Origin of the sequence: Richelia sinica FACHB-800 (genome assembly GCF_014698825.1) — a bacterium.
Taxonomy (GTDB): domain Bacteria; phylum Cyanobacteriota; class Cyanobacteriia; order Cyanobacteriales; family Nostocaceae; genus FACHB-800.
Genome location: NZ_JACJTT010000007.1, coordinates 1 through 115,343 on the forward strand (window position 1 = coordinate 1; position 115,343 = coordinate 115,343).

General features: G+C 40.3%; 93 protein-coding genes and 1 tRNA gene (1 of these 94 running past the window's edge). 44 read left to right on the top strand and 50 right to left on the bottom strand.

The features are described 5' to 3' along the window. Nucleotides 1-88 precede the first annotated feature (88 nt). On the bottom strand, nucleotides 89-1,693 hold the full coding sequence (locus H6G73_RS07730) for an NB-ARC domain-containing protein (protein WP_190602941.1): 1,605 nt from the start codon (nucleotides 1,691-1,693) through the stop codon (nucleotides 89-91). A 366-nt stretch (nucleotides 1,694-2,059) separates the two neighbouring features. Here H6G73_RS07730 and H6G73_RS07735 point away from each other — a divergent pair, with 366 nt between their 5' ends. From H6G73_RS07735 to H6G73_RS07750, 4 genes are all read left to right on the top strand, one after another. Continuing rightward, nucleotides 2,060-3,940 (top strand): ABC transporter ATP-binding protein, encoded by a 1,881-nt coding sequence (locus tag H6G73_RS07735; protein WP_190602943.1) that lies wholly within the window; start codon nucleotides 2,060-2,062, stop codon nucleotides 3,938-3,940. Between the two features lie 118 nt (nucleotides 3,941-4,058). Next, a complete protein-coding gene (locus tag H6G73_RS07740; protein WP_190602953.1) occupies nucleotides 4,059-4,847 on the top strand; it encodes a Nif3-like dinuclear metal center hexameric protein in 789 nt (262 codons plus the stop codon). Nucleotides 4,848-5,160: 313 nt separating this feature from the next. Then, the gene (locus H6G73_RS07745) at nucleotides 5,161-5,376 is read left to right on the top strand and encodes a hypothetical protein (protein WP_190602955.1); all 216 of its coding nucleotides are present in this window, start codon (nucleotides 5,161-5,163) and stop codon (nucleotides 5,374-5,376) included. 664 nt (nucleotides 5,377-6,040) lie between these two features. Beyond that, on the top strand, nucleotides 6,041-6,352 hold the full coding sequence (locus H6G73_RS07750) for a DUF6679 family protein (RefSeq protein ID WP_190602956.1): 312 nt from the start codon (nucleotides 6,041-6,043) through the stop codon (nucleotides 6,350-6,352). 65 nt (nucleotides 6,353-6,417) lie between these two features. Here H6G73_RS07750 and H6G73_RS07755 read toward each other — a convergent pair whose 3' ends face one another. The 3 genes from H6G73_RS07755 to H6G73_RS07765 form a co-directional block, all read right to left on the bottom strand. Then, nucleotides 6,418-8,085 carry an MBL fold metallo-hydrolase gene (locus tag H6G73_RS07755; RefSeq protein ID WP_190602958.1) on the bottom strand — a complete coding sequence of 556 codons (1,668 nt, stop codon included), beginning with the start codon at nucleotides 8,083-8,085 and terminating at the stop codon, nucleotides 6,418-6,420. Nucleotides 8,086-8,621: 536 nt separating this feature from the next. Continuing rightward, complete coding sequence (locus H6G73_RS07760; protein ID WP_190602961.1) at nucleotides 8,622-9,239, bottom strand: GerMN domain-containing protein; 618 nt, start codon at nucleotides 9,237-9,239, stop codon at nucleotides 8,622-8,624. A gap of 307 nt (nucleotides 9,240-9,546) precedes the next feature. After that, nucleotides 9,547-10,248 (bottom strand): rhomboid family intramembrane serine protease, encoded by a 702-nt coding sequence (locus tag H6G73_RS07765; protein WP_190602962.1) that lies wholly within the window; start codon nucleotides 10,246-10,248, stop codon nucleotides 9,547-9,549. A gap of 258 nt (nucleotides 10,249-10,506) precedes the next feature. On the opposite strand from H6G73_RS07765, the gene H6G73_RS07770 reads away from it, so the two are divergent. Further along, nucleotides 10,507-12,615 (top strand): serine/threonine-protein kinase, encoded by a 2,109-nt coding sequence (locus H6G73_RS07770; RefSeq protein ID WP_190602964.1) that lies wholly within the window; start codon nucleotides 10,507-10,509, stop codon nucleotides 12,613-12,615. Between the two features lie 9 nt (nucleotides 12,616-12,624). On the opposite strand, the gene H6G73_RS07775 is transcribed toward H6G73_RS07770, so the two are convergent. Together H6G73_RS07775 and H6G73_RS07780 are read right to left on the bottom strand one after the other, a co-directional pair. Next, a complete protein-coding gene (locus tag H6G73_RS07775; RefSeq protein WP_190602966.1) occupies nucleotides 12,625-14,301 on the bottom strand; it encodes a serine/threonine protein kinase in 1,677 nt (558 codons plus the stop codon). A gap of 233 nt (nucleotides 14,302-14,534) precedes the next feature. Continuing rightward, nucleotides 14,535-16,061 carry a YcjF family protein gene (locus tag H6G73_RS07780; protein ID WP_190602968.1) on the bottom strand — a complete coding sequence of 509 codons (1,527 nt, stop codon included), beginning with the start codon at nucleotides 16,059-16,061 and terminating at the stop codon, nucleotides 14,535-14,537. 401 nt (nucleotides 16,062-16,462) lie between these two features. On the opposite strand from H6G73_RS07780, the gene H6G73_RS07785 reads away from it, so the two are divergent. The 4 genes from H6G73_RS07785 to H6G73_RS07800 all read left to right on the top strand — a co-directional run bounded on the left by H6G73_RS07785 (nucleotide 16,463) and on the right by H6G73_RS07800 (nucleotide 22,324). Next, on the top strand, nucleotides 16,463-18,769 hold the full coding sequence (locus H6G73_RS07785) for a HAMP domain-containing sensor histidine kinase (protein WP_242034142.1): 2,307 nt from the start codon (nucleotides 16,463-16,465) through the stop codon (nucleotides 18,767-18,769). A 61-nt stretch (nucleotides 18,770-18,830) separates the two neighbouring features. After that, nucleotides 18,831-19,880, top strand: coding sequence for a type 2 isopentenyl-diphosphate Delta-isomerase (gene fni, locus H6G73_RS07790; RefSeq protein ID WP_190602970.1), 1,050 nt, complete (start codon nucleotides 18,831-18,833; stop codon nucleotides 19,878-19,880). A gap of 153 nt (nucleotides 19,881-20,033) precedes the next feature. Further along, a complete protein-coding gene (gene sppA, locus H6G73_RS07795) occupies nucleotides 20,034-21,872 on the top strand; it encodes a signal peptide peptidase SppA (protein ID WP_190602972.1) in 1,839 nt (612 codons plus the stop codon). A gap of 212 nt (nucleotides 21,873-22,084) precedes the next feature. Next, complete coding sequence (locus tag H6G73_RS07800) at nucleotides 22,085-22,324, top strand: hypothetical protein (RefSeq protein ID WP_190602973.1); 240 nt, start codon at nucleotides 22,085-22,087, stop codon at nucleotides 22,322-22,324. Here H6G73_RS07800 and H6G73_RS07805 read toward each other — a convergent pair. Continuing rightward, nucleotides 22,321-23,037: a GDYXXLXY domain-containing protein gene (locus H6G73_RS07805; RefSeq protein WP_190602975.1), complete on the bottom strand. Its 717-nt coding sequence runs from the start codon at nucleotides 23,035-23,037 to the stop codon at nucleotides 22,321-22,323. The genes H6G73_RS07800 and H6G73_RS07805 overlap by 4 nt on opposite strands. Nucleotides 23,038-23,174: 137 nt before the next feature. Beyond that, nucleotides 23,175-24,614, bottom strand: coding sequence for a DUF2157 domain-containing protein (locus H6G73_RS07810; RefSeq protein WP_190602977.1), 1,440 nt, complete (start codon nucleotides 24,612-24,614; stop codon nucleotides 23,175-23,177). Nucleotides 24,615-24,826: 212 nt separating this feature from the next. Between H6G73_RS07810 and H6G73_RS07815 the strand changes: the two genes are divergently transcribed. Then, on the top strand, nucleotides 24,827-25,819 hold the full coding sequence (locus H6G73_RS07815; RefSeq protein WP_190602979.1) for an RsmB/NOP family class I SAM-dependent RNA methyltransferase: 993 nt from the start codon (nucleotides 24,827-24,829) through the stop codon (nucleotides 25,817-25,819). Between the two features lie 107 nt (nucleotides 25,820-25,926). On the opposite strand, the gene H6G73_RS07820 is transcribed toward H6G73_RS07815, so the two are convergent. Together H6G73_RS07820 and H6G73_RS07825 are read right to left on the bottom strand one after the other, a co-directional pair. Next, entirely contained in the window at nucleotides 25,927-26,085 is a 159-nt protein-coding gene (locus H6G73_RS07820; RefSeq protein WP_190602981.1) for a hypothetical protein, read from the bottom strand. Between the two features lie 126 nt (nucleotides 26,086-26,211). Then, on the bottom strand, nucleotides 26,212-26,856 hold the full coding sequence (locus H6G73_RS07825) for a DUF3318 domain-containing protein (protein WP_190602983.1): 645 nt from the start codon (nucleotides 26,854-26,856) through the stop codon (nucleotides 26,212-26,214). 309 nt (nucleotides 26,857-27,165) lie between these two features. Between H6G73_RS07825 and H6G73_RS07830 the strand changes: the two genes are divergently transcribed. Both H6G73_RS07830 and H6G73_RS07835 read left to right on the top strand, forming a co-directional pair. Further along, on the top strand, nucleotides 27,166-27,774 hold the full coding sequence (locus H6G73_RS07830) for a DNA-3-methyladenine glycosylase family protein (RefSeq protein WP_190602985.1): 609 nt from the start codon (nucleotides 27,166-27,168) through the stop codon (nucleotides 27,772-27,774). A 78-nt stretch (nucleotides 27,775-27,852) separates the two neighbouring features. Continuing rightward, complete coding sequence (locus H6G73_RS07835) at nucleotides 27,853-28,704, top strand: hypothetical protein (RefSeq protein ID WP_190602987.1); 852 nt, start codon at nucleotides 27,853-27,855, stop codon at nucleotides 28,702-28,704. Between the two features lie 19 nt (nucleotides 28,705-28,723). Here the strand turns inward: H6G73_RS07835 and H6G73_RS07840 are convergent, their stop codons facing one another. Next, nucleotides 28,724-28,867 carry a hypothetical protein gene (locus H6G73_RS07840; protein ID WP_190602989.1) on the bottom strand — a complete coding sequence of 48 codons (144 nt, stop codon included), beginning with the start codon at nucleotides 28,865-28,867 and terminating at the stop codon, nucleotides 28,724-28,726. A 249-nt stretch (nucleotides 28,868-29,116) separates the two neighbouring features. On the opposite strand from H6G73_RS07840, the gene argZ reads away from it, so the two are divergent. The 3 genes from argZ (at nucleotide 29,117) to H6G73_RS07855 (ending at nucleotide 32,133) form a co-directional block, all read left to right on the top strand. After that, on the top strand, nucleotides 29,117-31,228 hold the full coding sequence (gene argZ / locus H6G73_RS07845; RefSeq protein WP_190602992.1) for a bifunctional arginine dihydrolase/ornithine cyclodeaminase: 2,112 nt from the start codon (nucleotides 29,117-29,119) through the stop codon (nucleotides 31,226-31,228). Nucleotides 31,229-31,348: 120 nt separating this feature from the next. Next, nucleotides 31,349-31,600, top strand: a complete 252-nt coding sequence (locus tag H6G73_RS07850) for a hypothetical protein (protein WP_190602993.1) — start codon at nucleotides 31,349-31,351, stop codon at nucleotides 31,598-31,600. Nucleotides 31,601-31,626: 26 nt separating this feature from the next. Then, nucleotides 31,627-32,133 carry a DUF2085 domain-containing protein gene (locus H6G73_RS07855; RefSeq protein WP_190602995.1) on the top strand — a complete coding sequence of 169 codons (507 nt, stop codon included), beginning with the start codon at nucleotides 31,627-31,629 and terminating at the stop codon, nucleotides 32,131-32,133. A 268-nt stretch (nucleotides 32,134-32,401) separates the two neighbouring features. Here the strand turns inward: H6G73_RS07855 and H6G73_RS07860 are convergent, their stop codons facing one another. Together H6G73_RS07860 and H6G73_RS07865 are read right to left on the bottom strand one after the other, a co-directional pair. After that, entirely contained in the window at nucleotides 32,402-38,404 is a 6,003-nt protein-coding gene (locus H6G73_RS07860) for a calcium-binding protein (RefSeq protein ID WP_190602997.1), read from the bottom strand. 729 nt (nucleotides 38,405-39,133) lie between these two features. After that, complete coding sequence (locus H6G73_RS07865; RefSeq protein WP_190603184.1) at nucleotides 39,134-40,906, bottom strand: N-acetylmuramoyl-L-alanine amidase; 1,773 nt, start codon at nucleotides 40,904-40,906, stop codon at nucleotides 39,134-39,136. 89 nt (nucleotides 40,907-40,995) lie between these two features. On the opposite strand from H6G73_RS07865, the gene H6G73_RS07870 reads away from it, so the two are divergent. Both H6G73_RS07870 and H6G73_RS07875 read left to right on the top strand, forming a co-directional pair. Beyond that, nucleotides 40,996-42,633 (top strand): CTP synthase, encoded by a 1,638-nt coding sequence (locus H6G73_RS07870; protein WP_190602999.1) that lies wholly within the window; start codon nucleotides 40,996-40,998, stop codon nucleotides 42,631-42,633. A gap of 231 nt (nucleotides 42,634-42,864) precedes the next feature. After that, nucleotides 42,865-43,287, top strand: a complete 423-nt coding sequence (locus H6G73_RS07875) for a hypothetical protein (RefSeq protein WP_190603001.1) — start codon at nucleotides 42,865-42,867, stop codon at nucleotides 43,285-43,287. Between the two features lie 36 nt (nucleotides 43,288-43,323). Here H6G73_RS07875 and H6G73_RS07880 read toward each other — a convergent pair whose 3' ends face one another. Beyond that, nucleotides 43,324-44,211, bottom strand: a complete 888-nt coding sequence (locus H6G73_RS07880; RefSeq protein WP_190603003.1) for an ROK family protein — start codon at nucleotides 44,209-44,211, stop codon at nucleotides 43,324-43,326. Nucleotides 44,212-44,265: 54 nt separating this feature from the next. On the opposite strand from H6G73_RS07880, the gene H6G73_RS07885 reads away from it, so the two are divergent. After that, nucleotides 44,266-46,815 (top strand): glycosyltransferase 61 family protein, encoded by a 2,550-nt coding sequence (locus H6G73_RS07885; RefSeq protein WP_190603005.1) that lies wholly within the window; start codon nucleotides 44,266-44,268, stop codon nucleotides 46,813-46,815. Between the two features lie 134 nt (nucleotides 46,816-46,949). On the opposite strand, the gene H6G73_RS07890 is transcribed toward H6G73_RS07885, so the two are convergent. From H6G73_RS07890 to trxB, 4 genes are all read right to left on the bottom strand, one after another. After that, nucleotides 46,950-47,153: a hypothetical protein gene (locus H6G73_RS07890; RefSeq protein ID WP_190603007.1), complete on the bottom strand. Its 204-nt coding sequence runs from the start codon at nucleotides 47,151-47,153 to the stop codon at nucleotides 46,950-46,952. Between the two features lie 67 nt (nucleotides 47,154-47,220). After that, nucleotides 47,221-48,117, bottom strand: coding sequence for an ABC transporter permease (locus tag H6G73_RS07895; RefSeq protein WP_190603009.1), 897 nt, complete (start codon nucleotides 48,115-48,117; stop codon nucleotides 47,221-47,223). 171 nt (nucleotides 48,118-48,288) lie between these two features. Then, nucleotides 48,289-48,909 carry a Uma2 family endonuclease gene (locus H6G73_RS07900; RefSeq protein WP_190603011.1) on the bottom strand — a complete coding sequence of 207 codons (621 nt, stop codon included), beginning with the start codon at nucleotides 48,907-48,909 and terminating at the stop codon, nucleotides 48,289-48,291. A gap of 48 nt (nucleotides 48,910-48,957) precedes the next feature. Further along, a complete protein-coding gene (gene trxB, locus H6G73_RS07905; RefSeq protein ID WP_190603013.1) occupies nucleotides 48,958-50,328 on the bottom strand; it encodes a thioredoxin-disulfide reductase in 1,371 nt (456 codons plus the stop codon). A gap of 269 nt (nucleotides 50,329-50,597) precedes the next feature. On the opposite strand from trxB, the gene H6G73_RS07910 reads away from it, so the two are divergent. The 3 genes from H6G73_RS07910 (at nucleotide 50,598) to H6G73_RS07920 (ending at nucleotide 55,153) form a co-directional block, all read left to right on the top strand. Continuing rightward, nucleotides 50,598-51,929 (top strand): class I SAM-dependent methyltransferase, encoded by a 1,332-nt coding sequence (locus H6G73_RS07910; RefSeq protein WP_190603015.1) that lies wholly within the window; start codon nucleotides 50,598-50,600, stop codon nucleotides 51,927-51,929. 266 nt (nucleotides 51,930-52,195) lie between these two features. Next, nucleotides 52,196-52,762 (top strand): type IV pilin-like G/H family protein, encoded by a 567-nt coding sequence (locus H6G73_RS07915; protein ID WP_190603017.1) that lies wholly within the window; start codon nucleotides 52,196-52,198, stop codon nucleotides 52,760-52,762. Between the two features lie 177 nt (nucleotides 52,763-52,939). Then, complete coding sequence (locus H6G73_RS07920; protein WP_190603019.1) at nucleotides 52,940-55,153, top strand: O-linked N-acetylglucosamine transferase, SPINDLY family protein; 2,214 nt, start codon at nucleotides 52,940-52,942, stop codon at nucleotides 55,151-55,153. 57 nt (nucleotides 55,154-55,210) lie between these two features. Here the strand turns inward: H6G73_RS07920 and H6G73_RS07925 are convergent, their stop codons facing one another. The 3 genes from H6G73_RS07925 to H6G73_RS07935 all read right to left on the bottom strand — a co-directional run bounded on the left by H6G73_RS07925 (nucleotide 55,211) and on the right by H6G73_RS07935 (nucleotide 60,433). Then, entirely contained in the window at nucleotides 55,211-56,776 is a 1,566-nt protein-coding gene (locus H6G73_RS07925) for a DUF4335 domain-containing protein (RefSeq protein ID WP_190603022.1), read from the bottom strand. Between the two features lie 88 nt (nucleotides 56,777-56,864). Continuing rightward, nucleotides 56,865-57,473 (bottom strand): DUF3038 domain-containing protein, encoded by a 609-nt coding sequence (locus H6G73_RS07930; RefSeq protein WP_190603024.1) that lies wholly within the window; start codon nucleotides 57,471-57,473, stop codon nucleotides 56,865-56,867. Between the two features lie 566 nt (nucleotides 57,474-58,039). After that, the gene (locus tag H6G73_RS07935) at nucleotides 58,040-60,433 is read right to left on the bottom strand and encodes an endonuclease MutS2 (RefSeq protein WP_190603026.1); all 2,394 of its coding nucleotides are present in this window, start codon (nucleotides 60,431-60,433) and stop codon (nucleotides 58,040-58,042) included. A gap of 462 nt (nucleotides 60,434-60,895) precedes the next feature. On the opposite strand from H6G73_RS07935, the gene H6G73_RS07940 reads away from it, so the two are divergent. The 6 genes from H6G73_RS07940 (at nucleotide 60,896) to H6G73_RS07965 (ending at nucleotide 69,479) form a co-directional block, all read left to right on the top strand. Next, nucleotides 60,896-63,895 carry a PAS domain S-box protein gene (locus tag H6G73_RS07940; RefSeq protein ID WP_190603028.1) on the top strand — a complete coding sequence of 1,000 codons (3,000 nt, stop codon included), beginning with the start codon at nucleotides 60,896-60,898 and terminating at the stop codon, nucleotides 63,893-63,895. 83 nt (nucleotides 63,896-63,978) lie between these two features. Continuing rightward, a complete protein-coding gene (locus H6G73_RS07945) occupies nucleotides 63,979-64,362 on the top strand; it encodes a hypothetical protein (RefSeq protein WP_190603030.1) in 384 nt (127 codons plus the stop codon). Nucleotides 64,363-64,563: 201 nt separating this feature from the next. After that, complete coding sequence (locus tag H6G73_RS07950) at nucleotides 64,564-64,890, top strand: hypothetical protein (protein WP_190603032.1); 327 nt, start codon at nucleotides 64,564-64,566, stop codon at nucleotides 64,888-64,890. Between the two features lie 16 nt (nucleotides 64,891-64,906). Then, nucleotides 64,907-66,292, top strand: coding sequence for a CHAT domain-containing protein (locus H6G73_RS07955; protein WP_313947379.1), 1,386 nt, complete (start codon nucleotides 64,907-64,909; stop codon nucleotides 66,290-66,292). 25 nt (nucleotides 66,293-66,317) lie between these two features. Further along, a complete protein-coding gene (locus H6G73_RS07960; RefSeq protein ID WP_256443822.1) occupies nucleotides 66,318-68,537 on the top strand; it encodes a tetratricopeptide repeat protein in 2,220 nt (739 codons plus the stop codon). Between the two features lie 72 nt (nucleotides 68,538-68,609). Beyond that, nucleotides 68,610-69,479, top strand: a complete 870-nt coding sequence (locus H6G73_RS07965) for a DUF4351 domain-containing protein (protein WP_190603034.1) — start codon at nucleotides 68,610-68,612, stop codon at nucleotides 69,477-69,479. 91 nt (nucleotides 69,480-69,570) lie between these two features. Here the strand turns inward: H6G73_RS07965 and H6G73_RS07970 are convergent, their stop codons facing one another. From H6G73_RS07970 to hisF, 4 genes are all read right to left on the bottom strand, one after another. Beyond that, nucleotides 69,571-69,867 (bottom strand): DUF2288 domain-containing protein, encoded by a 297-nt coding sequence (locus H6G73_RS07970; protein ID WP_190603039.1) that lies wholly within the window; start codon nucleotides 69,865-69,867, stop codon nucleotides 69,571-69,573. Between the two features lie 150 nt (nucleotides 69,868-70,017). Further along, nucleotides 70,018-70,090 (bottom strand) — tRNA-Ala (locus H6G73_RS07975). Between the two features lie 116 nt (nucleotides 70,091-70,206). Continuing rightward, complete coding sequence (locus H6G73_RS07980) at nucleotides 70,207-70,398, bottom strand: hypothetical protein (protein WP_190603042.1); 192 nt, start codon at nucleotides 70,396-70,398, stop codon at nucleotides 70,207-70,209. 99 nt (nucleotides 70,399-70,497) lie between these two features. Further along, nucleotides 70,498-71,271 (bottom strand): imidazole glycerol phosphate synthase subunit HisF, encoded by a 774-nt coding sequence (gene hisF / locus H6G73_RS07985; RefSeq protein WP_190603052.1) that lies wholly within the window; start codon nucleotides 71,269-71,271, stop codon nucleotides 70,498-70,500. Nucleotides 71,272-71,432: 161 nt separating this feature from the next. On the opposite strand from hisF, the gene ruvB reads away from it, so the two are divergent. Further along, nucleotides 71,433-72,551, top strand: coding sequence for a Holliday junction branch migration DNA helicase RuvB (ruvB, locus tag H6G73_RS07990; RefSeq protein WP_190603060.1), 1,119 nt, complete (start codon nucleotides 71,433-71,435; stop codon nucleotides 72,549-72,551). Nucleotides 72,552-72,854: 303 nt separating this feature from the next. Here the strand turns inward: ruvB and H6G73_RS07995 are convergent, their stop codons facing one another. Continuing rightward, complete coding sequence (locus H6G73_RS07995) at nucleotides 72,855-73,139, bottom strand: peptidase (RefSeq protein WP_190603063.1); 285 nt, start codon at nucleotides 73,137-73,139, stop codon at nucleotides 72,855-72,857. 287 nt (nucleotides 73,140-73,426) lie between these two features. Here H6G73_RS07995 and H6G73_RS08000 point away from each other — a divergent pair, with 287 nt between their 5' ends. Continuing rightward, nucleotides 73,427-73,876 carry a DUF4363 domain-containing protein gene (locus H6G73_RS08000; RefSeq protein WP_242034144.1) on the top strand — a complete coding sequence of 150 codons (450 nt, stop codon included), beginning with the start codon at nucleotides 73,427-73,429 and terminating at the stop codon, nucleotides 73,874-73,876. A 528-nt stretch (nucleotides 73,877-74,404) separates the two neighbouring features. On the opposite strand, the gene H6G73_RS08005 is transcribed toward H6G73_RS08000, so the two are convergent. From H6G73_RS08005 to H6G73_RS08015, 3 genes are all read right to left on the bottom strand, one after another. Then, nucleotides 74,405-76,522 carry a serine/threonine-protein kinase gene (locus tag H6G73_RS08005; RefSeq protein WP_190603065.1) on the bottom strand — a complete coding sequence of 706 codons (2,118 nt, stop codon included), beginning with the start codon at nucleotides 76,520-76,522 and terminating at the stop codon, nucleotides 74,405-74,407. Between the two features lie 74 nt (nucleotides 76,523-76,596). Continuing rightward, nucleotides 76,597-76,944, bottom strand: coding sequence for a hypothetical protein (locus tag H6G73_RS08010; protein ID WP_206756231.1), 348 nt, complete (start codon nucleotides 76,942-76,944; stop codon nucleotides 76,597-76,599). A 66-nt stretch (nucleotides 76,945-77,010) separates the two neighbouring features. Further along, on the bottom strand, nucleotides 77,011-78,756 hold the full coding sequence (locus H6G73_RS08015) for a serine/threonine-protein kinase (protein WP_190603070.1): 1,746 nt from the start codon (nucleotides 78,754-78,756) through the stop codon (nucleotides 77,011-77,013). A 156-nt stretch (nucleotides 78,757-78,912) separates the two neighbouring features. Between H6G73_RS08015 and H6G73_RS08020 the strand changes: the two genes are divergently transcribed. Next, nucleotides 78,913-79,932 carry a S66 peptidase family protein gene (locus tag H6G73_RS08020; protein ID WP_190603071.1) on the top strand — a complete coding sequence of 340 codons (1,020 nt, stop codon included), beginning with the start codon at nucleotides 78,913-78,915 and terminating at the stop codon, nucleotides 79,930-79,932. Between the two features lie 30 nt (nucleotides 79,933-79,962). Here H6G73_RS08020 and H6G73_RS08025 read toward each other — a convergent pair whose 3' ends face one another. From H6G73_RS08025 to H6G73_RS08035, 3 genes are all read right to left on the bottom strand, one after another. Continuing rightward, nucleotides 79,963-80,280: a DMT family transporter gene (locus H6G73_RS08025; protein WP_190603075.1), complete on the bottom strand. Its 318-nt coding sequence runs from the start codon at nucleotides 80,278-80,280 to the stop codon at nucleotides 79,963-79,965. Between the two features lie 288 nt (nucleotides 80,281-80,568). Continuing rightward, the gene (locus tag H6G73_RS08030; RefSeq protein ID WP_190603077.1) at nucleotides 80,569-81,453 is read right to left on the bottom strand and encodes a UTP--glucose-1-phosphate uridylyltransferase; all 885 of its coding nucleotides are present in this window, start codon (nucleotides 81,451-81,453) and stop codon (nucleotides 80,569-80,571) included. After that, nucleotides 81,434-82,489 carry a mevalonate kinase family protein gene (locus H6G73_RS08035; protein ID WP_190603078.1) on the bottom strand — a complete coding sequence of 352 codons (1,056 nt, stop codon included), beginning with the start codon at nucleotides 82,487-82,489 and terminating at the stop codon, nucleotides 81,434-81,436. Before H6G73_RS08035 ends, H6G73_RS08030 begins: the two co-directional genes overlap by 20 nt. A gap of 714 nt (nucleotides 82,490-83,203) precedes the next feature. On the opposite strand from H6G73_RS08035, the gene H6G73_RS08040 reads away from it, so the two are divergent. After that, a complete protein-coding gene (locus H6G73_RS08040) occupies nucleotides 83,204-83,572 on the top strand; it encodes a pentapeptide repeat-containing protein (protein WP_190603189.1) in 369 nt (122 codons plus the stop codon). Nucleotides 83,573-83,599: 27 nt separating this feature from the next. On the opposite strand, the gene H6G73_RS08045 is transcribed toward H6G73_RS08040, so the two are convergent. Together H6G73_RS08045 and H6G73_RS08050 are read right to left on the bottom strand one after the other, a co-directional pair. Further along, nucleotides 83,600-84,451, bottom strand: a complete 852-nt coding sequence (locus H6G73_RS08045; RefSeq protein ID WP_190603079.1) for a metal ABC transporter permease — start codon at nucleotides 84,449-84,451, stop codon at nucleotides 83,600-83,602. Nucleotides 84,452-84,512: 61 nt separating this feature from the next. Further along, entirely contained in the window at nucleotides 84,513-85,334 is an 822-nt protein-coding gene (locus H6G73_RS08050) for a metal ABC transporter ATP-binding protein (RefSeq protein WP_190603080.1), read from the bottom strand. A gap of 479 nt (nucleotides 85,335-85,813) precedes the next feature. On the opposite strand from H6G73_RS08050, the gene rpsU reads away from it, so the two are divergent. Continuing rightward, nucleotides 85,814-85,993 carry a 30S ribosomal protein S21 gene (rpsU, locus tag H6G73_RS08055; protein WP_008226419.1) on the top strand — a complete coding sequence of 60 codons (180 nt, stop codon included), beginning with the start codon at nucleotides 85,814-85,816 and terminating at the stop codon, nucleotides 85,991-85,993. A 120-nt stretch (nucleotides 85,994-86,113) separates the two neighbouring features. On the opposite strand, the gene pth is transcribed toward rpsU, so the two are convergent. The 3 genes from pth to psbH form a co-directional block, all read right to left on the bottom strand. Beyond that, nucleotides 86,114-86,767: an aminoacyl-tRNA hydrolase gene (pth, locus tag H6G73_RS08060; protein WP_190603081.1), complete on the bottom strand. Its 654-nt coding sequence runs from the start codon at nucleotides 86,765-86,767 to the stop codon at nucleotides 86,114-86,116. Between the two features lie 17 nt (nucleotides 86,768-86,784). Then, the gene (locus tag H6G73_RS08065) at nucleotides 86,785-87,057 is read right to left on the bottom strand and encodes a TatA/E family twin arginine-targeting protein translocase (protein WP_190603082.1); all 273 of its coding nucleotides are present in this window, start codon (nucleotides 87,055-87,057) and stop codon (nucleotides 86,785-86,787) included. 326 nt (nucleotides 87,058-87,383) lie between these two features. After that, complete coding sequence (gene psbH, locus H6G73_RS08070; protein ID WP_190603083.1) at nucleotides 87,384-87,587, bottom strand: photosystem II reaction center phosphoprotein PsbH; 204 nt, start codon at nucleotides 87,585-87,587, stop codon at nucleotides 87,384-87,386. A gap of 435 nt (nucleotides 87,588-88,022) precedes the next feature. On the opposite strand from psbH, the gene psbN reads away from it, so the two are divergent. Continuing rightward, a complete protein-coding gene (gene psbN, locus H6G73_RS08075) occupies nucleotides 88,023-88,160 on the top strand; it encodes a photosystem II reaction center protein PsbN (protein ID WP_190603085.1) in 138 nt (45 codons plus the stop codon). Nucleotides 88,161-88,222: 62 nt separating this feature from the next. Here the strand turns inward: psbN and H6G73_RS08080 are convergent, their stop codons facing one another. Continuing rightward, complete coding sequence (locus H6G73_RS08080; protein ID WP_190603086.1) at nucleotides 88,223-89,701, bottom strand: site-2 protease family protein; 1,479 nt, start codon at nucleotides 89,699-89,701, stop codon at nucleotides 88,223-88,225. A 156-nt stretch (nucleotides 89,702-89,857) separates the two neighbouring features. Here H6G73_RS08080 and H6G73_RS08085 point away from each other — a divergent pair, with 156 nt between their 5' ends. Further along, nucleotides 89,858-90,592 carry an MBL fold metallo-hydrolase gene (locus H6G73_RS08085; RefSeq protein ID WP_190603087.1) on the top strand — a complete coding sequence of 245 codons (735 nt, stop codon included), beginning with the start codon at nucleotides 89,858-89,860 and terminating at the stop codon, nucleotides 90,590-90,592. A 57-nt stretch (nucleotides 90,593-90,649) separates the two neighbouring features. On the opposite strand, the gene ctpA is transcribed toward H6G73_RS08085, so the two are convergent. Beyond that, complete coding sequence (gene ctpA / locus H6G73_RS08090) at nucleotides 90,650-91,894, bottom strand: carboxyl-terminal processing protease CtpA (RefSeq protein ID WP_190603091.1); 1,245 nt, start codon at nucleotides 91,892-91,894, stop codon at nucleotides 90,650-90,652. Between the two features lie 350 nt (nucleotides 91,895-92,244). Here ctpA and petB point away from each other — a divergent pair, with 350 nt between their 5' ends. The 3 genes from petB to H6G73_RS08105 all read left to right on the top strand — a co-directional run bounded on the left by petB (nucleotide 92,245) and on the right by H6G73_RS08105 (nucleotide 94,305). Beyond that, nucleotides 92,245-92,892, top strand: a complete 648-nt coding sequence (petB, locus tag H6G73_RS08095; RefSeq protein WP_010997571.1) for a cytochrome b6 — start codon at nucleotides 92,245-92,247, stop codon at nucleotides 92,890-92,892. Between the two features lie 190 nt (nucleotides 92,893-93,082). Further along, nucleotides 93,083-93,565, top strand: a complete 483-nt coding sequence (petD, locus tag H6G73_RS08100) for a cytochrome b6-f complex subunit IV (protein ID WP_190603092.1) — start codon at nucleotides 93,083-93,085, stop codon at nucleotides 93,563-93,565. Between the two features lie 296 nt (nucleotides 93,566-93,861). Then, the gene (locus H6G73_RS08105; RefSeq protein ID WP_190603094.1) at nucleotides 93,862-94,305 is read left to right on the top strand and encodes an ATP-binding protein; all 444 of its coding nucleotides are present in this window, start codon (nucleotides 93,862-93,864) and stop codon (nucleotides 94,303-94,305) included. A 300-nt stretch (nucleotides 94,306-94,605) separates the two neighbouring features. Here the strand turns inward: H6G73_RS08105 and H6G73_RS08110 are convergent, their stop codons facing one another. Further along, nucleotides 94,606-97,056: an ATP-dependent Clp protease ATP-binding subunit gene (locus H6G73_RS08110; protein WP_190603096.1), complete on the bottom strand. Its 2,451-nt coding sequence runs from the start codon at nucleotides 97,054-97,056 to the stop codon at nucleotides 94,606-94,608. 318 nt (nucleotides 97,057-97,374) lie between these two features. Here H6G73_RS08110 and H6G73_RS08115 point away from each other — a divergent pair, with 318 nt between their 5' ends. Beyond that, nucleotides 97,375-97,671: a DUF3288 family protein gene (locus H6G73_RS08115; RefSeq protein WP_190603098.1), complete on the top strand. Its 297-nt coding sequence runs from the start codon at nucleotides 97,375-97,377 to the stop codon at nucleotides 97,669-97,671. 71 nt (nucleotides 97,672-97,742) lie between these two features. On the opposite strand, the gene H6G73_RS08120 is transcribed toward H6G73_RS08115, so the two are convergent. After that, the gene (locus H6G73_RS08120) at nucleotides 97,743-99,182 is read right to left on the bottom strand and encodes an MlaD family protein (protein WP_190603101.1); all 1,440 of its coding nucleotides are present in this window, start codon (nucleotides 99,180-99,182) and stop codon (nucleotides 97,743-97,745) included. 50 nt (nucleotides 99,183-99,232) lie between these two features. Beyond that, the gene (locus H6G73_RS08125) at nucleotides 99,233-100,015 is read right to left on the bottom strand and encodes an ABC transporter ATP-binding protein (protein ID WP_190603102.1); all 783 of its coding nucleotides are present in this window, start codon (nucleotides 100,013-100,015) and stop codon (nucleotides 99,233-99,235) included. A 107-nt stretch (nucleotides 100,016-100,122) separates the two neighbouring features. Between H6G73_RS08125 and H6G73_RS08130 the strand changes: the two genes are divergently transcribed. Continuing rightward, entirely contained in the window at nucleotides 100,123-101,622 is a 1,500-nt protein-coding gene (locus H6G73_RS08130; protein ID WP_190603103.1) for a phytoene desaturase family protein, read from the top strand. A gap of 70 nt (nucleotides 101,623-101,692) precedes the next feature. Here the strand turns inward: H6G73_RS08130 and H6G73_RS08135 are convergent, their stop codons facing one another. Together H6G73_RS08135 and H6G73_RS08140 are read right to left on the bottom strand one after the other, a co-directional pair. After that, nucleotides 101,693-103,066, bottom strand: coding sequence for a DUF3370 domain-containing protein (locus H6G73_RS08135; protein ID WP_190603104.1), 1,374 nt, complete (start codon nucleotides 103,064-103,066; stop codon nucleotides 101,693-101,695). A gap of 37 nt (nucleotides 103,067-103,103) precedes the next feature. Next, nucleotides 103,104-103,640, bottom strand: a complete 537-nt coding sequence (locus H6G73_RS08140; RefSeq protein ID WP_190603106.1) for a pyroglutamyl-peptidase I family protein — start codon at nucleotides 103,638-103,640, stop codon at nucleotides 103,104-103,106. Nucleotides 103,641-103,704: 64 nt separating this feature from the next. Here H6G73_RS08140 and hisH point away from each other — a divergent pair, with 64 nt between their 5' ends. Continuing rightward, complete coding sequence (gene hisH / locus H6G73_RS08145; protein WP_190603107.1) at nucleotides 103,705-104,340, top strand: imidazole glycerol phosphate synthase subunit HisH; 636 nt, start codon at nucleotides 103,705-103,707, stop codon at nucleotides 104,338-104,340. Between the two features lie 115 nt (nucleotides 104,341-104,455). Next, entirely contained in the window at nucleotides 104,456-105,016 is a 561-nt protein-coding gene (gene rsmD, locus H6G73_RS08150; protein ID WP_190603109.1) for a 16S rRNA (guanine(966)-N(2))-methyltransferase RsmD, read from the top strand. Nucleotides 105,017-105,217: 201 nt separating this feature from the next. Here rsmD and petG read toward each other — a convergent pair whose 3' ends face one another. Then, nucleotides 105,218-105,331, bottom strand: coding sequence for a cytochrome b6-f complex subunit V (petG, locus tag H6G73_RS24375; RefSeq protein ID WP_013191177.1), 114 nt, complete (start codon nucleotides 105,329-105,331; stop codon nucleotides 105,218-105,220). 209 nt (nucleotides 105,332-105,540) lie between these two features. Here petG and H6G73_RS08160 point away from each other — a divergent pair, with 209 nt between their 5' ends. Then, nucleotides 105,541-105,915 (top strand): c-type cytochrome, encoded by a 375-nt coding sequence (locus H6G73_RS08160; protein WP_190603110.1) that lies wholly within the window; start codon nucleotides 105,541-105,543, stop codon nucleotides 105,913-105,915. A gap of 47 nt (nucleotides 105,916-105,962) precedes the next feature. Here H6G73_RS08160 and H6G73_RS08165 read toward each other — a convergent pair whose 3' ends face one another. From H6G73_RS08165 to metG, 4 genes are all read right to left on the bottom strand, one after another. After that, nucleotides 105,963-106,433, bottom strand: coding sequence for a tetratricopeptide repeat protein (locus H6G73_RS08165; RefSeq protein WP_190603111.1), 471 nt, complete (start codon nucleotides 106,431-106,433; stop codon nucleotides 105,963-105,965). A gap of 340 nt (nucleotides 106,434-106,773) precedes the next feature. Continuing rightward, nucleotides 106,774-108,027, bottom strand: a complete 1,254-nt coding sequence (gene lptC / locus H6G73_RS08170; RefSeq protein ID WP_190603112.1) for an LPS export ABC transporter periplasmic protein LptC — start codon at nucleotides 108,025-108,027, stop codon at nucleotides 106,774-106,776. Then, nucleotides 108,027-108,656, bottom strand: a complete 630-nt coding sequence (locus H6G73_RS08175) for a LabA-like NYN domain-containing protein (RefSeq protein ID WP_190603113.1) — start codon at nucleotides 108,654-108,656, stop codon at nucleotides 108,027-108,029. Before H6G73_RS08175 ends, lptC begins: the two co-directional genes overlap by 1 nt. Before the next feature lie 147 nt (nucleotides 108,657-108,803). Beyond that, entirely contained in the window at nucleotides 108,804-110,405 is a 1,602-nt protein-coding gene (gene metG / locus H6G73_RS08180; RefSeq protein ID WP_190603114.1) for a methionine--tRNA ligase, read from the bottom strand. A gap of 908 nt (nucleotides 110,406-111,313) precedes the next feature. Between metG and H6G73_RS08185 the strand changes: the two genes are divergently transcribed. Both H6G73_RS08185 and H6G73_RS08190 read left to right on the top strand, forming a co-directional pair. Next, entirely contained in the window at nucleotides 111,314-112,120 is an 807-nt protein-coding gene (locus tag H6G73_RS08185; protein ID WP_190603115.1) for an alpha/beta fold hydrolase, read from the top strand. 244 nt (nucleotides 112,121-112,364) lie between these two features. Further along, on the top strand, nucleotides 112,365-114,083 hold the full coding sequence (locus H6G73_RS08190) for a protein kinase domain-containing protein (protein ID WP_190603191.1): 1,719 nt from the start codon (nucleotides 112,365-112,367) through the stop codon (nucleotides 114,081-114,083). A 549-nt stretch (nucleotides 114,084-114,632) separates the two neighbouring features. Here H6G73_RS08190 and lepA read toward each other — a convergent pair. After that, a protein-coding gene (lepA, locus tag H6G73_RS08195) for a translation elongation factor 4 (protein WP_190603117.1) crosses the window boundary here: on the bottom strand, nucleotides 114,633-115,343 show its 3' portion. It continues 1,101 nt past the right edge of the window; the window shows 711 of its 1,812 coding nt (coding positions 1,102-1,812); its start codon lies beyond the right edge, outside the window; its stop codon occupies nucleotides 114,633-114,635.

The following is a 115,343-nucleotide window of genomic DNA, read 5'->3' on the forward strand; positions in this document are numbered from 1 at the left end:
ACTGTTATTCAAATGTCTTTTTACACTCAATATGTCTGTTTTTATTCTCAATTAGATGTTTTCTCTCCGTAATTTCCCTCTGTGACAGTTAGGGGGCGGAAGGTGGGATATAACCTAAGGTATCTACTTCGCTAGGGCGATCGCTATTTTCTTGGGCTATCTGCAACGACTGTTGATAACAATTTAGTGCCTGTTGATACCGTTCCAAATATTGATAAGCAAAACCTAGCCTGGTAATAGTAGCGTGATAATTCCAGTTGTTTCTCTCTCCTGTGACCTCCCATACTCCTATTAATTGTCTACACAATTCAACTTGGAGCATGTAGTAACCATTTAATGTTAAAAAATCATTGACTGTTTTGAATACATCGAATGCAGCGTCATATTGTTGGAGTTGATATTGATGGTAGAAAATTTCTAGATATTCGTGGATATCTACCACACTATGCCAAGGTTTTTGTTTAACATGCAAAAGATAAAAAGAAATCGCTTGCTGATGCAGTTCAGTTTTGTCACCAGCTTTGCAGCGCAAATACTCCAACACTACTGAATGGAAAATAAACCATTTTTGGCTGTTGGATTTTTCTAGTAAAAATGAGCGATTAACCAGGGTTTTCAATTCCTGCTCAATATCATTTTCTGAAATTTCCAATAACAAATTTGCTGCTGTTCCTTGATGAAAACCCCCACGGTAAACGCTGACATTTAATAATAGTTGCTTTTGTAGATCATGCAATCGTGCAAAACTGGCATCTAGTACCAACATCATCGCCACATTACCCCGATGATGCTGATTCACTAAATTAGTATCAGTTAATATCTGCTGTAGATTCCCTAAGCCTAGTTCTCCTAGCCTTTCTAAGCTAGGATCTTCGGGGAATTCTGCTGTGAGTAAATCGGCCACTAATCTCAATAACAGCGGATGCCCTTCTACTAATTTAGTAAATGCTTCTAAATTTCCCCTAATGCCCAACGCGGTTAGCAGTTGTACCCCAGCCTCAATTTTCAGACCTGTGAGAGATAGCCATTGAATTTTTGATGCTATTGGCTGTTGGGGTCGTTCTCTAGTAATGATTAAGACTTTACTCTTGTCACCATACTCTGCCCAAACTGTGAAAAATTCACTATAAAACTGGCTGTCCCATTGCTGATCTTGCTGTAATAAACTTTCTAAATTGTCAATGATGAGTAAGTATGACTCGGATCTTAGGCAGTTAATTAATGCTTCTACTAATTGTGATTCTTTTTTTTGTGATTGATCACCAAATTCTCCTAGCACTTGGCAGGCTAAATCGCTGAATACTAGACCACAACTGACATCTACCCAGTATCGCTTCGAGAAATGCCCAATTTCTTTGTATATTTTGGCAGCTAGCATTGATTTTCCTACACCGCCAATACCTTCAATCCCAATCAGAGTAATATTTTTATCTTCTAACCATTGAGTAAGTTGGGTAATTTCCTCACTGCGTCCCTGCCAGTAGGTTAAGGTGGTGTCTAGATTACCTGCTTGCATAACACCAGGTAATTCTGCTGGACTACTACCTTCTAAACGTTTGACTATTTCTTCCTGTTGCACCCCAAAAATTACCCTATGAAGTTCTCCCCCTGAGTCAGGAGACTGACTCTGGTCTTGGGTAGTTTCTTCCTTATTCAAGTCATCTTGACTACCAGAGTTGTTTTCTTCTGTCATACTTAAACCCTAGTGAAAAATATAGCCGTTGACACTCACCTGGGTAAAATTATCTCTCACTTAAATTCATAACCACAACCTAAGTAAGTCCATGCTAAAAAAATCTCTCATTCATGTTGAGTAATGCTTAAGTAGGCTGTGTTGTCTTGTAGTACAACGCACCATCAATGATTGCGTGTGCTTTAGCCTTTGGTACTGACTCTTACTTGTGGCCGAGCAAATCTATTTCTAGTTGGATGGTAGTTGTATAAAAAAGCGGAATCTTTTTTCACATGGTTTTGACAGAGATTTTAAGGTTAAATTAAAACTAATTCGTCAAACTAGATACTCTCCTAGACTAGTTTTGCTCATTGTGAATTGCTAAACATGGTCATCTACCCATTCCAGAAAAAATCTCAAAAAGAACACAGTCAGCAAGAAAACGACTGGCGATTATTTTTGCGTTTAGTTCCTTATGCACGCCGTCATCAAGGACTACTAACACTTTCAATGTCTCTACTGATTCCTATTGCTATAGCTAATGCTATTCAACCCACTTTAGTTGGTCAGGCTATTTCCTTAATTCGTCAAGAACCAAGTGTGTATGGTTTTTTGCAAAATCGTTCCCTTTGGGAAGGCTTAGGTATTCTCCAGGGAATGTTATTAGCAGCAATTATTATTCGTTTATCTTTAACAGGTATACAAGGTTATTTAGTTCAGAAACTAGGGCAAAAAATTACAGCATCAATTAGAGAAGATTTATTTAAGCATGTCACATCTTTAGCAGTACGTTTTTTTGACACTACACCTGTTGGGAAGTTAATTACTCGATTGACTAGTGATGTGGAAAGTTTAGGGGATGTTTTCTCCACTGGGGCAATTGGCATTATCTCCGATTTATTTTCCATGCTGGTGATTATTGGCTTGATGTTTTCCATTCAGTGGCAACTTGCTTGTTTATTGTTATTGATGTTGTTTCCCATTACATGGTTAATTATTTACTTTCAGCAACAGTATCGTCAAGCAAATTACAAGGCCAGGGAAGAATTATCAAGACTAAATTCTCAACTGCAAGAAAATATTATTGGCATTAATGTTGTGCAGCTATTTCGGCGGGAAAAATTTAATGGCGAATTATTCCGGGCTACTAACCACCGCTACATAAAGGAGTTAGATACAAGTATTTGGTATGACTCTGCTGTTTCTGCAACTTTGGAATGGGTAGGATTGGTGGCAGTGGCTGGGGTTTTGTGGATTGGAGGTTGGTTACTGTCGGGGAAGTTTATTACTTTTGGGATTTTATCGGCTTTTGTTTTATATGCCCAACAATTATTTGAACCACTCAGGAACTTTGCAGAAAAGTTTACGGTAATTCAATCTGGTTTTACGGCAATTGAAAGAGTGACGGATATTTTAGATGAACCGATAGAAATTCGTGATTCTCTCCAGTCTGCTGAATCTTTTTTAGAGTTTAAATCGGGTTATATTCAAGAAATTGTCCCTCAGCTAGAATCCCAAGATTTTACACCTACTCCACCACGGGGAGAAATTCGATTTGAAAATGTATGGTTTGCCTATAAAGATGACGATTATGTAATTAAAAATTTGGATTTTACAATTAATCCAGGGGAAAAGGTGGCTTTGGTGGGGCCGACTGGTGCGGGTAAAAGTTCGATTATTCGTCTGTTATGTCGTCTCTATGAACCAACCCAAGGACGCATTCTCATTGATGGTGTGGATAATCGGGATATCCCCCAAAAAGAACTGCGACGCTATATGACGGTGATTTTACAAGAAGCCTTTTTATTCGCTGGGGATGTTAAAAGTAATATTACCTTGGGCGATCGCTATAATTTTGAGGAAATTCAACAAGCAGCCATGAAAACCAATGTGGCTGAGTTTATTGACCAGCTACCTCAGGGCTATGATACCCAACTCCGCCAACGGGGGACAAATATTTCTAGTGGTCAAAAACAATTATTAGCTTTTGCCCGTGCAGCTATTCGCAACCCACAAATTTTGATTCTGGATGAAGCTACAGCTAGTTTGGATGTAGGTACAGAAGCTATAGTCCAAGAAGCCCTCAATCAACTCCTCATTAAACGCACAGCAATTATTATTGCTCACCGTCTCTCTACTATCCGCAATGTAGACCGGATTTTAGTATTGAAACGTGGTGAATTAATTGAACAAGGTAATCATGAGCAATTACTTTCCCAAGGAGGACTTTACGCAACTTTACATAACCTTCAAATGCTGGGTACTTAATCTTAAAATTTCATGAGTATGGGGCAGGTTTACTAAGCATTTATGCTAGCTTTATACTAGCTATAATATGCCTTCATAACTTTGTTGAAAAATTCCGTAAAAATACGCCTATCAATTAATGAAAATAGCAGAGCTAATTAGTTGGTTTGAAGCATGGGCAAATCCCGCTTGGTGTGAAAGTTGGGATAATTGTGGTTGGCAAATAGAACCTGGGGTATTAGAGGCACAGGCGCGGGTGTTGGTGTGCTTAACTCCTACTTTGGCAGTGATGGAAGAAGCGATCGCTAAATCTGCTAATTTGATTTTTGCCCATCATCCTCTCATATTCAACCCGCCTAAATCTCTGTGTAGTGGTGATCCGTTGGCAGAAATGGCGCGATTAGCCTTTAGGCACAACATCGGTATTTATAGCGCCCATACCAACTTTGATCAAGTAGCTGATGGTACTGCTGATGTTTTAGCGCAAATTCTTAACTTACAAGAGGTATCACCCCTAATCCCTACCCAAGGAAATCTCGGTTATGGTCGTGTTGGCACATTAGCACCCAGTGTAACTTTAAAGGAATTATTGACAAAAATTCACACTCGACTCAATCCCCCCAAGTTACTTTTTTCTCCCACTGCCGATTTACAACAAATCATTAGCAAAGTTGCTGTATTAGGTGGTTCGGGAGCTAGTTTTATTTCCGCCGTTGCCAAAACAGGTGCTCAAGCCTATTTAACTTCCGACTGTAAATTTCATCAATTTCAGGAGAGTCGTGACAAAGGGGTAATTTTAATCGATGCTGGACATTATGGAACTGAACGCCCCGCCTGCGATCGCTTAGTCGAAAAATTTCAGTCTCTCCACCTCGATTGGGTGGAATTAAGTCAAAAAGATGAGGATTTTCGCCAATTTTGCCCTTAAATAGTATATTTTCATTTCTTATGTATTTTTAAATACAATTTAATAAAGTAATAAGACGGCTATTAAAGTATCTTTTTATATTGCCTTCTCATTAGGCGTTATCAAATGTGATAGCGTCTTTATTGTATATTTTGCTATTCTAAATGTACTGAATTTACGGTATTATTTAGCTTATTTTTAGATTTTTGTTGTGACGGGGATCACAAATCAGGTGTAACTACAATCACAAATATTACCCGCTTTGCATCAATGTAATTAACGAGAAAATGCTTCACACTAAAAATGATAAATTGTTTACTAAGCCCTAACTATCATGATTCGCGCCCTAGTAGAATCTGCCTTTGAAACGGGATGTCTTAGTGTTGAATCTGAGGGTCTCATCCACCAAGTCCTAGCAACCAGATGCTATCAATCAGAAGATTTGGCTGCTTTATCTGCTTTGTATGATGCGGTTCGTAATGGTGACATTAAAAGAGAAGCCTCTCCCAATCGCCCCATGGAATTTCCAGCTTTGAATAAAATTCATTAAAATTTAGTTATAAATCTCATAAAAACTCAAAAAATGCTAATTGGGGCTAATTTGTTGTGTTTTTTGCAAGAAGATAGCAATTATCTCCATCCAGGTAACTAGGGCTACGCTAACTGCGTTATATTCTCCATTAATATAAGGATTTATTACATCAAGCTATAGGTTTTAACTCAAAACTCTTCAGGGATTGTTGTTTAAAACCATGAAGGTCACCAGAGAATGAGTTAAGATCAAATACATTAGGGGTTAAAGTAAAGCCAAGTCCCCAGACTTCTCAGCAATGCCAATGAATACAAGTAGGCAACTCAAACAACTTCAATCAACGCTTGTTTTGCAGTACTTTTTATTACATAATGGTAGGAAACAATCACCAGTACATATTTACCCGGTTAGGGCAACTCCAGAGTTGTTTGACTTCTATGAATGAAGTAAACAATCTCTAATCACTTCCCTGAGAGATCGAGTTCAACTGATGCAGAAACTTTTAGTTTATGACCCTAGTTTTTCCGAAATCTGACAACTATAACCAAGCTGTGAGATTGGGTCACTAAACACTCTCGTTCTGAACTGTAGAATTAAACTCTTCAGGGTGTATCTTTAACTGGGATAAAACCCAAAATTTCGACAGGTTTAACTACGTTGTTTAAAAAGGCAGAAGCAGTACATGCTACACCGCAAGATTTATCAACTGTGTTGCGACGGGCGGGAGGTATGTGTATTCTTGCGGGACCAGCAACGCTGGATCGAGCGGGCCCGCATCATCGATATCGAGGGTGATTTAGTGACTCTACGCTATGAAACAGACGAAGAGGACGAAGTTTGTTCTTGGGAAGAGATGGTTCGCCTAGAAAGCATTGGGTCTGTAACGCAAAAACTCGCGTCAGTACCACGTGGCAATGTGGAACCCCTCATGACGGAAGATTGTCCAGAAGCCGAACGAATTCGTAACCGTTTTACTGACTCAAATCCAGATTAATGAGTGCTGTAAGGGTTATGTGATTGGCTTGCCACAGGGAGTGCCGAGTTTTTTATCCTAACTTGTTACTCAGCATTAGATAATCGTTCAAAGGCAGGGCAATAACCTTCAAGAGTAACTTTGAAGTTATACAATGGGGCGGCGGGATTCCAACACCGTTGCCCTCTTTGATATCGGCAAGTTCCACAGCACTCTATATCTGTCCACGTAAAGCGATCGCTATTTTGATTGAGCAATTCCCTCTGAGTCAACCCCCGCAACACTAATTCTTCCCCCTGCCAACGGGCTTCAATCAGTCCTGTATCGGCAAACTGTCGCCATCGCGGGTCTTCTGTAATGGCTTCTGGCAGGGTGACTGTAACTACAGTATCTAATTCCGAAAGTTCCCCTTCGTAGTTAGTTTCCGGGGCAGCTGGTTGCAAAAAGGTCTCGCCAATGGGCAGTTCTACCAATGTGCCACAGGCCGGGGAATGGAGATGATAACGGTTTTGTAATTCTTCTAAACTGGTCAGGTCTGCTAAATAGGCAGGTGAACCGTGAACAAACACCACATGCTGGGGTCTTAAATTATGAATTAATTGGGTTGTGCCGGGGCCATCACTGTGTTGAGCCAGCAAATAACTTTCTATAGTGATGTCATCTATTGCCTGTTGATGAATAGGAATATCTATTTTTTCTGGTAATAAAATCAGCCAACTGCCAGTATTGGGTTGACAATATTTCGATACGTCAATGGTCGGGTCGGTCAGCACAATACAAGGAGACTTACCTAATAAGGAGAGATTTTCCGGTTGCAACCTACGCACACGGGGACGCACCCGTTCATCCCAAAATAAAGGCTGATGGCGAGCAAAGTTTTGCACTGAGGCGGGTAAATGGGGCAAAAGTTCTAAATAAGCGTCACAACCAGCCGCTACTGCACCATCTACCCAAATATCCAAATCTCTTCCCGTAAAATGGTGATGGGAACGTAACAGCATCAGCAATTCTTGACCTAATCCTAATGCTGGTGTGGGTAAAATGACAGAACAGTGTTCTGCGATCGCTCGATGAATTCTTTCTGCTAATTGATTCTCTTGATTGCGACGGTGAGGATAACGGGAAGTGCCATAGCTACCTTCAATTAACAGCACATCTAAATCTAAACCCCGTAATTCTTCTAGACGCAAACCTTCCACTAACCGGGAATTAGACAAGAAGAAATCTCCTGTATAGAGAATTTTGTAATCACGCTGGGGACTGCGGTAGGTGATGAGAATGGCCACAGCCCCTGGTAAATGGCCAGCCGGGAACAATTCTACAATTAGACCATCAAGAACTTCTACAGGCGATCGCAACGGTAATGCCTGACAAAAAGCGGAAATTTCTTCTGGATTCTCATCTAACCAATTCAGTGGTAATAACTTGCTAGTTACCTCACTGCCATAAATAGGTAAAGTGGGAAAGCTTTGGTGCAGTGCCAGAAGCCCTCTGGCATGATCGGAATGAGCATGACTAATCAATACTAAATCCGCCGGTAACGGCACAATACCTCGTGGTGCTGATTGATTTACTTCTTTAGCTAAAGAAGAAATATCCGCCAAGCCACAATCTAGAATAATCCGGTACGGGCCAATCCGTACTAGTAGACAAACACCCTCATCCTCATGTTGCACTCCATAGGGTAAACATGCTAATTCATTCGCCGACTCACCAGCATCAGGGCGAGAAGGGATTGATAAATCATCCCTCATACACTTCTCCCCATTAAACCTGCTCCAAAATTATCCCTTAATTTAGATGTCAGGGAAACTTGAAAGAAGATGACTGGTGTACCAAGTGAATGATTACGGCAATGATAAATACACTTATTTCATTTTGTTAACATTTGTAAACGTCCCGCAAACCCACATCAGTGTGCAGAACCGTTACCATGATAGTTGTCGGAATCATAGAATCCGTTTTGAGTTCCGAAAAATAAACAAGCAAAAGTAAATATAACTGTTAGTCCAACCAAAATTAGCTTGACATCCATTAGTTTGCCGCCCTTGACTCAAGACTTTTTTATCTTAATAGAGTGTTTCTGTGTCTGGGAAGAATCGCTAGAAAATCTTTACTATGGTTGACTGGTTGGGAAATTATAGCAAGTGACAGGTGACGACAGTGCTAAAAACCTTTCAATATCTCAGATTTAGTTTGAGCTAATTTCCTAACTGCCTTGTCCATGGCTATAAGTAAAAACACTACATTAGCTTCAAAGGCAACGTCTCCATTCATCTATATACATACATCACAAAGCTAAGTCTTGTCCCCGTTCTGTAAAGCGGACATCTTTAATATTCCATTGGGCATTACTGGTTAAAGTTTTACGCAAGCTGCTAAATATGGCAAACTGCTCACAACTAGAGAGGGAAGCTAATTGACGTTTAGAATCAGCAGCTAGACGCAAATCAACTGTTGCCACTCCATCTTTAATATTGACACGATAGCCAGATAAGCTAAAATCAGCACCATCTCTATCTTTGAGAATTTGTCCGATTGCTTCTGTCACAGGTTCTTGGGCAGAGACTTCAGTTTTTTTCGGGATCAATTCTTGACATTGGTCGTCACTTGTGTATAAGGTGACGTTGATTGTTTTCGGTTGATTGGATTTTGTCTCAGCCTCAGTTTTTGTCTCATTTTCAGAATCTGGCTGTTCTTGAGTTGTATTAGGTTTTGCTTCCACAGATTTAGACCGTAGTTGTGCAGTGGAAGGACTCAGTTGAGGACGGGGGGTAGTAGTGGTTGTGGGGCTTTCCAAGGAGGGGTTATTGGCATTTTCTCCTGTATTGGTGCCTGTACAGCTGCTAAGAATAGTGCAAATAACAACAAGTGCTAAGGGGAAAAGATATTTTTTGTGGGTGTACATAAAATTGCCTCATAACTATAGTTTTGAATATGTTTTTATATCTCTTTTCTCGATTACTGGCAACTATTCCGTATAAATTTACAAATATTGCCTAATTTTGATAGAAAAGTTTTTAGGATAAAATCTCCAAATTATGAGAATTTCATCTCTATCATTTCAGAGTAAATAGAGGTGTTTTCACGGAAGATATTTAACTTTTATGACACATAAATAATTCATTTTGTTTCTGTCCATGAATATTTAACCTCAATTAAAACTTATTTTTATCCAGCACCAATGCATTTAATAGTTTTACTGGCATTTAGCTTTAACGTCTAGTCACCATCCTCATAAAAGCTGCACCAGTGACTAAAGCTGCAAATTGTCCCCACAAAGCAAAATGTGATTGATTAACACCACCAGGAATATTTAAACTACCAATGCCATAAAAAGCTTGTTGGACAAACCACCAACATACATATAAAAAAGCTGGTAATTCAACTGGTATATAGACAAATATTAATGGTAAAACCGAATATATACGGGCTTGGGGATATTTCATGATATACGCACCAAGAATAGATGCGATCGCTCCATTCGCTCCCACTATAGGAATAGTTAAATTTGGGTCGAAAAAACTTTGTACCATACCACAGAATATCCCAGATGCTAGATAAAGCACTATATAGCGTCGCTGACCGATAGCCGCTTCTACAGACTGACCAAACACCCACAAAAATAGCATATTGCCTAATATTTGGCTAAAGCTACTGTGAATGAATAGGGCAATTGGGAGGGAAAGTAAGCGCCAAAATACAACTATCCAAGCAGCAGAATTATAGAAAACTGCATTAGTAATGGCTCCATTGGTTTGAGCAGGAATAATTCCCCAATTATTAATAAAATTGCCTAAATTATCGTTGATTGCTAAGTAAATTTCCCATAAAAAAATACTAATATTAATGCCAATTAACCAATAATTAATAATCGGTTTATTCCATTTGATTACATTGTCACTGACAGGAATCATGTTAATTGATCAGAGGTTTTGAATTGATGAGCAAGTTGAAAATGCCTAAACTGGAAAATAAAGCTATTCGTTAGCAGATGTCATTACATGAAAAAGCCAAATAATACAAATTATCCGCAATTGAGTAGCATATCCCAGCCGGAAAACTCCAGTCAAACCTAAAGATATGAATTTTTAATTGGTATAATTTACCCAGTATCCCATAACCCTGTGGCAAGATTGAAATGATGTCATCTTACACTCAGTTAGGCAAAAGGGATGCTAGGGAACACTCTGACAGGAAGATACCAAATTATCAGCCACCTGGGAGGAGGTGGATTTGGAGAAACTTACGTTGCTCATGATACTCAGCTACCTGGTGCACCTCCTTGTGTTGTGAAAAGATTAAAGCCACAAGCAAATGATCCTACAACCTTAGAGACTGCTAGACGATTATTTGATACAGAAGCACAAGTTTTATATAAATTGGGAAATCACGATCGCATTCCCCAACTTTTGGCATACTTTGAAGAAAATGCAGAATTTTATCTGGTTCAGGAATTTATTGTTGGTCACGATTTGAGTCAAGAGTTAATACCAGGAAAATTGTTGAATGAAGGAGAGGTAATTTCCTGGTTAAAAGAAATTTTAGAAATCTTGGATTTTGTACACCAACAACAAGTAATTCATCGTGATGTTAACCCGCGTAATATTCTCAGAAGGAAAACAGATGGTCGGTTAATTTTAATTGATTTTGGAGCAGTCAAACAAATTGCAACCCAAGCCATTGCATCTGTTGGGGAAACTAAATTTACGGTGGCTATTGGTACACCTGGTTTTATTCCCAGTGAACAAGCACAAGGTACACCAAAATTGAGTAGTGATATTTATGCTTTAGGCATAATTGCTATTCAAGCTTTGACTGGGTTAGCACCTGAACAATTAGAAAAAGATGTAGAAACTAATGAAATTGTCTGGAAAAAATCTGCTCAAGTTTCACCAGAGTTAGCACAATTTATTGACATAATGGTGCGTTATGATTTTCGCCAGCGTTATGCTTCAGCAACTGTTGCTTTACAGGCATTAAATCATTTAACAGCTAATAATTCTAGGACTGTAATTGTCACACCTCTTGCACCAATTACTACTCCTGTACATCAACTAAAACAACCAGGATTAATTTGGAAAGTTACCTTATCTGTATGCTTCATTGGTGCTGCTAGCATCGGGTCTATATTTGTCATGAATCGAATTAATTCTCACAGCGCGACGGAATTGTTTCAGCAAGGAAATACATTATTGCAACTACAACGCTATGAAGAGGCATTAGCATTATATGAAAAAGCAGTAAATATCAAACCTAATTACCCTCAAGGTTGGTATGGTCAAGGGAAGACATTATTTGAATTAAAGCAATATTCAGAAGCACTCAAAGCTTACGACCAAGCAATTCAACTGCAACCAGATTATTTAGAAGCATGGATAAATAGGGGATTTACTTTAATCAAATTACAACGTTATATTGAAGCAATATCCGCATTTGATAAAGCATTACAATTTAAAAATAATGACCCTAGTATTTGGAATGCGAAAGGAGATGCTTTCCGCAATTTAAAACAATATGACCAAGGAATTAAAGCCTATGAACAGGCAATTGAGTTACAACCAGATAATTATCAGTTTTGGTATAACAAGGGGCTAATTTTACAAAATATAAAACAATATGAAGAAGCTATTAATGCCTATAATAAAACTGTGGAATTAAAACCAGACTACGCTGCTGGCTGGTATAACAAAGGTAATAGTTTAGTTAATTTAAATCGTTATGAAGATGCCTTTCAAGCTTATGACCAAGCAGTGGCATATCAACCCAATAATTATGTAGCCTGGCTATCTAGAGGCAATGTCCTGATTACTTTACGCAGGTATGGAGAAGCTATTAGTAACTTTGAGCAGATTATCAAAGCTGATCCAGATAATTATCAAGCCTGGTATTATCGTGGTTGGGCGTTACATCAAAGCCAACGTTATGCAGAAGCCATTGAATCTTATCAAAAAGCCATTGCTATTAATAAAAAAGACTATAAAGTTTGGTATAACTTAGGCAATTCTCAATATAACTTACAAAAATATGCAGAGGCGATCGCATCCTACAATCAGGCAGTGCTTTCTCAGCCCAACCATTATGAAAGCTGGTATAGTAGAGGCAATGCTCTATTGAATATGCGACGATATCAAGATGCGATCGCTTCCTATAATCAAGCCCTGAAATATAAGCCTGATTATCAACAAGCTATCAATGGTCGTAACGAAGCCCAAAATCAACTCCAAGCGGAAACATCTCCTCGGTTCATTATTCCTATCCCTAATCCTAAATCTACACAATAGCGATTAGGATCATGATTTTTGGTTTTTCTGGCGGATATTTTGTTTGTGAGAATACTCTTGTAATTTCCTTTGGGCTTGGGGATAAACTGTAGTATCTTTAGGAACTTTTTGGAGAAATTTAATTGCTCCGTTAAAGTCATGAACACCTGCTTTTTTATGAGCTTCATTTAAAAAATGACTAGCTCGAATTTCCTTTTTCTGACTATATTCTGCTAACTTTTTCTGAACAATGGCACCAGCAGAAGTTTCAGGAGGAATTTGGCGCAGATATTCCAAGGCTGTAGAAAAGTCTCTATTTTCTGCACTTTTATAAGCCTTGGTCAGTAAAGATTGGGTTTGGAATTGAATATTTACCTGTGCTTGTTGAACTAAATTACCTGTCTTAGATTGCCAATATAAACTAGTAGGCACTTTGGGAGCATTACGCAGTACATCTAACCATCTACCTTCCTTCAACGCTTGTTCTGCAACCAGATATTTTTCTGCGGAAGTTTGCCATTGTTTTTTCCATTCCCCAATATTTGCCTGGGCTTCTGGATAAACATTACTATGGGTAGGAATTGATTGAGCTAAAGTAATTGCTTGTTGAACATCACCACTTTGATATTTATCTATAGCTGTATATAAAGTTGCTGTTTCTGAATGAGAAATAGAATTTTGAGCTAAAGAATATACTCCCCATCCCAACAACAAAGAATTTATGGTGAGTCCAAGGCGCAGTCCTGCTAGTAAGGGAGAAGATTTAGAATTAGATGAATTGGTAGAATGGTGATATTTGTGGGTAATTGGTTCTAATAGTAATTCCTCATCTAGCTGGGGAGTTTCTTCTGGTTGGTTGACCCAAATCATCTGCTGAAGAACTTGTAGTGCCTCCTTCGCAGATTGAAAGCGGTCTTGATGATTATAGCGAATCATTTGGGTTAAAAAAGCCGCTAAATATTCGCTGATTTCGCTATTCTCCGATAACCAAATAATTTCATTAGTTACTGGATCAATATTAAATTGTAGAGGTGTTAATCCTGTTAAACCTTGAATAGCAATCATTCCCAAGGCATAAATATCGCTGCTGGGTTGAGTTTGCCCTAAAAACTGCTCTGGAGGAATATAACCTAAGGAAGTAGCCGGCATTTGATAAATAGCTAGTTCCGATTCTGTGCTGAAATCAACTGGTTGAATTGAACCAAAATCAATTAATACTAACCTGCCATCAAAAGCACGTCTAATTAAATTTTCCGGTTTGACATCACAGTGAATGAAGCCTTGAGAATGGACAAAATCCAGAATGCTTAAAACATCTTCTAAAAAGACTACTGCATCATTCTCACTCCAGCGATGGCCTAGTTCTTGATTGAGAGCTAATTCATTAGCTAAAGCTTGTCCAGCCACAAATTCTTGAACTAAATAGAACCGTTCATTTTCTTCAAAACAAGTAATTAATTGAGGAATTTGATCGTGACTGCCTAAAATTTGTAAAGTTTCTGTTTCGGTGAGAAACCGCAGTCGCAGATAGTCATAACAGGAACTCATTTGATAACTATTAACTTTGAGTTGTTTAACAACGTATCTCGGCTTATCTGCATAATCTAAATCTAAAGCGACATAGGTTTGTCCAAATACTCCTGCCCCCAGGCTTTGAACAATTTGGTAACGCTCTTGTAATACTTTACCTATCATTTGGTTGCTCATAAGCTAGTTACTGAGAAATCCATACATATAGGTTTTCTAGCGTCACCTCCTATTTCCGGAATCATGAAGGATAATTCATTTAGCCTTTAACACATGACCAGATAATGTTTCTGACCTTGTCAAAGGCAAAATTTGCAGATATTTAACCTCAAGTAAGCTAAATCCCAATTACCAATTGCATTACCATCGGTATAGTTCAATATTTGGCATTTTAATTTTCATGTCTTGGTTAATCATCCACCTTCGGAATTATCTGTTAAAGGTTTCACTACTTTAGAAATAGCTTCTTGCACGAAAGCTTTAATAAATTCATCCCGACGATTGATTTGAAATTGACGCTGTACCACTTCTGTCATACCTCCATCACCCCAATCTTGGTCATGACGGAAATATTCGATAAAACTTTTACCAGCAATTCGAGTTAAATAAGCGGCAGTTACTCCTTGAATGGCACGACCAACTATAAAAGTCGCAACATTTAATTGTAAGGCAGTGGAAAGAAGTTGAATTGCACCTTTAACAATCCCTAAACTAGCAATAGTTTTTGCTAAAGATAATGCTAATTCTCGCCCTCGTTCCATATTTAATTCACAGCCATACACCCGACCAATTTCTACTACCATTTGAGCATTAACGGCAGCAGTAGCAAGTAAGTCTACAACTGGGAGGGGAGTAACAGAAACTACACCTGCACCTATCCATTGAAACCGCTCAACAATTCTATCTGCTTGACGACGGCGTTGGGCATCAATAAGTTTCCGGGCTTCTTCTCCCAAGCGTAGAGATTGTAAGAGGATGTTGTCGGCAACTAAATCTTCACCTTCTGCCCGCAGGACAGCAGCCATGCGACGCAACAGGGGGATGATATCTGGTTCTGGTTGAAAGATTTCCCCAGTTTCCAATTGTGCAGTTTGGGGATTAGCTGTGATCGCTACTACATCATTTGTAGCAATAAAACCCCGCACCCGTTGACGCAATCGCGCGAGGATCGATTCTTTATCTTGTTCAGTATACAAATCAGTTTTATTCAACACCAAGAGCGATCGCTTGCCAATTTCGGCTAAACCCCGCAACGGTTCATATTCTGAACGCCGCAAATCATTATCCACGACGAACAACAATAAATCCGCTTCTGTAGCTAAAGCCCGCGCTAATTGTTCCCGTTCTGTCCCTGCTACCCCAGCTTCTAAAATTCCTGGTGTATCTGTAATTAAAATCTTCCGTTCTAACCCCTTCAAGCGCAAACAATAGGTTTCTCCCACCTTAGTAGTTCCCATTGGTGCATTTACTTCACCCACCATTCTCCCCATAATTGCATTCACCAGGGAAGTCTTACCAGCACTACCTGTCCCAAACACCACCACCTGAATTTCACCTCTAGACAAATTGGCTTCAATTTCCCTCGTGCGACTCAGTAAAGCTTGACGAGTCACTTCATCTTGAATTTGTGCTACCTGTTGACGCACTGCTTGAAGAGTGGAAGAAGCGGCATCAGATTTAGCCGCAGGAATTTGAGCAGGAGTCACAGTTCGGCGATAACTACGGCGCTTTTCTCCTTTTTGGAGAACCATCACGTAATACACAAATGCGGCAATCAAACCGCCAATTAACACCACCAACAGCAGTAACAGCAAATTACCTAGCAATGGTGAATAGGACAACTGCCAGTAAAGACGTGATAGAGAGTCAATTAGCCACAGGACTAGGGCCAAAATGACAATCAAACCAACAATCAGTGTTACTAACCGCGAAAAAGGCATGAATTCAGGCGTTTCAGAAGTTTAGGAATCAGAATCAGGAGCTTTAGTTGATAGAGCTACACTAACAAAAGTTGAGAAGTTCAAAGTTTTATAGTAATACATTCATTTCTTCCCCTGCTTCCCCACTTCTTGGTATCTTGTCGAATCTACGTTATTTCTTCCGTCAATTGGCCAAATCCCCCGCCTCAGATATCCTGCCTTCACTTACCAGCAACCAATTTTAACGCTTTCTTTACAGTGGCTTCAGATTTTTCCACAAGTTTTACACAATTCCTCCATATCCTATATCTAAGTAAAAACCACATGTTATGACCATTTGGTTAAGCATCATCCACCAATGAATTTACATAAATTAGACCTAGCATTTAATCCCCAATTCGACAATATAAATCCTTACTTATATGAATCTCCTACGTCCTTCCTTAACCAAAGCTGCTCAATCACTTTCTAGTTTTAGGAGTAACCCTGCAACTAGAGCTAATCATCTTCCTATGCCGCCAATTTCTTTCAATTTGCCCACTCGATGTCAACAATGGTTTGCTCAAAGCAAGATTGGCCGCAAAATCGGTTATGGTTACGCGTTAGCAATAGGGGTAGCTTTACTGGGCACTTTTGTAGGCGATTATTTAGGCAATCGTTATAAAGAAGAAGCATCTATACTATCAATTCACGCACAAACAGAATTACAAATTAACAGTAATTTAAAGGCTATTATTCTGCAATCATTAGTTCATGAACAAAAATTAATTACTTTAATTGATTATCCAGAATCATTTCAAAAAGAATATCACGAACTCATAGAATATACTGAAGAAGTCCAGGAACGTTGGCTAGAGTTGAAAAAATTTGCTGCTACGGCCAAGCAAGAAGAAGTAAAACAATATGAGATGTACGATGAATTATTTCGGAAATATGACCCCATTGTGACAAGTTACGTCCAAGAGGTTTCCAAGTTAAAACAAAAATTAAATCAATATTCAATTCACTCACCAGAGTTTTCTGAACAAGCACGTACACAACTAGATAATATATTTAACAAATTTGTCTGGGAAAAATTAGATCAATTGACCTATGACATCTCAGACATTATGGTTTTATCTCAACGAGAGTTAGCAACAGCAAAGCAAAATGAAGCGACAGCAAATAGGCTAGATACTAAAATTAGTTTGTTTAGTACGTTATTATCTATTGGCATTGCCGCATCACTAGCTTATTTAACTATTTATGCCATTACTTTACCCATTCAAGCTACCACAAAAGTTGCTCAAAGAGTCTCCCAAGAATCGAATTTCGATTTACAAGCACCGGTAATTAATAATGATGAAGTGGGAATCCTAACTACTTCTTTAAATGATTTAATTAAACGATTTAAAACTTTATTGATAGAGCACAAAGCTAGTGCCGAACAATTAAGAGAATCTCAACAACTATTACAATTAGTTATTAACACTATTCCCCAAACAATTTATTGGAAAGACCGCAATTCTGTATTTTTAGGTTGTAACCAAAAATTAGCTGAATTAGCTGGCTTAGAATCACCAGAAGCCATTATTGGCAAAAAAGATGATGAGGTGCTAGCTAAGAAAGAAGCTTCTCTCCATGATAGTCAGATTATGAATACCAATAGTCAAGAAATTGGTGTCCTGGAATGTGTTCATAATGCTTATGGACAAAACATGTGGACAGAAACGAATAGAGTACCTTTACATGATGCAGAGGGTAATGTCATTGGTATCCTGGTGACTGTTCAAGATATTACAGAGCGCAAAGAGTCTGAACTTCATCTCCAGCAATTGAATCAAGAATTGGAAAGACATTCCCTGCAATTGAAAGATGCCCTCACTAAACTGAAGAAATCGCAAATGGAATTGATCCAATCAGAAAAAATGTCATCTTTGGGTCAATTAGTAGCAGGAATAGCCCACGAAATTAATAATCCAGTTAACTTTATTCATGGAAACATTACCTATGCGAATGAGTATGCCCATGAATTATTGGATTTGCTGAATCAGTACGAAAAACACTATCCCCATCCTCCAGCAGAAATAGAAACACTGAGAAAGGATATTGATGTAGAGTTTCTTAGTGAAGATTTTACGAAGCTATTAGAATCTATGCAAATAGGTACTAATCGCATTCGTGATATTATTCTCTCCTTACGCAATTTCTCACGGTTAGATGAAGCGGAAGTTAAAAATGTTGATATCCATGAAGGTATTAATAGTACCTTGACTATATTGCATAACCGCATCAAAGCCAAGCCTGATACACCAGAAATTCAGGTGATTAAAGAATATGGTCAATTACCATTAGTTGAGTGTTATCCAGGCCAACTCAACCAAGTATTCATGAATATTATTTGTAATGCCATTGATGCCATTTTAGAAACTCATATAGGTAAAACCTATGAGGAAATTTGTGCAAATCCAGGGAAAATTGTGATTAAAACACAATTGGAAAATGACCAGTCGATTTCTATTCGGATCACTGATAATGGCCCTGGGATGACAAAAGATGTAAGTGCTAAGTTATTCGATCCATTTTTCACAACTAAACCAGTTGGTCAAGGTACAGGCTTAGGTTTGTCTATCAGTCACCAAATTATTACTGAAAAACATGGGGGTAAGCTGTATTGCAACACTGCACCAGGAGAAGGAACAGAGTTTGTGATTGAGATTCCTGTTGGTGAATTTTCTGTAGATGTCTAACTCCATACTGGCCTGAGACTGCCAAAATAAGAAAGGCAACAGCTTGGAGTTATAGTTACCAGTGAATCCTCTTTCTAGTATTTCCGCTCAAACTCAGCATCGTAAAGCAGACCATATCCGCATTTGTTTAGAAGAAAATGTTCAGTGTCAGGAAGTGACCACTGGACTAGAACGCTATCGATTTACTCACTGTTGCTTACCGGAACTCGACCGCAACGATATTGATATTTCTACCAGTTTTCTGGGTAAACATCTGGGTGCACCTTTGCTCATATCTTCTATGACAGGGGGAACAGAACAAGCAGGGATGATTAACCGTCGTTTAGCAGAGGTGGCCCAAGTCTATAAACTAGCAATGGGTGTAGGTTCCCAGCGGGTAGCAGTGGAAAAACCCCAAGTCGCTGATACCTTTGCTGTTCGCAAGTATGCACCTGATGTGCTACTGTTTGCCAATTTGGGTGCAGTACAGTTGAATTATGACTATGGTGTGGATGAATGTTTGCGAGTAGTGGATATTTTGCAAGCTGATGCGCTGATACTACATTTGAATCCCTTACAGGAGTGTATTCAAGCGAGGGGAGATGTCAATTTTCGGGGATTACTTGACAAAATAGCTAAATTATGCAATCAAGTCTCAGTGCCAGTAATTGCCAAGGAAGTAGGTAATGGCATATCAGGGCAAATGGCAGACAAATTAATTGCGGCTGGGGTAGTGGCTATAGATGTGGCTGGTGCTGGAGGTACATCCTGGGCGTTAGTAGAAGGGGAAAGGGGGGAAAATCCTTTACAAAGACGGTTGGGGAAAACCTTTGCTGATTGGGGTTTACCAACGGCTGACTGTATTCAAGAAATTAGAGCGATCGCCCCTCATATCCCACTCATTGCTTCCGGGGGGTTACGACATGGTTTAGACGTAGCCAAAGCGATCGCTTTAGGTGCAGATATCGCTGGTTTAGCCATGCCTTTTCTCAAAGCCGCAGCAGTTTCGGAAGCGGCCATAGCAGAATTAACAGATATTTTAATTGGGGAAATCACCACTGTCCTCTTCTGTACAGGCAACTCTTCTTTGTCTCAATTAAAGAATTCAGATAGTTTACAGCGCTTACAATAGTAAACAAGACTTTTTCTGTCATACCAATTTGTCAAACGATGGTGATAGAGAGAAGGCTTAATAGATAGGCCATCTCAATCTCACATCCAAAATTTCCCATATCAAATGGTATACATTCTTTTCTCTGTGCTAATAACTAATAACTAAAAACTAATGAATAATTTCCTTAAACAAACTTTATCCAGTCTCATTGGTACCTTACTAGGATTAGCTATTTTCTCTAGTATTGGTGCCATTGGTTTATTATCTCTGTTTGTATTAGTAGCTACTAGTTCCAAAGATACAGGGCCAGAAGTCAAAGATAAATCCGTAATGGTGTTTGACTTAGGGACAAAAATTACTGATAGTGAACCCAGTTCAACAGAATTATTGCAAAAAACCTTGAGTGGGGAAGATACAGAGCAAATTACCCTGCGCCAACTCATCGATACTATTGAAAAGGCTAAATCAGATTCCCGTATCGTGGGCATCTATTTAGATGGTAGTAATTCTCTCAACAATAGTAATATCGGCTATGCTTCCTTGAAAGAAATTCGCCGTGCCTTAGAAAATTTCCGGGCAGCGGGGAAGAAAATTATTGCCTATAGTACAGCCTGGGATGAAAGAGAATATTATCTCAGTTCTGTGGCTGACCAGGTAATTATTAATCCCATCGGTGGGATGGAAATGAACGGTTTAAGTTCACAACCCATGTTCTTAACGGGGGCATTACAAAAGTATGGCATTGGCGTACAGGTGGTAAGAGTTGGGAAATTTAAAGGGGCAGTAGAACCCTTAGTTTTGGATAAATTGAGTCCAGAAAACCGAGAACAAACTCAGAAATTGCTAGACGATGTGTGGGGAGAATGGCGCAATACCGTTGGTAATAGCCGTAAAATTTCACCCCAAAAGTTGCAAGCGATCGCTGATAATCAGGCCTTCTTAGAAGCTAATGAAGCGAAAAGCAATGGTTTAGTTGATCAGGTAGCTTATGTAGACCAAGTAGTAACTAACCTGAAAAAATTGACAGGTAGTGATACAAAGGAAAAAAACTTCCGCCAAATTAAAATGACTGAATATGCAGAAGTTGCGAGGAAATCTTCAGCCGCAGATAGTCAGTCAGACAAAAAAATTGCTGTGGTCTATGCCGAAGGGGAAATTGTCGATGGTAGCGGTCAAGAAGGAGAAATTGGAGGCGATCGCTACGCTAGAATCTTTAAAAAACTACGACAAGACCAGGATGTTAAAGCTGTAGTCCTGCGAATTAATAGCCCCGGTGGTAGTGCCACTGCATCAGAAATCATGCAGCGAGAAATCAAATTAACTCGTCAAGTGAAACCCGTAATTGTGTCTATGGGAGATATGGCAGCTTCCGGTGGTTATTGGATTGCTAGCGACTCCAACAGGATTTTTGCTGAACCCAACACAATCACAGGTTCCATTGGTGTATTTGGGGTTTTATTCAACGGTCAAAAATTAGCTAACAATAACGGTATTACTTGGGATACTGTGAAAACTGCAACCTACGCTGACACTCAAACCGCTGCCCGTCCCAAATCTCCCCAAGAAATAGCACTGTACCAACGCAGCGTCAACCGCATCTACTATATGTTTTTAAATAAAGTTTCCCAAGGTCGGAAACTGCCACCACAAAAAGTCGCAGAAATTGCCCAAGGACGAGTGTGGTCAGGTGCATCAGCTAAAGCCATTGGTTTAGTTGATGAAATTGGTGGTTTACAAGTAGCGATCAATTACGCGGCTAAAACAGCCAACTTAGGCAAAAATTGGCAACTACAAGAACATCCCCGTCAGACTACTTTAGAGGAACGTTTATTTGGTCGGACTGTGGAAGAAGTCCAAACAAAATTGGGGATAGAAACAACTCCACCTCAACCCAATAATCCCCTCTGGGCAGAATTTAGCAAACTACAACAAGAAATAGAAATCTTGCAAAAAATGAACGATCGTCAAGGCATTTATGCCCGTCTTCCCTTTAACTTGCGGATGGATTAGGAGTTAAAAAACCAGCCGAAATTCCGTTTCTATCAAGGCAGTGACCAGATGAGGAACATTTATCCTGCATCATAGTAATTGCCTGTTAACTGGACTTAGGCAAAAAAAAGCCGAAAAAGCGATCGCAACTTTTCTATTCCCCGTGACTTATGCCCAAAAGAGTGTAGAGTAGTGAAGAATTAAACTCGCTCCTCTATTCCACACATCCATCTATGGATAGAAAAACGAAACGGTTGCTACTTCTTGTTATTTCTTGCAGTTTTTCTGGCGTGATATTAGGCGGTACTGCTGGCTGGGCTGAAAGTAAAATGTGCCTCAATGCCAGTACAGTAACCAGTGATTGTATCACCCAAAGTTCCTGGCAGCGAACCATTCAAGGGATGAGTACCGGATTATTAGCAGGTGCTGGGGCTGCTTTTGGTGCAGCCTGGAATGTACGTCACGAAAACTAAAAACGATAGTTGCGATCGCGTATCCACAGACTTTCAGGCACAGCATTGCCTTGGGGATCGACTTTCACCCTCACAACAATGGGTGTACGTCTACCACTCCTAGTTTGCTGTGCTTCCAAAATCTCCTCATTAATTCTGCGGCGTTGTGATTCCCGAATGTTGTAGTTTTCCAAACCGTAATTAACAGCCCCATCTTGATAAGTGCCCCTTAAAGCTACCTGTTCATCGGGTAGAAACACAGGACGACTGCTACTAATTCTCACTGGTCTCCAAGCCCTAGGAACCCCATCATTAAAGGATTCTCGCTCCTGCAAAATCAAATATAAGGTGCTACCTTGGGCAATTTGTCCATTTCTGAGGGAATTTCTTCTTACCCAATCCCTCCAACCTGGCACTCTTCGCAAATTTTCTGGGCGAGAAACATTATAATCGAGGTTCAAATTATAGCCTTGGAGCAAATCTTCTGCATTAATAGAAGCGGTTTGCAAAACCACTGTCCGACCCGTCACTCCTGTATATAATGCTTGCCCTGGTACTGCTAAAATTAACCCTACTTGCAACATCAAAGGAGCAATTAAACGCCAAATTGGTAAAGGTTTATTAGCTTGTTGTTCAGTAGCTCGGAGATAATCTCGAAAAGTTAACTTTTCGGAAAACTCCATTTCTGGCGATATATTTTTCTTAGTCTTGGATTCAGAGGTATCGCTTTTCATCGCTAGAATTCCTAAATTGTCAGTTGCCAGATATCAATTGCCAATGGTCATGTGTGAATGATCAATGACTAATGACTAATAGGAATTTAACCGCAGAGATTTCTGAATATTTGGGAAACGGAAGTACCACTTCGCTATTACTTCTTATTGCCAGAGCTAGAACTAGAAGATAAGCGTTTTTCAAACCATAAACCAGCGGTAATCAAACAGTAACCACAGGTAACAAACACAAGGGACTTAAACAATAAATCTGTGTCGTATTCTAAAACCCGACTGATAACTTGGAGGGTGAGTAATAGCATACCACACCAAAATGGTCTTCTGTCACGTAATTTTAACCCTTCTTGAATTAACCCCCAGGCTAATGTTACCAACAGAACATTAAACACAATCACTCCAAATTCGGTAACACGAGCGATCGCTTGATGCCAAAATGGAATGACGACAATACACCCTAAAAAAATACTAATAATCAGAGTTTTAAAGAAAACCTCCCGCCGCATGGGGTTATTTCTTTGTCGCAACATAAACAACCATTGCAACACAGCTAATCCACTGAGAATCCCCAAATCTATAATTGGCAACGACCGGAAGACACTAGAAAAGTTATTTGGTTGAGAAAAAGCGTCATCAAAGGATTGCCATTGCCAACGAAAAGACAACAGATAAAAGACAATGCCAAAACACAATAACCCTAAATTGCGAGCTAAAGGTTGAAATAATCTGTAATTAATCGTTGGAAATAGTAAATCATCATAACTCCAGAATAATGCTGGAGGCAGTACCAAAGCAAAAGATGCCACCCAAGGGACAACATCCGATAAAGTTAACAATGGTAGAGGATTGAGATTATATTGCAAAGAGATAGTAAAGGCTACAATCCCCATACCAAAAATCCATCGGGAACGACAAATATAGGCTAAGGGTACAAACAATAACCATGAGAGAATAGGCATATGGCGAACAGCTAACCTTGCCCAACTCAACTCCCCCGGAGAAGACCAAAAATCTCGTAAGCCTATCCAGTAGCCAATTTGAATTAAAATAATGGCCAACACCCCCAGAGAATTGAGGGAAAGGGCATAGGCCATAACCAAAACGCCAAATCCCCAGGCAAAAAATAATTCTGCCGTCGAACCATTAATATTGAATATCTGCCCCATTAACGCTATGTTTGCACCCAAAATCAGCGCACTCAAGAAAAGCAAAGCCTCTCCCAGTAGGCGTTTGTCCCGGTTGAGCTTTTTGCCTTCCTTAGCAGCAGCGATCGCAGGTTGCCTCCAGGTGTAAAAACCGGTAAAACTAGTAGCTAGGAATAAACTAATTAATAAAATAAACCTAGCTTCCCGTGACCAAATTTGCCAATTTGCACCCACAAAAATCATTACACCTAAAACTAACAGCAAGCCACCAATACCAATGGCTGCTAATACAAACCGCTCACGAGCAACAGCATCTAATTTATTAAATTGATACCGTTCGGCAATTTGGTCGTGTTGAGAAGAACTAATTAGTCCTTCATCCCGCCAAAGTTTTGCTTCTTGGCGTAATTTACGCTGAAAATTTTCAAATATCATGACCCTCTCCGGTGCAGTGGATAAGTTTGGCCAAAGTCAAAACAAGGTTAGCTTCCAGCTAAACGCTAGAAGCCGCGCCGGACGCGCTTTATAAACGCAATCTCCATGATGGTCAAGTATTTTCAGTATGCAGCCAAATATCTAAATTGCATTGTTCTGCTGTAACAGTTTCCATATTGTTCTAGGCTGACAAATTTATTGAGATTATTTCTATGGAAAAACCTTCAAATTTATTAATTAAACTCTCACGGCGTTTATTTACAAATACAGATATACAAACTCAATTTATTGATGCCTTAGTTAATCCTCAAATCTATTCACCTTGTATTCTCTGGTGTGAAGAAAAACCAGAAAATTCCCCCTTTCCTATCGCCACATCAACTCCTTGGCAACCATCATTTGTAGACCGTTTATACCCAGGTGAAAAACCTGGTCAACATTCCCTACATCAACAAGGATATTTTTATTGTTTAGATTTCTCTTCTGTATTTGCTGCATCAATTTTATTGGCAATTTCTCAACCAATATCAGTAATCTTTGATATGTGCGCTGCCCCTGGTGGTAAAAGTATTTTTGCTTGGCGATTATTCCAACCAGAATTACTAATTTGTAACGAAGTTATCGGCAAGCGATTAGGCATGTTGATTTCTAATTTAAAACGCTGCCATATTCAACCCTGTGCAGTAGTCAATAGAGACTCTAGTATTTTGGCAGAGATATTTGCTAATTCTAGTGATTTAGTTTTAGTTGATGCTCCTTGTAGTGGTCAATCTCTATTAGCAAAAGGTGAAAAAGCACCAGGATGTTTTCATCCCACAGCTATTAATAAAAGTGCCAATCGCCAAAAACGTATTATTGCCAACTCTGCCAAAATAGTTGCACCTCAAGGCTACTTAGCTTATATGACTTGCACCTATTCACCAGAGGAAAATGAGCAGGTATGCCAATGGTTATTAGACAAATTCCCGCAGTTTCAACCAGTAGAAATTAACCATTTATCTACATATCAATCGCATTTAACTACCATGCCTTGTTACCGCATGTTTCCCCAAGACAAACTAGGTGCTGGTGCCTTTGCAGCTTTATTTAAGCATCAAGGAGAAAGGGATAATAGTAATTTCCATGTGGATAATCTTAAGTCTATCTTGCAAGACCATGATAGTAATTTAAGTTGTTTTAATAACTTTGTGGCAGCCAGTAATTAAGCCGATGCCAAATATAGCAGGTGACAGTTAACAGGTGACAGGTAAGCCAGCGCGGTCTTGGGGGTTTCCCCCATGAGCGACTGGCGCACCCCTGCGGGGTGACAGTGCTAGAAGCCTTTGCCTGTCTCGGTTTTAGTGTTAGTTAATGTCCTAACCGTTCTGTCCATTGCTATATCTAAATCTAAGTTGAGAAATATTCCTGTAGGGTGTGTTGTCGCGTAGCGCAACGCACCTAAAATAATTGCTGCTATACAATGATGATTCAATGATAATGAATTAATTAACGTTACTCCGATTTGTAGCGAAATATTGTATGTAAACAGGGGGTAGGTTATTCTACCCCAGCTATTTTTACCTCTAGGTCATCCCTGTAGGATGTTTGGTGGTTGGTGTTAGAGTCCACCTTCATCAGAGTTACGGGATTTAGATTTAGCTTTATTAGCACTGCGTTTCAGGGCAGAGAGTCTAGCTTCATAGCGAGAACGCTGGCGTTTACTAGGGGTATTTTCAATTAGGGTTTTCAAGGCACTACCAAGACTCTTGTAAGCGTTGGGGAGACTATAACCAAAACGAGTAGCTAGGGCGATCGCTTTTTCATCAGCGTCGATTAATTCTCTAATTTGCTTTTCCCCATTATTTTTTTGATACAGCCGCCAACCGGAAACGCCACATAGTGCCAAAGCCAAAACTAGCAGCAATCCATCCTGTACCCATAATTCACCCACAGCACCACCTAAACCAATGGCCAGTGCTGCCATTTCCCATCCATCCTTAGGAATGGTGTCATTTTGAACGCGGGCCACTTCATGCCAAAACAGCAGATTACGCTGATCCATTGCTAAAGCATCCCATTTCACCAAGTCAATTTGAATTTCTACTTGGTCTTTGCCGATTTCTTCACAACGGATCAGGGGTGGATTAACCTCAGTTGTGCCTTCAACCGTGACCCAACTCTGCAATTCTGGCGGTAGTAAGCTTTTTAACCGCCGAAGTTCACTCATTTCCGCTTTGGCAGAGGAGGTTGCATAGGATGTCATAAAATCCAGCCCTAAAAATTTCAGTTTATTGTGAGGTTATCACTTTGGAGTATAGCGATATCAGGGATAATCCGCTTCATTCGGTAGGAAAATTTCCCAGCTTGCTGCGGTCTTCCATTGCCTTTTCTCTCAATTCTAATCAACCAAGAGCCTATCTTAAATACTCATTGACATCCTACCACCGCTAACCCTTGCAGTGTAGCAGGGGATTCCCAGAATCACTTACCCGTATGATTAGGTCATACTAAACTAACATAATAATATTACGGATATTGCTAAAAGTAAGGGCGGGTTCACCATCAGTTAAAAATGGATTACTCTGTAGCTATTGGCACGTTGAAAGAGAGCGATCGCCTGCTTGCATCTTTAATTGATACAATTGGTGAATGTAAACTAGATACAGTCCAGCAAACTGGAGATTTATTTTATTCCCTCTCCCGGTCAATTATTTATCAGCAACTATCTGGTAAAGCCGCAGCAGCTATTCATAGTCGATTTCTAGACCTGTATTCTCACACACCCACACCTGAAGCCATCCTCCAGACACCAGATGAAATCTTGCGTGGAGTGGGTATTTCTCGTCCCAAAATCGCGTATTTACAAGACTTAGCGCAAAAAACCATTGCAGGTTTGCCAACTATCACAGAATTAGAATTGATGGAAGACGAAGCGATCGTTCAAACACTCACACCAGTAAAAGGTGTTGGACGCTGGACAGTGGAAATGTTACTGATTTTTCGGTTACATCGCTGGGATGTTTTACCTGTTGATGATTTGGGAATTAAAGCCGGAATTCGTCGTTTGTACTCGCTTCCAGAATTACCTGATAAAAAGACTGTGGCAATATATGGAAAAAAGTGGAAACCTTATTGCACTATTGCTTGTTGGTATCTGTGGCGTAGTTTGGAATTAAATTGACACTGAAATTGACTGAAATTTAAACACTGAATATAATAGCAAACAAATAATACGCTTTATTATAACAGCACTTAAATCATGATCGGAGAAAAGCCCATACAAGAATATTTGTTTCTTAATGAAACAGAGGGACATTTAAAACACGAAGATTATATTAATTGTCCTGCTACTGCTTTTCTAAAATTTTGTATGAATGCCAAAGACTCTATTGAATATTGCAAAGAAAATTTTCCCAAGTATCCTAGCACAGATTCTTCTGAAGCATACAATAAATTAAATAAAGAAAGTCATGTGATGATTCAGATTTTCTTAAATTCAATTTTAGCGTCTCTGATGGGCCATTTTGAAACATACCAAAAATATCTTTTTGCAGGAGTTTTTGAGAGAAGTATATATTTAAGAGATTTTAAGTCAGGAGATTTTTTTAGAACTGTGGATACTAGATACAAAGATAATGGAGGATTTGTACAAATAGACCCCAATCATCTGCTGGGATATAGAGGAGAAGATAGTGCATCTACAGGAGTTATACTATCTGATACTTTAAAAGGTTGGCACGAGCCAACACAGGTAAATAAATATATAAAAGCTTTTGGATTTCAAGTTGATTTTTATACTGGTGACGATATAAAAGATTTGCAATGTCTTTGGCAATTACGCCACTCTATAGTTCATACAGCCGGAACTATCACAAAACCAGATGCACTAAAAGTTAAGCAATTAAGCAATTTTTCTGGAAAAAATATTGTTTTAACCAATAAATTCATATATGAACTATCAAAACGAATGCATAGTCTTGTAAAGGGTGCTAATAATAGACTTCAAGATAAATTTATGCAAAACATTAGAGATGATATTAGTGAATCTGAAAAAGAAAAGATCATCGCTTTTTTTAAAGTGGATTCAAGTAATCCGAAATGGCTTCAGTAGCTTCAGTAAAATTGATGGCTCACACAGAAAAGTCCATATAACTGATCAAGTTACCAATGGATGGTGCTTGATTACTATTATTATATTCAATTAAATGGTTGATGACAGTCTTAATAGCATCTGGCTGAGGATGCTCTTCAACAATAATTCTTAGCTCTGCCATCTGAGTTATCAACGCTCAACAGCGCTAGAATAACACGAAATTTTGCTAACAACCTATGACAGAGGCTTCGTTGCTAGTTAATACGTTTTTCTCAGATTTTGTTTAGCAGTAATAGAATAGGAGCGATCGCTTTCATCACAGACTACCTCTATCTACAGATAGACTTGAAGTAGTTAATTTGACAGATTACGCCCGAAAACCGCTGTATTCAGAAGAGATTCTTAGCAATTACAAGCTTGTAAAATTTTTATGGTTTCTCAAATTCGCTTTTTGATGTGCGCTCCCGACCATTATGATGTTGACTATGTGATAAACCCGTGGATGGAAGGGAATATCCACAAGTCGTCACGCGATCGCGCCGTAGAGCAGTGGAATAAATTATACCAAGTCATTAAATCCCATGCAGTTGTAGATTTAGTGAAACCAGAAAAGGGTTGGCCAGATATGGTATTTACTGCCAACGCTGGTTTGGTTTTAGGAGAAAATGTAGTTTTAAGCCGATTTTTACATAAAGAACGGCAAGGAGAAGAACCGTATTTTCAACAGTGGTTTGAGCAAAACGGTTATAATGTATACGTTCTGCCCAAAGACCTACCCTTTGAAGGTGCTGGTGATGCGCTTCTCGACCGAGAAGGACGGTGGTTATGGGCCGGATACGGTTTCCGTTCTGAGTTAGATTCTCATCCTTATTTAGCCAAGTGGTTAGATATTGAGGTACTTTCCCTGCGATTGATAGATGAACGGTTCTATCATCTTGATACCTGCTTTTGTCCCTTAGCAAATGGTTATTTGCTGTATTATCCTGGTGCCTTTGACTCCTATTCCAATCGGTTAATTGAAATGCGGGTCGCACCAGAGAAGCGTATTGCTATTGCTGAAGCTGATGCTGTCAATTTCGCTTGTAATGCGGTGAATGTGGAAAGCATCATCATCATGAACAAAGCGAGTGATAGCTTAAAAACCAGATTAGGGGAAGTGGGTTTTCAAGTGATTGAAACACCCCTAACAGAATTCCTGAAAGCTGGTGGTGCGGCTAAATGCTTGACTTTGCGGGTAACGGAACCTGTAGTGGAAGAAGTCCACGCTACCACCCAAGTAGAAAGCCGGATTATTCGTTTAGAAGGGCATTTACTTGATTCTGGTTTGATTAATCGCGCTTTAGATTTAATCGTTGACTCTGGTGGTAGTTTCCAAGTTATGAATTTTAACTTGGGAGAACAACGACAAAGTACATCTGCTGCGGAAGTGAGGGTAACAGCACCATCCCACGATGTGATGGAAGAAATTATCTCTCAATTGATTGATTTAGGCGCAGTAGATTTACCCCAAGATGAAAAGGATGCCAAGCTGGAACCAGTGGTACAAGCTGGTGTAGCACCGGATGATTTCTATGTCAGCACCATTTATCCTACGGAAGTGCGGGTCAATGGGGAATGGTTGAAAGTAGAAATTCAGCGCATGGATGGCGCGATCGCTATTTCCCAAACCGCCAATGGTATAGTAGCAAGATGTAAAATTTTGCGTGACTTAGAAGTTGGGGAACAGGTAGTAGTTGATGTGCAAGGTATCCGCACTATCCGTAAACCAGAATCCCGCGAACAACGCAATGCTCAAGAATTTAGCTTTATGTCTTCTGGTGTTTCTAGTGAACGCCGAGTAGAATTAGTAGTTGAACAAGTAGCGTGGGAATTACGGAAAATTCGTGATGCTGGTGGTAAAGTAGTTGTCACCGCTGGCCCTGTGGTGATTCACACTGGTGGTGGTGAACATCTATCACGATTAATTCGCGAAGGCTATGTACAAGGACTTTTAGGCGGTAATGCGATCGCAGTCCACGACATCGAGCAAAATATAATGGGAACTTCCCTTGGTGTGGACATGAAGCGGGGTGTAGCTGTCAGAGGAGGACATCGACACCACCTCAAGGTAATTAACACCGTCCGTCGTTACGGTAGCATCGCTAAAGCTGTGGATGGGGGAGTTATCAAGAGTGGGATTATGTATGAATGTGTGAAAAATAACGTTCCCTTTGTTCTTGCGGGTTCCATTCGCGATGACGGGCCCCTCCCAGACACCATGATGAACTTAATTCAAGCACAGCAAGAATACGCCAAAATTATCCAAGGTGCAGAGATGATTTTGATGTTGTCTTCTATGCTGCATTCCATTGGTGTGGGGAATATGACACCTGCGGGAGTGAAGATGGTCTGTGTGGATATTAACCCAGCGGTTGTGACAAAATTGAGTGATCGCGGTTCAATAGAATCAGTAGGTGTAGTAACTGATGTGGGTTTATTCCTGAGTTTGTTAATTCAGCAGTTGGATAAGTTGACAAGTCCCTATGTTGCTAAGGTAGTTTAAAGCAGGTTTCGCGCAAAGGCGCAAAGACGCAAAAGGTTTTTCTTTGCGTTTTTGTGTCTTTGTTTTTTTCATAATGAGAAATTAGAAGTTTATCATTTAGTAGATTTTTCTTACCAAAAAATGCAGCCTAACGAACATGGACATTATCCAATTCCCCCTTTAGGTGTAGAATTAGGTCTATGGCAAGGAAGTTATTTAAATAATTCTGAGCAACTTTGGCTACGTTGGTGGGATAAGGAAGGTAATTTATTATTAGTGGGTAAAGAAGAAGCCCAATTAGAAAGACTAAGGGCTGAACAAGCAGAACGCAAAGCGCCACCATTAGCAGTAAAATTGCGAGAAATGGGCATTGATCCAGATACAATAGATTAAGAAGTTTTTCGCCCAAAGTAAGGAATATGCAAAGGGTAGTTTTATCAAGAGAGTTACAAGTTAATTGGGTAAGTTTTCTTGCCGATTTTCTGTTGGTAGGTATGGTATTTGGCCCACCAATTGCTCCTTTTTTAGCTGCCTCTGGCGTGTTTTTGCTTCCTGGTATTGCGGATATCATTTACTTTATGGGTAATCATGTTTGTCCGCAACCGACAATGGGATTGGAGTTAGCACCACCGTTTATTATGGCAGTATGTATGCGGTGTTATGGTACAGTAACGGGTTTGTTAATTACCCGGTTACTGTATGCGGTAACAGGAGGTAAAGGTTTTTATTGGTTACATCAATACGGTTGGAGTGGTGCGGCTTTAGCTAGTGTATTGATGATGGCTTATCCTTTAGAATTAGCAGCACAAATTTTCGGTGTATGGGATTTTAATAATTATATTGTTACGCCTTTCGGTTTAATTACAGGTTTGGCTTGGGGCTTATTTGCTATGCCACTTTATCATGGATGGAATGATAAAAAATAACCCAGTAAATATTTTTTTCTTTTTCTTTTTGTGACTCATATTATGTTCGGTAAATCACCCTTAATATGTCATTGTGAGTGCAATGTATTGGAACGACGAAATCGTAAGATTTTTGGGATTGTTTCCCCACATTCGTAATGACAACCATTTAAAAGTACATATATCATTCCCACATTTTTTATCAGAAAAAACCTCTTTTCTCTTCTATCTGAGAAAAGAGGTTTGTAACTTATATTTTTTGGTCAGAAATCTTTCCTTTCCTCCTCGACTAAGCAACTATATCAATAGCGGAAATGGCCTGACTAGCACTTGTAACATTAAAGCCGATAAACAGTTGCACAGCCACTTGTGTACCACTACCATCAGCATCAAAGAAGAGATTTGTACCATTGGTGAAGAACCGCGTTGTGCCTTGAGTTGCGCTAGCTACACTAAATTCAATCTGAGCAGTTACCAACACTGAACCTGCAACCAGTCCACCACCAAAGCCAGCAGCAGAAATCACTACCTTATCACTTTGGGTAATATTAAAATCAGTGATAGTATCAATACCTTCAGTAGTATTGTTGCGGTTAAATCTATCAGCACCTAAACCACCTATCACAGTATCATTACCTAAACCACCAGTGAAGTTTTCACTAGCTGAACCACCAGTCATAGTGTCATTAAAGCTAGAACCATTAACCCCTTCAAACCCAGCTAGCACATCACTACCACCACCTCCAGTGGCAGTATTGGTATTCAGGTTCACATTGACAGCAGATGTTACGCCAGCATAATCAACCACATCCACACCACTACCACCATTCAGGCTATCATTGCCTAAACCACCAATCAGGGTTTCATTGCCTGTGCTTCCTACAATGGTGTCATTAAAAGCTGAACCATAAACACATTCAAAACCAGCTAGGTTATCTGTTCCTGCTGCACCTGTAGCCGTGTTGGTATTCAGGTCAACATTTACTGCTCCTGTAGCATTGCTGTAGCTAGCCAAATCTATACCAATACCACCATTGAGGCTGTCGTTTCCTAGCCCACCATTTAGGGTTTCATTACCTGCACCACCTACAACGGTATCATTTAAGCTAGATCCATTGATTACTTCAATGCCAGAAATAATGTCAACATCAGTACCATTAGTTGCAGTCCCATTATTTAAATTGACATTGACTCCCGCAGTAGCATCATTAAAGTTAGCTGTATCAATGCCAGCACCACCTGACATAATGTCACTACCTACACCACCAGTGAAGTAGTCATTGCCAGCGTTACCTACTAAAACATCATTACCAACAGCACCAGTAAAGGTGTCATTTCCACTGCTACCAGTGAAGCCATCGTCAAAGTTGGAACCTGTAGCTCCTTCAAAACCAGTGACTACATCATTACCATCTGCCCCGGAGGCTGTACCAGTTGCTAAGTTAACGGTTACACCACCAGTGGCATTAGCATAACTGACAATATCAGAGCCAGAGCCACCATTCAAAGAATCGTTACCTAAACTACCATTGATAGTGTCACTGGCTGCACTACCAGTGATGGTGTCACTGAAGCTAGAACCAACGACGGCTTCTATACTGGATAAATTATCAGCACCTGCTCCACCTGTAGCAGTGTTAGTGGTGAGGTTAACATTCACACCATAATTAGCAGCATTGTAGTTAGCGGTATCAATACCATCGCCTCCTACTAAACTGTCGTTGCCTAGTCCACCTACAACTTGGTCATTTCCACCACCACCAATGATAGTTTCGTTGCCATTACTACCGGTAAGAGTGTCGTTGTAAGCAGAACCAATGGCACTTTCTACACCACTGATGGAATCTGTGCCAGCAGCACCTGTGGCGGTTCCTGTAGTCAGGTTAACATTAACTGCTCCTGTGGCATTACTGTAGCTCGCCGCATCAAAACCATCTCCGCCAACTAAACTATCATTACCTAAGCCACCATTGAGGGTATCATTGCCTGTACTACCAGTGAGAGTATCATTTAAGCCAGAACCTATCACTACTTCTACGCCAGTTAAGGTATCACTACCTGCGCCACCTGTAACTGTGCCTAAGCCTAAGTTCACATTTACAGCTGTCGTCGCACCGCCATAACTTGCTGTATCCAAGCCATCGCCACCGTTGATGACATCATTACCAGTACCACCAGTAAATAAGTCGCTACCTCCACCACCTGCAAGGGTTTCATTACCAGTACCACCAGTGATGGTGTCATTGAAGTTAGAGCCAATTGCGCCTTCAAAGCCTGTTAAGGTATCTGTACCTGCTGCTCCTGTGGCTGTACTAGCACCTAAATTGACATTGACTGCACCTGTGGCTTCTGTGTAGCTAACTTGGTCTAAGCCACTACCGCCATTTAGACTATCGTTACCGCCAGCCCCAGCGATAGTATCACTAGCAGTGCTACCAGCAATTGTGTCATTAAAGTTAGAACCAATCGCCCCTTCAAAACCCGTTAAGGTATCTGTACCTGCTGCTCCTGTGGCGGTGTTGGTAGATAAATTCACAGTTACAGCACCAGTAGCAGTGATATAAGTAACTGCATCAGTACCTGTGCCACCAACTAGGCTGTCATTACCGCCTCCACCTCCCAAGGTTTCATTGCCAATACCACCAGCGATGGTGTCGTTGAAGTTAGAACCGTAAACACATTCAATTTGTTGGAGGTTATCTGTACCTGCACCACCTGTAACTGTACCTGTACCTAAATTCACGTTAACGGCAGAACCAGCATCTGTATACACTGCTAGGTCGATACCTGCACCCCCTACTAGGGTGTCATTACCAACACCACCGTTGAGTGAATCATCTCCTGCACCGCCACTTAAACCTTCGGCACCACTACCACCAACTAGGCTATCGCTAAAGCCAGAACCAATGGCACCTTCTATCCCAGAAAGGGTATCTATACCAGCAGCACCACTGGTGGTATTAGTGCCTAAGTTAACTGTAACTCCACCAGTGGCATCGCTGTAATTAGCGGTGTCTGTACCTGTGCCACCGGAAACAATATCATTACCGATTCCACCCCCCAGGGTGTCGTTACCAGTACCACCAGAGAGGCTATCTGTTCCGGCCCCTCCAGAGAAAATATCGTTGTTAGCACCACCTAATAAGGTGTCATTGTAGCTAGAACCAATAGCACCTTCTACACCAGAAAGGGTATCTGTTCCCCCACCACCAGAGGTGGTATTAGTGCCTAAGTTCACAGTGACGGCGGTATTAGCATCACCATAATTGGCTTGGTCTATGCCGTCACCACCAATGATAGTGTCGTTGCCTAAGCCGCCACCAAGGGTGTCGTTACCACCACCACCAGAGAGGCTATCATTACCAGCACCACCGGATAAGCCATCACTATTTGTACCACCCAGCAGGCTATCGTTAAAGTTAGAACCAGTGACAATTTCAATTCCAGAGAGAGTATCTATACCAGCACCACCGCTAGTAGTACCTGTGGCTAAGTTAACCCTCACACCTGTGGTAGCCGTACCGTAACTGGCGGTATCAATGCCGCTGCCACCTTCTAGAACATCATTGTCTGCACCACCTGTTAAGCTATCATTGCCTTCACCACCAGCGAGGGTATCTTCTCCACCGCCACCGCTGAAGATGTCAGTACCTGTACCTCCTTTGATATCATCGCCTGAGTTAGTGCCTATGACTTGTAAACGCTCGATTTCCCAAAAATTAACGGAGTTGGTAGTACCTTGTTGGTCTACTTGCGCGGAATAAGAACCATAGAAACTGCCTTTACCATCTCTGTTGATATTACTTTGAATGCCAAAGCCTGCGGCGGTACTAGCAGAGTAGTCAATAATGAGTAAATCATTACCTAAACCACCGTAAACCCGGTCATCGCCACTACCAGAATTAATGGTATCGTTGCCACCAAGGGTGTAAATTGTTTCATTAAAAACTTGTTGGGTAAAGTTGATTTGGTCGTTTCCTGCACCAGTAACTAGGGTTTCAAATTGTTCAATGCCTGTAATAGTTGAGCCGTTAACTAGGTTGATGGTTGCACCGCTGTTATTGATGACCATGCCTGTGGTTTGGCTGGAAAAGTCGGCATCACGGAGGGTATCTTTACCAATTCCACCATCAATTTTGTCTACACCACCATAACTGGTAATCAGGTCTTCTCCTGCACCACCATTGAGAGTATCGCTATTTGTTCCACCAATGAGGGTGTCGGCAAAGTTTGTGCCTGTAAGTTGGAAGCGTTCAATATTAGAAAATTGGATGGAGTTAATAGCTCCAGCATTGTTAATTTGGGCAGATAAAGAGCCGTTACGTCCACCTGCACCGTTGGAAGAGGAAGAAAATTGAGTAATACCACCGTAGGTATTGGCGGAATAGTTGACTATTAAAAGGTCATTGCCACCACCACCATCAACAATATCTTGGCCTGCACCGGAATTAATGGTGTCGTTTCCGCCGGCAGTGTTGATATTTTCGTTGTTGGCTAGGGTGAAGTTAATGTTGTCGTTTCCGCTACCAGTTTCGACATTTTTGAAAAGTTCAATATTGCTAATGACTGCGCCATTGGCTGTGGTCAGACTTGCGCCACTGTTGGTGAGGGTGACATCGTTAATGGAGCCAGAAAAATCAACAAATTCCAGTAAATCAGTTCCACCACCACCATCTAAGCGATCGCTTCCACCACCACCATCGATATAATCGAAACCATCACCTGCTAATAGGATATCAGCACCTGCGCCACCTCTGAGGGTATCCGCAAATTTAGTGCCTGTAATTTGGAAACGGTCAATATCGTAAAACTCAACGGAGTTATAGTCACCAGCACTATTAATTTGTGCCTGAATTCTGCCGCGATAGCCTTCATGGAAATATTCTGGATACCATGGTCCTGGTTCTTCTTGAAAAGAAGAGTAGGATAGTCCACCAAAGGTGTTGGCAGAATAATCAACAATCAGTACATCGTCAGTACCGCCCCCAGAATAAACAATATCTTGCCCTAAACCAGCGTTAATAACATCATTACCGCCTCCGGCATCGATATAATCATTGGAGCGTACAGTATAAAGAATGCGGTCATTACCTGAGCCGGTGTAGAGGTTTTTGAATAATTCCACGCCCGTAATGACTGTACCATTTGTACCAATTAAGATAGCGCCGGAATTATCCACAACTAAATCAGTGGTTTGGGCAGAGAAATCTGCTTCCTCTAAAACATCAATACCTACACCACCATTAATACTGTCAATGCCCCTACCAGAGTCGATATAATCACTACCTGCACCACCATTCAGGGTATCATTACCAAAACCGCCTTTGAGGGTGTCTGCAAAGTTAGTACCAGTAATTTGGAAACGTTCAATACCTGTGAACTCTACTTGGTCATAACTGCCGGAACCGTCTTTGTAAGCATACAATAAGCCGTAAAAACTACCTGTTTCTGCATCTTCGTTGATATTAAAGTAACTGATGCCGGGAGCATAACTTGAACTACCTGCAAAGGTATTGGCAGAATAATCAACTACTAAAACATCATCACCACTACCACCATCAACACGGTCATATCCACTACTAGCGTTGATGACATCATCACCATCTCCACCGTTGACAGTATCATCTCCTCCACCACCAGAAATGGTATCGTTACCAGCACCACCATCAATGCTTTCCCCAGCAGTTAAGCTAAAGTTGACTAAATCGTTGCCACTGCCTAGTTTCAACCCGCTAAAAACTTCTATGCCTTTAATGGTTAAACCATTGCTAAAGGAGAGGGTATTACCACTATTATCAATTACCAGATTAGAGACAACGGCGGAAAAGTCAGCATCAGTTAAAACATCTGTGCCAGTGCCACCATCAATACTGTCAACTCCACCTCCACTGGTAATGGTGTCATTTCCTCCTAAGCCTGTCAGGGTATCATTATTCACCCCTCCTCGTACATTGTCGGTCAGGTTTGTTCCTGTAATATTGAAGCGTTCAATTTTGGAAAACCTAACTGAGTCATAGTTCCAGCTAGCATCTTTGTAAGCGTAAAGTTCACCACTGTAACCAGCTAAGGCATTAGTACCGTTACTGAAATCAAAGGAAGAGAAGACTATGCCTGGACTAGGAGAAGAGCCTGCATAGGTATTACTGGAGTAGTTGATCACGAGAATATCACTACCATCTCCACCATCAACGGTGTCGTTTCCTAGTAAGGGGGTAAAGACATCATTACCACCATTACCTATACCATCTACAGGTAAGTTGTCATTGTTATTAGTTCCAGTAAAGTTAGCCATAACTAAAAAAGCCCCGTATTATTGCTGAATTAATGAATTGAGAACGAAATTTTATTTCCGTCCTAACTACGTTTTGTTTAAGTTGTATGACTATGATAGGTTCGTATAAATACTAAGATTAATAAGCAAGTGGATATAATGGCTATAAACCATAGTTTGACTTGTTTATAGATTATATTTTCTGCCTAAAATTCGAGGTAAATATCCGTTTACGTCACTTAAATGTTCGTCTAAATTATAACATTAGCATAATCAGATACTTTGCTTTTTATACAAAAAACAAGAAATGATTATAATCATCCCAAATCTTTAATTAAATTTGAATTTACCAATACCCTAGTTATGCTTTTAAACAATCGTTATGATGCAAAAATCAACTTTCTTGCCTTATTGTTGGACCTGAACAAGGAAAATTTTTGCTATTACCGTATGTTTACGCAATACAAGATGAGGTCTTTTCATCAGACTGTGAGAATAACGGTAAAAAGACTAATATTTTTATGAAAATTTTATGTAAAACCTATTCTATATCTACTATTATTCGGGGTTATTACTGAATCCGAATATGAATAGAGATGAAGTGAAGAAATACCACATTGAAAGCTTGGTGTTGGAAAATTAAAACTTTCCAACTTTGCAGGGTTGCTTGTTTGTGTATACTCTGATGGCATGGTCTGACAACGAAGGTATGGCACAAAATTTATGCTGCCATGATGTAACGCTAAAAATCTAAAATCCCCTACTTTGATTACTTTGGCTGATTTTAAACCATTCAGTAATACCATCAGCTAATACATTCGCCATTTGTTGTTGTTTTTTGGGGTTGACTATCTGCTCAAACTCATCAGGATTAATCATAAAACCTAATTCTAATAATACCGATGGAGCCGCAGAGGGACGGGTAAGAGCTAGGTTATTCCAAAAGACACCATAGGAAGGTTGATTGAGTTTTTTCACTACATAGTTATGTAAAAACATCGCTAAACTATGGGACTGGGGATGATACCAAAACGCACCAAAACCTTTGGTGTTTTCTGCATCACCATCATCAGGTAGGGCGTTATAATGGACAGAAATAGCGATCGCTGGTTCTTCTTTACTGATTATTTCCTGACGTTCCACCAAAGACACGTCTCTATCATCTTCTCTAGTCATCACCACTGTGGCACCACGCTTCACTAACTCATCTCGCAACAGTTTAGAAATGACTAGATTGGCATCTTTTTCTAAATACCCAGTGGGGCCGCTAGCACCAGATTCTTTACCTCCATGGCCTGGATCAAGTAAAATCTTCTTACCTAACAAAGGCTGGCGTTTCTTGTTTCTCCAGACAGGTGGATGACGCAACTTTAAAACTAGGGTGCTGTTATCGTATCTAAGCTTATAACCCCATTGTTGACCTTTTTTGAGGTTAAAGGTGTATTGTACTTTTCCTGGGGCAATTTGTTGCCAATCCAGGCGAGAAATCAAAGGGTTATCATCTAAACGAATAGTGTCTGTTTGGGCAGTCGTGTTGTGTAGAGTCAGAACAAAACCATGATTTTTTTGTTCTACGCTCACAGGTACGGGAACTTGTAAAGGGAATAATATCTCTGTGGCATTAGATAATGGACGATAGGCCACGCTACGAATCATGGTTTGTGGCGGTACTGCACCGGTTAAAATGCGGGTTTCTTTGCTATTAATCCAAGCATCATAATCTAGACGTAACCATTCACCCTCTCTACCTGTAACTGCTGCCCTTGTGCCTTTAGGTAGTGGTGTGAGTCGGGAATAATCTGTGCTGGGGCCAGTGCGGGCCACTCCTGCATCTGCGGTTACCTCTATTACTGATAGCTGTGCTGGAGAAATAATTTCTATGTTTCCTGGGCCCGGTTGAGTGATGGTTTGACCATTTAGTGTCAAACTAAATTGAGGTTTTCCCAAATCCGCAGCATTTGCGACTGTTGTACAACCTTGGTAATTGCTAAGGATAGAAGTAATGGGTTGGTTACGTCCTGTCAAAATACTAGAATTCGCAGGTAGTTGTGCTTGTTGGGGTTGGGAAGCAAGGGTGAGAGTCTGATTAGCTAGTTGAACAGAAACACTAGCATTAGGGGGTGCAACGGCACTAAAACAAATGAGTTCTCCTGGAAGTCTGGCAATATCTCTAGCAGGGGTTAAAGAATCTTTGGCGAAACCTAACCCTTGTGGTAGCGTTGGCTGTGTTGATATTCTTGTAACTCTAATTTCTCGTTCCTGATTTTGGTAGCGAATTTTAAATAGATTCTCTCCCAACTGTAAGGGTAAACTAGGAGCAAAATGACCTACCTTGCTACGCTTCACTGGTTTACCATTGATGAGAACTTGCCCTGCGGATGGTGCTGTACCAATAAAAAAGATTTTTTCTGTACTGGTTTGATAGTTATTTGGAGGAAAAACTACTACAAGTGCAGGTTGTGCTAATGCGACCGAGGAGGTGAAAAAACAATTAAATATTATTAATCCAAAGAAGGTTTTCACGGCAAAATCACACACAGAAGATTTAACGATTGTGACTGTGGCACAATGACGGGATGTGTTTTTAGAAGTTGCTAGCAATTCAAATTACTATGACTAAGTTTATCTTTGTAACTGGGGGCGTTGTCTCTAGTATCGGTAAAGGCATTGTAGCAGCAAGTTTGGGACGATTACTCAAATCACGGGATTATTCCGTATCGATCCTCAAGCTTGACCCTTATATTAACGTTGATCCGGGGACAATGAGTCCTTTTCAACATGGAGAAGTATTTGTTACCCAAGATGGTGCAGAAACTGATTTAGACTTGGGGCATTATGAACGGTTTACTGATACCTCCATGTCTCGCTTAAATAGTGTAACAACTGGCTCGATTTATCAAGCAGTTATTAATAAAGAGCGGCGAGGCGATTACAATGGTGGGACTGTACAGGTAATTCCCCATATTACTAATGAAATTAAAGACCGGATTTTGCGGGTAGCTAAAGAAACTAATCCGGCTGTAGTGATTACAGAAATTGGTGGGACAGTAGGAGATATTGAATCTTTACCGTTTTTAGAAGCGATTCGTCAGCTACGTAAAGAGGTGGGACGGCAAAATGTTCTTTACATGCATGTAACATTATTGCCTTGGATTGCTTCCGCAGGGGAGATGAAAACCAAACCAACTCAGCATTCAGTCAAAGAATTGCGTTCTATTGGTATTCAACCAGATATTTTAGTATGTCGGAGCGATCGCGCTATTCCTGTGGGCTTAAAACAAAAACTGTCGGAATTTTGTGATGTGGCTGTAGAATGTGTGATCACATCCCAAGATGCCAGCAGTATCTATGAAGTGCCTTTAACTTTAGAACGGGAAGGGTTAGCACAGCAAGCTTTAGAATTGCTGCAAATGGAACAGCGTCAACCCAACCTCACCCATTGGCAAACCATGGTAGACAGGTTGTACAGTCCTAAATACCCAGTGGAAATTGCCATTGTCGGTAAATATGTCCGGTTGAGTGATGCGTATCTATCTGTAGTAGAAGCTTTGCGTCACGCTGCTATTGATACCTATGGTGACTTGCGGTTACGCTGGATTAACTCTGAGGTTTTAGAAACAGAACCGGCAGAAAATTATCTTGCTGGTGTAGATGGAATTGTCGTCCCTGGTGGTTTTGGTGTCCGCGGTGTGGATGGGAAAATTGCCGCAATTAAATATGCACGCGATCGCCAAATTCCCTTTTTAGGGTTATGCTTGGGAATGCAGTGTTCCGTGATTGAATGGGCCCGCAATGTTGAGGGACTAGCTAAAGCCAACAGTGCCGAATTTGACCCTTATACAGAAGACCCAGTAATCAACCTCTTGCCTGAACAGCATGATGTAGTTGATTTAGGGGGAACAATGCGTTTGGGACTTTATCCCTGTCGTGTGCTACCCAATACCTTGGCTTTTAAACTTTACCAAGAAGAAGTGATTTACGAACGTCATCGTCATCGCTACGAGTTTAACAACGTTTACCGTCACCGCTTGTTAGAGTCTGGTTACGTCATTAGTGGTACTTCTCCTGATGGCAGGTTAGTGGAAATTGTGGAGTATCCCAAGCATCCCTTCTTTTTAGCTTGTCAATTCCATCCAGAATTTCAGTCTCACCCCAACATACCCCATCCTTTATTTAAAGGATTTATGGAAGCGGCTATTTCTCGTTCCCATAGCGTAACGGATACTCAAAAACCTTTGCAAGTATCTTGAGTCAGATAAAGTACAAAATACAAAATACATATTTTGTATTTTGTATCACCAGAGACAAGACAATATAATTTTTGGATAATAGCCGAAATGATCAGCTTAACATCCCTTCAAAAAGTTTTGCCTTTGGCAATCAAATTTGAGGAAAAATCAGAATTTGAGTAAACATGCAATTTACCCAGTAAAATTACTTTACAAGAGCTAAAAAGATTTAGTCACTGTTGAGGAAATGTTGTGGCTTACTGGGTCAAAGTGCAACACCAAAGGAAGGAATATGTAATTAATTTGGAATATGTCCACACTTTCTGTTATGAACCCAATGGCAGGATCACATTTTGGGTACCAAATAGCAACCTACCCATGACCATTAGTCCTCAAAGTAATTGGGAAGACTATCAGAAAATTTTAGAATATTTAGAGTGTGTACAAGGTCTACAGCTTGATCATGCTTATTGGGTGACAATTGCCTACGATCGCAATAAATATATAATTAATCTTAAATGTATTAGCTCTTTTTGTTACGAACCCAATGGTAGACTGACTTTTTGGCTACCAGAGATGGCTAACCCGATTATTATTAACCCGGTGAGTAGTCCAGAATCATATACGCAGATTGTACATTATTTAGAAAAAACCACAGGATATTATCTCTCTTAAGTTGGTAGGGAGAAGAAAATTCTGAATTTCACTTTCTCAGTTGCCAACTTTTTGCCAAGCTAATTTCGCTGCACCCACCATTCCCGCAGAGTTACCTAATTCTGCTGGCAGAATTTTTAACCCTGTTCGTGATGTTGGTAACACCCGCTTTTCAATTTCTGCTTGCATGGATGGGAAGAAAAACTCAAAACTTGCACTAACACCACCACCAATAATAATGGCTTCTGGTGTGAGTACATATATCAAACTGGTTAAACCAATACCCAAGTATTTGCCATATTCCTGCCAAAAAGCTAATGCTTGTGGGTCTCCAGCTACAGCTAACGCACCTAATTCCGATGGTTCTTTTCCAGTTTGACGACGAATAGCGGAGATACAAGTATACTGTTCTAAAGAACCTTGATTACCACTATTACACATCGGCCCATCGGGATATAAGGTAATTAAACCTAATTCTGCCCCAGCACCTTGATGGCCGACAAATAATTTACCATGAAGAATTATTGCCCCACCGACACCGGTTCCCAAGGTCAACAAAATCAAATTTTGGAAGTGACAACCAGCACCTAACCAAGCTTCCCCTAAACCTGCACAGTTGGCATCGTTAGCAATGATGGTGGGTTTACCTGTTTTCGCTTCTAACCACTCTGCTAATGGTATATCTTGCCAACCTTGGAGATTAATAGCTACTTTAGCAATACGTCCTGTAGCATCAGCTGGGCCGGGAGTACCTAAACCGATAGCAATACTTTGATGATCTGGGTCGATATGAGCGATCGCATCCACTATAGCAGTCACCACCGCCTCTGGGGTTGCTGGTTGGGGAGTTGGTACTGTTAAGGATTGTAAACAACTACCATCGGATGTAAATCTTCCCAGCTTAATCGCTGTTCCCCCTAAATCAATACCAATTACTTGTTGCACAAGACTAAATTCCTAAATTAAATCATTCTCTAACATATAACAAAATCAAAAAATATGGATATTCATCAACTAAAAATTCAGGCTGATATATATCTGCAACAGGGAGAATTTGTCAAAGCCATCAGTCTTTATGAACAGAGAATAGGTCTAAGTCCTGATTTATTAGATTCTTATTTATATTTAGGGTTATGTTGGTTATTAATAGGTGATGAATATCGAGCTAATGAGATTTGGTTATCAATTTTCGACAAGACAGATTTTGATGTATTAGAACCAGAATTAACCAAGTTTATTTTAGTTTTAAAAACACAAGCTCACGCATATTTATCGGATCTTAAACCAGAAATAGCCCAACGGATTTATGAAGTAATTATAGATTGGGATACTAGCGATGCAGAAGTTTATTATCACTTGGGTCAGGCTGTGTCTATGCAGGGTAATTTAGAGTTATCTATTACTTACTGGGAAACCGCATCAATACTGCAACAAAGTTGGTTTGAACCTTATTTACAACTGGCTATTACCTGGCAAAAGTTATTAAATTTTCCCTCAGCCATTGAATGCTATCAACAAGTCATCCAAACTTCACCCAATAATTGGGTTTATTATCAACTAGGTCTGTGTTATACGCATATTTCCGAGTGGAAATTAGCTATTGATTGTTTTGAAAAATCTATTCAATTTCAAGATGATTATGCACCGGCTTATAGTGATTTGGGTGTATCACTTATTTATAAAGGAAATTTTAACCAAGGTATAGAATATTTAAAAACAGCAATACAATTACAATCAAAAATAAGTTTATGGCAAAATAATTTTCATCTCAACACACCAGGAGTGGCATTTTTAAAGTCATTAATTGATGATTCTTATCAAACAGAAGATACATATTGGCACTTCAGCCAACTAGTTGAACTAAGTAACCAAGAAATATACCAAGATTTACTGCACAAAATTATTGAAATTAATCCAGAAAATAGCAATGCTAGTTTAGCCTTAAGTAAGGTGCTATTAAAGGATAATCAACCCACAGCAGCAATTGAAATTTTAAACAAAATCACCAATCATCCAGAAGTTGATTATTTACTGGGACAATTTTATTTACAATTAAAAGACTATCAACAAGCTATCGTATATTTAACCAACTACATTACCTCCAATCCCCAGTTAAATGACCCATATTATCTATTAGGAATAGCACATTTTCAAGCCGGAGATATAAACCAAGCGATCGCTACTTTGAAAAAACAGGTTGAATTAGGGTCAAAATCACCATTAAATTTAGCTTATTTAGGTTTCTTATTAGCTCATCAACAGCAATTCGCAGCAGCTAATCAATATTTTCAGCAAGCTATCAATATTAATTCTTCCGTTAGCGAATTTATTGATAATTTAATTAATGTTTTACCGGAAAATACTAGATTAAATTATCATCTTGAACCCTCGCACCTACAAATTGTTGATCCTCCCAGAGAATTTTATGAATCAACTGCACAATGGATAGGAAATGATACTCCCAGTCAAGCAACCTATCATCGAATTTATCCAGAAATAGATATTGATTTAAATTATCCACAATCATTAGATAATTTTCTACATTTTAGTTTCAGATTTGAAAAGACTATTAAATTACCTGCATCCTTTGTGGTGAAAATCCCTCAAGGTCAATTTTGGTTGAGTGCAGATCAAACACAATCTTTGGTGATGACAGACCCATCACATTTTTTAGCAGATATCTCTCCAGACTACCCAATTTTAAGTCCACAGCATCCTGATAAACATCCCAGTCATCATGGAGTTTTTGCCATTAATAAACTACCCCCAATTCATAAGATAGAGGGGAAAGTAGCTGTTTTAGCTGGACTGTCTAATCATGTTTATTTCCATTGGATGTTGGATGTTTTACCACGATTAGAGTTATTAAAGCTAGATTTAAAATTAGCAGAAATAGATTACTTTATCGTTGATAATAGATTGCAATTTCAACAAGAAACTCTCACCACTTTGCAAATACCTGAAGAAAAACAACTACAGATTAATTCCCTGCATCATCTGCAAGCTACTGAGTTAATTATTCCTTCTTTCCCTGGTTGTGTAGCTTGGATGCCCAAGTGGACTTGTGATTTTTTAAAACAAAACTTTCTTAAAACGGAACATCACCAGTTTATATCTCCGCAAAAGAAGATTTATATTACTCGCAAATTAGCTAAAAGTCGTAGAGTTATCAACGAAGATGAACTATTAGCTTTACTCCAAATCTATGGATTTCAACCAGTGATTTTAGAATCAATGTCAGTAGCAGAACAAGCAGCATTATTTGCTCAAGCAGAAATAGTTATTTCTCCCCATGGTAGTGGTTTAACTAATCTAGTATTTTGTCAACCAGGTACTAAAGTGATCGAATTATTTTCACCAAATTACGTTTATCACTGCTATTGGTGGATCAGTAACTTAGTTGGTTTAGATTATTATTACTTAATTGGTGAAACTTTGCCAGGTTGGCATTTACAACATCTGATTTATCCTCAGAATTTTGCCGAAGATATGATGATTAATATCAATGATGTGAGTAAAATTCTCCAACTAGCAGATATTAGGAAGTGACAGGTGACAGAGATAAAAACGGTTGGGTATCTTAGTTTTAGCTGTAGTTAATTTCCTAATTGCTTTGTATACGTCTATATTAACTAAAGATGGATATATAAACTCACTATCCACCTTCATCAAAAAATAAAATTTTAACTTTGATCAAAAGCAACTTTCTGGTTAGTCGTAGTACAACATTTCAGATCACTCACAACTCGTACATTAGCAATGGGATAGGAATTATGAGTAGCTTGTTGCCAATTGGTTACTGGTGTACCTTTTAAAATTCCCGATAAAGCCACAGAAAGCATGAAGCCACCGGCCGCAGCCGCAATTAAATTAATGTTATCGTTCACACAACTCTCTCAATTCTTTAGTAATTAATTATCAATGGTTAATTGTCTGGTTGTGAATTACCAATGATCATTTGCGGATACCATTTTCTCTTCTTAATCGGGGATTGACAAATTCATTTAACCCTTCACCAAGTAGTGATAACCCTACCACCATAATTGTCATTGCTAATCCAGGAAACAGGGTAGTCCACCAAATACCTGTGGGTAAAGCTTCCAGGGCCTGTTTTAAATCATATCCCCATTCTGGCACTTCTTCTGGCAATCCCAACCCTAAAAACCCTAAACCCCCTAAAACCAAAATGGCATCGGCAGCATTGAGGGTAAATAGTACAGGTACACTTTGGATGACATTAAAAAATAAATATCGAGAAAGTACAATCCAGGTAGAAGCACCCATCGCTTGTGCTGCTTCAATGTAAACTTCTGTTTTCACACTGACTGTGTGGTTGCGAACAACACGATAATATTGGGGTATGTAAGCAATGCTAATAGCGATCGCTGCATTTAAGATTCCTCTCCCCACCACAAAAGCCAATGTCACAGAAAGTAGCAACCCTGGTAGGGTGTAAATGCTATCCATGAGAAATAGCAACACCTTGTCTAATCTACCTCCCAGATAGCCACTCACCATCCCCAAGGGAACACCTATCACCATACTTAAGGCCGTCGCTAAAACTACAACCTGTAGTGCCGCTTGTGCGCCAAATATAGTGCGGGAAAATACATCATGTCCCAACCGACTTGTCCCAAACCAATGCTTGGCCGAAGGTGCATCATGAATAGGATTAGTTAAAAATTCCTTGGGATTTTGCAGCCATCCCCAAGCCTGAAATACAGGTGCGAAAAAAGCTAGGAAAATAAAAAATAGGGTAATAATTAACCCTATCAGCATTAATTGCTGAGATAAACTAGATTTTTTGGCAAAATTGAGGAAACTGAGTGATTTACGTTTTGTAATGGTCATGCTGTGTTGACTTCAATATTTTGTCCGGCTGACGACCTTTCATGCAGACAGCAAAGAGGATTAACTTTCCCATTGCTGCATAGATGGTGTCATCATAACTAATCAACCAGACATGATATTAGAAGTCAGCAAAAATATTTCAGTTCCCCTCGTGATTCGAGAAACAATCACCTAGACACCAGCTTGAAAGATTTGATTAGCAGTTAAGTTCAAATTTGGGAAACTAGGCGACATAATCAGGTCATCACCGCGAAATTGACTGACTTGGTATTCCCCATCTTTCAACTCATAAATAGAGATTGTTGGTTGCTTGGGGTTGCCAATCAAGGCTCGACCACCTAAAGCAGCATAATCAATAATCCAGTATTCAGCAATCCCCATTTCCTCATAATCAGCTAGCTTTTTGTGGTAATCATCACGCCAGTTGCTACTCACCACCTCTACCACCAAAGGAACAGAAGCTGATTGACTAATGGTAGACTCTTTTTTCCATAAAGGTTCGTTGGCTAAATTGGGTCTATTCAACAGCAGTATATCTGGTGAATAACCAGATTCTTTGTTAGGTGGTTTGATGAAAGCTGTTTTGGGGATGAAATATGGAAGTTTTAGCCGTTTATATTCTGTGACTATTTCTCCCACTAAAAACCCCACTATTTCTTCATGGTCTCCTACTGGTGGTGTCATTTCTACAATTACTCCATCATGGAGTTCATAGCGGACTCCTGTCTGCGGATACCACTCTACAAACTCTGCAAAGGTTACTAGTTTGTGTTTAGGTAAGGCTTGCACCATATTTTACCTGCTTATGTAAAATTTACCACATTTCCCCATCCCTGTTTTCTACAAATTACTCTCAATTAATTGGCGATATTCACTCTTTTGCTTCACACCCTTGAGTTCCTTCACCAGTTCCTTGTCCTTGAAAAACTGGACAGTAGGTGTGCCTGTTACTCCAGCATTTTCAGCAATTTCTCGGTCTTTGTCGATATCAATTTCCACAAAATGGATTTTGCTGTCAAATTCATCTACAACCTTATTTAATATCGGCTTGAGAGTATGACAGGGGCCGCAACCAGGGGAAACATATTTAACGATGAGTAGGCGATCGCTTTCGTGGAATAATTTTCTTAAAGCATAGCCACCTTCATGGCGTGTTGCTTGTAAACTAAACTCAGCCGCTGGGTCTACTACTGTCTTCGTCTCTACCTCTGATGCCAATTCATTATTAGCAGTTGCAGACTGGAGATGAAACTCCTGAATCAAACCCTTGCTAGATAACCACCTTTCCGCCAACATTGCCGCCATACATCCAGTGCCCGCAGCTGTAATTGCTTGACGAAACTCATGGTCTTGCACATCCCCAGCCGCAAACACACCTTCTACACTAGTTTCCATCAAACCGTTTTTGGTGACAACATAACCCACTTCATCCAGTTCTAGTTGTCCTTTAAATAAAGAAGTATTGGGAGTGTGACCAATGGCGTAAAACAACCCCTTAGCAGGTAATACACTTTCTTCTCCAGTCACAGTATTACGGACTTTCACCCCATCCATATGACCATTACCTACCACATCCACAGCCACTGTGTGCCAATGCACCTGGATTTTGGGGTTACTTAACAGTCGGTCTTGCATCGCCTTAGAAGCACGCATCTTCTCCGAACGTACCAACAGATTCACCTTAGAACCATACTTGGTCAAATAAATAGCCTCTTCCGCCGCGGAATCTCCCGCACCAATAACCGCCAACTCCGCACCGTGAAAAATGGGTGTAGCACCATCACAAATGGCACAGGCGGAAATTCCCCGACTCCAAAATTGTTGTTCACTGGGTAAACCCAACCGTTTTGCAGTAGCTCCAGTAGCAATAATTATACTATGAGCCTTAATTTCCCTTTCCTCAGAACGAATAGTAAAAGGACGCTGACTCAAATCAACAGAAATCACATCTTCTGTATATAACTCAGCCCCCCAACGTTCTGCCTGGGCCTTCATTTTATCCATCAATTCTGGCCCAGTAATACCTTGGGGAAAGCCAGGGAAGTTTTCTACCTCTGTTGTAGTCATCAACTGTCCACCAGGTAAACCCCCAGCTTGGAACCCTTCAAAAACAACAGGTTTTAAATTCGCACGTCCAGCATAAATAGCTGCGGTGTAACCTGCTGGACCAGAACCAATAATCACTAAGTTTTCTACTGTTGGGTTAACCATATTTATACAAACTCATAACGACTACGCTTAATATATCATAACATAACCGGAGAGGGAACAGGTGATAGGGAGTACAGAGATGTTTGTTTTCAATAAATAGGCGCTATGTGCAATTAATTTTGCGTGGGTACTTATAACCACTGATAAATATTCAACCCACCATTGAAGAAGCAAATTAGACTTTGATAAATATGTTTGCTATGAGACAATACACAACAGTAAAAAGCCACTCTCACTGAGACAACAAACAATTCTAGGAATAAAGAGTTATGGCAACCAATAACCCCACCTCTGATGTATTAGAGAAAATTCGTCAGCAATTTGACAGTTCTCCATATCCGAGAACCCCCCTAGAACAATCTCCTAAAGATAACTTTAACTTATTGTATATTCATAATTTTGTTACACCTTATTATCTAAGAAATCAAAAAGTTATCAACACTCAAGACAAAATCATTTTAGATGCAGGGTGTGGCACAGGTTATAAATCATTAGTGTTAGCAGAAGCTAATCCAGGTGCAAAAATTGTGGGTGTGGATATTTCCGCAGAATCAATTAAATTAGCAAAACAACGCTTGGAATATCACGGATTTAACAACACTGAGTTTTATGTCTTGCCTGTAGAAGATTTACCCCAGATAGGTTATGAATTTGATTATATAAATTGTGATGAACTTCTCTACCTTTTTCCAGATATTGCCATTGCTTTGCAGGCAATGAAATCTGTACTTAAAGCTGATGGAATTATTCGCAGTAATTTACACAGTTCCATTCAAAGATTTAATTATTTTCGCGCTCAAAAAGTTTTCACAATGATGGGATTAATGGATAGTAATCCAGAAGACCTGGAAGTGGAAATAGTCATCGAATCAATGAAGGCACTAAAAGATAATATCAACCTCAAAGCTACTACTTGGAATTCTCAATACGAAGAAGCAGAAGACAGAAAAGAACGGATTTTAATGAATTTCTTGTTCCAAGGAGATAAAGGCTATACTATCACAGACCTCTTTGCAGCTTTACGGACATCTGAATTAGAGTTCATTAATATGGTGAACTGGCGTAAATGGGACTTGATGCAGTTATTTAAAGAACCGGATAACTTACCTGCTTTTCTAGCCATGAGTTTACCAGAAATTTCCCAGGAAGAACAATTACAGTTATTTGAACTGCTACAACCTGTCCATAGATTACTAGATTTTTGGTGTGGTCATCCTCAGCAACAGCATACATTTGTACCTATTTCTGAATGGACAGACTCAGAATGGCAAAGGGCAACAGTGTATCTACATCCCCAACTCAAAAGTCCTCAATTCCAAGAAGATTTGTTTGCCTGTATTAGAGAAGTTAGACCATTGACAATCAGTCGCTACCTATCTCCACCAGAAGAAGTTATTAGTATAGATAGCTCTATTGCTCCTTGTTTGGTTCCATTGTTAGAACAACCGCAAACTATTATTTCGTTAGCAAAACGATGGCAGCAAATCAGACCTATAGATCCTGTTACCTTAGCACCCAACGATGAACAGCAAATATTTGATGTCATCAAACAGCTACTGTTGAAACTAGAGGAACTGGGTTATCTCATGCTTGAGTGTTAATCAATACTGGCAAAATCTCGCCAGTCTAAACATAGTAATAATACTGTTCATTATTACCTATAGATGTGGTAAAGAATGCCAGCTTGGTCAGTATCTCTTGGCTATTAGGAGAAAAGCAAAATCGATGAAAATCGCTCTAGTAGGGACATCTAGAACTTGGAAAGGAGAATAAAAAAAATTTTTTTTGCAAGTGATATGAAAGTGATCGGAAGTGGGTAACTTACATTTAGAAATCAAAAAACACCCTTGCCCAAGGAACCAGAGCAATGAAAACCGATCTTAAAGTTAAATTTTTGCAACATATCCTGAATAAAAAGAACAACGAAGAAGGTTTCACCTTGATTGAGTTGTTGGTTGTTATTATCATTATTGGTATTTTATCTGCGATCGCTCTCCCCTCCTTCCTTAACCAAGCTAACAAAGCCAAGCAGTCCGAAGCTAAAACTTATATCGGTTCAATGAACCGCGCTCAACAAGCTTACTACGCAGAAAATAACGTTTTTGCTGATAACGATAGTTTTGCTAAATTAGGTCTTGGTATCAACACCCAAACACAAAACTACCAATACAAAATCGCCAATGGTGGCAGTGGTCAAACCACAGTATCTAACCGTGCCCAACCTAAAGAATCCTCTGCACCTATCAAAGCCTATGTTGGTGGTGTAGGTATAGGCACATTGGGTGATAGCAGCGAAGCTACTACCGTAGCCATCCTTTGTGAAGCTAACCAACCTATCAACATCAACAACGCTCTTAATGGTGAAACAGACGCAACATTTACTGGTGGAACAACCCCTCCTGAATGTCCAACTGATTACAGCCTCGTTAAGTAATCAATTGAGTTAGTAGGTGGGCAATCAACTGACTCACCTTACTTAAATATACAACCAAGCTTTAATTAATAAGCTAATTTATTATACTGCTAAAGTGGGTAGAATTTTCTCTGTCCACTTTAATTCTATTTAAAATGTTTGCTTAATTAATCTCCAATTTGCTCAACGAATATTCAAATGAATAATATTATTAGTTACCAGGAACAGGCTACACAATCCTTTCAGGTAGGAAACTACATCCAAGCTGCAAATTTATATGAACAAGCCATTACTGCTGCCCCTGAAGTAGTATCGAATTATTGGCATTTGGGATTATCTTTGCTGTTACAAGGACAAGAAACAGAAGCACAAATGACTTGGATGCTACCATTAGCAGAAGCTGAAGATAGCACCATAGAAATATATACACAGGAACTGCTACAAATTTTAGAGTCAGAAGCACAAAGACAAGAAAAATTAGGAGAATTATCTCTAGCTTGGACAATTTGCCAACATATTCGAGAAATTAATCCCCAGAACATTAATAATAACTTAAAAATTCTGTTGCTCTCCATCAAAATTGGTAACTGTGAAGAAACAGAATTACAGGAATTAGGCATTATTGAATTATTAAAACAACATCCCCAAACCAGCTTAAATTTAGAATTATTATTAAAAGTCTTAGAGCAAGTATTTGATACACCAAATTTACACCTATCATCTCCAGATTTATTAGCAGCTTGTTTAAATTATATTGAGCATCCGCAAAAAATATTTTTCATAGTTTTAAGTGCTGCTGTTAAAATCGGACATACCTTCAAAAATCCCCAACTTGCTGCCCAAATCTTAGATTTATATTTGCGTCTAGACTTTAATAATGTAGAAATTCTCAGACATTTAGCTATTTTTTATCAAGATGCTAAAAATCATGAACAGGGAATAGAGAAAGCTAAATTATGTCTGGCTTTATCCACAGAATTAGCAGACAAAATTTTTGCTGCTCATTTATTGTTACGTGGGTTGATGAGTGCTGGTGGATATTGGGAAGAAATATGTGCAACCAGTCGAGAATTAGAGTATTTTCAAGCAGAATTTATTCAAGCCCAACCCCTGGCCATTGATGAAGTCAGGACGCTGCGGTTACTCACACCATCCTTTGCTATACCACATATTAAAGATAGCCCAGCACAATTTAGAACAATACATAACCAAATAGCACAAATATTCCAAAATAATATTCAAGCTCTTGCTCCTGACCAGGCAAAACGATATTCTCAACACTGCATTAATAAACAGAAAAAAACACTTGCTGCCCGCAAATTAAAGATAGGATATGTTTCCTACGCCCTAAGAAGGCATTCTGTAGGCTGGTTAGCTAGGTGGTTATTTGATCATCACAATCGTGATGAATTTGAAATTTATGCTTATCTAGTTAATTACAGATTAGTCGATGATTTTCTCCAAGAACTTTACACCCATAAGGCAGATAAAGCCCATAAATTAGATATGGATGCCTTAGAAATTGCCGAAACAATCTATGCAGATGATATTGATATTTTAGTTGATTTAGATAGCATTACTTTAGATATTACCAGTGAAGTTATAGCCCTTAAACCTGCACCAATTCAAGTTACTTGGTTGGGTTGGGACGCTTCTGGCATACCTGCTGTTGATTATTTTATTGCTGACCCTTATGTATTGCCACATTCAGCACAAAATTATTACCCTGAGAAAATTTGGCGCTTACCTCACACATATGTGGCTGTTGATGGTTTTGAAGTGGGTGTACCAACTTTACGTCGTCAAGATTTAGATATTCCTGATGATGCGGTGGTTTATTTGAGTGCTCAACGAGGATACAAACGCCATCCTGAAACCACAAGATGGCAAATGAAAATTATCAAAGAAGTTCCTAATAGCTACTTTTTAATTAAAGGTAGCGCTCAAGAAGATTCGATTCAAGAATTTTTTCACAAAATAGCCGCAGAAGAAGGGGTAGATTTTTCGAGATTGAAATTCTTGTCTGCCGATCCTACTGAGTCTATTCACAGAGCTAATTTAGCCATTGCTGACGTGGTATTAGATACTTATCCCTACAACGGTGCTACCACGACCCTCGAAACCCTGTGGATGGGTATTCCCATCGTCACTAGAGTGGGAGAGCAATTTGCAGCCCGGAACAGCTATACCATGATGATGAATGCAGGAATTACAGAAGGTATTGCTTGGAGTGATGAAGAGTATGTAGAGTGGGGTGTGCGGTTAGGTAAGGATGAAAATTTAAGGCAGCAAATATCCTGGCAGTTACGTCAATCAAGACAAACTGCACGTTTATGGAATGGTAAGCAGTTTACTCGTGAGATGGAGAATGCTTACAAGCAAATGTGGGAACAGTTTCAGGTAAACCAGTAGCGGGCTGTTTGGCCCGCACCACAAGACAGATTAGACTCAGATGGATACTTCATTGAACTATGGTGTTTCTGGGAAAGTTTGCACCTTACCATCTGGACTCAGCACAACTCTGATTCTGAGACTTTGACCAGCTTTATTGGCTGAGACAAAGGGTGTGCCAATTTCAGGAATACCACTATTATCAACATATTGCCTTGCTGCTTGGTTTAAAGGCAAAATCCTCTCAATCATGCCGTCAACGCCCAACATTAGACTGTACTCTAGGGTGTCTGATAAGCCCGTCGGTGGTTGCCAACGTTTTTTCAGGTAATCTCTGGCTTCTGCTATTTGTGGTGTGTCAAATAATGTAGCTGTTTTTGCTGGTTCAGAAGCAGTGGTGGTGCGTGCTGCTCGCAATTTTGTGACTAAATCATTACTTGCTCCAGCAGTAGCATCAGCAGGTGTAGAAATTTCTCGATTGAGTTGTTGTAAATCTAGGGCAGCAGAGGGAAGAGGAGGGGCGATAGGAGAGGCTAGTGGTTGAGGAACAGGGGAAATATTAGTTGGTGCGCGTTTGGTGTTGAGATTAGCAGCAGCTTGACTGCTAGCAATCGTGATATTTGTGGGAGAAATAACCCCTGCGGGATTTGGGCGAGTATTGGGGGCTTTGGTTGGTAATGATAATGCTGGGTTAGCACTGAGAGGGGGTTTAGTTTGCCCTAATATATCCAGTGTCTTTTGTGGGGATGTATTAGCTGTGGAGTTGGGGACTGTGAGAGGGTTAGGAATGGATGCTGATGGTATTGCTGGGGATGCACCTAAAGTAGGTAAAGGAATGGGGTTACTACTACTAGGGGCTGGGGGTAAAATTAAGGGAGAAATTGCTGGTTGAGGTGTAGGCAGATTGGGCGGAGGACTGGGTTGGAGGGCTAAGTTAGCTGGTTCGGAATTAGGTTTGCTAGCTGTTTGGGTTTGATTTGATTGGCGTTGGCTGGCATATTGCCAAGTGAAAGGAGCTAAACCAACAGCTAATACTAATACGGCGGCAATTGGGGCCCAAGTAGGTAAGGTGACAGAAGATGTTTCATGGCCAAGATTTGGTAATGCCATGACATCGGCAGAATATTCATCTAGGGCTGTTGCTAAATCAAATAGTTGTAAAAGACTGAGTTGAATATAGGGGCCAGATGTGGGATGGGCGAGGGAACCAAAAAATAATTTATGGGTTAAATTTTCACTAGGTTCTAAATAAATTTTTGCTTCTGGTATTTGGTTAGCAACAGGATTGATGGTTTGGGCAGAAAAGGTAGGGGGATGAGTATCTGGTGATTCTAATGGTTCAGGAATGGAAGTAGAGGGAAGGGATGTGGAGAAACTGAGCCAAAAATTATCGGCGGACTGGTGAAGAAGTTCTTGAACGTAGATGGTGACGACATCACACAAAGCTTGGAGTTGATCGCGATCGCCCCTTATAGCTACTTTACTTTCTGAGGGTAGTCCGGGAGCATCAAAATGTAATTCAAATCGTAAGTCTTTGAGGACAGTTGTTCCCATCCAACGGGATAAAGGCGAGCTTTGGGCCCAGATTTCCAGGGTACAACTGGGCGGTGTGTAGCGACGGATAACAGAATTAGATCGAGGCATAGGAGGAATGGGAAGGGAGACGATTGGGAATTTTGGATTTTGGATTTTAGATGTTGGGATGAGTTATCATCAATCGCAAATCGAAAATCTAAAACTGTTTTGTGGCACGGTCTATCAGTGCTAACCACAAACGCCGATGTCCACCTGAAGCACTGTAAAATAATAAATCTACAAGCAATTTGAGTGCTAACTTGGTCAGCAAATCTGTAGAGATATGTTCGTCTTCTTCCATCCGTTCTTGGTAGGTGTTGCAAAAAGCATCAATATAATCTCCCAGTAAAGCAGTTTGATGAGGTTCTCGGTTAGTAGCCGCCATTTGCTCTAATAACCCAACAGCACGACGAATTAATTCCTGATGCTGTTTAGCTAAGTAGCAGATAATCAGAACTAGCGATCGCGCTTCTTCTATATCCAGCTTTTTGCGCCCTCCCTGACCTTTACGCAGCGGGTTTGATTGGCGTAGTCGCCACAAAGCTACGCGGTCTGGTACTTTTGACTCTAAGTTTAAATTGATTGCCGCCGAGAGCATGGCCTCAGAACCAATGCCTGTGAGTGTTTCTAGGGCCAACAGCACTAAATCTAATTGGGTTTTGATATTTTCCCATTGAATTGAGCTAGGGGCAGCAATTTGGTTTAAGTCCTCCCATTGGGAGGTTGGAGTGGCGGAATTAGCGACCGAGTGCATAACTTTTAGCATAGGTGATCAGGCTGAGAAAGGCGGTTGCTGTTACCCATTTTGAAACCAGACTCTTAGGCATGAATATAGGTTTCCTATGTTTATTGTTGAATCAGTTGAGTAAACAGCATTGCTTTAAGGGTATTTATGTGCAAAAACAGAAAACAAATATCAAGTTGAAAAGTCTGTTGCTGTCTGGCTTTTCGTGCATTGATGTTTTCATTTAACGGACAATTGGTATAAATCAAAGTCTAGATTTGCAGGCATAAATTTTGTTATCTAAATCAAATTGGCATTAAATTTCAGATATTTAAAAAAGGGCAACTAATTTTAATCCACCAAAATTTGGATGGGGATATGGGGTGAGAGGTGTTGTGCTGGGACTGGCGATGTTGAATTAACTACCCTGATGCAGAGAATCTGGCAACAGTTTGCCACCAGAATCAACATCTCAATTGACGATGAGACAAAAATTCAACTTATCTTTCATAAATTAGCCACAATCCGTGTAATTGCTAGTGCTTGTGAAATAAATCGTAATTAGCAATCAGCAATTTATCCCTATAGATAGAGGATTGATTTTTCCGTTACTGCACATGGGCAATAGTGACTCCACTACCGCCATCTGCTTGTTCTGCACCTTCATAGTGGCTAATGCGTGGATGCTGTTGCAGGAAGGCGTGAACACCTTGCCGCAATTTACCTGTACCATGACCGTGAATAATCCACAAGGGGCCAGTGGCTTCGGAAATAGCTTTGTCTAAAATATATTCGGCATCAGCTACCCGTTTTCCGCGCAAATCGACGGTATTTTTGGAGGTACGAATAGCGGGGGCCGGTGTGGGTGGTGGTGTCACTGGAGTTGGGGCGGCCTTGGGTTTAGCTATGGGTTCTGGTTTTTGCCCGTCTAAAGATTCTACGTCTTGGAGTTTGACGTTCATTTTCATGATCCCAAATCGCACCGTTAACTCCCCATCTGCATCGGGTGCAGTTAATACTTCAGCAGTTTGCCCTAATTTAGGAATACGAATGCGATCGCCTACTTTGGGCATAAACCCTGGTTTGGGTTTGGGTGGTGGTGCTGGTTGATGTTTCTGGGCAATTTGGTTTAAGGCGTTGGTGGCTTGCTGGGCATCTTGGGCTGTGGGTGTTCCTTGTTGTAAGCGCCGAATGACCTGGGCGATTTCCCCTTTGGCTTGGTTAATTGCTTGTTGGACGGCAATTTCTTGGGAAGCCCGTAAAGCTTGTTCCCTCTCCTGTAATGCTGCGGCTTTGGTGGAAACTTCTTTATACAGCTTTTCCGCTTGGCGTAATAATTCCTGGGCTTCTGCGGCTTTGGTTTCTTGGCTGCGGCGTTGGGCTTCTAAACCGGCAATTACCTGGTTGACTTCATCTGTGGCCTCTCCCACTTGGGTTTTAGCTGCTTCTACCACCTCTGGTTTTAAACCGAGTCGTAGGGCTATAGCTAAGGCGTTAGAGCGTCCAGGAATGCCCCACAACAGACGATAGGTAGGTGAGAGGGTAGTTTCGTTAAATTCGACGGAGGCATTCTCAAACCGAGCATCGTCGTATTTTAAAGCCTTGAGTTCACCAAAGTGGGTGGTGGCAATGGTTAATTGGGAATGTTCAGCTAAATACTGGAGTAAAGCGATCGCTAAGGCACTTCCTTCTGCTGGATCTGTCCCTGCTCCCACTTCATCTAGTAATACTAGGGAGTCAGGTAATTCATCCCTTGTTTGCTCACTAATGGCATTTAAAATTCGACTAATGCGACGGATATGACCGGAAAAAGTCGATAAACTTTGTTGTAAAGATTGTTCATCCCCAATATCTGCCAAAATTTGACCAAACCAAGGCATTTCTACTGGTTCACGGGCAGGAACAAATAAACCCACTTTGGCCATTAAGGCAGCTAATCCCAATGTTTTTAAAGTTACTGTTTTACCTCCAGTATTAGGGCCAGTAATGGTAACGACCCGAATATGAGGACTAATAAGTAAATCTACAGGCACTACTGAATGGCCTTGTTCATGTTGCTGCTGCCAAATTAACAAGGGATGGCGCAACTGCCGCAGGGTAATGATTTCCTGTGCTTCTCGTTGAATAAACCGGGGAGGATTTGCCCCTAACCAGTAACTATATCTAGCTCTAGCTGTAGCCAAATCCAAAGTGGTGACAATAGCTAATAATCTTTCTAAATCTGGTTTGACGGCTGCTACCTGCTCAGTTAACACCCGACGAATGGCTTCTTCTTCTACCTGCTCCCTTTTTAAGGCTTGGCGTAATTGATTACCCATGGGCACAATGCTATTGGGTTCAATGTAGAGGGTTGCGCCACTGGTGGATGTGTCATGAACGATACCAGGAATCGCATCCTTTTGCTGTGCTTTCACGGGGATAACAAAGCGATCGCCCCGTTGGGTAATAATCAGTTCTTGCAGGGCGTTAGATTTAACCTGGATGATATTTTGCAGTTTTTGAGTAATTTGGCTGCGTAATCGACGCAACTCCTCGCGAATTTCCCCTAATTTCTGACTAGCGCGGTCGGTAACTTGGGCCCTTTCATCAATACAACGGTGAATTTCCTGCTCTAACTCTGGGTAAGTCCGTAAATCAGCAACTAACTCACTCAGAATTGGCAAATCTTCTTGGTTGTCGATAGACCGACGTAAATTTCTCGCACCTGATAGAGTAGTAGCGATATTTAACAGTTCTTCCCCAGACAAAATTCCTTGCAGTTCTGCCCGTTCCAGGGAATCACCAATATCTTGAATGCCCTCAAATGATAGGCCAGGACTCAAGTGACTTTCTAGTTGATAGACTTCCTTCGTTTGAGCTAACAACTGTTCACTTTCTGCCTGAGTGCTGGGAATTGGTAGGTTACGCGCAACTATCGCCCCTAACTTAGTTGCCGCAAAGGTAGAAAGGTGCTGGCAGAGGCGATGCCATTCTAGTAGTTCTAAGGTTTCAGATTGAATCAAGGCTTCAACGTCTAATCTGAAAATATCGTAACAATTCTAGCCGCAATCAGACTCAATCTGGCAGGGATAAATTTTTCTGGTGTCCTCACCATTTTTGCGTTATTTACTGAGAATTAATTAAAAAATGTATTAAATAGTAAACCAATATTAACGAAATATCACCATTTGTGCTAATTAAAAATATGATAAACTGTATCTATTAATGCTAAATCTGAAATATTCCTAGATTCAGATTTAATCATAAACTTGACGATTTTCGCAGTGATATTCATCTAAAATAAACCCTGATAAAAAGATTTTTGGTAACAAAACACACATAAGCTTTTCCTGCTGTACTGGTTCTGTGTAGTTGAAGGCAGTTCATAGACATAGACAAGAAGCAGGAACAAAAGGGTAGTTGAAATCAATGCTATAAAACATTCAAAACTATAAGAAGTGTCAGAAATATTTTGTGAAAGTAGGATGTTTACCAATGTTAGTAAGATTAATCATTATCAATCAGTTTTTACGATATTTTTGATTGATGATAATCCTGAAGATAGGGCAACTTATTGTAAATTTTTACAGAAAGATACATTATACAAATACCGCATTTTGGAGTTTGAAACTGCTACAGAAGCATTAGCTGCTACTCCACAAGAAAGACCAGAGATTATTTTACTGGATTATTTGTTGCCAGATAGTGATGGACTAGAACTAATAGAAGAATTTCGCCCATATTTTAGCAACCATCAATCAGCTGTAATTATGCTGACTGGACAAGGAGACCAAATCATTGCTGTACGTGCGATGAAAAGCGGTATCCAAGATTATTTAGTGAAAGGGGAATTGACTGCTTCTATTTTGCAACACACCATTCATCAAGCAGTAGAAAAGATACATTTAGCTAGACAGCTAGAACAAAGTCGAGAACAGCAACAAATTATCGCAGCGATCGCTCTACGGATTCGTCAATCCCTACAACTCAAGGAAATTTTACAAGTTACTGCCACAGAAGTCCGCCAATTTCTCAAAACAGATAGAGTAGTTGTCTATCAATTTCAGCCAGATATGAGCGGTAAGATTGTGGCTGAATCGGTGCTACCTGGATGGAGTACATCTATAGATGTGCAAATTCAAGATACTTGTTTTCAAGAACGAGTGAAAATCAACCACGACTATCGTCACGGCAAAAAACGAGCCATAGATAATATTTATCAAGCAGGTTTAACCGATTGTCATATCCATCTGCTGGAACAATTTGAAGTCAAAGCCAATTTGGTTGTACCAATTCTAGTCAACCACGAATTATGGGGATTATTAATAGCTCATCAATGTTCTGCACCCCGTCACTGGCAAGATGTAGAACTAGATTTATTAGATCAATTAGGAGTACAACTAGCGATCGCCATTCAACAAGCAAGTGCCTATGAACAACTGCAAGCAGAATTAGTAGAACGGCAAAAAATTGAGGAAACTCTCCGAGAAAGTGAAGAGAGATTTCGTAGTACCTTTGAACAGGCCGCAGTGGGGATTGCTCATGTATCCTTGGATGGATATTTCCTCAGGCTTAATCAACGCTTCTGTGACATCGCTGGCTATACTCAATCGGAACTGATGAATTTAACCTTTCAGGATATTACCCATCCTGAGGATTTGTTAGATGATTTAGAGCAAGCTAATATCCTGCTGAGAGGGGAAATAGACACCTATGCACTAGAAAAACGTTATATCCGTAAAGACAACTCCATTGTCTGGATTAACTTAACAGTTTCTTTGGTACGCGATCGCTTGGGTGCACCCAAATATTTTATTTCCGTCATCGAAGATATCACACTGCGTAAACAAACAGCTAACGCCCTTCAAGCCAGTGAAAATCGGTTTCAGGCATTTATGAATAATAGTCCTGCTGCTGCCTGGATTACCGACGAAAACGGTCGCATTCTCTATGTCAGTGCAACTTATCTGCGTCTGTTTGATGTGAAAGCTGAAACCATCGAAGACCTACTAGGAAAAACAGTATTTGATATTTATCCACCGGAAATAGCGCAGCAATTTGTGGATAATATTCGCCAAGTGGCACAAACTCAGCAAGCCCTAGAAACTATCGAAAAAGCACCAAGAACAGACGGAACTCTAGGGGATTTTCTAGTTTATAAATTCCCCTTACCAGACACCACTGGTCTAGCAATTGTGGGTGGAGTAGCTGTGGATATTACTGAGCGAATTTTAGCGGAAACAGCACTACAACAACTTAATCAGGAACTAGAAGCTAGAGTGGAAGAGCGTACAGCAGCTTTAATTCAAAGTGAACGCCGTTATGCCACTTTAGCGGAAACAGTACCAGTGGCTATTTTCCGATTTGATGCGGCTGTCAATTGTGTTTATGTCAATAATTACTGGTCTCAATTGACTGGTCGAGAACCACAGACAGCCTTAGGGATGGGATGGGTCAAGACTTTGCACCCAGAAGACAGCGATCGCTTATATAGACAATGGCGAAAATGGACTCAAACCACTCAACCAGGACAATTGTTTTGCAACGAAGGCAGACATTTATTACCAGATGGTAGAGTGTCTTGGTTTTATATCCATGCCTTACCGGAAATTGACCTATCAGGCCAAATCATCGGTTATATCGGCACATTAACAGATATTACTGCTCGTAAACAAGCAGAATTCAAATTACAACAAACCAATGAGCAATTAGCCCATACTAACTTAGAACTTTCCAGTGCTACTCGCCTTAAAGATGAGTTTTTGGCGAATATGAGTCATGAACTACGCACACCTCTCAATGCCATTTTAGGCATGTCTGAGTGTGTTCTGGATAAAGTGTTTGGGCCTATTAATGAACAACAGGCAAAAGCGATCGCTACAATTGAGCGTAGTGGTAAACATCTACTAGAACTAATTAACGAAATTCTCGATTTATCCAAAATTGAATCCGGCAAACTAGAATTGCAGCTGAATTCCGTTTCCATTAAACACCTATGTGAAGCCAGTCTAATTTTCATCAAACAAATAGCCTCACAAAAGCAGCTTCATATCACTACCAATATTCCTGACAATTTACCTAAAATTGAGCTAGATGAACGACGGATGCGTCAGGTACTCATTAACCTCCTCAACAACGCTGTTAAATTTACTCCCAACAACGGCTCAATTTCACTCAATGTCTCAGTCTTCACAGACCAGAAGCCCAACAATATTACCTCAGATCAACTATTGTCTTCCCTATCCCTTCCACTCCTGTGTATTTCTGTCATCGACACAGGAATTGGCATTGCAGAACAGGACATCAATAAATTGTTTCAACCCTTCATGCAAATTGACAGCAAACTCAACCGTCAATATGAAGGAACAGGCTTAGGACTAGCACTAGTGAAGCGCATTGTCGAAATGCACGGTGGAAAAGTCAGCGTCAACAGCGAACAAGGAAAGGGTAGTTGTTTCACAATTTGGCTTCCTTACCATTCCTAGCACTGCATAAAATTCTTTCCCTAGACCTAAAACAATATAGAAACTCAAGCATCATTAACTGACTCATCACAAGGAGTTAAAAAATGAACACCTTATCACGTATTTCCAGTATCGCCGCTATCGTTACCATCTTGTCACCTATGCTCAGTATAGATGCAGCCCACGCTGAACAAAGTTATCCTCTCACATGTCGTGGTGGTGGTACATTGAGTATCCAAAATGATGGTAATCAAGGTGTACGTATCAAATTTAAACCAGGAGTAGGGGCAGCAGTTCAAGGTTTATCTCCTGGTCAATGTACATGGTCAGACCGGGCTTTAAGTGCTGGTGAACCAAAAACAATTTGTGATAGTGGTGTCAGTGCGGCTCAATATGTGGCTCTTTTAGTTAATCCCAATCAATACGCAATTTTACAAGTTTATAACAATCGTAACGGCTGTATGCAAGTAACTAGAGTAGGCCCTTAAATCAGATATTCATTAGTCCTGAGGGTATTTGAGGTTGATGCGGCACAGACATAAATAATATCAGTTTTGTAGTGCGGGCATCTTGCCCGCTATCGTTGTAACTCAAGTAAAATCTGCGGTATTTATGCTAATAACTATTCTTTAGCGTAAGTTTTATGACGATAGTATTGTAATTATTAAGTGATATTTTTAGCTAAATTTATGACAGAAATTAAATTTGCTATTGAAGGTGAAGATGCCATCCAAGCTACAGAAGAGCTTTTAGCAATTGAGGGTATAACTGGTAACTATACTGTAGAGTCGGAAGATATCAAAAAAGAGGCAGTCATTACCACAGTAGCAACTATAGTTGGTTTAGTTGGTGGGACAATTGCCATTGCCGAACAAATTCGTAAATGGTATTTAGAGTATAAACAGAACCAGTCGGGTAAAAGAATTGCTAAAGTTCTGATTGTCGGTCGTAATGGTAGACGATTACTGTTAGAAAATGCCACAATTGAGCAAATTCGCCAAATTTTAGAATCTTAGATACTAAAATCATCCCGTGCAGATTCTTCACCTTGACCTGAAGGAAATTGCAGGTAATTACGTAGAGTTACGCTACTTTACTGATAATTACAACAAATACGAAAAAAGGTCGCTCTCCTTGAGCGAAATTACCGATTTAATCGAGTTAGCAGAAAGAGATTATTACGTTTCCTCTTATGCTGAAGATTACTCAGTCACAGGACAACGGCTGTATAACTGGTTAGATGGGAGTGACAGATGGTTACAAAAACTCATCAACCAGTATCAGCGTCAAGGAATCATTTTAGCCATTGCAACGGCTGAAAAACTTGCCCATTTACCTTGGGAAGTTCTGCACGATGGTAAAAGCTTTCTGGTGCAACGGTCAATTATACCCGTGCGGTGGGTATCGTCGAACACGGTAAAAACGTTAACTGTAGAGAAAAACCCAGAAAACCGCGCTTTGGAAGTCTTATTTATGGCTACTTCTCCCCAAGGAGTAGAACCAATTTTAGATTATGAAGCAGAAGAACCACGAATTTTAGAAGCCACAGGAAGACAACCTTTAGCTTTGACAGTAGAAGAAAGCGGTTGTTTATCCGAGTTGGGTTATTTAGTTGCAGATTACGGTAAAGATTATTTTGATATTTTCCATATTACCGGTCATGCCACAATTAGCGATGGTAAACCCCAGTTTATTACCGAAACGGAAACCGGAGAAGCTGATTATGCTAGTGCAGATGATTCCGAGTTGGGTTATTTAGTTGCAGATTACGGTAAAGATTATTTTGATATTTTCCATATTACCGGTCATGCCACAATTAGCGATGGTAAACCCCAGTTTATTACCGAAACGGAAACCGGAGAAGCTGATTATGCTAGTGCAGATGATATCGCTACAGCACTACAATTTCGATTACCCAAATTGATTTTCCTTTCTGGTTGTCGCACTGGACAAGTTGGTGGTGATGGTGCTAATTATGGTTCTGTGCCTTCAATGGCAGAAGAATTGCTAAATGCTGGTGCAAAAGCCGTTTTAGGATGGGGACAAAAGGTTTTAGAATCTGATGCGACAGAAGCCGCAGCCACATTATATAAAGAATTAGCAGCAGGAAAGCAAATTACCGAAGCGGTTGCCAGTACCTATCAAACATTAATCAAAAACAAGGCGCGAGATTGGCATTTATTAAGATTATATGCCGCAGATAGTATACCAGGGGAATTGGTGAAACCTAAAGGTACTTCTGGATGGAAACCAGCACCTCCACCGGGAGCATCCCAATTTTGCAAAAATAACCGCAGCAACACCAAAAACTCTCTTCTTCCTTCTTACCTATCCCTACGGGACGCTACGCGAACGTGTCCTTCGCTCCTATGCCTTCGGCACGCTTCGCGAACGTGGTTCGTTTATTTCAAGTCTTGAACTCAAGCAAAAAATAAACTTACACATTTGGGATGCTCCCCCTCCACCTTCTGTTAGCACCGAATTTTTAGATCCTGTAACTCAAAAAACAAAAGTCTGCACCCGTGAGAGTTTTGTAGGTCGTCGTCGTCAGTTGCAAAATTGTTTAAAGAGGTTGACTCAATCCACAGAAGAAATAGGGGTATTAATTCATGGCATGGGTGGTTTAGGTAAAAGTAGTTTAGCAGCTAGACTTTGTGACCGACTACCAACTTTTCAGCGTGTTGTCTTGGTAGGGAGAATTGATGAACCAAGTTTAGTTAGTCGGTTGGTGGAAAAGTTGGATGATAACGAACAACGCAAACAGCTACAAAATCCTGATGAGGAATTGAAATTTAGGTTGAAGCGGGTATTTCAGCAGTTGCCGGACGCAGGGGAAAAGCCGTTTTTGTTAGTGTTGGATGATTTTGAGGTGAATTTAGAACCTCGTCAGGATAGCTTTGTGTTGAAAACAGCAGCAGCAGAGGTTTTAACGGCTTTGGTTTGGGCAATTCGGGAAACATACACCAATCACCGCTTAATTCTCACCTGTCGTTATGACTTTGAATTTAGCAAGTTGCAGTATTTCTATAAACAGCCCTTGGAAGGGATGCGGGGGGCAGATTTAAGAAAAAAGTGTAATCGTCTTCAGGCTTTTAAAACATCATCTCAGGTAGATGAAAATTTGAAATCTCAAGCGAAGAGGTTAGCTGATGGAAATCCTCGGTTGTTGGAATGGTTGGATAAGATTTTGCAAGCAGAACCCCACCCCCTAACCCCCTCCCCGCAAGCGAGGATGGGGGATAAGAGTGTTGATAGTGTTGATGTGGTGGCAATTCTCAATCGTTTAGAAGTTGATGCGGTGGAGTTGCGAGAACAGGTTTTAGCTGACGTTTTGCTGCAACAAATGGATGAAACGATGCAGGAAATGTTAACGCTGGGTTTGGTGTTTGAGTTACCAGTCCCCAGGGAAGCATTAACCGCAGTTTGTGAACATATCCCCAATTTGGCAGATTATATCAATCGCGCAGTGGCGTTGGGATTGTTGGAAGTTAGTCCTGATCAGTCTTTGCGTGTACCGCGAATTTTGCCATTAAAGTTACCTACTAATTTAGAAACACTGCATCAACAAGCGGCTGAGGTGTTGTACCGTCTGTGGTGGGAAGAAGCAGAAAGTTCAACAGAGGAAGAAAAGTTAGAAATTCATCGGTTAGCGTTGTTGGGGAAACAAGGGGAAATTGCCTCAGAAGTTGGAACGATTTTGGCAAATAACTGGATTAATAAAAGTCGATTTCGTGAAACCTTACATCTATGCAAATCTACTTTAGATACTGTTGAAAGCTATACAATTCTTGGTAATTTAGCTCGTTCTGAAAAAGAACTTGGAGAAATTGAACAAGCACAGCAACATTATCAACAAGCACTAGAACTCTGTCCAGCAAAGGACGAAAAAGACAAAGCTGCCATTATTCATAACCTAGCTATTATCTATGCCAACACGGGAAAAATCGACAATGCGATCGCACTCTACCAGCAGTCTTTAAAAATCGAAGAAGGCATTAACAATGTCCAAGGTAAAGCTTCAACTTTACACGGGTTAGCTAATATCTACGCCAACACAGGAAAAATTGACGATGCGATCACACTCTACCAACAGTCTTTACAACTCACTGAAGATATTGGGGATGTCCAAGGTCAAGCCGCGACTTTACACGGGTTAGCTAATATCTACGCCGACATAGGAAAAATCGACGATGCGATTACCCTCTACCAGCAGTCTTTACAACTCACTGAAGGCATTGGGGATGTCAAAACTAAAGCCGCGACGTTGCACCAATTAGCTATTATCTATGCCAACACGGGAAAAATTGACAATGCGATTACCCTCTACCAGCAGTCTTTAGAATTCACTGAAGATATTGGGGATGTTCAAGGTAAAGCCGCGACATTGCACCAATTAGCTAATCTCTACGCCAACACGGAAAAAACCAACGATGCGATTACCCTCTACCAGCAGTCTTTAGAAATCAAAGAAAGTATTGGGGATATTCAAGGTCAAGCGATAACGTTGGCAATGTTGGGGCAGTTGTTAGCAGATGAAAAAGGAAATTTTGTGACTGCACTGGAATATTTACAGCAGTCTTTGGAGATATTACAGCGTATCCAATCCCCCGATGCTGAGACAGTGAGGGGAATTATCAACAGAATTCAAAACTCAAAGCATTAGGCATTTCTGATACAGTGATACTAACTCAATTAAGAATTACCCCCTTATTTTTAATTTTCCATTTATTAATTCATGACCAAAAAAGTAGACATTGGTAGTAAACGCCTAATAAGTCTCGCCCCGGATAATTGGGTACAATGGGTAACACAAAGAAAAGATATTCGGGTTAAGGAATTTATTTCTTCAGAGTTTCAATGGGTTAGCCGCGATAATGATGTACTCATAAAAGTCGAAAATCCACAAGGAGAATTTTTAATTCTCAATGAGCTACAATTGCGTTATAACGAGACAATGCCTCTGAGAATGACGGCTTATATTGCTCTAGCCAGAGAACGCTATAATTTACCTATTTATCCTGTACTTATCAATATTTTACCCCATACCAAAACACCCAACATTCCCAACTTCTATCAACACGAATTTATGGGAGTGAAAAGTTATCAAGACTATCGAGTAATTAATCTCTGGGAAATTGAAGCTAGTTTAGTATTTCAAGAAAATTTAGCAAGTCTATTACCCTTTGTACCAATTCTCAAAGGAGGTGGTGAAGAAGCAATTGTCAGAGAAGCAGTCATTAAACTGCGAGAAAATGAACAATTAAGCGATTTAGAACCATTATTATCATTTTTTGCATCATTTGTCCTCGAAATACCAATAGTTCAACAAATCATGAGGTGGGATATGACAGTATTAAGAGAATCACCCTGGTATCAAGAAATCCTCAAAGAAGGTTTGCAGCAAGGTGTGCAACAAGGTGAACAACAAGGAGAAGCTAATTTAGTTATTCGTCAACTATCAAAGCGTTTTGGTAATCTAGACCCAGTAATTACATCACAAATTCGTCAATTATCAATTTCTCAATTAGAAACATTAGGGGAAAGTATTTTTGATTTTTCTGCTATGGCTGATTTAGAAAACTGGTTACAACAAAATGCTGATTAATCAATTGCTGTAATCAATTTTCTTAACGACCTAGAGATTTGTATAATTTTTCTAGATATTCTTTGGCTAGTTGATTATGGAGGTTTTTGTGTTATGCTGCTGGTTTTTCTTGTACCAGTACATAAGGTTCCACAATCAAAGCATTAAACCGTTTGGTGCGATCGCTATTCCATTCTCCCAACTGTGCTGGTGAAGGTTTGGTAATTAATTGCTCATCAATCCATAATTGAACTGAGGCGGTGTTATCACTAGCGATCGCTTCTCCTACATCTAGCAAGTCTAAACCATCAGCTACGACAATCACTGCGTCTCTCTGTGCATGGGGAATTAGCCACTCCCATTCGGCTTCGTCTAAGTTCTGTGTTAACTCTGTTTTAATATCAGACATAATTGCCCCAGCTTATCTTATACATTTAGTTTACCAGATGTATATCAACACTACGGCTGGATTGATGACAGCAAAAATCATCCTTGCTGCCACACAGGCAAAGTTATGGGTAAAGTCACAATAATTGAGGACTATTGATTTAATTCTGAATGGAGCTAAGCGGATTCGAACCGCTGACCCCCTCAATGCCATTGAGGTGCGCTACCAACTGCGCTATAACCCCGAAAAATACATTAATGATTATGGCTTAATAATTTATTTTTGTCAAATTTTATTTTTTCTTTAGCATCTCATATTCTCCAAACCCTTAGCCAAATTAATTTTGACCTGGGTGAGCAGTTAAGCAACTTTTAATAAATAGCTCATACAATTGCCCATGAGGAAGTACACTACCAACATAGCTGCTGCGGCTAAGGCGACTAAAGTTCCAGCTAGCATGAGGGAAAACTCCTTATGTTCAAAGGCTTTCTCCATTAAGTGCAGTGACCAAGCCACCAGCGCCACATCAAAAAGTAAAATAGGAATCAACATATTTTTTAATAATTCTTAATACTAGTACCCTAATATTAACATTCCTTGAGGCAACTGTGGGGAATCCAGAAGTGATGAACTTGGTCGCTACATTTGGGTTTAAAGAATGGTGCGGACAGGAACGCCGCGTTCATGCAAATAATTTTTAATTTGTGCCACACTTAATTGCCCATAATGTAACAATGATGCCAAGAGGGCAGCTTCTGCTTTCCCTTGGGTGACGGCAGCATGAATATGATCACAATTACCCGCACCACCAGAAGCAATTACAGGAATTTCCACAGCTTCGGCGATCGCTCGCGTCAACTCCAAATCGTAACCAGCCTGAGTGCCATCAGCATCCATACTCGTTACCAATAGCTCTCCTGCACCACGTTTTTCTACTTCTTTTGCCCAAGAGAGGGCATCAATACCTGTATTTTCCCTGCCACCACGCACGTACACATCCCAACCAGGGTTTTCAGGGTCAAGTCTTCGCCTAGCATCAATAGCAACAACTATGCACTGATTACCAAAGCGATCGCTTGCTCTGTTAATTAGGTCAGGATCTCGTACTGCCGCAGAATTCATACTAACCTTATCTGCTCCGGCGCGTAACAAAGCTTTAACATTTTCTAAGCTTTGCACCCCACCACCCACAGTTAAGGGAATGAAGACCTGTTCAGCGGTTCGGTACACAACATCAATAATCGTGTCTCTGTCTTCATGAGTAGCTGTAATATCCAGAAACACTAACTCATCTGCACCTGCATCGTTGTAAACCTTAGCCAGTTCTACCGGATCACCTGCATCTTTGAGGTCAACAAAGTTAACTCCTTTTACAACCCTGCCCGCCTTGACATCCAAGCAAGGTAAGATTCTTTTAGATAACATAGTGACTTTACACTCCTGGTAGTTGTTCGGAATATAAATTGTAAAGGTAATAGGGTAATAGGTGACAGGTGACAGTAGGGAAGAATAAATGACAAATCACAAATGACTACTGACCACTGGCCAATGACACATGACCACTGACCACTGACACAATTGAGATTATGGCGATTATTTCTTCCAGAAAACAGCCTCCTGAATCAGATGGACAACCAGAATCTCAGGTAAAGGCAAAAGCAAAGTCTAAAAAAAGTCCGCCCCCACCAGATGAAAATATTTTGCAGTCGCAAGCCACGGTGGAGGAAACAGATAAACAAGAAGAAAGTATCCGTCCCCATCGCTTTGCTGATTACATTGGTCAAAAAGACTTGAAGGATGTGCTGGATATCGCCATTAAAGCTGCTAAGTCCAGGGGTGAGGTGATGGATCATTTGCTGTTGTATGGCCCCCCTGGGTTGGGTAAAACCACAATGGCGATGATTTTGGCATCGGAAATGGGGGTAAATTGCAAAATTACTAGCGCCCCCGCTTTGGAGCGTCCAAGAGATATTGTTGGTCTGTTGGTAAATCTCAAAGCTGGAGATGTGTTATTTGTGGATGAAATTCATCGCTTGTCGCGGATGACGGAAGAAATTTTGTATCCAGCGATGGAAGATTACCGTTTAGATATTACGGTGGGTAAGGGTTCTAGTGCGAGAATCAGAAGTATTTCCTTGGCTAAGTTTACCTTAGTGGGCGCTACAACCCGTGTAGGTGCGCTCACATCACCCTTACGCGATCGCTTTGGTTTAATTCAAAAATTACGGTTTTACGAAATTGATGAATTGAGTAAAATTGTTCTGCGTACCGCCGAATTACTCAACACACCTGTGACTCCAGAAGGTGCGACAGAAATCGCCAAACGTTCACGGGGAACGCCGAGAATAGCAAATAGACTACTTAAGCGTGTCCGTGATTATGCAGAGGTTAAGTCATGTAAGGAAATTAGTCAACCTGTTGCAGCAGAAGCCTTACAACTATTCCAAGTAGATCCCTGCGGTTTGGATTGGACAGATAGAAAAATGCTCAGTGTAATTATTGAAAACTTCAATGGTGGCCCCGTGGGCATAGAAACCCTTGCCGCAGCTACGGGAGAAGACACCCAAACTATCGAAGAAGTATATGAGCCTTATTTGATGCAAATTGGCTATTTAAGTCGTACTCCTCGCGGTCGTGTTGCGACTAAAGCTGCTTACGACCATATGGGATTTAACCCACCGAATGAGCAGTTATCTCTACTGTAAGATGTGAAAAGACAATAACTCTTGAACAGATACCATTAGACCTCTGGTGAAAATGAATGCAGAGACGTTCCAGAGGAACATCTCTACAAGGGTTTCAAACCACGCACATTTAATTACCACCAGATGTCTATTAATTTTCCATGCTTTTTGGTGAGTAGATTAAGCAAGAACTGAAAGGGAAGCTTGTTTTGGTCTAGGATTAGCTGTAGCTGATGCGATCGCTAAAACCTAGACTGAAGATATAATGGTTACAAGTCAAGTTAGCGCAGGTAAGTGCTGTCAGGTACATTTACCATTGCATCCCTAATTTTGAGAATTTGGTCGGTTTTTTTTAGCAAATAATCCGGACATACTTAATCCTGTTACTAATAATCCAATCAACCCTATACCATTTAAAATAGGATAAATTCCTTCTAGATGAAATATTTCGCCGGTATGAATGCTGAGAAGTAAGCTAGCAGGAACACCTATATTCATAGACCACTCACGAACAATAGTTGTTAACATCCCTGTGAATACTGTGAGAATTAGTGGTAGGGAAATAATTAGACCTAGAAGACGGTGATACTTGCGAAATGAACGTTTCATAGTTTTTATCTAGTAGTAGTAGAACAATTGATAGGTGTAAATACTAATTTTAAAGTCAACCAGTATGGTGAGAAAATTAGGCAAGACGCTGTTTTTCTTTACCGATTTTTTTACCTTTTCAGGGCTATCATGTATGGTCAATATCTGAGGTGAGTTTACATCATTCTTGATTTCTGGAAACTAAATTATTCATTAATCTCTGGGTTTCTAGTTTCAGCATTCAGGTATGCTGGATTGGTCAAAGAATGACTGTAAAATCCCAAATCTTGTATATCAAAGGAAAGTAGATGATGAAACGGTATTTTCAAATCTTAATCATTGCTGGAATTAGTTTAATTTCTTTGGTGGGATGTAGTAGTGGAGAACAAACAACTACACAATCATCTCCAGGGGGAAATTCTACAGCAGAAACTCCTGCTAAAACTACTGGCACAACAGCTAATAATGCTACTCCAAAAACAAATTTTGATGCTTTATTAGGTGTTGTTAACAGTACCACCACAGATGTAAATGCAGGTAACTTTACCAAAGCAAAAGCAGAATTTGATAAATTTGAGGATTTTTGGTCAAAGGTTGAGGATGGTGTTAAAGATAAATCACCGGATGCTTATAAAAAAATTGAAGATAATGCCGATGAAATCAAGGCTGGACTGAAAGCAGCTAAACCTAATAAAGAGAAATTATCAACTGCTTTGAAGTCGCTAAATCAAAATCTCACAACTGTTAATAAATCTTAATGTCTTGGACATTAAAAAACTGGAATATACAGTCAAGATTCATACCAATTTAAAAAATGATTGTTACAGATGTAGGTTGGGTTGAGGTACGTATCCCTGCGGGACACTGCGTGAACACGCAGTGTGCCGTTCGCGGTAGCGTTGCGTAGCAAAGGCATAACCCAACACTCTAAAACCTTGTAAACGTTGGGTTTCACTTTGTTCAACCCAACCTACGCATCTGTCGCATTCTTTTATGGAATTGGTAAAAGTAAGGTGTGCTCAGGTTATATAGATTTTGAACTTTAAAAAAGTGATAATTGGTCTGAATTAGCCTGATTGTGCGATGCTTTAGGCGTGGCAATAACACACCCTACCATTTTGATAAATTATCTATAGGAATATTTTGGAATTGAGAATTTTGATCATCAAATTAGAGTGGACATCTTGAAAGAATACAACGAAGGACTTTTACAAGAGGTCTAGTCAGCATTTATCAGTTCTTGTCATCATTTTCAAACTAGTATATTAGCCGCAATATTTTATTTTTTATGGAGTATCTTGAGGAGTTGGTGTAGGTTCTTCTGTGGGTGCTTCTGTAGGTTCTTCTGTCGGAGTTTCTGTAGGTTCCGGTTCTGGGGGATTTTCTGCGGTTACAGTCAGTTGATAATCTACTGCTTGGGAAGCATTGGAAACAATGACAAATTCATAAAATCCGCTTTCTGGCAAGGTTGTAGATAAATTACGCTGTTTGGAATCTTGCAATAGCGTCACTTTACCAGAGGGAGAATAAATTGATAGCAAAACTTGGGAATTGGCCTCTAGTTCCATTTCCATATTTTGCTCTTTTGCTAGTTCAGCAATGAAGACCTTTCCTCCTCCGGGGGAAAGAGTCCCACTCACAGTTTTACTAGTAGCACCAGTGTCAAAAACTATTTTTGCCAAGGCGCTACCTTCCACAATGGCATTGAATTTATCATTAACTATGGCATACCAGACCTGTCCCACTGGTTCATCGATAAAATCTTGACTTCTTTGTTCAGGGAAAATACGTAAGAAAGCAGCATCCCCCAAATCATATAAAGAACGACTACCAACATTAACTTGGTTAATGGCCACTTTCCAGCGATCGCGTTCTGCGGAGGTGTAAGTACCCAATAATCGCCGTGATTTAGAACTAATAGACTCCAGCTTGTTCAATAATTTTGCCGCTGTTTGATCCCATTTTTCCCTTGCACTTTCATCGTCTGGACTGTCGGTGAGTGTACGTCCTTTGAGGTTGGGGTTTTCTTGCCAAAAAATTTGATTGACTAAACCAATATAAAAGTTATAATCTATACCTAATTGTTGACGGCGATCGCTCAATTTTTGTTTGCGTCGTCTTTCTTCTGGGGAATAATTAGCTAAGGGATCTTGAGTTTGAGTTTGGCTAGGAGTGGAACTAGCTGTCACATCAGGGTTACTACCATTTATCTTTTTGCCGTTATTAATGCCCCACCAAGTCACACCAACAATTCCCGCTACCACCAAAGTTGTGAAGAAAGTTAGGGTTGGTGTCCAGCGACTGGGAGGTGAAGAGGAAGAAGCTGGAAGTGAGGGAGAAATAGGGGGAGAAACTGCCACTGTCCCAGAGGTGGGAACTTGACTGGGTGGGAGAGTTTGAGTTTGCTGATAGCTGATAGGTGGCTGAGTTTCAGGATAATTGACTGGTTGGGGATTCAGGGCTAACAATACTTGACGGGCTGATTGATAGCGATCGCTTGATGCCGTAGATAACATTTTATCTAATACCTGGCCCAATGCAGAACTAACAGTGATTTCCCTGCGCCAATGCCAAGTTAAATTATAGGTATCCAGTAATTCCTGTGGTTGTTTCCCAGTCAGTAACACTAACACCGTGACCGCTAAGGCATATAAATCACTGTGGGGATAAACAATACCAGTTTGCATCTGTTCTGGTGGTGCAAACCCGATTTTTCCCAATAATGTGGCTGCTGGGGGAGAAGTAACTGATCCTGATTGATAATATTGAGAAGCCACCGTTGCTGCAACTTGTTTCACACCACCAAAATCAATTAATACTGGTAACTGGTCAGCAGTCCGCAGCATTAAATTATCTGGGGAAATATCACGATGAATTACACCTAAAGAGTGGATATATTCTAGTACAGGTAAAATTTGCTGTAATAGCTGACGCACTTCTAACTCTGTAAATGTTAAACCCTGTTGTTTGCGGCTATTTAATAAAGAATTATAAGTTTGACCTTCTATATAATCTTGAACTAAAAATAAATATTCCTTGCCTTGCAAATTCACCCTCAGCATTTCTCGAAACCGGGGAATTTGGGGATGTTGCAATCGATAAAGAACACTAGCTTCCCGCTGGAACAATTCCTCTGCTTTCTGTACCACATAGGGAGTTTGGACTTGGGGAGAAAATTCTTTTAAAACGCAAGGTTCCCGAAAGCGGTTGGTATCTTCTGCTAAATAAGTCCTCCCAAACCCCCCTTGTCCCAGTTGACGGACAATCACATAGCGATCGCTTAAACTTTGTCCTGGTTGGATACCATAGTTGATAGGTGTTGCCACTATTTTCTCACCACACTGAAGACAAAAGCGACTACCTGGGGGATTTTGGTGTCCCTGTGAACAATAAAGATTGGTCATTAGTTCCGTTGTCAGTTGTTAGCTGTCAGATTTTATTCTCACCCTAGCACTGGTCATCTGTCACCTGTGCAATTTCATGAATCGTGCTTTGATGGTAGATTTCGCCAATAATCCCCAAAACAAGCTATCAGCGTAATCACGCAACTGGCTTTCCATAAAAATAACCACCAAGGCTTCCACCATCCCCCAGTTTGCACTTCCACCACATCAGATAATCCAAATAGGAAAAAAACCAAAGCTGTAAACTGATTTTTACGTTGAGCAATTACAGATGGGCGCTTGTAACTATAAACTAGAAATGCGATCGCAAATAAAGTCCATAATACTGCTTCAATATAATTGCCTTGGCGATAAAGAGTTTCTAATAACTGTGCATTCTCAATTGCACCAGATTGCTTTAACCACACAGCAAAAGCCAACATGGATAAAAACAATAGCGTTAACCTGATTATCGCCCCGATAGTTACCCGCAAGTTAATATTCTCCTGTTACTGTGCTTGACTAGCTGTATCAGCAGCCATGGCATACCAAATTTGCAAGAAAGTCTCCTGATTTAGTTGACCACGTTGTTGGTCAGGAAACAACGGTTCAAATTTGGCATAGACATCTGCTTTGAACTCATCCATTGATTGATATTTACCTAGTCTTCCTGACTGGGCTAATTGTCTCCAACGTTGATAGTCCGTTTGAGAATAACTACCTAATTTGCGGCGGGCTGATGTACTTAATTGAGCTTGTTCTATTTTATTCAATAAATCATCAGCAATGCTATTCCATTCCTCCCGCAAGGCTGCATCTTCAGGATTACTAGTTAAACTGCGTCCTTGCAAATTTGGTCTTTGTGTATAAAATCTTTCATTCACAGTTTTTGTGAAAAATCCTGAAGAGATATTTAACTGTTGCAAACGAGCAAAAACTTGTTGAATCTCCCGCTTGCTAGTTTTGTTATTTTTTGGGTTTCCACTGGGACTATCAATCGTAGGAATTTTGGGCAATTCCAGTGAAGGAACAGTAATCGATGACACAGCTTTAACCGCATAACTACCAGTAGCCCAAACACCTGCACATGTTAAAACGATCGCACTTGTGCCGAGAAAACTGACTGCAAAAGGACGCAACCATTCTGGCATGGGTATTTGCTGCACTACCATTTGGGTTCTCGTATGAAAACGGCTGCTAATAGCCTTGACCCCTTTTATACCAGGTGCCACAACATTAGTTCTCATCCGAGTAATATAAGGATTTTGGTGATGCACAGGAGGTGGCATAGTTTTGACAGGTGTCACTGTATTTGCGTTTGCCACTGTCATGGCAGTGGGTGTAGGTAAATCTTTTAGTACCTGTTCAGCCTTTTGATAGCGATCGCTTGGTTTATATGCCACCATCTTTTTTAAGACAGTTGCTAACTTGGGACTCACCTGAATTTCTTTATCCCAATACCACACACCGTTATAACTATCATATAAAGACTGGGGTTCCTTCCCAGTCACTAATACCAAAGCCGTTACCGCTAAAGAATATAAGTCACTATTTTTAAATACCTTTCCCTGTCTTAATTGTTCCTCTGGTGCATACCCTTTTTTCCCCAGCAACGTCGCATTTCCTACTAACTGCGTAAACCAAAAACCTTGAGAAGCCGGTAACTGTTTTACACCACCAAAATCAATCAACACGGGTAAATTATCCCCACGTCTCAAAATCAAATTATCGGGAGAGATATCACGGTGAACTATATCCAATGAATGAATATAAGACAAGACAGGTAATATATTATGCAGAAGATTGATTACTTCCTCCTCACTGAAAGTCTTTCCCTGACTCAACCGCTGATTTAAAATGTCGTAATAATTATCACCTTCCACATAATCCTGTACCAAAAAGAAAAAATCCTTTGTCCCGATTTTGGCTTGTAGCGAAGTATGAAACTGGGGAACTTGGGAATGCCTAATTTTCCTCAACACACTTGCTTCCCGGTCAAAAAGTTCCTTAGCTTTTTGTAACTCTTGGGGTGTTTCCACTTGGGGTGCAAACTCCTTCAGCACACATTCCTGCTGGGAGTTTTGTTTATCCACAGCTAAATAACTCCGACCAAAACCCCCTTGTCCCAATATCCGCACCACTTCATAACGATGATCAATAATTTGACCAACAGATAAAGGTAAGGGTTCACCGCAGTGAGTACAAAACCGATTATTATGATTATTAACGTGCTTCTTGCTGCAATATACCTGCATGGTAGTGAAAGAGAAAAGTAGGTGAGATGCAAATTTTTGATTATATCCTGGGATTAATTTTCCCTATCTAGTTTTATCAATTGCTACAACAACAGCAAGTCTGTTTACGAATATTTTTATAGATAAAATTTTTTCAATGGCAATCATCAATTATCAATGATCATTAACCGTCGTCAATTTATCACCAGTGTAGGACTAACTACCCTAGCAACTCAAATACCCTGGTTAACAGCCCAAAGTCAAACTTTAGCCACTACCATCATTAAACCACCAAGGCTGCAAGTGGGTGATACTATCGGCCTGATTTCTCCAGGTGGTATGGTTGAAGTAAAAGATGTTGAAAAAGCAAAACAAGCTTTGATGAATTTAGGATTAAACATCAAAACAGGTGTACATATTTTAGATCGTTACGGTTATTTAGCTGGAACCGATGCCCATCGTGCCCAAGATATTAATACCATGTTTGCAGATCCCTCTGTAAAAGCAATTATTGCTATGCGCGGTGGGTGGGGTTGCAATCGCATTTTACCTCTACTTAATTATCCTCTGATGCGCGCCCATCCGAAAATAATTCTCGGTTACAGTGATATCACATCTTTATTATTAGCGATTTATCATCGTTGTCGATTGATAACTTTTCACGGGCCAGTTGCCACGTCCACATGGAATCAATTTACCATTAGCAATTTGCAGAAAATATTATTTAATGCAGAAGCTGTAACTCTAGAAAATAATGACGGAAAAGAAGGCAAATTATCAATAATTAATTTGGGAACAGCCAAAGGTAAATTGATGGGTGGTAACTTATCTGTTTTAACCGCTATGTTGGGTTCATCTTATTTACCAACATGGAAAAATACTATTTTATTTGTTGAAGATATTGGTGAAGATATTTATCGTATTGATAGAATGCTAACCCAGTTAAAAAATGCTGGTATTCTTAATCAAATTAATGGCTTTATTTTTGGGCAATGTACTAACTGCCAACTAGGAGAAGAACCATCTCTAACTTTACAGCAAGTATTACAAGACCATATTCGACCTTTAAAAATTCCTGCTTGGTACGGTTCCATGATTGGTCATATTCAAGATAAATTTACCTTACCCATCGGATTAGAGGTGGAAATTGATGCAGCTACAGGCACAATTAAATTATTAGATTCACCTGTCAGTTGATATGTTTAATTTTTTAGGTTTCTGCATTGATTATGATTTCACGAAACTCAAGCCAATTACTCCTGCTAAAATTAACCCCATAAATAAAGTTTTCGCTACACTAAAGCTTTCCTTAAACAAAATAGAACCTAATACAGATGTGCCCACGATTCCCACACCTGACCAAACAGCGTATCCAATACTAACTTCTATTGTTTTCAAAGATAACCCAAAGAAGCTAAATGCTAGAGGATAGCCAACTACTGTGCCGATTAGATAAATTGGATGAGAAAAGCCATTAGCTAACTTTAAAGAAACTGTACCAAAAATTTCGCAAGCAATTGCCAAAAATAGAAAAAGCCAAGCCATTTCTGTAATTCCTAATCCATTATTGATTATTTACAGTGCTTGACAGGGGTTTCCGCAAATTCTCCCATCAATTGGGAAAATATATTGAAAGCAAGAGGATTTTTAAAAATAGATAAATTTTATTTATTATCAACATACATCTGGTGAAATGATTGTAGAAATGTGCAGACGGAACGTTTCTACAAGTTTTTCTAACCATGCACATGAATTACCACCAACTGTCAATTCACCCAACAAAGAAGAAAGTATGAATTGTGTTTGAGAAAAATTATCTGTATACCACCATATTTATCGTCTAAAATCAATCATAGTCTGAAGATAAGCATCCGGTAGACCAGTATCAAAACATTTACCTTGCACAACATATCCTGTCATACCTTCAGCTTGCCGTAATTGTTCTAAAGCAGAAGTTAACTGAAACTCTCCCTGAACTCTGATATTTTGTTGAATGTTCAACTCTAACCAATCAAAAATCCTCGGTGTCAGCACATATAACCCAAATACACATAAAAATTCATCTGTTGGCATTCCTTCAACCTGTAAATGCTGTCGCGCATACTCAAGAGATGGTTTTTCATATATTTCTGTTAAAGATAACCAAGATTTTTGATTTTGCCACACCCCTGCTACACATCCAGCTTTATGAATTAATGCTGCTGACATCCTCGTGATACCAATAACGCTATGATTAACTTGTGCATAGATATCGATAATTTGTTGAGCACAAGATATATTTATATCTGATTGATAAACATGGTCGCCTAATAATAGTAAAAATGGCTCATTGTTAACCCAATCTTTCGCACAGAACACAGCATGTCCATAACCTTCCTGTTCTGTTTGAGATAAAATTGTAATTTTATTACCTATTGATTGTAAATATTCGCTATATTCTTTATTTGCTGAAGAAAGTTTACACAACAGTTCTGGTTTAGGTGGACTTTTAAATAGATAGGAAAATAATGGTATATCTTCTGGTTGCACTACTATGGCAACTTCGGAAATACCTGCACTGATCGCCTCTTCCACTATCGCTAAAATAATTGGTTTAGCACGACCATCTTGATCAATAATAGGAAATAATTCTTTTTTCACTACCTTAGTAGCTGGAAACAATCTGGTGCCAAAACCAGCCGCAGGAATTATTGCTTTTTTAACTTGATGGTTGGGCATAAATAGTCAATTTTAAACATTGCATTGCTTGAAAATCTCTATTAATAATATCTATTAATTTTTGTTGACTTGCTGCATCTTTAACAATAAATTGTGCTGTACCATCACCTTGAGAACCTACTCCTTTACCACCAAATATATAAGGTTGAATTGGTGGATAATTTAAGAGTTTGTGTAGGATGGGTGCAGTTAATTCTGTGGGACAGGCAGGAATAAGATAACGATCAAAATACTCTTGAAATTGCTTCATCAATATACCAATTTTTTCTGCATCTCCTGCTTGAATTGCTTCTACCGCCCCTTGGGTAATTTGATAGCTAATTGCACCGAGAAATTCCTGGACTTGCGTTTCTATATCATTCCTAGCAAAAGGATAACATTGATGCAGTTGAGCAAGAATTTGCTGTGTATTCTTGCTAGCACCTAAATCAACAATAACAAAAAATAAATTTTTCGCCGCAGCTAATTCAATTACCTCTGTACGATCGCCATCAAATACCATGGCAATGGGCTGATTCCCATAAGCACAACCTTGATCCATTCTCCCACAACTAGAAGGTGTAGTAATTTCTCCCTGGTAGGCAAATTCCATTTCTTCACGATGGCTCATTTTTAAATCGTATACCTGATTAAAGGCCCTCGCTACTAATACACAGACAGTCGCACTTGATGAAAGTCCTTTTTTGATAGGTAAATCTGTACAGTAGTTATCTATTTCTAATCCACCTACCTGGTAATGATTCAAAATTTGATAAGCTACACCCGCAGCATAACTAAAAAAACCCCCGGCTTTGGCTACCTCCAGTAGCGTCTGCTTCTCCATATTTAAAGCCAAGGTTTTAACATGACCATCATTCAGGGACATCTTGAGTAGCAAATGACTGGGATGGGATTTCACATTGGCGTATAGTCCTTGATTAGTTCCTACTAATAAGGTGTAGCCCTTTTTTAGTTCGGGGTTGTGGCAACGATAACTTCCTGCCCAATCACTATGTTCTCCAAATAGACATAAGCGTCCCGGTACGAAAATTTCCATAGATTGTGGAAGTAAAAAATACATTCACTCATGATGCCAGGTGCAATGAAGAGTTTTCAAGATGGTCTCAATAGCAAATGACAAGAGGGTTTGCAGCTGATGGGGACAAAAACAATGGCGATCACAAATCAGAGGTTGAGTTGACGATAACCATGAGATTATGACCTGATTTTTACGGCAATCAGATAATTTTTATACTATATCTTTACATTTGTTACTTGGGCAAATAGTTTGTTTTAATACTGAGCGATGTGAGTCCTTGATCACTCATGTCAGTTAATAAACTGTCACTCTCCACCCTGACTATTTGTACCCAAAAGAGGTATGCTTTATCTGTGCAAGGAGTGATACCATTTCACGAGCTAGTTGGCGCATTTAACTTCGCAGTGCATTTGAACACAGCAATTTTGCGAGTTATTAATGTTTCATTCTACGATGAAAAGGTATACAAATATACGAAAAAGCACTTGAGAATTATCAAAAACTCAAGTGTTTTTTCGTGTATAAAATAAAAATCACAGATAATTTAACTAGCTAAAAGCCCTTACCACTGGTAGGTAAAAATTCTCCATTGTTAAAAAGTGCGATCGCTTTGGAATTTATTAATGATATTTATCTGATTTGGTGATTATCGTGGAAATAGGACTTAGCTACTCTTGCCGCTAAATTATCCAGCCAAGTAAATTTTTGGTAGTAACAGCAGGTTATCGACACATGGATGTTGAGGAACTGAAACGGCGCTATGCTGCCGGAGAAAGATATTTTCCGTCTTCTAAGTTAATTAATGCCAAGCTAATTGCTGCTTACTTACCGGGAGTCAACTTATGGGGTGCTGATTTGACTAACGCTAACCTCGCTAAAGCTAAACTCTGGGGTGCAGACTTAAGCAGTACAAATCTAGCTAATGCCAACTTAACTAGGGCAAACCTCTGTGGTGTGAATTTAAGTCAAGCAAATCTTCGTGGTGCCAAACTTCACTACACCAAACTCTATGGCGCAAATTTAAAAGGTGCTTACTACGATGAAAGTACACGATTTTCTCAAGGTTTTGACCCTATTAGTCATCAAATGAAAAAGTTGTGATGCCTCAAAATCATGACAGAGGAAAATTTACGCCTTTTTCTGATTGGCATTAGGAATAAGTACCCCATGCCTGGGACTAAAGAGTAACGCCAATACAAATAAACCCGAAACCACTAAGACGATAGCTGGCCCAGAAGGTAAATTATAAAAATAACTAAGATACATGCCACTAATACTAGAAATGACACCAATCACCGCCCCTAAAATCATCACTTCATGTAGACGTTTGACTAATAAATAAGCTGTTGCACCAGGGGTAATTAAAAGTGACAAAACTAAAATTACACCTACAGCTTTCATACTGGCCACAATAGTTAAAGCAATCAACACCATCAAGCCAAAGTTGAGGCGATTGACTGGTAAACCTGCTGCTTGTGCGCCTAAGGGGTCGAAGGTATAAAATAAAAGTTCTTTGTACAAGAGAACAATGACAATTAACACAATTGCGGCAATCACAGCGGTGTCTCTCACTTCGTCACCAGTGACACCCAGGATGTTGCCAAACAGAAAGTGATTGAGGTCGATTTTATTATCTTTTTGAATAATGGTAATGAGGGTAACACCCAGGGCAAAGAAGGCAGAAAACACTATTCCCATGGCTGCATCTTCTTTGATAGGCGATCGCGTGCGGATAAAAGCTATTGCCATTGTACTTAATACACCAGCAATAAATGCACCTACAAAAATATTGCCACCCACCATAAAAGAAATGGCTAGTCCAGGTAAGACCGAATGACTGATAGCATCACCTAGTAATGCTAGGCGTTGTACCATTAAATAACTGCCCACTACAGCACACAATAAACCCACTAAAATAGCAATGACTAAAGAACGTTGCATAAAGCTATATTGCAACGGTTCAATTAATGCTTGAAGCATAAACAATAGATGCTAGAGACAAACAGCAAAGGTAAAAATTAAGATTTCCGCCAGCAATTTTTTAAGCCGCAAAATATATCACATTACCACCATAAGCACGATGGAGATTATGTTCTGTCAACACTTCTGGGCGTGAACCTGTGGCAATCAGTTCGCAATTGAGTAAGATTAAATCATCAAAATGGGTGATAGATTTACCCAAGTCATGATTCACGACTAAAATAATTTTGTTTTCTGCTGCTAGTTCGTGAAATACTTCAAAAATAATTGATTGGGTTTTTTGATCAATACCTACAAAAGGTTCATCAAAACAGAAAATTTCTGCTTGTTGAGTTAAGGCCCTGGCTAAAAATACCCGTTGTTGTTGTCCACCGGATAATTCACCAATAGGACGATTTTTCAAATCTCCCATTCCCACCCGTTCTAAAGCAGCTTTTGCTACTTGACAACTGACATTAGAAAAATTACGCAACCAACCTGTTTTTTTCACCCTTCCCATCATCACCACGTCCCAAACTGTGGCTGGATAAGACCAGTCAATTTGGCTACGTTGGGGGACATAGGCAACCTTTTCTAGCTGTTGCATCACAGGCTGATTGTTGTAGGCTACAGCACCACTGCTTAATGGTACTAATCCCAAAATTGCTTTCATCAGGGTACTTTTGCCAGCACCATTAGGGCCAAAAATTCCTGTGATTCTGCCTGGACGAATTATACAGTTAATATCCTGCAAGGCCACCTGTGTACGGTAGTGTACGCCTAATCCTGAAACTTTAATAACTTCGGGTGAGTACATCTCCATTGCTTTAATCACTGGTGCAGGCTTCTCTGGTGCTAGTTTCTGAAATATACTTAATTTCCGGTAAAAAGAGACGCTGGTCATGGGGGTATTTAAATATTCATTTCTTGAGCTTACTATAAAAATGAGAGAAATATGAAAAAAATCTCTAGTTAGAGGTATATCTCTAGTTGGATAACAATGGGGTAACCATACCAAGGATGGTATGGAACTAGGAGAGGGAAAAAATCTCCGTGAAAATATTGATAAGAATTAGCTAAAAATCCCCAGTTCACTATTAATCAAGCAGATAACAATGAAGCACCAATGACAATAAATGATTTGGGGCTAGAATTCAGTTCAAATCTTTAATTGGGATGAATATCAGGTGTAAGCTAAGTTGGGCTGAAATGACTAGTACCTGTACCAGAGGTGCTACCCTATTTATTTGGGCTTGCATACAGCCAAACTGGACTAATTCACGAATTTGATTAATATAATCAATCTTCTAGACTGACAGGTTTGGCTAACTTTGCGGCTAATATTACAATGGAATTTATCGACAAATTGAGGACAGATTAAGAATGACCCAAGTGGTTCTAGGAGAAAACGAAGGCATTGATTCAGCCCTGCGTCGCTTTAAACGCCAAGTTTCCAAAGCTGGTATATTGGCTGACGTTAAGTATCATCGGCACTTTGAAACCCCATTGGAAAAGCGCAAACGCAAAGCAGTGGCAGCTAGACGCAAACGCCGTTTTAAATAAAGCTATGAGGTTTGGTACTGGTGTTGTTTGAAGATATCAAAGACAACAAGTAACCGCGCTTTACCATTCTGAATCAAAATTCAAAATGTGCCGCACCCCTTTCGGGGTGTAGGCTAATTCTTAATATCTACCTTCAGCCTCATTCGCCTCGAAAGTTGTGCTATTACAGCGATTCATCGCTTTTTCTACCCCTTGTTTGAGGCTGAGTTCTAGACAATCAACTACAAAGTCCAGTACCAGAGACATGACTTTATTTTCAGCAGCAGAAAAGCGCCCCAAGACATAGGAGACCGTTTCCGAATTATCTCCATTTGCTGCACCTTTGGGTTTTCCGATGCCTATGCGTAACCTGGGGAAATTTTGACTACTCAAATGAGCGATCGCACTTTTCATACCGTTATGTCCACCAGCAGAACCAGATAAGCGTAGACGAGTTTTGCCCAAGGGTAAATCCATATCGTCATAGATAATCAGCACTGACTCAGGCGGGAGTTTATACCAACTCGTAACCGCCTGAATTGCTTGTCCAGACCGATTCATATAAGTTAAGGGCTTGAGTAAACGCACTTTCAAACCACCAGGGGCTATACCTTCACCAAACTCCCCTTGAAACTTACGATTTTCTGCTAGAGGAATTTGCCAAACACGGGAAAGAGTATCTATTGCACCAAAGCCAATATTATGGCGCGTTTGGTCATACTTAGGTTCTGGGTTCCCCAACCCGACAATTAGCTGGGGAATGACCAAGGCGTTGGCTTTATCAGATTCAGTCATCTTACTCACAGTCGTTCTTAGCTGGTAGGTGAGGAACCAGCATTTTCTGGCTGTGATTTGGTGGCTTCGATTTGCTTAGGTTCCAATTCCGCAGTAGTTTTCACAGTTTGTTCTAATGATTCTGCTTCCTTTTTAAATTCGTTTTGAAATTCATTGGAAGCTTCTTGAAAACTGCGAATAGTTTTCCCCAAACTCCGGCCAATCTCTGGTAACTTCTTGGGCCCAAAGATTAACAGTGCAACCACCATAATTACAGCCATTTCTGGCAACCCGATTCCGAATATATTCATTTTTCACCACCAGAAAAACTGAGATTACACATTTTAGTTTAATCAATCATGGCTCTCATACATAGCTGTAGACAAGGAAGTTAGGAGATTAACTAAAACTACAACCCAGACATCCAAAGACTTGTAGCACTATCACCTATCACCTGTCACCTATCACTATCACCTATCACCTGTCACCTGTCACCTGTCACCTATCACCTGTCACCTGTCACCTGTCACCTGCTATAACAAAGGGCGCAGCATAGCCACGCCCTCATTCATCAATACGCCAGTTTTCACCGACTTTGTGCTAACTTTGCCATTTATGCTAGTTGGCTGGATGTCTATTAGCCACCTAAAGTACGCCAATCAACAAGTACATCCTGAATCAACAGAGACTTGTTGTAAACTTGCAGAATAATTAGCAGAAACACAAAAAATAGCAGCATAAAAACACCCATTACAGGTGTAGTTCCCCAACCTGGAGCTACTTTACCATACTCAGCGTTGAGGGGTCTGAGAATATCTCCCAACCTAGTCCGTTGTGCCATAGTTCACCTAAGATGAATTGCCAAAACTTTTTTTAATCTTCTTTTAGACATTCCCATCCTTAAAAAGGTGAGATTCCTGGTTTAAACCTGCTTTCGCCAAATAAATAGGCTATAAAGCGTATTGTTTAAATTTATCCATAGCGATGTTACGGATAATCAACCAAGCATTCACCCGATAAAGGGTACGTTTCCGTGTGTCTCACGGTACGCGGATTACTCCAAAGGCTTTTCTTAAATTATCGCAGTTTGTGATATTTGTTTAGCTTTATTGATGGAGCTTTTCAATTTATTACCTGGTCAGGTCTGTTAAATACTGGTTTTCCAGATGGTTAGGTGTATAGAGTCTACTAAAACTGGTCAATGAGTTTTTTGCTCATTTACTTTAAATTTTGTAATATTCTATTAACATAGCTTACATAATATAACCCTAAATTTATGGATTTAGACCCTGGTATAGTTCTTGGCGTTTCTCTGTCGGCAATTTTGATTGCTATTACTGGTATGGCAATTTACACTTCTTTTGGGCCACCCAGTAAGGAGTTAGCTGACCCTTTTGAAGACCACGAAGATTAATAAGGTAATAAATTTAACTTAGTGGTGGGTAATACCCACCCTATTTGAGCAGATAGAAGGAATTAGATTTGTAACCAACCAGCGATCGCTTGGGGCAGGGGTAAGACAATAATCAATAACAAAGCCATAGATAGCAGCCCTAAAATATCCCGTCCATTATCCAACTCTGTCACATCATTTAAGGCTGGTTCGTCCATTAAGGGAATAAATAATAAAATAATTGCCCACAACAAAAATTCTTCTTGGATAAAAGAAAGTAGTAATAACAACAACCGGGCTACTTGACCAATCACAATCGCAGTTCGTTGTCCAAACATGGCATGGACAATATGACCTCCGTCCAGTTGTCCCACGGGCATTAAATTCAAAGCTGTGACAATTAACCCCAGGAAACCAGCTACGGCTACAGGATGTAAATCAATGGCAGATTTTGCCGTTAGCTCACTACCCAAAGCTAATTTAGAGAGAACAGCTAATAAAATCGAATATTTAGGGTTGAGAGCATTGGGATTTAACAGTCCTGTTTTGTCACTCATGGGTACTACTTCAGAATGAGTCAAGCCCCAAAACAGTAAAGGTAAAGTAGCGATAAACCCAGCTATTGGCCCCGCAATACTCACATCAAATAAGGCTTTACGATGCGGAATAGGACTACGCATTTGTATAAATGCCCCAAAAGTTCCTAAGAAAAAAGGGACAGGAATAAAGTAAGGCAGTGTAGAACGAATTTTATAGAATTTAGCGGTAATGTAGTGACCAAGTTCATGTACTCCCAGGATTGTCATTAACCCTAAAGCATAGGGTAAACCCCTGAGAATTAAAGAAAAGTCAGATTCCAGTTCTCTGAGTTCTCCTCCCGCAATTTTCACCCCGACTAGGGTGGTACTCACTAAAGTTGCTAGCAGTAATACCAGGGCTAATCCCGGTTGAGTAATCTTTTCTGATTCACGTTTCGTGTTTTGTCTGGCTGCTTGGGGATTGGGCACGAGAACAAAAAAGGGCTTATCATTCATCCCTTCTTGAAAAATTACCAGAAAGCGATCGCCAAATTGTGATTCAATATTGGTTTTAATTTGCTGGTAAGCACTAGTAGCTGTCGTCCGTAACTGACCACGGCAAATCACCGCTTGCGGGCGATATTCTATGTTTTGGACGTAGTAAATTGACCAAGGAAAACAGTTTCTCAACTGTGTTTCTTCGGTATTATCTAAAGCACGCACTGGTGTTGGTTCTGCGGTAGGATGGTTAGCCGATTCTGGTGCTGAAGGGGAACTTTGAGTTTGTACCTGTCCTGGCAATTGCCGTCCCCACTGAAACAGCAGCCAATATAGCAGCAGACAAATCACCGACGGCCAAATTAACAAGGCTGGTGGTGGTGGTAGGGTGGGTCCATAAACTAAAGTCCAACCAGTTAACAGAAACGCTGGTGTCATTAATACCAGCCATAGCAACCAGACGGGTGTCCGGGTAATTTGAGCAACACTATGCCGCACTATGAGATAAGTAGCTAATCCCAATAACAGGAGCAACCAAAATGCCATTGTATCTTCACTAAATTTTGACAGTAAATCTCACCTGTAGTTTTGTGATTATTGATAACTACAACCAAGACCATCATCCCCCAGTTGTCCACCGCAGTTAACAACAGTGGCTCTAACTACACTCTAACCTGATTGTCCACAAATCCTCAGCTATTCATGCCTTCCTTACCCGAACAGCCAAGTCAGACATCCAAGCCGCCAAGAGTTGTACTTCCTGAAACAGCAGCGACAGACGCAAACCTGTCAGAGAAGGTGGTACACAACAGGATTTTTGCCTTTCCCCCCAATCGGGATACATTAGGGGGAACTTCTTATTTCATTGTAAGAAATGAAGGCAATATCCTCATCGATTCCCCAAGCTTAGATCAGAGTCATGAGAATTTTTTGCATTCTCAAGGTGGGGTGAAATGGTTATATATCACTCATCGTGGTGCAATTGGCAAGGCCACGGAATTTCAGCAAATCTTGGGCTGTGAAATTTTGATTCAAGAGCAAGAAGCTTATTTATTACCAGGTACCACCGTCACTACCTTTGGGGGAGAATTTACCATTGATAGTCAAGTCCAGGTGCTGTGGACACCAGGTCATTCTCCTGGTTCATCATGCTTATACTACAAGGAATTTGGCGGTGTACTGTTTTCTGGTAGACATCTGCTACCTAATCAACAAGGGCTACCAGTTTCACTCCGCACAGCCAAAACTTTTCATTGGCCAAGACAAATTAAAAGTATTCAGTGCTTGCGCGATCGCTTTACCCCAGAGACTTTACATTATATCTGTCCTGGTGCTAACACAGGTTATCTCCGAGGTAAACGGGTCATTGATAAAGCTTATCACCTGCTCTCTCAACTAGATTTAGAATCTTTAAAACTTGTACAACCCATGATTTGACAGGGAGACAAAAAGCAGAGAAATAATTTAATTATTTTCTTCTGCCTTGTGCCCTGATTAACCTTTTCCAGCCACTACCAAATTCTGAGATAGCAATTCTAAAGCCGCTTGATATTGACCATCTGAAGCAGTACCAATTTCTTCACGGCTAATTGGGGTTTGGGGAATAACTTGATCTGGCTTAATTCCTAATTTATTAATATCTCGATGGTTGGGAGTTTCGTATTTGGCAATAGTCACAGCCAACCCAGAACCATCAGACAATTCAAATAAAGATTGAATCAACCCCTTACCAAAGGTAGTTTCGCCCACTAACTGAGCACGGCTATTATCTTGTAAAGCACCCGCTAAAATTTCACTGGCGCTAGCAGTACCTTGATTTACCAGCACCACTAAAGGATCTTCGGTCAGTGCCGGGCCGAAGGCTTCTACCACCCCTTGAATGCCTTGACGATTGACGGTGTAAACTACTGTCCCCGAATCCAACCATAAACGGGCCACTTCTATTCCTGCCTGTAATAGCCCACCAGGATTATTTCTTAAATCAAGAATGTAGGCAGCCGCGCCTTTTTTCTCTAAACTAGAAATAGCGTGTGCCAACTCCGCAGCGGCGTTGGCGTTAAATTGGCTGAGACGTAGGTAGCCAATGGGTATTCCTTGGGGGGAAGACCGCAGTTCAGCTACTACAGGATTCAAAGCAATGCGATCGCGTGTCAATGTAATTTCTTTCTCACCCTCACCCTCTCGCTCAATTAAGAGAGTCACAAGGCTGCCGATAGGCCCCCGCATCCGTGCCGCAGCTTCATCAAGGGTCAAAGCCTCTGTAGATAAACCTTCAATTTTGAGAATGCGGTCACGGGGTTTTAAGCCTGCCTTTTCCGCTGGAGAACCAGCTATGGGCGTAATCACTTCTAATTTTCCAGTTTGGGGATTCAGGACTATTTGTAAACCCACACCAGTCAATTCTCCAGAGGTATTGACTTGCAAACTCCGGTACTGTTCAGGATCGAGAAACCTAGTAAAGGGGTCATCCAAAGTCTTGAGCATCTTCTGAATCGCCCCATAAGCTGCTTTTTCGTCCTTGAGCGGCTTTTCTAAAGCTTTTTGCCGCACTGCCGCCCAATTTTGATGGTTAAAAGTTTCATCTAAATAGGAACGATTGACAATCCGCCAAACCTCAGCCACTAACTTTTGTTCCTGTGTTAACGCAGCTGCTGGCATGACAAATGCGTTAAAGAATAAGCTCAAAACTACGACAAATGCTAATCCCAACCGCCAAGCCTGTTTTTTCATGAAATCCATTTCCAATTTCACTTCTACCCAAATTCCCTATAACTTTGCAGATGCACTGTTGTTGATGAAATCTATCTCTCGACTATGTTACTTTTTTTATAGAAGAGGTGCATTGCTCTCATCAAGTTGTTAACTCAACTGCTGCCAGCATATCCCTCTAAAGACACGATAAAATCATCTTTGGAACCAACATTTACAGCGTTGGCTTGCAAAGAGAAGGCAATATATACCATATTTACAGAGTGTTAAGTTTATGAAAACCTTAACAACTCTGGCAGAAAAAGCACCTTTGTGAAAATCCCAAACTTACTATTGGGAGATTTATCAACCGCACCCGATTTTTAGGAACTTGAGATTGTATGGCCAACGTTTATGACTGGTTTGAAGAACGCTTGGAGATTCAAGCGATCGCTGAAGATGTAACCAGCAAGTACGTACCTCCCCACGTTAACATCTTCTACTGCTTGGGTGGTATTACCCTAGTGTGCTTTCTCATCCAGTTTGCTACTGGATTTGCGATGACATTCTACTACAAGCCAACTGTTGCTGAAGCTTATTCTTCAGTCCAGTACATCATGAACGAAGTTAACTTCGGTTGGCTAATTCGCTCCATTCACCGCTGGTCTGCCAGCATGATGGTGCTGATGATGATTTTGCACGTTTTCCGGGTCTATCTAACTGGCGGTTTCAAAAAGCCCCGTGAGTTAACCTGGGTAAGTGGTGTTATCCTCGCTGTGATCACAGTATCCTTTGGTGTAACAGGTTACTCTCTCCCTTGGGACCAAGTAGGCTACTGGGCTGTGAAAATTGTTAGTGGTGTTCCCGAAGCTATTCCTGTAGTTGGGGTTCTTATTTCTGACCTCCTCCGCGGTGGTTCTAGTGTTGGCCAAGCTACCCTTACTCGTTACTACAGTGCTCACACCTTTGTTTTACCTTGGTTAATTGCAGTCTTCATGTTGTTCCACTTCTTGATGATCCGCAAGCAAGGTATTTCCGGCCCCTTGTAATCTCAAGCCATTAGCTGGCAAATAGGCAATGAATAGTTTTCAGATGAGAGTCCTTTGTTTTAAACTGAGAAAATCCAGTGAAAGTCACAAACAAAAACTATTATCTGAAATCCTAAGCTACTGCACCCAGTGCAATTTGCCTGAATAGCTAATAGCTTCCCTTAACTTCAGCAGGAGAACACATTTAGAGATGTCCACTCAGAAAAAACCGGATCTGAGCGATCCTATTCTTAGAGCCAAACTTGCCAAAGGCATGGGTCACAACTACTATGGTGAACCTGCATGGCCTAATGATTTGCTCTACGTATTCCCCATAGTAATTATGGGTTCCTTCGCTTGTATTGTGGCTCTAGCTGTTCTAGACCCAGCACTAACCGGCGAACCAGCTAACCCCTTTGCTACTCCTTTGGAAATTTTGCCAGAGTGGTATTTATACCCTGTATTCCAAATCCTACGTTCACTACCTAACAAGCTGTTAGGGGTATTGGCAATGGCTTCCGTACCCTTGGGATTGATTCTTGTTCCCTTCATTGAAAGTGTGAATAAGTTCCAAAATCCTTTCCGTCGTCCAGTCGCGACAACAGTATTTTTGTTTGGTACTTTGGTTACCCTGTGGCTAGGTATTGGTGCGGCATTACCCCTAGACAAGTCCTTGACCTTAGGATTGTTCTAATCTAGGTTCATCAGTCACCACAAAGTGTTTTGATACCTGTGAGTTTCAAGAGCATATACCAAAGATGTGATTGCTGATGACTAGCTGTAAGCATAATTCTCACGGCTTAACCAGTTCCTCATGCTTATGGCATATGCTTTTGGAACTCATCAACAGGTTTAAAGCATAATTTCCCAAGTCTAACCTGAGATTTTAAATTTTGGATTGACAATCAATGCCAGTCCAAAATCTCAAATCTAAATCAAGTTCAAAAATACAAGCATTTTTTACTTACATACATATCCAAGTCACGGTCAATGCTTAGCGCAGTGCAGCAAGGCCATCTGACGGTGAAGAGCGATCTAAGGCTCCTAAACCAAGTACAACAATGGTTTGAAAAATTTTGCCTGGAATATTTAGCGCAGTTAGGCTGGTCAGAAAGCCAACTTTATCGCCTCAACTTAGCATTGGCAGAGGGTTTTACTAACGCCGTTCGTCATGCCCATCGGTCATTACCGCCAGAAACAACTATAGACATAGAAGTAACTCTATGGTTTGACCGGATAGAGATGAGAATTTGGGATTATGGCAGCCCGTTTAATCCTGATGAGATATCAGAGCCACAACCAGGCACTCTCCAAATTGGTGGTTATGGATGGTTTCTCCTACGGAGATTAGGAGACCGTGTTGTCTATGAGCGTAATGCTGATAGTCGAAATTGCTTACTCATAGTCAAATATTTTTTAGGTGAATCAAATTAAGACTCGCACTATAAGGTTTTCTTATTGAAAAGTTTTGTAATTGATTGGAGCATTAATACTGCTGCTAATTTTTATCTAAGAAAGCATATAAACATATTTATTTAAAAATAAATGCCCTTGGATTGAAACCAGGGCAAGGCTGAGTCTTCACTTATTTCGCATCTTTGAGTTTATGTGAAAAAAGGGGAGAACTAGGGGAGATAAGCCAGATAAAAATGCAAAAAAGGTGGGCTTTTTTATTTTTTCTCCCACCTTGTGATCTTAATTATTGAAAAGTTGAAAATGGATAGTCACAGGACATTAACCAACATTTGCTAACAGCAATTCACGTTGTTCTGCTCTCCTGACAGTCACCTGACCATCATGATTAACATCAACTATGGCGGTGTCTCCTTGAACAATTTGACTAGCAAGTAGGGCTTCTGCTAGGGAATCTTCTAATAGTCGCATGATGGCACGACGTAAGGGTCTAGCACCATAGCTGGGATCATAGCCTTCTCTGGCTACCAGTTCTTTGAATTTGTCTGTGACTTCTAAGGTAATGCCCTTTTCCTTTAAGCGACCAGCGACATCCCGCAGCATAATGTCAGCAATTTGCTTGACTTCCTCTTTGCCCAATTGAGTGAAGACGATAATTTCATCAACACGGTTGAGGAATTCGGGACGGAAGTAGGCCTTTAGTTCTTCATTAACTAAGTTGCGGATGCGGTTATAACTAGCTTCTGGTTGGTTGTCGAATTCAAAACCTAAGCTACTGCCACCTTTTTCAATTACCTTGGAACCAATGTTAGAAGTCAAGATGATTAAGGTGTTCTTGAAGTCCACTTTCCGACCTTTGGCATCGGTGAGATGTCCATCGTCTAGGATTTGTAGCAGTGTATTAAATACATCAGGATGGGCTTTTTCAATTTCGTCGAACAGCAATACTGTATATGGTCTGCGACGCACTGCTTCAGTAAGTTGTCCTCCTTCATCGTAGCCTACATAACCAGGAGGTGAGCCGATCAGTTTAGATACGGTGTGACGTTCCATGAATTCGGACATATCCAATCGAATCATGGATTCCTCTGAACCGAAGAAATAAGCGGCTAAGGCTTTAGCTAGTTCGGTTTTACCTACTCCTGTGGGCCCAGAGAAGATAAAGCTGGCAATGGGTCGGTTGGGGTTCTTTAAGCCAACGCGAGCGCGACGAATGGCACGAGAAACAGCGGTAACGGCTTGTTCTTGACCAATGAGGCGTTGATGGAGGGTATCTTCTAGGTGCAGTAGTAGTTCGGATTCAGATTCTGTCAGTTTGTTAACTGGTACTCCTGTCCAAGAGGCCACAATTTGGGCAATGTCTTCTTCATCGACAACGGGGGTGGTGAATGCTTCACCGGTTTCTAGTTCAGCGTGGATTTTGTTTTGCAGTTCTACTTCTTGCTCATAAAGTTTACTTGCTTTACCAAAATCTTGAATTCTGATGGCTTCAGCTTTGTCTTTGCTCACGGCTGTGAGTTCGCGCTTGAGTTCTTTGTTAGTCGAGATGCGAGAGAAACGCAAACGCACACGAGAGCCAGCTTCATCGATTAAGTCTATGGCTTTATCTGGTAAAAAGCGATCGCTGATATATCTATCAGATAACTGTGCTGCTGCCGCTAAAGCTTGATCCGAAATAATTACTTTGTGATGCTGCTCGTAGGCACCACGCAAACCATAGAGAATTTCAATAGTTTCCTCAACTGAGGGTTCACCAACTAAAATTGGTTGGAAACGCCGCTCTAGTGCTGCATCTCGTTCAATATGCTGACGGTATTCATCTAAGGTGGTTGCACCAATACATTGCAGTTCACCCCTAGCTAAAGCTGGCTTGAGGATATTAGCAGCATCTAAGCCGCCTTCTGTACCACCAGCACCAACTAAAGTATGAATTTCGTCAATCACCAAGATAATATTGCCGACTGAGCGAATTTCTTCCATGATTTTCTTCAGTCGTTCTTCAAAGTCTCCCCGGAAGCGAGTTCCTGCCACCAAGAGACCCATATCTAGACTAATAACTTGCTTATTGAGCAAAATCTCAGGCACATCTTGATTAATAATACGTTGGGCTAAACCTTCAGCGATCGCTGTTTTCCCAACTCCCGGTTCCCCAATCAATACTGGGTTATTCTTAGTCCGACGACCGAGCACTTGCACAGTCCGCTCAATTTCCTTTTCTCGCCCTACCACAGGGTCTAATTTCCCTTCTTTGGCTAGTTTCGTCAAGTTTCTGCCAAATTCCTCTATACCTAGTGTTTGGTGAGGACGCTGGGAACTACTACCAGCAAAAACCGTGACATCTTCACCTAAACGACTAATCACAGCGGAGCGAATAGCGTTCAACTCAATCCCTAGATTTTGCAACACTTTGGCGGCCACACCTTCTCCCGCCTCAGTCAAACCCAACAATAAGTGTTCCGTATTGATGTAGTTATGTCCAAGACTATGGGCTTCTCTAAAGGATTGCTCAAACAGGCTTTTCACCTTCGGTGTAAAAGGAATTTCCGGTGGGACAAAACCAGAACCCCGTCCAATAATTTTTTCTACTTCCCGACGCGCATCTTTGAGGGTAACACCTAACTCAGCCAGCACTTTAGCAGCAACACCAGTTCCTTCTCCTATCAACCCCAGGAGAATTTGTTCTGTTCCTACAAAATTGTGTCCCAGGCGGCGAGCTTCCTCCTGAGCTAGCATAATTACCCTAATGGCTTCGGAAGTGAAATGTTCAAACATAGCGGGTTCTTGCTCCCTTGCTGCTTGGACTTTGGGTGATTTAAAATTTCACCCTCATCTAAAGTTTCTTGTAGTTTCTTAAAGAAAATGTATCTTTATTTAATAGTTAATGGCAGTAGTGAGAGCCGTAAGTTAAAAGGTGTGGTTGCCCTCATCAACCATCGTGTGGAAGTCAAAACCCCCCATTCAAACCTCAAAAAGCTGATGTATTGAGATTTTCCCCTATTTTGAAAATTTCCCGACTTCCAGTATTAATAACTAAATAGACTCTCAACCCTTAACTATTAATTAGTCTCAAATCCTGTAGATGTGTGAGTTATGACAGAATCTTCTGGCAGTAAAGATCAACAACATCCCCTTTACAACCGCGATCGCCCCCTAATAGATATCTTACTAGCACAAGAGCCAACAGACTACAATTTGGCAGAATTCGCAAGAATGCGAATTCGCTATCAAGGCTTTCCTGGTGCTAGAGACATTCAAAAAGACTTAGATAGAGTCTTACAGAAGTGGGGCTTAACAGAAGCTGAATTATTTGAAAAAACCCGCCAAATCCATGATATCGGCGGTATTTATAAAAGTCGAGGAAAAAAAGAAGAACAAGACTGGAATTGATGAGGAGTTCAGACACGCTACGCGAACAGAAGTTACAGAAGGAAATTAACTCTTCCCTCCTCTGTTCCCTGTCACCTGTTCCCTGTCACCTGTTCCCTGTTCCCTGTTCCCTGCTTCCCATACTCCCGGAGTTGTTGTAATAGCTTTTCTTGGGAGGAAGTGGGGGAAGTTGTCCCTTCCCGTGGTTGAGGCTGGTTGTTTGAATTTTCTATCACTTCTGATGTGGGCTGTGGTACTAAAGCCTGTTGCTTGGGAAGAGGTGGGGTAATTACGACATCGGGAGAAACGACAGAGGCTTTGAGTGAATCTAAAGTGATAGCAACCTTGGTTTGTTGCTCCATATCTTGAGTAGAAGAAACTAATTTACTCAAACCATTGACTAGTTGCAGCAGATTTTTGCGGAAACTAGGGTCACCTGTTAATTCATCTAAGTCAGAAGTAATTTTTTGAGTATTTTCAAATGTCACCCTAGCTGCATCTAGAGTTTGTTGTAGTAAGACGACATTTTTAGGGTCGTTTAAATTTTTAGAAGCATCTCGCAAATTAGCGGAAGCTTCAGCAGCGTTGGCAGATAGGGTTTCTAAATTTTTCAATACTTCTCCAGTTGTTAAACGATTAACTGCTGGTGAAAGACTACTAACAGTAAGACGTAGCTGGTTACTAGTTTGAGTAATATTATTTAAAGCCCCGACGAGAGAAGTTCGATTTTCTGTCAATAAACTGTCTAAATTGTTGAGCAATCGATTCGCTTGTCTGGCTGTGACACTAAATTCACTAGCGGTTGCACCTAATTGATTAACTGTTTTGTTAGTTGATGCACTAAGTTGATTAGTTGTCCGCTGGACTGTTACCGCAGTGTTAGAAAATATGCCTAATTGTCCTTTAAAACTTTTACTCAAACTTTGTAAATCTCGACTTAATGCCGCAACATTAGTGGCTGCATCTGTGGAAGTTACTAAGAGTTTATTAATATTTTGATAAAATTGTTGATTATTGTAACGATTGGCTAAATCAGTTGATTGACGAATGAGTTCGTCTACGCTAATACCAATTTGACCTTTGAGTCGTGAACCATTACAAATAATTAAACTAGGATTACAATCTTTGTCTAAAGGTTTGGCAAGAGTTCCCTGTGGGATGTTGCTCTGGGGTCTAATATCAATAATACTTTCACTAATTAGGCCACTTTGATTGGCTTCGATAATAGAATCACGGGGAATTAACAAATCTGGTGAGGAAATTTCGATTTTGACATCCACAGCATTTGGTTTGGTTTGAATACCAGTAATGCTGCCCACTTCTACACCACGATAGCGGACTGGTGAACCTTTTTCCATGCCCTCAGCATTAGCAAATTCAACTATAGCTGTGTAAGAACTGCGTCCTGGGGTAACTCTATTCAACCAAAAAATAATTACTCCAAATGCTCCTAAACCTAATAGAAGCAACAAACCTACCGAACCTTCTCTAAATGTTCGTACAGAAGTGAATTTGCCAATTAAACCTTGCATGTGTTGTTCTACCCAAAAATTAGTTCTGAGTTGTGTGATTCTAAGTTAAGTTAACCAGCTACTTGTATTGGGCCATTTACACTCCCACTCATAAATTGTCTGATCAAAGGATGCTCTGTGTGATCTATTTCGCTTACTGTACCTTGCCATTGCACTCTACCTTGATAAAGAAATACTAATCTATCAGCAGTACGTCGAATGGTACTATCTTGGTGAGTGACGATGACATAGGTACTACAAATACCTTGGGTATTTTGTAAGCTACGGATTAAATCTTCGATGACTGTGGAAGCTATGGGGTCTAGTCCAGCGGTGGGTTCATCGTAGAGAAGAACTTCTGTCCCAGCTTGGGTATTTTCAGGGTTGGACATAATAGCACGGGCAAAACTAACTCGTTTTCGCATCCCACCAGATAATTCTGAGGGATAGAGATGACCAATACCTGGTAAACCAACCATTTCTAATTTTTGCTCGACTAGTTCACGAATATGCGATCGCTCTAGGCGAGAATGTTGATATAACAAAAACCCTACATTTTCATCCACTGTTAACGAGTCAAATAAAGCTGCTTGCTGAAATACCATGCCAATACCCACAGGGTCGGTATTATCTTCTACTAAACCCTCTCTGAGTTTGCCATCAATATAAATTTCCCCAGTATCAGGCTTTAATAACCCAGCTATTACCCGTAAAATAGTTGACTTGCCAGTTCCAGAAGGGCCAATAATGCCTACGGCTTCCCCTCGGTAAATAGTTAAATCAACATTGTCCAAAACTTGATGATCACCAAAAGTTTTAGAAATGCCTTTTAGCTCAATTAATGGTTCAGTCATTGGTAATAGTTCATTGATGATAATGAATTAAGCATCAGTGTAACAGTGTTCAAAATTCGCGCGTACTTATTGATGCTGGCAAAATCGAAAACTGACAAATGGGAAACATGGCAAATTTTGATGTCATCGTCATTGGTAGTGGGATTGGTGGGTTATGCGCTGCGGCCTTACTGGCCCGTTATGGTCGCAAGGTAATTGTCTGTGAAAGTCACACCATTGCCGGTGGTGCTGCTCATACCTTTAAACGCAGGGGTTTTGAATTTGATTCCGGCCCTTCCTTTTATTGTGGTTTAAGTCATACCGAGAGTTTAAATCCCCTCAAGCAAGTTTTAGATGCGATCGCTCAATCTCTCCAAGTTATACCCTATGATCCTCTAGGACACTACCATTTTCCCGAAGGCTCTTTCCCTGTGTATAGCGATGGGAAACGTTACCTTCAAGAGTTACAAAAAATCACACCCCAAGGTGCTAAAGAATTCCAACTGTTTGAACAACGCTTGCTAGGACTCTACACAGCGATGAAAGATATTCCTACCCTAGCATTGCGCTCAGATTGGCAAATCATCCCCCTATTAATCCAACGGTATCTACCATCCTTAGGCAAAATGTTAGTTCATTTGCCCCTACTGCAAAGTTCCGTAGGTCAGGTCATGGATACAACCATTCAAGACCCTTGGGTGAGAAGATTGATTGACCTGGAATGCTTTCTCCTCTCTGGTTTAAAGGCAGAAGGAACCATCACCCCAGAAGTAGCTTTTATGCTGGGTGAGCGCTCTCGTGCGGGTGTAGAATATCCCGTAGGCGGTAGTAAAGCCATTGTTAATGCCTTAGTCAAAGGTTTGCAACATTGGGGTGGTGAGTTGCGCTTGGGCTGTCATGTAGAGCAAATTCTCGTGGCAGGGGGAAAAGCTCAAGGAGTAAAATTACGCAGTGGCGAAATTCTCACAGCAGAAGTAGTAATTTCCAATGCCACAATTTGGGATACTTACAACCATCTACTACACCCGGAAGACTTACCAGCAAGTTATCGTCAAGCAGCCATCAATACACCAGCAGTAGATAGCTTTATGCACCTACATTTAGGAATCAGAGGCGATGGCTTAGAAAATTTAACAGGACATCACGTAGTCGTTCATGACTCTCATCAAGATATTACAGCACCTGGAAATACTTGCATGATTTCTATTCCCAGTGTTTGGGATGGTACTTTAGCACCACCAGGACATCATGTGATTCATGCCTATACCTTAGAACCCTATGGTGGATGGGAAAGAAATGATAGTTATGCCAGCAAAAAACGGGAAAAAGCCCAAACTTTATATCGTGCCCTAGAGCGAATTATCCCTGATATTCGGGAGCGTGTGGTGTTGGAATTAATTGGTACACCTCTAACCCACGCGCATTATTTACGTCGTCATCAAGGAACCTACGGCCCAGCCATTGCCGCTGGAAAAGGTATGTTTCCCAGCACACACACACCCATCAAGGGTTTATATCGTGTAGGTGACAGCACTCTACCGGGAATTGGTGTCCCGGCTATAGCTGAATCAGGTATTTTATGTGCCAATACCTTGGTGAGTGTACAGGAAATGATGATTGGGAATTGAAATTTACTATACTTCTTCAATCTCTCTGTCACCTGTCACCTGTCACCTGTCACCTGTCACCTGTTCCCTGTTACCTCTCCCCTGCTACCTCCTGGGTAGAAACAGTCAACACTTGTGGTGGACTAGCATCTGGTGGATAAAGAAAGTCTACTTCTACCAAACGGCGATCGCTTGGTTGCATATTTAATAATACCAATGGTTCCCCTGGCTGGCCTCTTCTCTGAACTAAATGGACAAACTCAGTTTTGGGCTGACCTTGGTCATTGGTATATCTTACCCGCACAGTTCCCCGAAAGAAGACTTGACGGGCAGGTGTGGTAAAAAAGCGTAGTCCTGACTTACTCAACTGGTCTTCCTTGATAGGAGTCTGCACTGACACAGTGACTTTTTGCGGTTGGGATGTATTGTTATACAGCGGCAATTGCAAACTGTATTGAATACCATAGTTACCATGGGCACGATAAGCTGTGTCAGGATAACGTACTAACATTGATGCAGTTTGAATTTGACCAGTGCCTAAAGTGCCTCCATGTAATGTACTCAAACCATAGGAAAAAGCTTGACCTGGTGAGGGAATGGTTAAATATTTCGTTTCTGGACTATCTACAATATTCGCTCGCCATTGGGAACCTTGAGCTACTCCAGCTACTCGACCATAAATTCTTGGTTTACCAGTTTCTTCTAAAGGAGTTGGGGTTTTATCTCTAGGTGTGGACAATTCACCTTGATTGAGTAATTCTTCCCATTCTTCTAAACTAGGCGCACGTTCGCTGCCATCAGCGTTAAGGGGAGCAAACTTAGCTAAACTAGCTGCGTAAACAGTGCCATCACTCCTTAATCGCATATATGTAGAGCGGCCATTGAGAGGCGGTGTGAGTCCTTGTACCGGAATGGGCAGATTTAATAACATTTGACTTTGCCCTGGAGGAATGACGATTTTGGCAGGAAAAATTGGCTGTCGTCTTCCTCTCAAAATATCTGAAGTTACCCGGCTACCAGGCCCAGCAAACACCTTCCCAGAATTATTAGGGATAAATGAATCTAATTGAATAAAGGGGGCATCTGGTTGGCTTAAATAACTCGCTCCTTGCAAAATATTGACGGTCACTGGTTGAGCACCAGGGTTATGGAGGATGACTCCCAAGTAGAGGGAACGTAAATTTTCCGGTGGTTCGGCCTTGGCAACATGGTGGGCAAAAATATCAAATCTGCCTTGGAAGGGAAAATTTAAATGGGCTGTGGGTACTTTTTTTCCTTGACTAGGAAAGGTGGAAAGTAAAATTCCTTCTTTGAGAACTAATTCAGGGCTATTGCTATTAAAGACGGGAACTTGATCTAATTGTCCTGGCAGAGGACGGACTGATTGTGGTTGAACAACTTCTGCAACTGGAGGAGTAACTGGAAGTGTTTGAGCGAGAGTCAAAGCAAGTAGTAGTGGCAACATGATACTGAATAAATTTTCCTGTAAGACGCTGATAATGTTATGTAAGTGCCAGGTTGTTAATGATTAAAACAAAATCAGCAATAATCCCTACCAAGTTATCTTGATTCAAAATCGGCACATGGATAAAAATGCAAGGAATTGTTAGTTGGGATTGGCTTAAATACTCTAAAACTGAATAATAAAGTCCTTCACAAACAAACTTACCACAGTCATAGCTAATCTCAACTTCTGTTGTTCCTGTGATTAATTTTTCAATATCAACGGTGGTTTGGAGAACTTTTTCCTTGCCATCTTCACAGGCAATATTTGTACTTCGAGCCATGACTTCTACACTTAATTTTTGACGACTGGCAGCCATGCCACAACAAATGACGTAATCAGGTTGGAGGTCATTAATTTTGGCAATAACTTCAGAACTAGCGATTTGAACATCTACTCTTAAGCGGTGCAAAAAAAATAAATGATGGGGGAGGGAAGCCATTTTGGCTAGTTCGAGTAGTAAATCATCAGAGGAATTTGACTGTTGATCACTCAACCAAATGTCAAAAGAAGTTAAGAGAATTCTTTTCTGCATAAAAAATATTATTTAGAATTAAAATATAAACACCCTCCCTAATAAATTGACAAGGAGCAGGTTAATGCCAGTAATTGCAGTCGTAGATTATGAGATGGGAAATTTGCACTCAGTCTGCAAAGGTTTAGAAAAGGCTGGGGCAACTCCTAAAGTAACTTATTGTGCCAAGGAATTAGAGCAAGCTGATGCAATAGTTTTGCCTGGTGTAGGAGCATTTGATCCGGCGGTACAACACTTGCGGGCACGGGGTTTGGAGCAACCAATTAAAGATGCGATCGCTTCCGGCAAACATTTTTTAGGGATTTGTTTAGGACTGCAAATTCTCTTTGAATCCAGCGCGGAAGGTACTCAACCTGGTCTGGGAATTGTGCGCGGAAAAGTGCGTCGATTTCGTCCAGAAGCAGGAATTGCCATTCCTCACATGGGTTGGAATCAACTGCAACTAACTCAGCCAAAAAGCACTTTATGGGAGCATTTGCCTGCTCAACCTTGGGTTTATTTTGTTCATTCCTACTATGTTGAACCAACTGAACCTCATGTTCGTGCAGCAGTAGTGACTCACGGTAGTCAAACTGTCACCGCAGCGATCGCTCATAATAATCTCATGGCAGTTCAATTCCACCCGGAAAAATCATCCAATATAGGATTGCAAATTTTATCTAATTTTGTTTCTCAAGTCCGAGAAAAAGTTCCTGCTTAATCAAAATTAATATATTGTTAGTTGTCAAAAGTTAGCTCTTTTTTGTTGGCCAGCAAAAACCAATAATCTACGACTAATGACAAATAACCAATCAACAATGACCAATGACTAATCAATGAGTCTGAGAATTTACGGGAATCGGCTGCTAAAAACTTTGCCAGGACAAGACACTAGACCCACCAGTGGGAGAGTGCGAGAAGCGGTTTTTAATATTTGGCAGGGAACAATTAGCGGTTGTCGCTGGTTGGATCTATGTGCTGGTAGCGGTTCAATGGGTGCAGAGGCTTTATGTAGAGGAGCCAGTTTAGCAATAGGAATTGAACAATCTAGTCGGGCCTGCGAAATTATTCGCCAAAATTGGCAGCAAGTAGCGAATTCTGAACAAAAATTTCAGATATTGCGAGGCAATGTTATTCAACAATTAAAAAATTTATCAGGAAAACAATTTGATCGAATCTATTTTGATCCACCCTATGCAAGTGGTTTATATGTACCAGTTTTAGAAGCGATCGCTCAATATCAAATTTTAGATCCTCAAGGTGAAATAGCTGTCGAACACAATCCCCATAACTGGACACCACCAGTCATTCCTAACTGGGAAGTTTGCCGTCAAAAAGTTTATGGCAACACAGGCTTAACCTTTTACCAAACCCTCGAACCAGAACAGATGGAATGATGGGGTGATAGATGCACAACAATTTAGATTCTCTTTCAGACCCCACCACCCATAACTTGGGCACAAAATACCCCAATCAAAAATGCAAAAGCTTGTTTATTCAGCTTTTTAGTGATTTTGATTAGTGCTTTCATTTTTGCCAAGCAGCACTAGACAGTCATCACCAGGCCATTTATGCCTTCCGACTTCTGACTGGTAAAATCAGCCGCCCAATTCTGTAGGACGCTTATATTGCTTATAAGCAGCGTAAAAGAGTCCGCTCAGAGTCACGAAAATCAAACCAAGGACAATACCTGAGAGCAGGGGTTCAACCACTGTAAATCTCCTCTTTGCAATTGTTAAACATTTGTTTCCTGTTTTTGATTTTACCAAATTTAGACTGAATCCCCTGCCCTCAGAGGCTTTTAGACCATAAATAATTTAAAAAAAATATCATCTGTGCTTGCAGACACAATCAAGAAATTTTAAGCTATGTGTAGGGAATGAAAACTTATTCGTAAACCTACATTGGAACAGTAAACCTTTTGGATAACCAGCTTACCAAACCTGAAAACATTATTCAGCAGATCGTGTTGTTAGTAGTCGCGATTCTGGTGGTAATTCCTTTGGCCCTTTTTGGCGTGCAAATGATTCAAGCCTCCGACCCTTACGTCAAAAACGTCCTGACTCAACCAGGAGACCCCATACAAGGAAAAGCAATCTTTCAAATTAACTGTGCTGGATGTCACGGTTGGGAAGGAAATGGACTAGTAGGTCCTAGTTTACAAGCCGTTTCCAAGCGCAAATCTCGTTATGGACTCATCCACCAAGTAATTAGTGGTGAAACGCCACCCATGCCGAAATTTCAACCAAGTCCCCAAGAAATGGCAGATTTGTTAAGCTATTTAGAAAATTTGTGAAGTTTTATTTAGTTTAGTTATCACTGAAGTCACCGTCAACCACAAGATTAGGTGAGTTTGAAGTTACATTCCAGAATCAATTTTTGATTGACCAGGGAATAAGGTTGGATTTTCAAAGCCTGGTTAAAAGCTTTAATAGCATCACTATATTTACCTAAAGCTGCATAACACAATCCCATGCCATGTAGCGCCCCAAAGTGTACAGAATTAAGCTGAATCACCATTTTACAGTCAGCTAAAGACTTTTGATATTGACCAATACTGTAATAAAGAAAAGCTCTACGGTTCCATGCTTCAGCAAAATCAGGCTGCTTTTGAATCAATTCCGTCAGCACTGTTTCTGCCTTGATTACTTCACCCGCATCAATTAATTTTTGACTATAGTCAATCTGTTCTAGTCCATAAATTCCCTTTTGGTGAAACCAGATCCGCCATATTTTTCGTGTAGCTTGTTCACGAATTTTCGCATCAGGATTTTTCAAATCTTCAAGTAGAGAATTGATAGATAAAGAATCCATGAAGTTGATATTAATGAAATTATCTTGGGTTTATCCCACAAAATTATCTCTTATATTTTGATTAAAGTCATCCTAAATTGACCTTTCCCCTCTAATTTTCTAATGAAAGTAATTTGCAATTACATCTAGTATAAATTTTCTATCAATTACAAATTAATCAACCTGGACTTGATCAGATTTTTCTGGCTTGGATATGTTCCAGAATTAGGGGTAATTAGTATTAAATATGACCGATTGTCATAAAATTTTATGTAATGACAGCCTGCGGTAAGTGAACGAATAGGAAATTTTTAGCTATTACTCATCAATTGATAGCAAATGAAACCTGAACATTCTCATTTTAATTGCTACCTGTGATTTTTTCTTGGGGAATAATTTCTGTTACTACCCCACCTTGAGAATTACCACCTTGCACTACAATATTTTCGGTTTGCAAATTTCCAATAGCTGTATCACCATTAAAAGTCAATTGGGGCTTAACTTGGCGGTAAATTACATTTCCTTGGGCTTCTACCAGCTTTTTATCTAAATACCAAATAAGTTGATTGGATTTTAAAGTTTGGCGACGTTGCCCCACTGCGTTCACATTTCCCGTTAAATAAACGGTTTTTTGCGGAATTTTCATTTGTCCTTGATTCGCAGTTACAACAACATTTTCCGTTTTATGAACTGCTTTAACTGGAGTATTGGTCGTCACAGTTTCATTATTGATATTCCATACCATCGAGTTACTAGTAATTTCCATTGGTGGATCAACTAACTCTAATTTGGCATCTTGTTTCAAGTTAGCAATTTTAGTTTTTAGGTTAATTTCTGCACCTTTACCTTTACCTCTATCAGTTATTTGATTATTCTTATAACGGTCAATTTGAATGGGACTATCACTAAATAATTTTTCAGTTTTAATCTGCCAAATTAAATTATCAGTTCGCATTTGTAATTGCGGTTCCGTAGAGTTAGCGACTACAGAACCAACAAATTCTACTCTTTGTTCACGGGTTTTAACTCTAGCTTCTTGAGCCAATGCTGTTAGCTGTTTATGCTGACCATTGATTTGGTTGCGAATAATTAATAAATCTTCTTCAGGTCGCCATTCCAACTCATTACCCTTCAAAACTATGCCATTACGAGGATCTGTAGCTAAAATTTTTCCTTTCAGAAACAATTGCTTTCCATCTTGTTCGATATCAGCTTGTTCTGCCTGGATTTTATAAACTATTTGACCATCCTGATAAAGTTCTCCATTAGGGTTTTGAGCCTGACCAATTTGTTTTTCACTGGTATATTTTGCCTGTTTGGCTTTGACTTTCCAAATGGGTCTACCAATTTCATCAAATTGTTCTAAAGCTACACCAAAAAAAGTTAAATTGCTATCTGTATTTTGTCCAGATGTATTTTCAGGATTGGGTTTACGCAAAGATGGATTAGAGCAGGAAATTAAGTTAAGTAATAAGAATAATGCTAAAGGCAGGAAATACAAATTACGTGATAATGATAAATTATCAAATAAATAAAAGCAGTGGGAGTGAGTTTGATTTCTCCCCTCTAATTTAAAATAGCCTCTCCCAATTTTCCTGCTTCTTTGCTTGTGCATTATTCTGGTATTTCTAAATGTCCGTCACTATCTCGCGGATCGTCTAAAAAGCCCATTCCCGATAATGGTCGATAGGGATAGCTTTGACGAGGGGTTTTTTGAATATCTTCTTTGATGGCTTCTAAATCTATATAGCGATCGCTCACATTGATTAAACTATCACTAGTCATCGAACGTAAACTCACCACCTCAACCCTAACACCCCGATAACTAACTGAATTGACAGCATATGCCAAATCGCCATCACCACTCACTAAAACTGCGGTATCATAGGAATCGACAAGAGCCATCATATCAACAGCTATTTCCACATCTAGGTTAGCTTTTTTCGAGCCATCTGGCAGTTGCACCAAATCCTTGGCAATCACTCGATATCCATTGCGACGCATCCACAACAAAAAGCCTTGTTGTTTTTCATTGGTTCTATCTACACCCGTATAAAAGAAGGCACGTAATAACCTAGAACCTCCAGTTAATCGACACAACAGCTTGGTGTAATCTATTTCAATTCCTAGTTGGAGTGCAGCATAAAAAAGATTTGAGCCATCAATAAATATAGCAACACGACCCCGATTTTCCAAAACCTGTTCTGGCGTAAATATTGAGTCGTTTTCCAAATTATTCAACATTGTTGTCATACCTCAATTTTTATCCTCATTATTTTTGTTACAAATAACCTAGCTTTTACATACTTGTTAGAGTGGCTTATGATAATTTTCCGGGGCTAATTAATTCAGCCCCGAATATATTTTTGAGTGAATCACAACCAGTAGGAACTAATCGTTTTTTAGGGTTTCTATACGCTTAAAGATGGGTTGGGGTGTTCCTAGCTTTTGTTCAGAGGAAAGTACCCCCCATGTTGCATGGAGATGAAAAGGTGCAACAGTCTCGCTATCTCGATGATCATCAAAGTTGATATTCCAACCCAGTTGTTGATAAATATTACTGCTGAGGTTAGGAATAATAGGGGAAAGGAGATAGGCTGCAAGCCTAACAGTTTCCAGTACCGAATACAGCACTACTTCCACCTCTTCCTGTTTTCCCTGTTTATATAATGACCAAGGAGCTTGTTCATCAATAAACTTATTACTGGCTTGTACTAAAGACAAAACAGCTAAACAGGCTTCATTAAAAGCTAGAACTGTGTATGCTTGTTTAACTTGCTCTCCTAAAGCTTGGCCTTTGGCCTTTAAAGGATGATCGGTCGGGATTGCGGCTGAAGCTACTGATGGCACATTGCCAGCGCAGTATTTTTTCACCATGTTCAAGGTGCGATTTAACAAATTGCCTAAATCATTTGCTAAATCTGCATTGAGAACATTAATGAACCTATTTTCATTAAAATCGCCATCCTTACCAAATTCGATTTCCTTAAGGAAGTAATAACGAACGGCATCGCTACTATAGCGTTGGACTAAATCGAAGGGATCTAGGGTATTACCTAGAGTTTTTCCCATTTTTTGGCCATCTTTGGTTAAGAAGCCATGGCCAAAAACCCTGTCTGGTAAGGGTAAATTTGCTGACATTAGCATTGCTGGCCAGTACACCGCATGGAACCGCAATATATCTTTACCAATCAGGTGGAGATTAATAGGCCACCATGTTGCTAGAGCATTGGTTAAAGAGGGTTCACTATCTGGTTCTAATAATGCTGTGACGTAGCCTAGAAGAGCATCAAACCAGACATAAAGGGTATGTTTGGGATCAACGGGAACAGGAAACCCCCAATCCAGATTTACCCGTGAAATCGAAAAGTCCTGCAAGCCTTGATTCACAAAATTGAGCACTTCGTTCCGCCGACTAGCTGGTTGAATAAAGTCTGGTCGGGATTGATAAAATTCCTCCAGACGGGTTTGATATTTAGATAGGCGGAAGAAGTAGTTTTGCTCATCTCGCCACTCTACTTCTTTGGTAGTATGAATTGGGCAACGCTTCCCCTCTAATAGTTCGCGTTCTTCTTTAAATTCTTCGCAGGATACGCAGTACCAGCCTTGTTGTTGTCCTTGGTAGATGTCTCCATTATCCCAGACACGCTGGAAAAACTCTTTGACGATCGCCTGATGATTAACTGCTGTGGTGCGGCTAAAGCGATCATATTGAATATTTAATAACTGCCACAAGTTGACAAAACTCGGTACAATCTCATCACAAAACTGCTGTGGCTCTTTTCCTGAACTAGCTGCTGTTCTCTGAATTTTCTGCCCGTGTTCGTCTGTACCTGTAATCATCAGTACCCGATTTCCCAGTAGACGCTGAAATCTAGCCACGACATCCGCAGCGATGGTTGTATAAGCACTGCCAATATGGGGAACATCGTTTACATAGTATAGAGGTGTTGTTACTACAAAGGTGTTTTTTGTTTTATCCACTAGATTCATGCAAAATAAAAAAATAAATTATTAATTGGTATTATCTCTTTTATGTCGTCAAAACCACGCAATTATATAACAATACTCCTATTTTTTCAAACAATACCTTAATATTAGCAAATTTCTTGACTCAAGATTTTTTTTGTAATATCTAGAAATCCAGCTAATTGTGCCATAAATAAAAACAAGTCTGTCAGCATTTATCATCCTCAAGCAACCGTACTGCTACATATTGTGGTGATGAGAAGGCACATAATATCTTGGCTAGAGATTTTGCATTTAATCATCTGGATTACCCTTGACACAGAAGAAAATTGTTTATTGCATTTATGTCACCGAAAATACATGGAGATAAAGCAGATAATATTGCTAATTCTGTCAATCATACATTTCTGACTGATCAGCTTCGAGTTGACAGTAAAGAAATGTAAAAATTACATCCATAGCAACTTGCCAATTCTCAGCAAAAATTCACTGATTCATGATGAGTCTGCAAGAACCAATAAAGATTTCTTGCTGCTTTTTAGGATTATTATCAATGTCAATGTTGCCTGATTACCAGGACTGAGATCCCTCGTTATGCTAGGGTAATTGTAGTGAGTAATCACCGCAGTTTGATGGATGCACTTGTAGAGGATAGCGGCTTACTCTCATTCCCAGCAACGGGTATAGTGGGAATTCTGCTACGCAATCAACGCTGGTGAAGCGTGGTTTGAGTCATTGCCGATAATTATTATGATCAAATCAATCTTTACGAAATTCTGTAATCATGGTTTCATAGTGGGTGATATTTTATCTGGAAAGCCTGATTTTTGGGGTTTGTGGACGATGAAAGGCAAATTTATGAGCTATTGTCTACACCAGCAAAAACGATCAATTGAATTCTAGGAAAAACCTGAACCCAATAAATTTTCGAGATGCCAAAAGTTGAAAACAAGCCTTGTTTCCTCACTCCTAGCCGATTACAACCAGAATATCCGCTATTTGTTTATTTACCAGGAATGGATGGAACTGGTCAATTGTTGCGATCGCAAACTGCGGGATTAGAACGGGGTTTTGACATCCGTTGTTTAGCTATGGCCAGAACAGACCGAACACCCTGGGAGATGCTCACAAACAATGTTTTAGATTTAATTCACACCGAATTAGAAAAAAGCCAACAACGTCAAGTTTATCTATGTGGCGAGTCTTTTGGTGCTTGTTTAGCAATGAAAGTTGCCATTAAATCACCACATTTATTTAAACGCATTATCTTAATTAATCCCGCTTCGGCAATCCAACTACGTCCTTGGTTAACTTGGACTTCTCAATTAACTTATTTAGTCCCATCGTCATTTTATGATGTAGGAGCTTTAGCCTTATTACCGGTTTTAGCTTCCTTACCACGACTATCCAGAAATGTGCGTTATGAACTACTCAAAGCCATGCGTTCTGTACCCGCAGAAACAATCAATTGGCGTTTATCTTTGTTGCGGGAATTTTATGTCAATCAAGGCGATTTGCAGAAATTAAAACAACCAGTTTTATTAATTGCCGGAGGCAGCGATCTCTTATTACCTTCTGAAACTGAAGTCAAAAGATTAGAGAATATTTTACCCCAAACAAAAACAGTTATTCTACCTGAAAGTGGCCATGCTTGTTTGTTAGAAGAAAATGTAAATTTATATAAAATTCTTAAAGATAATGATTTCTTACTCATGAAATCCCTAACAGTCAACAGTTAAGAAAATAGATATAACAGTTGACAGCGCTAGAAGCCTTTTATTGTCTACGTCTGAGCATTGGTTGATTTCCTAACTACCTTGTCCGTTGCCAGAGTAGGCGATGGATTTACAAAATCCCATTATCTAGGTAAAACGTGAGCAATTTTTATTTATGATAGGAATGAAATATTTATGACAACACGCTCGTCTGCTGGTTTTGGGTATTCTCTGAGTATTTTTGATAGAGTCAAGGCTGAAGATATTGATATATCAATATTCATCTATTCACTGCATAAATCCTGACTGTCAACGTCCTTACCCCCAAGCGTGGGGTAACAAATTTTGTAACAGCTGTGGCGCACCCTTACAGTTGATAGATAGGTATTACCCAATTCGTTTAATGGCCGCTGGTGGTTTTGCCCACATTTTCACAGTTTGGGATGATAAAACTAAAACAGAAAAAGTATTGAAGGTATTGGTGGAAAGCTCACCAAAAGCTCTAGAGTTATTTACACAAGAAGCAGAAGTTTTAAAGGAATTACAATATTCAGGTGTTCCCAAAGTAGAAGCTGACGGATATTTTCAAATCAATATTACTAATCCTAAATCCTACCACCTGCCTTGTTTGGTGATGGAAAAAATCAATGGACAAAACTTAGATGAGTTACTCCATCACTATCCTCAAGGTTTGCCAGAAGATTTAGTTTTAACTTGGTTGATTCAAGCGATTAAAATTTTACAAGAACTGCACAAACGGCAGATTATTCATCGAGATATTAAACCTTCCAATTTGATGCTACGGCAATCAGCATCCATCCCAATAGAAGAAAATGACCAACTGGTATTGATTGATTTTGGAGGGGCTAAACAATTTAGTGGTTCAATTCTGCGTTCTCAACGCCATTCCACCAGGTTATACTCTTCCGGTTACAGTCCACCAGAACAGGTATCAGGTGGTAATGTGGGGCCTGCGGCAGACTTTTATGCCTTGGGAAGAACGATGATTCAATTACTCACTGGTAAATATCCACCCAATTTAGAAGACCCCATCACTGGTAAATTAAATTGGCGCAAGTGGCGTAATGTTGATCCCCAACTAGCAGATTTATTAGATGAAATGGTAGCAGAGGATGTGCGATCGCGTCCGGCTCATGCAGCGATTATTCATAAACGACTAGTAAAAATTGTGCAAGTAGCTTCTCGACGTAAGTTATTAGCACCTTTGCAAAACGCACTGCAAAGATCATCAACACCGATATTCCAGCAATTAGCCCAGTTCATTCAAGCTATAGATCAGACTATTAATAATCTAACCCAAACAGTCAGTAATACAACTTTATTAACAGTTACAGCCATATTTAAAGTCGTCTTTGCCTGCATAGCCACCAGTTGGGCAATGTTATTAACTAGTATAGGGTCTGGAGTAGGTGCGATCGCTGGGTTTATTTTTGCTTACCAAACCAACTTAGGTGTGAAAGCGACAGAAATATTACTGCGTCAGCTTCCCAATTTAGCACCCACAACTCCATCGGCATCAGCGGCAATCGTAGTTTATGCTATTGCTGGCTTAGGTACAGCTTGGGGGTTAACAGTTGCTGGTTGTTTTGGGCAAAAGCGCCGTTTTTTCATAGCATCCCTGATGGGGGTAGTCAGCTATGGTAGTGGTTGGATAGCTTGGCAATTCGTGAAACCACAAAATAGCATCGAGGGTTTAGTTATATGGATGTTAATCTCCCTTTCCCTCCTCACCTTGGGCATCGGTATTCGTCACCATCAAATAATTCACGCTTTAATTACTGCCCTGGGTAGCACCACCATCTTAGCTGGGTTAATTAAACTGGGCTTACCTCTGCCTATACCCAACCCTTCAGAATTATGGCAACTGGCCGGGTTTTTTATTCTGATAAGTATACTAATGAATTTGTGCTTAGGAATTAGTTATTACTTAATAATGCCATTCCTACGCTGGCTGGGATGGCGTTAAAAGAAGAAGACAGAAGTTCAGAAGTTCAGGAGTTCAGGAGTTCAGAAGTTGCAGGAGTTGCAGGAATTACAGAATAATTCATGCAATTAAGCTGAATTCTTGCATTTTTAAACTTTTGTTCGTGCAGCGTGGCGTTAGCCATACTCCTCTTCGGGTTCACGTAGTGTGCCGTAGACATACTCCTGTACGGGCGGGTTTACCAAAATTCTCGTTCATAGTTGATGATATCTGTAAACCCGCCCCTACTGACTTCTGTTCGCGCAGAGTGCCGGAGGCATACTTCTTTTCTCGCAGCTTGCCAAAACAAATGTCCCCCCGGTTATTTGCTCTAATTCAACCGGGGGGACTCCATATTTCGTAGACTATAATTCTTTCAGTATAGTGACTTAACTCCTATTCTATGGCCTCTCTGCCAATTTGCCTAGCTCTCTCAGTGCAATTTATCTAGGTTTCCTGACATTTTAGGTTTTTGTTGATATTGTTACAGTTTTAATAATATTTATGGTTATTTTGTTACAAAAAGCAGGGAAAAACCCTGCTTTTGTACTTCTAGCTTTGGTCTAACCGCAATACAGCCATAAATGCTTCTTGAGGAACATCAACAGTTCCCACGGCTTTCATGCGTTTTTTACCTTTGGCTTGTTTTTGCAGCAGTTTTTTCTTACGGCTAATATCACCGCCATAGCATTTAGCAAGTACATCTTTCCGTAAGGCGGGGATGTGTTCGCTGGCGATAACTTTACTGCCAATAGATGCCTGAATGGGGACTTTAAATTGATGACGGGGAATGAGTTCTTTGAGTTTTTCCGCCATTGACCGACCGACATTATAGGCTTTATCCCTGTGAACAATCATTGCTAAGGAATCGACGGGATCGCCGTTAATCATGATATCCAATTTCACCAAGGGATTTTCACGATAGCCGATGAGGTGATATTCCATACTGGCATAACCGCGCGATCGCGATTTCATTTGATCAAAAAAGTCGGTAACAACTTCTGCCAAAGGAATTTCATAAGTTAAGGTGGTGCGTCCTTGGGTGAGATACTTCATATCTTTGAAGATACCCCGTCGATTTTGCGACAACTCCATCAAAGTACCAACATAACCTTCCGGCGTAATCATTTCTACTTTGACGTAGGGTTCTTCAATTTTTTCCCGGTCGTTGGGGGCAGGCAAATGGCTAGGATTATCAATGTACAGTTCTTCACCCTTGACGGTTATGACTTTATAAACCACAGAGGGGGCTGTAATAATTAA

Coding starts and splice junctions, on each gene's coding strand:
- trxB (WP_190603013.1), bottom strand. CDS start 50,328: ATGGTTAACCCAACAGTAGAAAACTTAGTGATTATTGGTTCTGGTCCA.
- psbH (WP_190603083.1), bottom strand. CDS start 87,587: ATGGCACAACGGACTAGGTTGGGAGATATTCTCAGACCCCTCAACGCT.
- H6G73_RS08110 (WP_190603096.1), bottom strand. CDS start 97,056: ATGTTTGAACATTTCACTTCCGAAGCCATTAGGGTAATTATGCTAGCT.
- H6G73_RS08015 (WP_190603070.1), bottom strand. CDS start 78,756: ATGCAGGTATATTGCAGCAAGAAGCACGTTAATAATCATAATAATCGG.
- H6G73_RS07785 (WP_242034142.1), top strand. CDS start 16,463: ATGAATCTCCTACGTCCTTCCTTAACCAAAGCTGCTCAATCACTTTCT.
- sppA (WP_190602972.1), top strand. CDS start 20,034: ATGAATAATTTCCTTAAACAAACTTTATCCAGTCTCATTGGTACCTTA.
- H6G73_RS08105 (WP_190603094.1), top strand. CDS start 93,862: ATGCTTAGCGCAGTGCAGCAAGGCCATCTGACGGTGAAGAGCGATCTA.
- H6G73_RS07780 (WP_190602968.1), bottom strand. CDS start 16,061: ATGCCTTTTTCGCGGTTAGTAACACTGATTGTTGGTTTGATTGTCATT.
- H6G73_RS07750 (WP_190602956.1), top strand. CDS start 6,041: ATGCTACACCGCAAGATTTATCAACTGTGTTGCGACGGGCGGGAGGTA.
- H6G73_RS08135 (WP_190603104.1), bottom strand. CDS start 103,066: ATGTTGCCACTACTACTTGCTTTGACTCTCGCTCAAACACTTCCAGTT.
- rsmD (WP_190603109.1), top strand. CDS start 104,456: ATGAGTCTGAGAATTTACGGGAATCGGCTGCTAAAAACTTTGCCAGGA.
- H6G73_RS08045 (WP_190603079.1), bottom strand. CDS start 84,451: ATGCTTCAAGCATTAATTGAACCGTTGCAATATAGCTTTATGCAACGT.
- H6G73_RS07735 (WP_190602943.1), top strand. CDS start 2,060: ATGGTCATCTACCCATTCCAGAAAAAATCTCAAAAAGAACACAGTCAG.
- H6G73_RS07850 (WP_190602993.1), top strand. CDS start 31,349: ATGCAGCCTAACGAACATGGACATTATCCAATTCCCCCTTTAGGTGTA.
- lptC (WP_190603112.1), bottom strand. CDS start 108,027: ATGCACAAGCAAAGAAGCAGGAAAATTGGGAGAGGCTATTTTAAATTA.
- pth (WP_190603081.1), bottom strand. CDS start 86,767: ATGACTGAATCTGATAAAGCCAACGCCTTGGTCATTCCCCAGCTAATT.
- H6G73_RS07775 (WP_190602966.1), bottom strand. CDS start 14,301: ATGAGCAACCAAATGATAGGTAAAGTATTACAAGAGCGTTACCAAATT.
- H6G73_RS07770 (WP_190602964.1), top strand. CDS start 10,507: ATGCTAGGGAACACTCTGACAGGAAGATACCAAATTATCAGCCACCTG.
- H6G73_RS07900 (WP_190603011.1), bottom strand. CDS start 48,909: ATGGTGCAAGCCTTACCTAAACACAAACTAGTAACCTTTGCAGAGTTT.
- H6G73_RS07940 (WP_190603028.1), top strand. CDS start 60,896: ATGTTTACCAATGTTAGTAAGATTAATCATTATCAATCAGTTTTTACG.
- H6G73_RS07895 (WP_190603009.1), bottom strand. CDS start 48,117: ATGACCATTACAAAACGTAAATCACTCAGTTTCCTCAATTTTGCCAAA.
- H6G73_RS07885 (WP_190603005.1), top strand. CDS start 44,266: ATGGATATTCATCAACTAAAAATTCAGGCTGATATATATCTGCAACAG.
- H6G73_RS08115 (WP_190603098.1), top strand. CDS start 97,375: ATGACAGAATCTTCTGGCAGTAAAGATCAACAACATCCCCTTTACAAC.
- H6G73_RS07870 (WP_190602999.1), top strand. CDS start 40,996: ATGACTAAGTTTATCTTTGTAACTGGGGGCGTTGTCTCTAGTATCGGT.
- H6G73_RS07855 (WP_190602995.1), top strand. CDS start 31,627: ATGCAAAGGGTAGTTTTATCAAGAGAGTTACAAGTTAATTGGGTAAGT.
- H6G73_RS07730 (WP_190602941.1), bottom strand. CDS start 1,693: ATGACAGAAGAAAACAACTCTGGTAGTCAAGATGACTTGAATAAGGAA.
- H6G73_RS07830 (WP_190602985.1), top strand. CDS start 27,166: ATGGATTACTCTGTAGCTATTGGCACGTTGAAAGAGAGCGATCGCCTG.
- H6G73_RS08125 (WP_190603102.1), bottom strand. CDS start 100,015: ATGACTGAACCATTAATTGAGCTAAAAGGCATTTCTAAAACTTTTGGT.
- H6G73_RS08085 (WP_190603087.1), top strand. CDS start 89,858: ATGCCTTCCTTACCCGAACAGCCAAGTCAGACATCCAAGCCGCCAAGA.
- H6G73_RS08000 (WP_242034144.1), top strand. CDS start 73,427: ATGATGAAACGGTATTTTCAAATCTTAATCATTGCTGGAATTAGTTTA.
- H6G73_RS08040 (WP_190603189.1), top strand. CDS start 83,204: ATGGATGTTGAGGAACTGAAACGGCGCTATGCTGCCGGAGAAAGATAT.
- H6G73_RS07995 (WP_190603063.1), bottom strand. CDS start 73,139: ATGAAACGTTCATTTCGCAAGTATCACCGTCTTCTAGGTCTAATTATT.
- H6G73_RS08185 (WP_190603115.1), top strand. CDS start 111,314: ATGCCAAAAGTTGAAAACAAGCCTTGTTTCCTCACTCCTAGCCGATTA.
- H6G73_RS07965 (WP_190603034.1), top strand. CDS start 68,610: ATGACCAAAAAAGTAGACATTGGTAGTAAACGCCTAATAAGTCTCGCC.
- rpsU (WP_008226419.1), top strand. CDS start 85,814: ATGACCCAAGTGGTTCTAGGAGAAAACGAAGGCATTGATTCAGCCCTG.
- H6G73_RS08035 (WP_190603078.1), bottom strand. CDS start 82,489: ATGGAAATTTTCGTACCGGGACGCTTATGTCTATTTGGAGAACATAGT.
- H6G73_RS08130 (WP_190603103.1), top strand. CDS start 100,123: ATGGCAAATTTTGATGTCATCGTCATTGGTAGTGGGATTGGTGGGTTA.
- argZ (WP_190602992.1), top strand. CDS start 29,117: ATGGTTTCTCAAATTCGCTTTTTGATGTGCGCTCCCGACCATTATGAT.
- hisF (WP_190603052.1), bottom strand. CDS start 71,271: ATGTTATCTAAAAGAATCTTACCTTGCTTGGATGTCAAGGCGGGCAGG.
- H6G73_RS07915 (WP_190603017.1), top strand. CDS start 52,196: ATGAAAACCGATCTTAAAGTTAAATTTTTGCAACATATCCTGAATAAA.
- H6G73_RS07760 (WP_190602961.1), bottom strand. CDS start 9,239: ATGTACACCCACAAAAAATATCTTTTCCCCTTAGCACTTGTTGTTATT.
- H6G73_RS08175 (WP_190603113.1), bottom strand. CDS start 108,656: ATGTTGAATAATTTGGAAAACGACTCAATATTTACGCCAGAACAGGTT.
- H6G73_RS07950 (WP_190603032.1), top strand. CDS start 64,564: ATGACAGAAATTAAATTTGCTATTGAAGGTGAAGATGCCATCCAAGCT.
- H6G73_RS07745 (WP_190602955.1), top strand. CDS start 5,161: ATGATTCGCGCCCTAGTAGAATCTGCCTTTGAAACGGGATGTCTTAGT.
- ruvB (WP_190603060.1), top strand. CDS start 71,433: ATGGCGATTATTTCTTCCAGAAAACAGCCTCCTGAATCAGATGGACAA.
- H6G73_RS07980 (WP_190603042.1), bottom strand. CDS start 70,398: ATGTTGATTCCTATTTTACTTTTTGATGTGGCGCTGGTGGCTTGGTCA.
- H6G73_RS08005 (WP_190603065.1), bottom strand. CDS start 76,522: ATGACCAATCTTTATTGTTCACAGGGACACCAAAATCCCCCAGGTAGT.
- H6G73_RS07970 (WP_190603039.1), bottom strand. CDS start 69,867: ATGTCTGATATTAAAACAGAGTTAACACAGAACTTAGACGAAGCCGAA.
- H6G73_RS07920 (WP_190603019.1), top strand. CDS start 52,940: ATGAATAATATTATTAGTTACCAGGAACAGGCTACACAATCCTTTCAG.
- hisH (WP_190603107.1), top strand. CDS start 103,705: ATGCCAGTAATTGCAGTCGTAGATTATGAGATGGGAAATTTGCACTCA.
- H6G73_RS07765 (WP_190602962.1), bottom strand. CDS start 10,248: ATGATTCCTGTCAGTGACAATGTAATCAAATGGAATAAACCGATTATT.
- H6G73_RS07925 (WP_190603022.1), bottom strand. CDS start 56,776: ATGCCTCGATCTAATTCTGTTATCCGTCGCTACACACCGCCCAGTTGT.
- H6G73_RS08030 (WP_190603077.1), bottom strand. CDS start 81,453: ATGCCCAACCATCAAGTTAAAAAAGCAATAATTCCTGCGGCTGGTTTT.
- H6G73_RS07810 (WP_190602977.1), bottom strand. CDS start 24,614: ATGATATTTGAAAATTTTCAGCGTAAATTACGCCAAGAAGCAAAACTT.
- H6G73_RS07755 (WP_190602958.1), bottom strand. CDS start 8,085: ATGAGGGATGATTTATCAATCCCTTCTCGCCCTGATGCTGGTGAGTCG.
- H6G73_RS08065 (WP_190603082.1), bottom strand. CDS start 87,057: ATGAATATATTCGGAATCGGGTTGCCAGAAATGGCTGTAATTATGGTG.
- H6G73_RS07805 (WP_190602975.1), bottom strand. CDS start 23,037: ATGAAAAGCGATACCTCTGAATCCAAGACTAAGAAAAATATATCGCCA.
- H6G73_RS07815 (WP_190602979.1), top strand. CDS start 24,827: ATGGAAAAACCTTCAAATTTATTAATTAAACTCTCACGGCGTTTATTT.
- H6G73_RS07860 (WP_190602997.1), bottom strand. CDS start 38,404: ATGGCTAACTTTACTGGAACTAATAACAATGACAACTTACCTGTAGAT.
- H6G73_RS08025 (WP_190603075.1), bottom strand. CDS start 80,280: ATGGCTTGGCTTTTTCTATTTTTGGCAATTGCTTGCGAAATTTTTGGT.
- H6G73_RS07740 (WP_190602953.1), top strand. CDS start 4,059: ATGAAAATAGCAGAGCTAATTAGTTGGTTTGAAGCATGGGCAAATCCC.
- H6G73_RS07945 (WP_190603030.1), top strand. CDS start 63,979: ATGAACACCTTATCACGTATTTCCAGTATCGCCGCTATCGTTACCATC.
- H6G73_RS08010 (WP_206756231.1), bottom strand. CDS start 76,944: ATGTTGGCTTTTGCTGTGTGGTTAAAGCAATCTGGTGCAATTGAGAAT.
- H6G73_RS08120 (WP_190603101.1), bottom strand. CDS start 99,182: ATGCAAGGTTTAATTGGCAAATTCACTTCTGTACGAACATTTAGAGAA.
- H6G73_RS07825 (WP_190602983.1), bottom strand. CDS start 26,856: ATGACATCCTATGCAACCTCCTCTGCCAAAGCGGAAATGAGTGAACTT.
- H6G73_RS08080 (WP_190603086.1), bottom strand. CDS start 89,701: ATGGCATTTTGGTTGCTCCTGTTATTGGGATTAGCTACTTATCTCATA.
- H6G73_RS08050 (WP_190603080.1), bottom strand. CDS start 85,334: ATGACCAGCGTCTCTTTTTACCGGAAATTAAGTATATTTCAGAAACTA.
- H6G73_RS07835 (WP_190602987.1), top strand. CDS start 27,853: ATGATCGGAGAAAAGCCCATACAAGAATATTTGTTTCTTAATGAAACA.
- H6G73_RS07930 (WP_190603024.1), bottom strand. CDS start 57,473: ATGCTAAAAGTTATGCACTCGGTCGCTAATTCCGCCACTCCAACCTCC.
- metG (WP_190603114.1), bottom strand. CDS start 110,405: ATGAATCTAGTGGATAAAACAAAAAACACCTTTGTAGTAACAACACCT.
- H6G73_RS07840 (WP_190602989.1), bottom strand. CDS start 28,867: ATGGCAGAGCTAAGAATTATTGTTGAAGAGCATCCTCAGCCAGATGCT.
- H6G73_RS08140 (WP_190603106.1), bottom strand. CDS start 103,640: ATGCAGAAAAGAATTCTCTTAACTTCTTTTGACATTTGGTTGAGTGAT.
- petB (WP_010997571.1), top strand. CDS start 92,245: ATGGCCAACGTTTATGACTGGTTTGAAGAACGCTTGGAGATTCAAGCG.
- ctpA (WP_190603091.1), bottom strand. CDS start 91,894: ATGGATTTCATGAAAAAACAGGCTTGGCGGTTGGGATTAGCATTTGTC.
- H6G73_RS08165 (WP_190603111.1), bottom strand. CDS start 106,433: ATGGATTCTTTATCTATCAATTCTCTACTTGAAGATTTGAAAAATCCT.
- psbN (WP_190603085.1), top strand. CDS start 88,023: ATGGATTTAGACCCTGGTATAGTTCTTGGCGTTTCTCTGTCGGCAATT.
- H6G73_RS07910 (WP_190603015.1), top strand. CDS start 50,598: ATGGCAACCAATAACCCCACCTCTGATGTATTAGAGAAAATTCGTCAG.
- H6G73_RS07800 (WP_190602973.1), top strand. CDS start 22,085: ATGGATAGAAAAACGAAACGGTTGCTACTTCTTGTTATTTCTTGCAGT.
- H6G73_RS08020 (WP_190603071.1), top strand. CDS start 78,913: ATGATCATTAACCGTCGTCAATTTATCACCAGTGTAGGACTAACTACC.
- petD (WP_190603092.1), top strand. CDS start 93,083: ATGTCCACTCAGAAAAAACCGGATCTGAGCGATCCTATTCTTAGAGCC.